Origin of the sequence: Paenarthrobacter sp. RAF54_2, from assembly GCF_052113945.1 — a bacterium.
In the GTDB taxonomy this organism is placed as follows: Bacteria; Actinomycetota; Actinomycetes; order Actinomycetales; family Micrococcaceae; genus Arthrobacter.
The window spans coordinates 230,687-314,361 of record NZ_JBFRDV010000001.1; the positions used below are offsets into that span (position 1 = coordinate 230,687).

75 protein-coding genes and 1 tRNA gene (1 of these 76 cut by a window edge) are annotated in these 83,675 nt (G+C 62.5%); 44 read left to right on the top strand and 32 right to left on the bottom strand.

Translation table 11 applies throughout. The annotated features are described in order from the left end of the window. The 10 genes from AB4Y87_RS01025 to AB4Y87_RS01070 all read left to right on the top strand — a co-directional run. Positions 1-809: the 3' portion of an adenosine deaminase gene (locus tag AB4Y87_RS01025; protein WP_442002635.1), read on the top strand. It extends 334 nt beyond the left edge of the window; the window shows 809 of its 1,143 coding nt (coding positions 335-1,143); its start codon lies beyond the left edge, outside the window; the stop codon is at positions 807-809. Then, complete coding sequence (locus AB4Y87_RS01030) at positions 787-1,485, top strand: MazG nucleotide pyrophosphohydrolase domain-containing protein (protein ID WP_442002636.1); 699 nt, start codon at positions 787-789, stop codon at positions 1,483-1,485. The genes AB4Y87_RS01025 and AB4Y87_RS01030 overlap by 23 nt, the downstream gene beginning before the upstream one ends. A gap of 116 nt (positions 1,486-1,601) precedes the next feature. Next, positions 1,602-2,882 (top strand): phosphopyruvate hydratase, encoded by a 1,281-nt coding sequence (gene eno, locus AB4Y87_RS01035; protein WP_442002637.1) that lies wholly within the window; start codon positions 1,602-1,604, stop codon positions 2,880-2,882. Positions 2,883-3,062: 180 nt separating this feature from the next. Beyond that, positions 3,063-3,896, top strand: a complete 834-nt coding sequence (locus AB4Y87_RS01040; RefSeq protein WP_442002638.1) for a septum formation initiator family protein — start codon at positions 3,063-3,065, stop codon at positions 3,894-3,896. A gap of 68 nt (positions 3,897-3,964) precedes the next feature. Beyond that, positions 3,965-4,648: a DUF501 domain-containing protein gene (locus AB4Y87_RS01045; RefSeq protein WP_442002708.1), complete on the top strand. Its 684-nt coding sequence runs from the start codon at positions 3,965-3,967 to the stop codon at positions 4,646-4,648. Then, positions 4,645-5,601: a Ppx/GppA phosphatase family protein gene (locus AB4Y87_RS01050; RefSeq protein WP_442002639.1), complete on the top strand. Its 957-nt coding sequence runs from the start codon at positions 4,645-4,647 to the stop codon at positions 5,599-5,601. Before AB4Y87_RS01045 ends, AB4Y87_RS01050 begins: the two co-directional genes overlap by 4 nt. Further along, a complete protein-coding gene (locus tag AB4Y87_RS01055) occupies positions 5,598-6,971 on the top strand; it encodes a S8 family serine peptidase (RefSeq protein WP_442002640.1) in 1,374 nt (457 codons plus the stop codon). The genes AB4Y87_RS01050 and AB4Y87_RS01055 overlap by 4 nt, the downstream gene beginning before the upstream one ends. 38 nt (positions 6,972-7,009) lie before the next feature. After that, complete coding sequence (locus AB4Y87_RS01060) at positions 7,010-8,467, top strand: NAD(P)/FAD-dependent oxidoreductase (protein ID WP_431119027.1); 1,458 nt, start codon at positions 7,010-7,012, stop codon at positions 8,465-8,467. Between the two features lie 64 nt (positions 8,468-8,531). Then, positions 8,532-9,452, top strand: coding sequence for an N-acetyltransferase (locus AB4Y87_RS01065; protein ID WP_442002641.1), 921 nt, complete (start codon positions 8,532-8,534; stop codon positions 9,450-9,452). Between the two features lie 38 nt (positions 9,453-9,490). Then, positions 9,491-9,564, top strand: a tRNA-Leu gene (locus AB4Y87_RS01070). Between the two features lie 99 nt (positions 9,565-9,663). On the opposite strand, the gene AB4Y87_RS01075 is transcribed toward AB4Y87_RS01070, so the two are convergent. Together AB4Y87_RS01075 and AB4Y87_RS01080 are read right to left on the bottom strand one after the other, a co-directional pair. After that, positions 9,664-9,861: a hypothetical protein gene (locus AB4Y87_RS01075; RefSeq protein ID WP_442002642.1), complete on the bottom strand. Its 198-nt coding sequence runs from the start codon at positions 9,859-9,861 to the stop codon at positions 9,664-9,666. Then, positions 9,854-10,033: a hypothetical protein gene (locus AB4Y87_RS01080; protein WP_442002643.1), complete on the bottom strand. Its 180-nt coding sequence runs from the start codon at positions 10,031-10,033 to the stop codon at positions 9,854-9,856. Before AB4Y87_RS01080 ends, AB4Y87_RS01075 begins: the two co-directional genes overlap by 8 nt. Before the next feature lie 336 nt (positions 10,034-10,369). Here AB4Y87_RS01080 and AB4Y87_RS01085 point away from each other — a divergent pair, with 336 nt between their 5' ends. Next, positions 10,370-11,725 carry an ABC transporter substrate-binding protein gene (locus AB4Y87_RS01085; RefSeq protein ID WP_442002644.1) on the top strand — a complete coding sequence of 452 codons (1,356 nt, stop codon included), beginning with the start codon at positions 10,370-10,372 and terminating at the stop codon, positions 11,723-11,725. 187 nt (positions 11,726-11,912) lie between these two features. Here AB4Y87_RS01085 and AB4Y87_RS01090 read toward each other — a convergent pair whose 3' ends face one another. From AB4Y87_RS01090 to AB4Y87_RS01105, 4 genes are read right to left on the bottom strand one after another with little or no spacing between them, the layout of a single operon-like run. Beyond that, positions 11,913-12,683 carry an ABC transporter ATP-binding protein gene (locus AB4Y87_RS01090; RefSeq protein ID WP_442002645.1) on the bottom strand — a complete coding sequence of 257 codons (771 nt, stop codon included), beginning with the start codon at positions 12,681-12,683 and terminating at the stop codon, positions 11,913-11,915. After that, complete coding sequence (locus AB4Y87_RS01095) at positions 12,680-13,744, bottom strand: ABC transporter ATP-binding protein (RefSeq protein WP_442002646.1); 1,065 nt, start codon at positions 13,742-13,744, stop codon at positions 12,680-12,682. The genes AB4Y87_RS01090 and AB4Y87_RS01095 overlap by 4 nt, the downstream gene beginning before the upstream one ends. Beyond that, entirely contained in the window at positions 13,741-14,709 is a 969-nt protein-coding gene (locus tag AB4Y87_RS01100) for a branched-chain amino acid ABC transporter permease (protein WP_442002647.1), read from the bottom strand. Before AB4Y87_RS01100 ends, AB4Y87_RS01095 begins: the two co-directional genes overlap by 4 nt. A 9-nt stretch (positions 14,710-14,718) precedes the next feature. Continuing rightward, a complete protein-coding gene (locus AB4Y87_RS01105; RefSeq protein ID WP_442002648.1) occupies positions 14,719-16,116 on the bottom strand; it encodes a branched-chain amino acid ABC transporter permease in 1,398 nt (465 codons plus the stop codon). 278 nt (positions 16,117-16,394) lie between these two features. Between AB4Y87_RS01105 and AB4Y87_RS01110 the strand changes: the two genes are divergently transcribed. Next, a complete protein-coding gene (locus AB4Y87_RS01110) occupies positions 16,395-17,318 on the top strand; it encodes a Bax inhibitor-1/YccA family protein (RefSeq protein WP_442002649.1) in 924 nt (307 codons plus the stop codon). A 97-nt stretch (positions 17,319-17,415) separates the two neighbouring features. On the opposite strand, the gene AB4Y87_RS01115 is transcribed toward AB4Y87_RS01110, so the two are convergent. Genes AB4Y87_RS01115 through galT form a run of 3 tightly spaced genes read right to left on the bottom strand, consistent with a single transcriptional unit; the run spans position 17,416 to position 21,025 of the window. Beyond that, on the bottom strand, positions 17,416-18,654 hold the full coding sequence (locus AB4Y87_RS01115) for an acetyl-CoA C-acetyltransferase (RefSeq protein WP_442002650.1): 1,239 nt from the start codon (positions 18,652-18,654) through the stop codon (positions 17,416-17,418). Positions 18,655-18,707: 53 nt separating this feature from the next. Beyond that, positions 18,708-19,868 (bottom strand): galactokinase, encoded by a 1,161-nt coding sequence (gene galK, locus AB4Y87_RS01120; protein WP_442002651.1) that lies wholly within the window; start codon positions 19,866-19,868, stop codon positions 18,708-18,710. Then, the gene (galT, locus tag AB4Y87_RS01125; RefSeq protein WP_442002652.1) at positions 19,865-21,025 is read right to left on the bottom strand and encodes a galactose-1-phosphate uridylyltransferase; all 1,161 of its coding nucleotides are present in this window, start codon (positions 21,023-21,025) and stop codon (positions 19,865-19,867) included. Before galT ends, galK begins: the two co-directional genes overlap by 4 nt. 101 nt (positions 21,026-21,126) lie before the next feature. On the opposite strand from galT, the gene AB4Y87_RS01130 reads away from it, so the two are divergent. From AB4Y87_RS01130 to AB4Y87_RS01145, 4 genes are read left to right on the top strand one after another with little or no spacing between them, the layout of a single operon-like run. Next, complete coding sequence (locus AB4Y87_RS01130; protein WP_442002653.1) at positions 21,127-22,077, top strand: aldose 1-epimerase family protein; 951 nt, start codon at positions 21,127-21,129, stop codon at positions 22,075-22,077. Positions 22,078-22,132: 55 nt separating this feature from the next. After that, a complete protein-coding gene (locus AB4Y87_RS01135; RefSeq protein ID WP_442002654.1) occupies positions 22,133-23,413 on the top strand; it encodes an AI-2E family transporter in 1,281 nt (426 codons plus the stop codon). Between the two features lie 3 nt (positions 23,414-23,416). Beyond that, on the top strand, positions 23,417-24,655 hold the full coding sequence (gene ilvA, locus AB4Y87_RS01140) for a threonine ammonia-lyase (RefSeq protein ID WP_442002655.1): 1,239 nt from the start codon (positions 23,417-23,419) through the stop codon (positions 24,653-24,655). Between the two features lie 15 nt (positions 24,656-24,670). Continuing rightward, entirely contained in the window at positions 24,671-25,285 is a 615-nt protein-coding gene (locus AB4Y87_RS01145; protein WP_442002656.1) for a rhomboid family intramembrane serine protease, read from the top strand. Positions 25,286-25,420: 135 nt separating this feature from the next. Here AB4Y87_RS01145 and greA read toward each other — a convergent pair whose 3' ends face one another. Both greA and AB4Y87_RS01155 read right to left on the bottom strand, forming a co-directional pair. Continuing rightward, positions 25,421-25,915, bottom strand: coding sequence for a transcription elongation factor GreA (gene greA / locus AB4Y87_RS01150; protein ID WP_442002657.1), 495 nt, complete (start codon positions 25,913-25,915; stop codon positions 25,421-25,423). Between the two features lie 151 nt (positions 25,916-26,066). Then, positions 26,067-26,525, bottom strand: a complete 459-nt coding sequence (locus tag AB4Y87_RS01155; RefSeq protein ID WP_442002658.1) for a DUF4307 domain-containing protein — start codon at positions 26,523-26,525, stop codon at positions 26,067-26,069. Between the two features lie 76 nt (positions 26,526-26,601). On the opposite strand from AB4Y87_RS01155, the gene mca reads away from it, so the two are divergent. From mca to AB4Y87_RS01170, 3 genes are all read left to right on the top strand, one after another. After that, positions 26,602-27,507 (top strand): mycothiol conjugate amidase Mca, encoded by a 906-nt coding sequence (gene mca / locus AB4Y87_RS01160; protein WP_442002659.1) that lies wholly within the window; start codon positions 26,602-26,604, stop codon positions 27,505-27,507. A gap of 109 nt (positions 27,508-27,616) precedes the next feature. Next, entirely contained in the window at positions 27,617-27,916 is a 300-nt protein-coding gene (locus tag AB4Y87_RS01165; RefSeq protein WP_442002660.1) for a hypothetical protein, read from the top strand. Next, on the top strand, positions 27,894-30,053 hold the full coding sequence (locus tag AB4Y87_RS01170) for a thioredoxin domain-containing protein (RefSeq protein ID WP_442002661.1): 2,160 nt from the start codon (positions 27,894-27,896) through the stop codon (positions 30,051-30,053). The genes AB4Y87_RS01165 and AB4Y87_RS01170 overlap by 23 nt, the downstream gene beginning before the upstream one ends. On the opposite strand, the gene trhA is transcribed toward AB4Y87_RS01170, so the two are convergent. After that, entirely contained in the window at positions 30,046-30,687 is a 642-nt protein-coding gene (gene trhA, locus AB4Y87_RS01175) for a PAQR family membrane homeostasis protein TrhA (RefSeq protein WP_442002662.1), read from the bottom strand. The genes AB4Y87_RS01170 and trhA overlap by 8 nt on opposite strands. A gap of 152 nt (positions 30,688-30,839) precedes the next feature. Between trhA and AB4Y87_RS01180 the strand changes: the two genes are divergently transcribed. Next, the gene (locus tag AB4Y87_RS01180; protein ID WP_442002663.1) at positions 30,840-31,601 is read left to right on the top strand and encodes an isoprenyl transferase; all 762 of its coding nucleotides are present in this window, start codon (positions 30,840-30,842) and stop codon (positions 31,599-31,601) included. Between the two features lie 263 nt (positions 31,602-31,864). Continuing rightward, the gene (locus tag AB4Y87_RS01185; protein ID WP_442002709.1) at positions 31,865-33,232 is read left to right on the top strand and encodes a PhoH family protein; all 1,368 of its coding nucleotides are present in this window, start codon (positions 31,865-31,867) and stop codon (positions 33,230-33,232) included. Positions 33,233-33,339: 107 nt separating this feature from the next. Here the strand turns inward: AB4Y87_RS01185 and AB4Y87_RS01190 are convergent, their stop codons facing one another. Both AB4Y87_RS01190 and AB4Y87_RS01195 read right to left on the bottom strand, forming a co-directional pair. Next, positions 33,340-33,984, bottom strand: a complete 645-nt coding sequence (locus AB4Y87_RS01190; RefSeq protein WP_442002664.1) for a GNAT family N-acetyltransferase — start codon at positions 33,982-33,984, stop codon at positions 33,340-33,342. 75 nt (positions 33,985-34,059) lie between these two features. Continuing rightward, complete coding sequence (locus tag AB4Y87_RS01195; protein WP_442002665.1) at positions 34,060-34,878, bottom strand: hypothetical protein; 819 nt, start codon at positions 34,876-34,878, stop codon at positions 34,060-34,062. 62 nt (positions 34,879-34,940) lie between these two features. Here AB4Y87_RS01195 and AB4Y87_RS01200 point away from each other — a divergent pair, with 62 nt between their 5' ends. The 3 genes from AB4Y87_RS01200 (at position 34,941) to AB4Y87_RS01210 (ending at position 36,462) form a co-directional block, all read left to right on the top strand. After that, positions 34,941-35,486, top strand: a complete 546-nt coding sequence (locus AB4Y87_RS01200) for a prepilin peptidase (RefSeq protein WP_442002666.1) — start codon at positions 34,941-34,943, stop codon at positions 35,484-35,486. A 102-nt stretch (positions 35,487-35,588) separates the two neighbouring features. Continuing rightward, positions 35,589-35,981 (top strand): hypothetical protein, encoded by a 393-nt coding sequence (locus AB4Y87_RS01205; RefSeq protein ID WP_442002667.1) that lies wholly within the window; start codon positions 35,589-35,591, stop codon positions 35,979-35,981. A gap of 4 nt (positions 35,982-35,985) precedes the next feature. Beyond that, positions 35,986-36,462, top strand: a complete 477-nt coding sequence (locus AB4Y87_RS01210; protein WP_442002668.1) for an NUDIX hydrolase — start codon at positions 35,986-35,988, stop codon at positions 36,460-36,462. Between the two features lies 1 nt (position 36,463). Here the strand turns inward: AB4Y87_RS01210 and AB4Y87_RS01215 are convergent, their stop codons facing one another. The 5 genes from AB4Y87_RS01215 to AB4Y87_RS01235 form a co-directional block, all read right to left on the bottom strand. After that, on the bottom strand, positions 36,464-38,125 hold the full coding sequence (locus AB4Y87_RS01215) for an MDR family MFS transporter (RefSeq protein ID WP_442002669.1): 1,662 nt from the start codon (positions 38,123-38,125) through the stop codon (positions 36,464-36,466). Beyond that, positions 38,122-38,790: a TetR/AcrR family transcriptional regulator gene (locus AB4Y87_RS01220; protein WP_442002670.1), complete on the bottom strand. Its 669-nt coding sequence runs from the start codon at positions 38,788-38,790 to the stop codon at positions 38,122-38,124. The genes AB4Y87_RS01215 and AB4Y87_RS01220 overlap by 4 nt, the downstream gene beginning before the upstream one ends. A 140-nt stretch (positions 38,791-38,930) precedes the next feature. Next, positions 38,931-40,358, bottom strand: a complete 1,428-nt coding sequence (locus AB4Y87_RS01225; RefSeq protein ID WP_442002671.1) for a class II fumarate hydratase — start codon at positions 40,356-40,358, stop codon at positions 38,931-38,933. 87 nt (positions 40,359-40,445) lie between these two features. Beyond that, entirely contained in the window at positions 40,446-41,060 is a 615-nt protein-coding gene (locus AB4Y87_RS01230; RefSeq protein ID WP_442002672.1) for a carbonic anhydrase, read from the bottom strand. 56 nt (positions 41,061-41,116) lie between these two features. Then, positions 41,117-41,800, bottom strand: a complete 684-nt coding sequence (locus AB4Y87_RS01235) for a DUF4245 domain-containing protein (RefSeq protein WP_442002673.1) — start codon at positions 41,798-41,800, stop codon at positions 41,117-41,119. Positions 41,801-42,000: 200 nt separating this feature from the next. On the opposite strand from AB4Y87_RS01235, the gene glpX reads away from it, so the two are divergent. Beyond that, complete coding sequence (glpX, locus tag AB4Y87_RS01240) at positions 42,001-43,023, top strand: class II fructose-bisphosphatase (RefSeq protein WP_431120164.1); 1,023 nt, start codon at positions 42,001-42,003, stop codon at positions 43,021-43,023. 710 nt (positions 43,024-43,733) lie between these two features. Here glpX and AB4Y87_RS01245 read toward each other — a convergent pair. The 5 genes from AB4Y87_RS01245 to AB4Y87_RS01265 are packed head-to-tail and all read right to left on the bottom strand — an operon-like array spanning position 43,734 to position 49,375. Then, positions 43,734-44,669, bottom strand: a complete 936-nt coding sequence (locus AB4Y87_RS01245; RefSeq protein ID WP_442002710.1) for a lipid II:glycine glycyltransferase FemX — start codon at positions 44,667-44,669, stop codon at positions 43,734-43,736. 2 nt (positions 44,670-44,671) lie between these two features. Next, positions 44,672-45,922, bottom strand: a complete 1,251-nt coding sequence (gene manA, locus AB4Y87_RS01250; protein ID WP_442002674.1) for a mannose-6-phosphate isomerase, class I — start codon at positions 45,920-45,922, stop codon at positions 44,672-44,674. A 53-nt stretch (positions 45,923-45,975) separates the two neighbouring features. Beyond that, the gene (locus AB4Y87_RS01255) at positions 45,976-47,616 is read right to left on the bottom strand and encodes an LCP family protein (protein WP_442002675.1); all 1,641 of its coding nucleotides are present in this window, start codon (positions 47,614-47,616) and stop codon (positions 45,976-45,978) included. An 11-nt stretch (positions 47,617-47,627) separates the two neighbouring features. Next, on the bottom strand, positions 47,628-48,191 hold the full coding sequence (purE, locus tag AB4Y87_RS01260) for a 5-(carboxyamino)imidazole ribonucleotide mutase (protein ID WP_442002676.1): 564 nt from the start codon (positions 48,189-48,191) through the stop codon (positions 47,628-47,630). Continuing rightward, positions 48,188-49,375 (bottom strand): 5-(carboxyamino)imidazole ribonucleotide synthase, encoded by a 1,188-nt coding sequence (locus AB4Y87_RS01265; protein ID WP_442002677.1) that lies wholly within the window; start codon positions 49,373-49,375, stop codon positions 48,188-48,190. Before AB4Y87_RS01265 ends, purE begins: the two co-directional genes overlap by 4 nt. A gap of 180 nt (positions 49,376-49,555) precedes the next feature. Here AB4Y87_RS01265 and AB4Y87_RS01270 point away from each other — a divergent pair, with 180 nt between their 5' ends. Next, complete coding sequence (locus AB4Y87_RS01270) at positions 49,556-50,122, top strand: GtrA family protein (RefSeq protein WP_442002678.1); 567 nt, start codon at positions 49,556-49,558, stop codon at positions 50,120-50,122. Positions 50,123-50,124: 2 nt separating this feature from the next. On the opposite strand, the gene AB4Y87_RS01275 is transcribed toward AB4Y87_RS01270, so the two are convergent. Then, entirely contained in the window at positions 50,125-50,820 is a 696-nt protein-coding gene (locus tag AB4Y87_RS01275; protein ID WP_442002679.1) for a TIGR03089 family protein, read from the bottom strand. 365 nt (positions 50,821-51,185) lie between these two features. On the opposite strand from AB4Y87_RS01275, the gene AB4Y87_RS01280 reads away from it, so the two are divergent. The 3 genes from AB4Y87_RS01280 to AB4Y87_RS01290 are packed head-to-tail and all read left to right on the top strand — an operon-like array spanning position 51,186 to position 56,789. Further along, on the top strand, positions 51,186-51,731 hold the full coding sequence (locus AB4Y87_RS01280; protein ID WP_431119087.1) for a WhiB family transcriptional regulator: 546 nt from the start codon (positions 51,186-51,188) through the stop codon (positions 51,729-51,731). Between the two features lie 29 nt (positions 51,732-51,760). Continuing rightward, complete coding sequence (locus AB4Y87_RS01285) at positions 51,761-55,117, top strand: glycosyltransferase (protein WP_442002680.1); 3,357 nt, start codon at positions 51,761-51,763, stop codon at positions 55,115-55,117. Then, positions 55,110-56,789 carry a DUF5719 family protein gene (locus tag AB4Y87_RS01290; RefSeq protein WP_442002681.1) on the top strand — a complete coding sequence of 560 codons (1,680 nt, stop codon included), beginning with the start codon at positions 55,110-55,112 and terminating at the stop codon, positions 56,787-56,789. The genes AB4Y87_RS01285 and AB4Y87_RS01290 overlap by 8 nt, the downstream gene beginning before the upstream one ends. 26 nt (positions 56,790-56,815) lie before the next feature. Here the strand turns inward: AB4Y87_RS01290 and AB4Y87_RS01295 are convergent, their stop codons facing one another. After that, the gene (locus AB4Y87_RS01295) at positions 56,816-57,334 is read right to left on the bottom strand and encodes a metallopeptidase family protein (RefSeq protein ID WP_442002682.1); all 519 of its coding nucleotides are present in this window, start codon (positions 57,332-57,334) and stop codon (positions 56,816-56,818) included. A gap of 111 nt (positions 57,335-57,445) precedes the next feature. Here AB4Y87_RS01295 and AB4Y87_RS01300 point away from each other — a divergent pair, with 111 nt between their 5' ends. From AB4Y87_RS01300 to AB4Y87_RS01320, 5 genes are all read left to right on the top strand, one after another. Next, entirely contained in the window at positions 57,446-57,853 is a 408-nt protein-coding gene (locus AB4Y87_RS01300) for a DUF3499 domain-containing protein (protein ID WP_442002683.1), read from the top strand. 144 nt (positions 57,854-57,997) lie between these two features. Further along, positions 57,998-58,216 (top strand): Trm112 family protein, encoded by a 219-nt coding sequence (locus AB4Y87_RS01305; RefSeq protein WP_416418316.1) that lies wholly within the window; start codon positions 57,998-58,000, stop codon positions 58,214-58,216. 56 nt (positions 58,217-58,272) lie between these two features. Continuing rightward, positions 58,273-59,751 carry an adenosylhomocysteinase gene (ahcY, locus tag AB4Y87_RS01310; RefSeq protein WP_442002684.1) on the top strand — a complete coding sequence of 493 codons (1,479 nt, stop codon included), beginning with the start codon at positions 58,273-58,275 and terminating at the stop codon, positions 59,749-59,751. A 146-nt stretch (positions 59,752-59,897) separates the two neighbouring features. Continuing rightward, positions 59,898-61,118, top strand: a complete 1,221-nt coding sequence (locus AB4Y87_RS01315) for an Ig-like domain-containing protein (RefSeq protein WP_442002685.1) — start codon at positions 59,898-59,900, stop codon at positions 61,116-61,118. A gap of 30 nt (positions 61,119-61,148) precedes the next feature. Beyond that, positions 61,149-61,973, top strand: coding sequence for a pentapeptide repeat-containing protein (locus AB4Y87_RS01320; RefSeq protein WP_442002686.1), 825 nt, complete (start codon positions 61,149-61,151; stop codon positions 61,971-61,973). Between the two features lie 116 nt (positions 61,974-62,089). Here the strand turns inward: AB4Y87_RS01320 and AB4Y87_RS01325 are convergent, their stop codons facing one another. Next, positions 62,090-62,893, bottom strand: coding sequence for an RDD family protein (locus AB4Y87_RS01325; protein WP_442002687.1), 804 nt, complete (start codon positions 62,891-62,893; stop codon positions 62,090-62,092). A 129-nt stretch (positions 62,894-63,022) separates the two neighbouring features. Between AB4Y87_RS01325 and AB4Y87_RS01330 the strand changes: the two genes are divergently transcribed. Continuing rightward, entirely contained in the window at positions 63,023-64,018 is a 996-nt protein-coding gene (locus AB4Y87_RS01330) for a stage II sporulation protein M (RefSeq protein WP_442002688.1), read from the top strand. Positions 64,019-64,172: 154 nt separating this feature from the next. Next, entirely contained in the window at positions 64,173-65,285 is a 1,113-nt protein-coding gene (locus AB4Y87_RS01335) for a TIGR01906 family membrane protein (protein ID WP_442002689.1), read from the top strand. Between the two features lie 11 nt (positions 65,286-65,296). Here AB4Y87_RS01335 and AB4Y87_RS01340 read toward each other — a convergent pair whose 3' ends face one another. After that, positions 65,297-67,129, bottom strand: a complete 1,833-nt coding sequence (locus tag AB4Y87_RS01340) for an AMP-dependent synthetase/ligase (RefSeq protein ID WP_442002690.1) — start codon at positions 67,127-67,129, stop codon at positions 65,297-65,299. A 10-nt stretch (positions 67,130-67,139) separates the two neighbouring features. After that, the gene (locus AB4Y87_RS01345; protein WP_442002711.1) at positions 67,140-68,843 is read right to left on the bottom strand and encodes a dolichyl-phosphate-mannose--protein mannosyltransferase; all 1,704 of its coding nucleotides are present in this window, start codon (positions 68,841-68,843) and stop codon (positions 67,140-67,142) included. Positions 68,844-69,087: 244 nt separating this feature from the next. Here AB4Y87_RS01345 and rsmI point away from each other — a divergent pair, with 244 nt between their 5' ends. Together rsmI and AB4Y87_RS01355 are read left to right on the top strand one after the other, a co-directional pair. Then, a complete protein-coding gene (rsmI, locus tag AB4Y87_RS01350) occupies positions 69,088-69,984 on the top strand; it encodes a 16S rRNA (cytidine(1402)-2'-O)-methyltransferase (protein WP_442002712.1) in 897 nt (298 codons plus the stop codon). 160 nt (positions 69,985-70,144) lie between these two features. After that, entirely contained in the window at positions 70,145-71,626 is a 1,482-nt protein-coding gene (locus AB4Y87_RS01355) for an NAD-dependent succinate-semialdehyde dehydrogenase (protein ID WP_442002691.1), read from the top strand. 130 nt (positions 71,627-71,756) lie between these two features. Here AB4Y87_RS01355 and AB4Y87_RS01360 read toward each other — a convergent pair whose 3' ends face one another. From AB4Y87_RS01360 to AB4Y87_RS01370, 3 genes are read right to left on the bottom strand one after another with little or no spacing between them, the layout of a single operon-like run. Next, on the bottom strand, positions 71,757-74,252 hold the full coding sequence (locus tag AB4Y87_RS01360; RefSeq protein WP_442002692.1) for a transglutaminase TgpA family protein: 2,496 nt from the start codon (positions 74,250-74,252) through the stop codon (positions 71,757-71,759). After that, entirely contained in the window at positions 74,249-75,802 is a 1,554-nt protein-coding gene (locus AB4Y87_RS01365) for a DUF58 domain-containing protein (protein ID WP_442002693.1), read from the bottom strand. Before AB4Y87_RS01365 ends, AB4Y87_RS01360 begins: the two co-directional genes overlap by 4 nt. Before the next feature lie 12 nt (positions 75,803-75,814). Then, positions 75,815-76,903, bottom strand: a complete 1,089-nt coding sequence (locus tag AB4Y87_RS01370) for an AAA family ATPase (protein WP_442002694.1) — start codon at positions 76,901-76,903, stop codon at positions 75,815-75,817. Positions 76,904-77,061: 158 nt separating this feature from the next. Here AB4Y87_RS01370 and AB4Y87_RS01375 point away from each other — a divergent pair, with 158 nt between their 5' ends. The 6 genes from AB4Y87_RS01375 to AB4Y87_RS01400 all read left to right on the top strand — a co-directional run. Beyond that, positions 77,062-77,958, top strand: a complete 897-nt coding sequence (locus AB4Y87_RS01375) for a TatD family hydrolase (protein WP_442002695.1) — start codon at positions 77,062-77,064, stop codon at positions 77,956-77,958. Between the two features lie 294 nt (positions 77,959-78,252). Beyond that, positions 78,253-79,395: a transglycosylase family protein gene (locus AB4Y87_RS01380; protein WP_442002696.1), complete on the top strand. Its 1,143-nt coding sequence runs from the start codon at positions 78,253-78,255 to the stop codon at positions 79,393-79,395. A gap of 26 nt (positions 79,396-79,421) precedes the next feature. Continuing rightward, positions 79,422-80,303, top strand: coding sequence for a 16S rRNA (adenine(1518)-N(6)/adenine(1519)-N(6))-dimethyltransferase RsmA (gene rsmA, locus AB4Y87_RS01385; protein WP_442002697.1), 882 nt, complete (start codon positions 79,422-79,424; stop codon positions 80,301-80,303). Next, positions 80,300-81,292: a 4-(cytidine 5'-diphospho)-2-C-methyl-D-erythritol kinase gene (locus AB4Y87_RS01390; protein ID WP_442002698.1), complete on the top strand. Its 993-nt coding sequence runs from the start codon at positions 80,300-80,302 to the stop codon at positions 81,290-81,292. The genes rsmA and AB4Y87_RS01390 overlap by 4 nt, the downstream gene beginning before the upstream one ends. Positions 81,293-81,328: 36 nt before the next feature. Then, on the top strand, positions 81,329-83,158 hold the full coding sequence (locus tag AB4Y87_RS01395) for an ABC-F family ATP-binding cassette domain-containing protein (RefSeq protein WP_442002699.1): 1,830 nt from the start codon (positions 81,329-81,331) through the stop codon (positions 83,156-83,158). 416 nt (positions 83,159-83,574) lie between these two features. After that, a partial coding sequence (locus AB4Y87_RS01400; protein WP_442002713.1) for a transposase occupies positions 83,575-83,675 on the top strand: 101 nt, incomplete at its 3' end.

Here is an 83,675-nt window from a genome sequence, read left to right on the forward strand (position 1 = left end):
GGGCCCCCGAGCAGCACCTGCAGAAGGGCCTGACCCTGGATGAAGTGGTGGAAGCGGTCCAGGACGGTCTTGAAGCCGGTGTGGATGCGGCCGAAGAACGCGGCCAGCAGATCCAGGTGGGGCAACTCATCACTGCGATGCGCCACGCTGACCGTGGCCAGGAAATCGCGGAACTCGCTGTTCGGCACCGCGCCAACGGCGCTGTGGGCTTCGACATCGCGGGCGCCGAGGACGGCTTCCTGCCCTCACGTTTCAAAGACGCCTTCACCTACCTTGCCGAGAACAACTTCCCGGCCACGGTCCACGCCGGTGAGGCTGCGGGCCTGGACAGCATCCAGTCGGCGCTCGTGGACGGACGCGCTCTGCGGCTTGGGCACGGAGTGCGTATTGCCGAGGACATTACGGTGGAATTTGAAGACAACTCCGACGACGACGGCGAGGACACCATCGGCATGGTGACACTCGGCGGCGTGGCCGCCTGGGTTCGCGACCGCGGAATTGCACTGGAAATCTGCCCGTCATCGAACCTTCAGACCGGCGCTATTTCCAGCTTCGGCGAAGGCATCGAAAGCCACCCGCTGGACATGCTCTTCCAGCTCGGTTTCAACGTCACCATCAACACGGACAACAGGCTCATGAGCGGTGTCACCCTGACGGACGAGTTTGAGCTGCTGGTGGAAACCTTCGACTACGACCTCGATGATTTGCTCGAACTGACGCTCAATGCCGCAGAGGCCGCCTTCCTGCCGCTGGACGAGCGTGAAGCTTTGGTCGAGTACATCAACGATGCCTACGCCAATCTCGGCTAACGAGTCCGGCCCCGGGATTACGGAGCTGATCCGGACGATCGCCTCGTTGCGGGAGCACTGCCCTTGGATGGGTGCGCTGACGCATGAGTCCCTGGTGGAGTACTTGATCGAGGAAGCCTATGAGGTTGTGGACTCGATCGAGGCCGGGGATTCGCCAGCCAGAGATGAGGAGCTTCGCGGCGAGCTGGGCGACGTACTGCTTCAAGTGGTGCTTCACGCCCGGCTTGCCGAGGAGCGCGGCAGCTTTGACTTTGATGCCGTGGCCCACGGCATCCACGAGAAAATGGTCCGCCGCAATCCGCATGTGTTCAAGCCGGACGGTTCACTGCAGGCCACGTTCCCGGCGACGGTCGAGGAAATCGTCCTGAAATGGGATGCTGTGAAGCGTGCCGAGAAGGGCGGGCGTGCCGATCCGTTTGAGGGAATTCCACCGCACCTGCCTGCCTTGGCAGGGGCACAAAAGTCCTTGGACCGTGCTGCCCGTGCGGGTCTGTCGATCGACGCCCAAAGCCAGGCAACCGCCGTCGGGCTTCCTGCAATTCCAGACACCGAAGAGGCGCTCGGTGAGCTGTTGCTCGCCGTCGTTGCCGGTGCCCGGGAGCAAGGGCTCGACGCCGAGCGTGCCCTCCGCGCAGCAGTTCGATCGTTTCAGAACGGGAAGGCCCAGCCTTCATGACGTGAGGAGTTTGAACCCGTTCCGTAACCTAAGCCACTCTCGACTACGCTAGTAGCGACGAGGACGTTGAGAATTTCCCTCCACATTCCTGTAATTTGCCCATAAGGAGCACATCCATGGCGCTTATCGATGCCATTCACGCCCGCGAAATCCTTGATTCCCGCGGAAACCCGACCGTAGAAGTTGAGGTCCTGCTTTCCGACGGCCAGATCGGCCGCGCAGCAGTTCCCTCCGGCGCCTCCACCGGCGAGCACGAAGCTGTTGAACTCCGCGACGGCGACAAAGGCCGTTACCTTGGCAAGGGTGTCCAGAAGGCCGTTGACGCGGTCATCGACGAGATCTCGCCGGCCCTCATTGGTTTCGACGCAACGGACCAGCGCAGCATCGACCAGGCCATGATCGACCTCGACGGCACCCCGAACAAGAGCAAGCTCGGCGCCAACGCCATCCTGGGGGTTTCCCTGGCCGTTGCCAACGCAGCTGCTGCTTCCTCGGACCTGCCGCTGTACAAGTACCTCGGTGGCCCGAACGCACACGTCCTGCCGGTTCCCCTGATGAACATCCTCAACGGTGGCTCGCACGCCGACTCCGATGTTGACATCCAGGAATTCATGATCGCCCCGATCGGCGCCGAGACCTTCTCCGAAGGCCTGCGCTGGGGCGTTGAGGTGTACCACAACCTCAAGGCTGTCCTCCAGGAAAAGGGCCTCTCCACGGGCCTCGGTGACGAGGGTGGCTTCGCGCCGAACCTGCCGTCCAACCGCGCTGCACTGGACCTGATCCAGGAAGCCATCAAGAACGCCGGCTACACCCCGGGTACGGACATCGCCCTTGCCCTGGACGTCGCATCTTCCGAGTTCTACAAGGACGGTGCTTACCAGTTCGAAGGCAAGGCACTGACCGCCTCGGAAATGAGCGCCTACTACGCCGAGCTCGTTGCCGACTACCCGCTGGTCTCCATTGAAGACCCGCTGGACGAGAACGACTGGGAAGGCTGGAAGACCCTTACCGACGCCATCGGTGACAAGGTCCAGCTGGTTGGCGATGACCTCTTCGTCACCAACCCTGTCCGCCTGCAGCAGGGAATCAGCACCGCCACGGCCAACTCCCTCCTGGTCAAGGTCAACCAGATCGGTTCCCTGACCGAGACCCTGGACGCCGTTTCCCTGGCCCAGCGTTCCGGTTACACCACCATCACCTCGCACCGCTCCGGCGAAACCGAGGACACCACCATTGCTGACATCGCCGTTGCCACCAACGCGGGCCAGATCAAGACTGGTGCCCCGGCCCGCTCCGAGCGCGTCGCCAAGTACAACCAGCTCCTGCGCATCGAAGAAGAACTCGACGACGCCGCACGCTACGCCGGCCGCAGCGCGTTCCCGCGTTTCAAGGGCTAGCATTCCGCGAAAACAGCTGACCGGTGGCTATGGTGGAAAGACCATAGCCACCGGTTCTGTTTAACGCTTGCCTGCGGAACCGCGGGCACAGCAGGACCTACGCAAGTCCCGCACACGTACGTTACGCGCAGGGCAAGCGCAGCAACCCGCCAGGCAAGCACCGGGCATTACAGGAGTGTCATGGCCACCCGTCGTCCAAAGGTTCCCAGGGCCGACGCCCTCGGAAGGCCAAGCAGCGCAGGAAGGCCAAACAACGCGGACCCTGTCGGCGCAGGCAGGCCCAACAGCGCAGCGTCGGCCGGCGGAGAGGTCATTGCGGCTGAGTTCGGTGCCTCCCGCAGCTCTGCGGAATCTTCGACGCCGGCACCGGCCACCAGGAAGCCCACGGCTCCCAAGCCCACGGCTCCCAAGCCCTCCGGCAGTGGCAAGACGGCAGCCAGCACCAGGACCGCAGGCAGTCCCAAGACTGCGGGCAGCACCAAGAGCCCAGCCAGCACCAGGAGCCCGGCAACCAAGACCAGCCCCACCGCGTCCATGAAAGCTTCGTCCATGAAAGCTTCGTCCATGAAAGCTTCGGACAAACCCTCCGGCAACAGCGCCCGTGAAGCCCAGGACCTCGATCCCGTACCGGCGAAGGCGTTCTCGGGCAGGATGCTGGCGCTGGCTGTGGTCATGATTGCCATCACCATCATGCTTGCGCCCACGGTCCGGATTTTCCTGGAGAAGCGGGCTGAAATCTCCGCCCTGGAGGCCGAGATCGCCAGCAAGCAGGCAGAGCAGGCAGAGCTGAACAAGCAGCTTTCGCGGTGGCAGGATCCCAACTACGTGAAACAGCAGGCCCGCGACCGCATTAACATGGTTATGCCGGGTGAAACGGGTTACTGGGTATTTGGCGGGGAAGAAGCCGCCGGTACCCCTGGGGGCCGCACCGGCTCCGGATCATCCGCAAACCCGGCAAACCTGCCCTGGGTGGATGCGCTCTGGGAGTCAATCAGACGATCGGCAACAGACTAGACGCGGTGCCCGCCGCCGTCGTGTCCTTCCGGGACATGGCCAAAAGGGCAGGAAGGTTGGCAGCGCAAGTGGAAGAGAACACGGCAGCCGTGCCGCAGGAATCCCGCCAGCCATCAGCACACGACCTCGACGTCCTCAGCCGACAGCTGGGCAGGCCGGTGCGGGACGTGGTGGAGATTCCCGCGCGCTGTGTATGCGGGAATCCGCTCGTCGCGGCCACTGCGCCCCGGCTTAGCAACGGAACTCCGTTTCCCACCACGTTCTACCTGACCCACCCGGTCATCACGTCCGCCGTGTCGCGGCTCGAAGCGGGCGGGTTGATGAACGAGATGAATGATCGGCTCACCGCGGATCAGGAACTTGCGGATGCGTATCACGGCGCCCATGAGTCCTACCTGCAGGCACGCAATGAGATCGCTGGGCGTTCCGGCACGGGGGCCGTTCCGGAAATCGATGGGATCTCCGCTGGTGGCATGCCCACCCGCGTCAAGTGCTTGCACGTCCTGGTTGGCCATTCCCTGGCTGCTGGTCCCGGGGTCAACCCGCTGGGTGATGAAGCGTTGGACGCCATCGCAGAGTGGTGGACCAAGGACCGTTGCTACTGCGATGGCGCCTGGGACACTGCAGGCGAGGCTCCTTCCAGGGATCTGAGCCGTCACGGTCCTCAAGGATTGCCTGACATCGTGGGGCGTCCGGCACCGGTCCGAAAGCCCAAGGCCGAGTCAGGCAGCGAATTGGTGGAGGACGCATGAGCCGCGTCGCCGCCATTGACTGCGGAACCAACTCCATCCGCCTCCTGATTGCCGACGCCTCGGCGAACGGGGCGCCCGGGCCGCTGACCGACGTCGTGCGTGAAATGCGCGTGGTGCGGCTGGGACAAGGTGTGGATGCTACCGGAGAACTTGCTCCCGAGGCCTTGGAACGCACATTCTCCGCCACCGCGGACTATGCAGCACTTATCCGTGAACACGGTGCCACGCGCGTGCGCTTTGCTGCGACCTCGGCCACCCGCGACGCCCGGAATCGCCAGGTTTTCGTTGATGGAATCCGGGAGCTTCTGGGTGTGGAGCCGGAAGTTATCTCGGGTGATGAGGAAGCTGCGCTGTCCTTCGCAGGTGCCAGCAGCGTTTTGCCCGTTACCGGCGATGACGCCGTGCTGGTGGTTGACCTTGGCGGCGGCAGCACCGAATTCGTCCTCGGCGACGCCAGTGGCGTGATTGCCGCGCGTTCTGTGGACATTGGATGTGTTCGGCTGACGGAACGCCACCTTCGCAGCGACCCGCCTACTGCGGCGCAGATTGCTGCAGCAGAGGCCGACGTCGACGCCGCACTTGACCTTGCCGCGCAGACCGTTCCGCTGGATCGTGCCACAGCCGTGGTTGGCGTCGCGGGTTCCATCACCACCATCACTGCGCACGCCCTGGGCCTGAGCGAGTACCAGCCTGACCGGATCCACGGTGCCTACCTGGACATTGAAACCATCAGCGATGCGTGCACCAGCCTGCTGGAAATGACCCGCGACGAGCGGGCGGGTCTTCCCTACATGCATCCAGGCCGTGTGGACGTCATCGGAGCTGGAGCCCTGGTGTGGCGGCGCATCCTGGGAAGGCTTGCCGCCGTGGGCAACGGTGCTATCAGCGGTGCAATTTCCAGCGAACACGACATCCTGGATGGGATTGCCCTGAGTATCCGGGACTCCGCATGACCCTGCGATACCATCGCCTGCTTTCTGCTGCCCTGGCCACGACGCTGGCCGGGGGAGCATTGGCCGGTGCGCTGTTGACTGCCCCGGCAGCGACGGCGGACGCTTGGCGGGACAAGGAGTTCTGGCTCAAGGAATCGGGAATCACGAATGCCTGGCAGGTCTCCAAGGGAGCCGGCGTCAAGGTAGCCATCATCGATAGCGGCATTGACGGGAACCACCCTGACCTCAAGGGCGTCGTGGTGGGCGGAACGGACGTTTCCGGAGCTGGCGCGCCCAACGGACAGAAGAGCATCGGCGCGAAAACGGAGCACGGGACACTTGTGGCCACCATGCTGGCCGGGCGCGGACACATCACGCCCACAGGTTCCCCTTCGCCCTCAGCCTCGCCCACCGTTCCTCCCGCTGGGGGACCGGACGGAATTGTCGGCGTCGCGCCTGAAGCTGAGATCCTGGCCGTGTCCACCTGGCTGGGTTCACCGAACCCCGGAGGCAAGACGGACCAGGAACAGATTCCCGATGCCGTGCGGTGGGCTGTGGACAATGGCGCAAAGGTCATCAATATTTCCCTGGGCAGTACCTCACCGGTCTGGCCGCAAAGTTGGGATGCGGCATTCCTGTATGCCGAGCAAAAGGATGTGGTGATCGTCGCCGCCGCGGGCAACCGGGTGGGTGGCAACGTGCAGGTTGGAGCTCCCGCCACCATTCCCGGTGTACTCACCGTGGCAGGGCTCGACGGCGATGGCCGGGCCAGCGTCGACTCCTCCTCGCAGGGGATCAGCATCGGCGTTGCAGCACCGGCAGAAAACCTCCTTGGCGGGATGCCCGGAGGCGGATACGCCGAATGGGCTGGAACTTCCGGGTCCGCGCCCATTGTTTCCGGCGTGGCCGCACTCATCAGGTCCAAGTGGCCGGAGATGAGTGCAAAGCAGGTCATCAACAGGATTGTGAGCACGGCCAAGGACGCCGGCGCCCCTGGCAAGGACCCGCTTTACGGCTACGGTGTGCTGAACGCAGAGGCAGCTCTGAAGGATGAGGTAGAGACCACAAGCACCAACCCGCTCGGTTCGATCGCGGATTGGATTCGTGTCCACCGGCGGGGTGACTTCAGCACCCCGTCCCAGGCGCCCGTGGCCAGTCCTACCAGCGCGCCACCTACCTTGGCAGATCCAACTGTTCCAGTTGCCGCCACTCCGGCGCACGTGGACGACGCGCTTCCGGCCGCCGTCGTACTCGGCTTCGGCGGCATCTTCGCGGTGATCCTTGTGGGCGCATCCATTCAGTTGCGCAGGGTAGCGCGGCGGCCTTCGTCTACAGGGGAAGAGGCCGAAACGGGAACGCTGGAAGCGGTGGATCCACCCACCCGGAAGTAGCTAGTGAAGATTTTCACAAAGTGCTGTACTCTGGTTTCATGGCAACCACCCCAGAGCTCATTGACCGTCCCCGGGTTCTCGTCGTCGGCGGCGGCTACGTCGGCCTGTACGTAGCCCTTAAATTGCAGAAGAAGATCGCGAATGCAGGTGGCATCGTCACCGTCGTAGATCCACTGCCCTACATGACTTACCAGCCGTTCCTCCCTGAGGTCGCTGGTGGCAACATCGAGGCACGCCACGCCGTCGTCTCCCACCGTCAGCACCTCAAGCAGACCGAACTCATTCAGGGCCGCGTCACCAGCATCGACCACGCAAACCGCACAGCGGTTGTGGCGCCTGCCAATGGTGAAGCTCCCTTCGAGATTCCGTACTTCGACGTCGTCATCGCGGCCGGTGCCATCACCCGCACCTTCCCGATCAAGGGCCTCGCCGACAAGGGCATCGGCCTGAAGACCATTGAGGAAGCCGTAGCACTGCGCAACAAGGTGCTGGAGCGCATTGAAGCCGCTTCCACCATGACGGACCCCGCAGAGCGCGCCAAGGCCCTCACCTTCGTGGTTGTCGGTGGCGGTTTTGCCGGCATCGAATGCCTCACCGAAATGGAAGACCTCGCCCGCGCCGCGGTCAAGAACAACCCGCGTGTCCGCCAGGAAGAGGTCCGCTTCATCCTCGTTGAGGCCATGGGCCGCATCATGCCCGAGGTCACCGCATCCCAGGCAGAGTGGGTTGTTGAGCACCTGCGTAGCCGCGATATCGAGGTCCTCCTTAACACCTCCCTGGACAGCGCAGAGGGCAACCTCAAGCTGATCAACCTCCCGGACAAGACGTCCGCAGGTGAAGTTGAAGCTGACACCTTGGTCTGGGCTGCCGGCGTGCAGGCCAACCCGATGATCCGCTCCACCGACTTCCCGCTGGAACCGCGCGGCCGTGTCCGCGTCCTCCCGGACCTCCGTATTGCCGGCGACGAAGGCATCGTCGAGAACGCTTGGGCAGCCGGCGATATCGCCGCTGTTCCGGACCTCACGGGCAAGGGCCTGCCGGACGGTACTTGCGTTCCTAACGCCCAGCACGCGCTCCGCCAGGCAAAGAAGCTCGCAAAGAACCTCTGGGCTTCCCGCTGGGACAAGCCGCTGCACGACTACAAGCACAAGAACCTTGGTGCCGTGGCCGGCTTCGGCGAGTGGAAGGGCGTTGCCAACATCAACCTGCTGGGCCGCATCGGCCTCAAGGGCGGCCTCGCCTGGCTGGCACACCGTGGATACCACGGCATGGCGATGCCCACGGTTGAGCGTAAGTTCCGCGTGATCTTCGGCTGGATCCTGGCCTTCTTCGCTGGCCGCGACACCACGCAGCTGATTGACCTGGACAACCCCCGTGGTGCTTTCGTTGCAGCTGCAACCCCGGCCCCCAAGCCGGCTGCTGCACCTGCCCCCGCACCTGCTGTTGCGGAAAAGCCTGCCGAGGACAAGACTCCGGTATCGGCTGACGCCAAGTAGTACACGTTCGACGACGGCTGCTCCCCTAAGGGGTGTGGCCGTCGTCGTCGTTTAAGCTGTAGCCATGCCCGGCGAAACTGATCTGAAGACCCTTCTGGCGTCACTGCATCCTGTCATCAGGGAGGGTGACTACGTGTACGCCCTCTGGCCGCATGGCAAGCCGCTGGAAGGCGACATCGAGGCCGCCGTCCGGGAGGCCGAGGGTTTGACCGTGGTCCTGCGACGGGGTGAGGCGGACAGGCTTGGCCTTTCCTACGATTTCGTGGCCGCCTGGATCACGCTGCAGATCCATTCCGCGCTGGAGGCGGTAGGGCTGACCGCAGCCGTGAGCGCGGCGTTGACGCACGCAGGCATCAGCTGCAACGTCCTGGCGGGCTTTCACCATGACCACTTGCTGGTCCCCGTAGCGGACGCCGACCGCGCGCTGGACGTGTTGCGTTTGCTGGCCCGAGGGGTGGTACTGCGGACTGAGCGGCCAGAAGACCGCCCTGAAATCCTGGAACTGACGGCACGCGCCTTCTCTATTTCTCCGATGACCAGTCAGCCGGTTGAGGGGACTCCCCTGGAAGTTGGTTTGCTGCAGCAGCTCTTCGAGTGCGATGAGTACATTCCAGAGTTGAGCATCGTAGCTGAGATCGGCGGGGACATTGTTGGCTACGCCATCAGCACTCGCGGCTGGATCGGCGACCTGGAACTTGTGGGGTTGGGTCCCATCGGCGTCCTTCCCCAGTTTCAGCGACGCGGCGTCGGCTCGGCCCTCATGCGTGAGTCTGCCGCGCGCGCCACGGCGGCAGGGGAGCCTGCGATTGCTTTGCTGGGCAGCCCTCTCTATTACCCGCGCTTCGGGTACGTGCCGGCCACGTCCTTGGGGGTGGAACCGCCCGAGGCTTCCTGGGGTGAACACTTCCAGCTGCTGCCGCTTCCGGCATGGCCCGACGGCGTCCACGGCACCTTTCGCTACGCGGCGCCATTCGAACGCGTGTAGCTGGGATGCCCGTCTAGCTGGGATACCATGGTGCGGGCGCCCCAATAGCCCAATTGGCAGAGGCAGCGGACTTAAAATCCGCGTGTTGTGGGTTCGAGTCCCACTTGGGGCACTGACGAAAAGGCCCTCGGTTCCCTTTGTTTGCAAGGGAACCGAGGGTCTTTTCGGGTATTGGGATGACTACCAAGTGTTGGGCTTGGTGGCCAGCCATTCAGCGCCTGCCGTCCCTGATCTGATAAAGGCGGGGCTTGGATAGGCCGGTGGCTTCGATGAGGTCCTTGAGTCGGATGTCGTCCTTTGAAAATGCTTCCCGGATGAGGGTGCGCAGTTCCAAGTCCAGGCGCTCGGCCTCAGCGGCGGCCTTGGCTTTCGCTTCGGCCGCCGCCCGGATTTCTTCCAGATCAACCATGCCTGAGCCGCCTCGCAAGTATCACTCCGGCAACCACCGCAACCACCAGCCAAGCTGCCAGCAACCCGAAGCTGACCACGGGGTACTTGCCGCCGGACACTACGGCCCCCGCGCCGATGGCGATGCCAGTGAAATCGATGGTGATGAACAGCGGATCTTTGATGGTCTTCATATGCTCTCGAATGCTCGCTAGCCTGGGTGGGGAACCGGTGCACTTTCTCAGTGGTGGAATGATGCGTTTCGTGGCGTACTCCAATGCCTCCCCAGCGAGTCCCACTTGGGGCACTGAGCGGAAGGGGAGGACGTTTCCTCCCCTTCCATGTGTCAGCCACTCTTCAGAGACTTTTCCCAGCAGGCTCGTAGATTCCCCACAGGCAACGAGTGTTATAGGGATGTGACCTGAATCACTTATCTTCCCGGATCAATTGCACTAGTTTGAGTCTTAATCAGGAACACCTGAGTTATCGCATCAAAGGCAGTTCGCACCTTTCGATCGAGGAGACAACGAATGTTTGATCTTTCCCAAGCGGCGCCCCGAGCCGCCAAGCTTACAGCGCTTGGCATTGGGGTTGCCCTCCTGGCCACAGCTTGTGGTGGGTCCTCCACGCCGAGCCAGACCGGGTCCAGTTCCGCCGCCGCGGCAGGCATCTCCTGCCCGGCTCCGAGTGCAGGGGCGGGAGCCAGCAACAGCCAGGCTGCTACCAACACGGGACCCGTACCTCCCTCGACCACCACTACCTCCACTCCTCTGAAACTTGGATCGCTTCTGCCGACAACGGGGTCGCTCGCGTTCCTCGGCCCACCCGAAGTTGCTGGCGTCAACCTCGGTATCAAGGAAGTCAATGATGCTGGCGGCGTTCTCGGCGCTCCCGTTTCGGTGGTGCACCGTGACTCTGGTGACACCAAGACCGACATCGCAACCCAGTCCACCACCGCCCTCTTGGGCCAGGGCGTGAGCGCCATTATTGGGGCGGCCTCGTCCGGTGTTTCCAAGACGGTCATCAACCAGATCACAGGCGCAGGTGTGCTTCAGTTCTCCCCGGCAAATACGTCGCCCGACTTCACAACATGGGATGACAAGGGCCTCTACTGGCGCACGGCACCCTCCGACGTCCTGCAGGGCAAGGTTCTCGGCAACTACATGGCCACCTGCGGCGCTCAGACCGTCGGCATGATCGTCCTCAACGACGCGTACGGAACCGGCTTGCAGAAGAACGTTAAGGCGGCCTTTGAAGCTGCCGGCGGCAAGGTGGTAGCCGAGGAACTGTTCAATACCGGCGACACCCAATTCAGCAGCCAGGTGGACAAGGTCATTGCGGCAAAGCCCGACGCCATTGTCCTGATTACATTTGATGAAGCCAAGAGCATTATTCCACTTGTCACAGGCAAGGGGGCAAAGCCCGGACAGCTGTTCCTGGTTGATGGCAACACCACCGACTACAGCAAGGACTTCCAACCGGGCACGCTCACTGGCGCTCACGGAACATTCCCTGGCACTTTCGCGGCCGAATCGTTCACCAAGTCACTTCTTAGTGTGGATCCGGCTTTGAAGGACTTCACATACGGCGGTGAGTCTTACGATGCAGTAAACCTGATTGCTCTCGCCGCTGAGGAAGCCAAGAGCACCAAGGGCGCTGATATCGCAGCCAAGCTCAAGGACGTATCGCAGGGTGGCGAGAAGTGCAACAACTTCGCCAGCTGCGTCACGTTGCTTCGTAACGGCAAGGACATCGACTACGACGGCCAGTCGGGTCCAATCACGTTCTCGGATGCGGGTGACCCGACGGAAGCCTATATCGGCATCTATCAATACACCAACGAGAATAAGCTAATGCCCGTGAAGGCGGAGTTCGGCAAGCTCTAAGCCAAGGCCCGGCTAGATCGCAACACAGAACAGGTCCCCTTCCTCTCCAGGAAGGGGACCTGTTCTGTGTTATGGGGCCTGGTGTGCGTGCTTGGGGTGGTTTTGGGCGAAGAGCGGGCCTCGCACGGGAGGGGAACGATTGAGGGCCCCAGGTAACCCGGGGCCCTCCGTGCGTGTAAAGCGGCTGCTAGACCTCGTCGGCCAGGGTTCCCAGGTACAACTGGATGACCTTGGGGTCCTTCATGAGCTCGCGTCCAGTGCCTGTGTAGGCGTCCTTCCCTTGGTCCAGGACGTAGCCGCGGTCGCAGATCTGCAGGCAACGGCGGGCGTTCTGTTCCACCATGATGACCGAAACACCGGCGCGGTTGATCTCATGGACCCGAAGGAAGGTCTCGTCCTGCTTGACGGGGGAGAGGCCCGCCGATGGCTCATCGAGCAGGAGCACCGCAGGATCCATCATGAGCGCCCGCCCCATGGCTACCATCTGGCGTTCACCGCCTGAGAGGGAACCGGCTCGCTGGGCACGTCGCTTGGCCAGTTCCGGGAAGAGGCTGGCAACGAAGTCGAAGCGTTCAGCGAACGCCTTGGGCCGCTGGAACATGCCCATCTGGAGGTTCTCTTCGATGGTGAGGGTGGCGAAGACGTTGTTGGTCTGGGGGACAAAACCAACGCCCCGCGTGACCAGCTTGTTGGCCTTCAGACCAGTGAGATCCTCACCCCGGACCACCACGGTGCCGGAGTGGACTTTTACCAGGCCGAACATGGCCTTCAACAGGGTGGATTTACCGGCGCCGTTGGGGCCGATAATGCCGATCAGTTCACCTTTGCGGGCCTCGATGGAGCAGCCGTTGAGGATGTTGACGCCAGGAATGTAGCCCGCCACCAGGTTGGTGACTTTGACGACGGAATCGCTGGCCGGGGCATCTGCCGAGGCGGGCATTGCACTGGTGCTGCTCATTTCCCGTCCTCCTTCTTGGTTTCTACGATGTCGGACAGGATGCCTGCGTCTTCCGTTCCCACCACCGACTCTTCGTCAGCCTCAAGTTCTGCCTCGAGCACCTTGATGCCTTCAGCGTCGCCGAGGTCAACGTCGTGGTGTGCGCCAAGGTAAGCATCGATCACGGCAGGGTTCTTCATGACTTCCCCGGGAGGGCCTTCGGCCACGATCTTTCCTTCTGCCATGACTACTACCCAGTCTGCGATGTGGCGCACCATATTCATGTCGTGCTCCACGAACAGGACCGTCATGCCTTCAGCCTTGAGGTTCTTGATGTGGTCCAGGAGGGACTGGGTCAGTGCGGGGTTCACGCCGGCCATGGGCTCGTCGAGCATGACGAGCTTGGGCCTCACCATCAGGGATCGTGCCATCTCCAGGAGCTTACGCTGGCCGCCGGAGAGGGAAGCGGCGTAGTCATCCCTCTTGGTGTCCAGCTTGAACTTCTCCAAGAGCACGTGTGCCTGTGCCGTGATCTCCTTCTCCCGGCCACCCCACATGCCCTTGAACAGGGCTTTGGAAAGACGCTCGCCAGGCTGGTCCGCTGCACCGAGCCGCATGTTTTCCATGACTGTCAGCTTGCCCATGACCTTGGTCAGCTGGAATGTCCGCACCATGCCCATGCGGGCCACTTTGTAGGACGAGACGCCGGCAATACTGTTTCCTTCGAACTGCCACTTGCCCGTGTTTGGCGTGTCGAAGCCGGTGAGCAAGTTGAACAGGGTGGTCTTGCCGGCACCGTTTGGCCCGATCAATGCGGTGATCTTGTGGCGGGGGATCTCCAGGTATTCCACGTCCACGGCGTTGATGCCGCCGAAGGAGCGGGTGACGTTTTCGGCCACGACGATCGGATCGCGCTTCTTGCAGCCAGGGGTATTTTCCCCGACCGCAATAGGACGCGAATCGGTCATGTAGTCGATGCCTGACTCGTCGCTTGGGATGGCGCGGTGGGCTGAGCCACCAGTGCCGGAAGGGGTAACCGGGTTGGTTGGGTTGTTGCTGCTTGGTTCGTTGGTCTCACTCATGCGAAAGCAAGCTCCTTCTTATTGCCGAAGACGCCTTGCGGGCGGAAGATCATCAGGAGCATCAGTGCCACACCAACAAGGATGTAGCGCAGCTGGCCGGCCTGAACGGTGGTCAGCCAGGTGACGACTCCGGATTCGATGAGCCCATAAAGCAGGCTCTGCGTCAGCGAGAGCACCACCCAGAAGATCATGGCTCCGATCACCGGGCCCAGGACGGTGGCCATGCCACCGAGCAGGAGGCAGGTCCAAAGGAAGAACGTGAGCTCAGTGCCGTAGTTGGAGGGCTGGACGGCGCCGCGGGGGAGGGTGAAGATCATGCCGGCGAGGGCGCCCAGGATGCCACCAATAATGAGGGCCTGCATCTTGTAGGAATAGACATTCTTGCCGAGTGACCGCACCGCGTTCTCATCCTCGCGGATGCCCTTCAGGACGCGCCCCCAAGGGCTGCGCATCAGCAGCCAGACCAGCAGGCAGCAGATAATGACCAGGCCCCAACCCACAACCCGGATAAAGAAGTCACGGTTGTTCATTCCCATGTAGGACCCCTCAGGGAAGGGATTCATGGAGTAGAAGCCACCCTCGAATGCGGCCAGGCCGTTTGCCGAACCCGTAACGCCGGTGAGCTGGTTGGTAGTGACGACGTAGCGCACAATTTCCGCTGCTGCGATCGTGACGATAGCGAGGTAGTCCGCCCTCAAGCGCAGTGTCGGAATACCCAGGATGAACGCGAAGATCACCGAACACAGGACCGCGATAAGGAGCCCGATGAAGAACGGCGTCTTGAAGGTCAAAGTGGAGATGGCGAAACCGTAGGCTCCTACTGCCATGAATCCGGCCTGGCCGAAGTTCAACAGGCCTGAGTAGCCGAAGTGGACGGCGAGGCCCAAAGCAGCAAGTGCGTAGGCCGCCGTCGTCGGGCTGAACAATTCGCCAAGGGCGCTGGAAAGAATAAATCCGAAGTCCATGGCCCGCTCCTAACCCACACGCTCACGCCGGCCGAGGATACCCTGCGGTCGGAACAGAAGAACAACAATCATGATGAACAAAGCGCCAACGTACTTGAGGTCGGCGGGGAGGCCAAAGACCGTGGTCAGCTCCACGAAGATTCCGACGACGATGGAGCCGAGCAGGGCGCCGAAGACGGTTCCCAGTCCACCGAGCGTCACGCCGGCGAAGATGAGCAGCAGGATTTGCGAGCCCATGTCGAAGGTCACCCCGGGCCGGTAGTAGGCCCACAGGATGCCGCCGAGGGAAGCGAGGACGCCGCCAACGATCCATACAAGCCGGATGACCGAGTCGACGTCGATGCCCGAAGCAGCGGCCAGCGCAGGATTGTCAGCCACTGCACGGGTTGCTTTACCGAGACGGGTCTTCAGCAGGATGATACCGATCAGGGCAATCACCACGGCACTGATCAACAGGGACCACAGGTTGTTCGGAGAGATGGAGATGGGCCCGATCTGGACCTCCGCGCTTTGGGCTCCGGGCAGCTGTTGGGTTGCGCCGCCGAAGAAGAACTGGATGACGTAGCGGATGGCCAGTGCCAGGCCGATGCTGACAATCATCATGGGGACGAGGCCAGAGCCGCGCCGCCGCAGCGGCCGCCAGAGTCCGGCATCCTGGACGTAGCCGAAGAGCCCGCCGCCGATCAGCGAAAGCAGGATGGCCAGCCAGAACGGCAACCCGAAACTGTTGAGCATGAAGACGAGCACGGCACCCATGGTCACCATCTCGCCGTGGGCGAAGTTGGTAAGGCCTGTGGTGCCGAAGATAAGGGACAGGCCGACGGAGGCAAGTGCCAGCAGCAGGCCGAAGCTCAGCCCGGCAACCAGACGGTTGAGGAGGTTTTGGCCGAAGTCTTGTTGCTGGACGACGATGCCCTTACCGAAGGCGAAGATGACTGACAGGTTGGACGTCTGGCTGAAGGTGACATCGCGGGGGTTCTCCTGACCGTCGGCAAGTTTGATGCCTTGGGGCAAGGTGGAGGTATCCAGCTCAACTCTGTACGTGCCCTGTACGGGGACGCCTATGTTCCAGGCTCCGTTGGCTCCGGAGGTCGCTTCCCCTTCGAACCCGTTGCCCGAGGCCTTGATTTTCACGCCCGGTATGGGAGCACGGGCATCGTCGCGGAGGAAGCCGCTGATATTGTTCTGGAAATTCGTTGGGGATGGCGAAGGCGAGGGGGTGGTTGCCTCCGCCGCGGGGGCGGCGATCAACAGAGTGGCAATGAGGGCTGCGAAGAACGCCCCCACGGCTCTCTGCAGTCCCTTGGACCGTCTCATGGACGGGTCGCGCAGTGTGCTTCTCAAAATGGAAACCTCCACAGTGGGGGTGGTCCCGGCTGCGCCATTGCAGCCGGTGCGAACGGTCATGGGGCTTGCGAATAGTTCTTCCCTAGCTGCCTCGATTGTGATCTAAGTCACCCATGTGTGGCCTATGTTACCGCTCGCTGCGGCTAAAAAATGCACAGCATAGAGGTCAGAAGATAGCGATCGGATAACAACTGTGAAGCTATAGGCAACAAGCAATCTTCCACATTCGTGTCACGGTTGAGTTTCGTCTGGGTGAACAAGGGAACTTTCCGTGCCTTGGACGCGTGGTAATTGGTACCGTGAATTATCACTTAGCCCTTTTCAGGAGGACACCCGCAATGGCACTTGGCGGAAACCCTATCTTCAACGGAAAGAATTTCCGTGGAGCCAAACAGGCACCGCCTGTTCCGCAAAATCCGTATTCCAACCCGTACGGCCAGCAGTTTAACCAGGCTCCAGGCCGGGCGCCTGGACAGGTCCTCGACGCCGGGTCCGCTTGGTCCGCCTCGCAGCAGAACATGACCAACGAACAACTGCAGCAGATGTACAACCAGCCTGCAGCAGGACCTGCCGACACCGGCCGGATGACCTACGACGACGTCATCATGAAGACCGTCGCCTGCCTTGTTGCCTTGGTCGTGGGCGCGGGCATCACGCTCTTTGTAGCACCGGCCCTGTCGAGCATGCTGATGATCGTCGGCGCGCTGGGCGGATTCGTGCTCGCACTGGTCAACACGTTCAAGAAGCAGCCTTCGCCGGCGCTGATTCTCGCCTATGCGGGTCTTGAGGGACTCTTCCTCGGTGGCCTGACCCGGATTCTTGACGGAATGTTCCCCGGCGTGGGCCTCCAGGCGGTCATCGGTACCTTGGCAGTCTTCGGCGTCACGCTGCTGCTCTTCAAGAGCGGCAAGGTCCGCGCCACACCCAAGATGGTGCGCTTCTTCATGATCGCCACCATCGGCTACGCCGTCTTTGCGCTGATCAACCTCGTCATGATGTGGACCGGTGCGGTTCAGGAACCGTTCGGCCTGCGCACGAGTATCACGATTGCAGGCATCCCGCTGGGTGTCTTCATTGGCATCCTGGCGATTGGCCTGGCAGCCTTCTCGCTCATCATGGACTTCACCAGCATCGAACAAGGCGTCCGTGCCGGCGCACCTGAGCGCTATTCCTGGATCGCCGCCTTCGGCCTGACCGTCACGCTGGTTTGGCTCTACGTCGAAATCATCCGGCTTCTGGCGATTTTGCGCGGCGACGACTAAGTCCGCCCAAGTTCAAGAAAAATGCCCCCGAATTATTTCGGGGGCATTTTTCTTTAAACGGGGACCTGGCTAAAACAGTGGCGTGGCCCAGGACACCTCAACTCAGGCGTTCGAAAACTACAGCCATTCCCTGGCCGCCTCCAACGCATAACGTGGCCAGGCCAAGGGTTCCGTCGCGTTCCTTCAAACCATTGAGGAGCGTGGTGGTCATGCGAGCTCCGGTCATACCGAAGGGGTGCCCCAGGGCAATGGCGCCACCGTGCACGTTGAGCTTCTGTGGGTCGATGCCAAGTTCACGGGCGCTCGCAACCACTTGGACGGCAAAGGCTTCGTTGAGCTCCACGAGGTCGATGTCGTCAATCGTCAGTCCTGCCAGTGCCAACGCCCGCCGCGTTGACTCAACTGGTCCCATGCCCATGAGTTCGGGTGACAGGGCGGAAACGGCGGTGGAGACAACTCGTGCCAACGGTTGAAGTCCAAGTTCGCGTGCGCGTGCGTCACTCATGACCAGAACGGCGGCGGCGCCGTCGTTCAGTGGGCACGCATTCCCCGCCGTCACTGTGCCTTGGGGCCGGAAGACGGGGTCCAGGGCGGAAACAGCCTCCAAGGTCACTCCCGCCCGCGGAGAGTCGTCCCGGTCAACCAGGGTGCCGTCCTTGCGCGTGTGCGGTGTGATCTCGCGGGCGTAGAAACCCGAGGCAATGGCCGCTTCAGCGCGATTCTGGCTCAGCACGCTCCACTCGTCCTGCTCTGCCCGACTGATTCCGTAGCTGGTGGCAACATTCTCGGCTGTCTGGCCCATGGCGATATAGATGTCAGGAAGCCTCCCGCCTAGCCGCGGATCCGTCCAGGGAATATTCGACGCCGCCCGGGCCACTGTCCGCTGGGCTGCTGATTCGAAGAGTGGGTTGTGATTGCCGACGTCGGTCTGTCCGGCCCCTGCCCAATTCTGATACCTCGAGACGCTCTCCACCCCGCCCGAGATGACCGCGTTCGCTTCACCGGCCTTGATGGCGTGGAAGGCCATGCGGAGCGTTTGGAGGCTGGACGCGCAGAACCGGTTGATGGTAGCCGCCGGTACGCGGTCCAGGCCTGCGAGGACGGCGACGACGCGGGCCATGTTGGAGCCCGCTTCACCACTGGGTTCGGCGCAGCCCAGCAGGATGTCATCAAGGCCGCCTCCATCTTCGGCGGCAGGATCGAAACCCGGAACTTTCGCGAGTGCGGCCTGCACCATGGCGGTCGCAAGGTCGTCGGGTCGCTCGTCCTTGAGGGAGCCTTTGAAGGCCCGCCCAATTGGACTTCTGGCAGTGGAAACGATGACAGCCTCAGTCATGGCCCCAGCTTACGCCCGGCATCTGCAAGGAAGACGGGCGTAAGCCGGACAGGTCAGGCCAAGCGAAGTGCGCCTGCTGCTGGAGTCACGGTGAAGATGTCAGGGGCGGTGAAACCGCTCTCGGCGAAGGAACGCACGACGGCGTCACGCACCTGTTGCTCCTGGCCTACCGGGGTCAGGGCGATGGCGGAGCCGCCAAAACCCCCGCCCGTCATGCGGGCACCAATCGCGCCGTTGGCCCGGGAGGTCTCCACGGCGAGGTCGAGCTCGGGGCAGGAGATCTCGAAGTCGTCGCGCATGGACACATGGCTGGCGTCCAACAAGGCGCCAATGCTGGCAGGGCCTTGGCTGGTGAGGATTTCCACGGTCTGGAGTACGCGGTCGTTTTCTGTGACCACGTGGCGGACCCTGCGAAGGGTTGTCTCATCCAGCAAGCCCGCGGCTTCCTCCAACGATTCCACGCCGACGTCGCGCAGTGCTTTGACGCCGAGGATTTCGGCACCCAACTCGCAGGAGGCGCGCCTGGAGGCGTAACCGCCGTCGGCGTGTGAATGCGACACCTTCGTGTCGATGACCAGCAGGACCAGGCCCGATGCTTCGGCGTCGAAAGGGACAAGGTCAACGTGCTGGTCCCGGCAATCCAGGAACACAGCATGACCCTTGGCGCCGCGCAGAGAAGCGGATTGATCCATGATGCCGGTGGGTGCGCCGACGAACACGTTCTCAGCACGCTGGGTGGCGAGCACCAAGTCCTCTGCGCCTAGACCTGCCCCCGTGAGGTCGTTGAGGGCAGAAATGACGGCACATTCAATCGCGTGGGAGGAGGAGAGCCCAGCGCCCAGCGGAACGTCCGAATCGAGCAGCAGGTCAAAGCCGGGCACGTCGATGCCACGCTCTTTCAGGACCCAGGCAACGCCGAGGGGGTAGCGTGACCAGCCCTGGCCGGATCCCGGTTCCAAGCTTGAAAGGTCCGCTTCCACCAAACCATGACCCCCGAACAGGGACAGCAGCCGCACCCTGGAGTCTGCACGGAGTCTGATGGCAACCTTGGCGGTCTTATCAATCGCGAACGGCAGGACGAAGCCCTCGTTGTAATCCGTGTGTTCGCCGATCAGGTTCACGCGCCCCGGTGCCTGCCACACGCCGTCGGGACTCGAACCAAAAGTTTCCTGAAAGCGGGCGGAAAGCACGCTTGTGTCAGTGGTGGTGGTCATGCTCGGGTGCCTTCCAGGGTGTCGGCCAACCGTATGGCGTCGGTGGTTGCAGCGACGTCGCGGAGTCGCTCCGCCACGGCTTCCGGGGTGGTGTCATTGATAAACGCTCCCATGGCTGCTTCAGAGCCTGCCAGGTACTTGAGCTTATCGGCGGCGCGGCGCGGTGAGGTCAGCTGCAGGTGCAACTGCCCCGCCGGGCGCAGGATCGGGTCCAGGGGTGCCTGGTGCCACGCGGAGATGTACGGCATGGGGGTGGGGTAGAGCGCATCAAGCCGCTTCAGCAGGTCAAGATAGACGTGCGAGAGCTCATCGCGTTCTTCGCCCGTCAGGGCCGCGAGGTCAGGGACGCTGCGGTGGGGGACCAGGTGGATCTCCAAGGGCCAGCGTGCGGCGAAGGGCACGTAGGCGCTGAAGTGCTTGGCTTCCAGAACCATCCGGCTGCCATCCTCGCGTTCTGCCTTCAGGAGGGACGCGCCAAGCGTTTCTTTCGCGTCGACGTCGTCGTAGTACTTGCGGGCTACCGCGCCCAAGGTGGCGGCCCGGGGCGTGACGTAGGGGTACGCGTAAATCTGGCCATGGGGGTGATGCAGGGTGACTCCGATATCGGCGCCGCGGTTCTCGAACGGGAAGACCTGCTTGATGCCGGGCAGGGCGCTCAATGCTTCTGTGCGCTGTGCCCAGGCTTCTATGACGGTGCGGGCGCGGGTCTCTCCCAATTCTGCGAAGGATCCTGTGTGCTGGGGAGTAAAGGCCACAACTTCGCAGCGACCGAAGGCAGGCCCGGTGACGCCGTGGCCGGCGAATCCATGACCGGGGATCTGCGGGATGTCGCCCAGCGCAGGTCCCAGTGAGGGGAATCTGTTTTCAAACACCACGACGTCATAGTCGGAGGCCGGAATTTCCGAGGGATTCGCCGCTGTCGTGGGGCAGATAGGGCACTGGTCGGCCGGGGGGAGATGGGTGCGGCTTTGGCGGTGGGCGGCCACTGCTACCCATTCGCCGGACAGGGCGTCGTACCTGACCTCGCCGGGCTCGCCACGGGCCGGAAGCTCGCGGTGGTCCACCAGCGAGTCCGGTGTGCGCTCAGGAGTTCCGGGGTCATCAAAGTAGATCAACTCACGGTTGTCAGCGAGGCGGGTGCGGGTCATACGGCTCATGGGTCCATCATCCCACAAAGCAATCAAAAACGCATAGTTTCAAACAAAAGCTAACATCCCTCATTCGCTGGGAACGGGACGGCATGCAGTACGGTATTGCCATGTCTGCCTCTTCCCCATCTGCCCAAAGCCCGCTCGAACCAGCACCCCGACGCTTCGCCACCGGCCGCCAATTCGAGCTTCGCCGGGACGATGCGCTCGCCATCGTGACCGAGCTCGCGGCAGGTCTTCGGCTGTACTCTCGCGGCGGCGTCCAACTCACCGAAACTTACGGTGACGCCGAGATTCCGCCAGGCGCCACGGGCATCACCCTCGCCCCGTGGGCCAACCGGGTGGAGGATGGCGTCTGGTATCTCAACGGCAAAAAGCAGCAGCTCGATATCACCGAGGTCTCGCGCAACAACGCCAGCCACGGACTGCTCCGGAACGTCGGTTACACCTTGGTGGACGAGTCTGAGTTCTCCGTGACCCTTGAAGCTACCGTCTTCCCACAGCATGGCTACCCCTTCCTTGTGCGGCACCTCGTTCAGTATGAGCTCGACGAAAACCTGGACCTTCGCGTCTCGCAGACGATGGTCAACGATTCACAAGATGCTGCTCCCGTCGTCCTGGGCGCCCACCCCTACCTGCGGCTGGGCGAGGTAGCCCCTGAAGATTTGGTCCTGACGGTCAATGCAGCCACCCGCCTGGTCGCGGACGAGCGGTTGATTCCCCGCAGCACCGCTGCCGTGGAGGGAGATTTTGACCTTTCTTCAGGTCGCTCAGTGGGCGGCCTGGATATCGACGTCGCCTTGACGGACCTGACGTTCGACGGCGGCGTGGCCCGCCATACGCTGACCGCGCCGGATGGGCGCAGCGTGTCACTTGAGCAAGACCAGAACTGCCAATATGTCCACGTGTTCGTCACGGACACCTTCCCTGGCCGATCAAAAGTAGTCGCCATAGAGCCCATGACCGGTCCAGCCAACGCCTTTAACAGCGGGGATGGTTTGCGTTGGCTTGCGCCAGGGGAGACGTTGACCATGACGTGGGGGATTACGGCCTCCCTCTAGGCGATGCGCGGCGGGCCGGTTTCCCATACGGGGCGGGCTGCGGAATTATGGGTTCATGACGCCAACACCTGACGCCAAATCACGTTCTGACCGACAAATTGCCCAAGACATTCCCTACGGAGTGCGCATTGCGGCTGCGTGGTCGTGGCGGCTGGGCCTGATCCTGCTGATGATCGGCGCCTTGGTCTGGTTGCTGGGCAAGGTCAGCTTCCTCATCATTCCGGTCATGGTCGCGGCGCTCCTGGCCGGACTCCTCTACCCAGTGGTGCTCTGGCTGCGCCAGCGGAATCTGCCCAACGGTGCGGCTGTGGCCATCACAGTGCTGGGTTTCATCGGGGTCATCGGGGGTGCCCTTGCGCTGGTCGGGAGGCAGCTGGTCTCAGGATTCGGGGAGCTTTGGACGGAGGCGCTGACGGGAATCCAGCAGATCCAGGACTGGCTCGCTGCCGGCCCCCTGCACCTGACGGCCGACCAAATTGACCAGTACATTTCAGACGGCGTCACGGCCCTGCAGGACAACAGCAGCACCATCCTCAGCGGTGCCCTGTCCTTTGGCAGCACGGCCGGACACTTTGCCGCCGGCCTGGTCCTGGCCCTGTTTATCCTGATCTTTTTCCTGCTGGAAGGCAGCCGCATATGGGCGTTCCTGGTCCGGCTGCTGCCCAAGACAGCCCGGAGGGCCGCTGATGGTGCCGGACGCCGCGGCTGGACCTCCATGGTCAGCTATGTTCGGATCCAGATGTTCGTTGCCTTCGTGGACGCCGTGGGCATCGGAGCCGGTGCCGCGATCATCCAGGTTCCGCTTGCGCTTCCACTTGCGGTCCTGGTGTTCATTGGTTCCTTTATTCCCGTGGTGGGTGCGCTTGTTACCGGTGCGATCGCCGTCCTGCTGGCCCTTGTGGCGAACGGACCCGTGAATGCGCTGATCATGCTGGCCATCGTCTTGCTTGTCCAGCAGCTTGAAAGTCATATCCTGCAGCCGCTGGTTATGGGTAAGGCTGTGGCGCTTCATCCCGTGGCAGTCATTCTTTCAGTAGCTGCCGGATCCTATCTCGCGGGCATCCCCGGCGCGCTGTTCGCAGTGCCGCTGCTCGCCGTAGTAAACACGGCGGTTCGCTACATTGCCGGCCGGACGTGGGAACATGATGAAGGATTGGGCGCGGCCGAGCTGCAGCCTGGAGCCGCGCCGTCGGAAGCTGGTGGTGACTCCAACTTCAAGGAAGTCCACCTTCCGGGAGCCGGATCCCGCAGCGGCAGCAGCGCCGTCGGCAAAACCAAGACCGCAGATAACACCTCCGTCCAGGAGCCTGCAGTTGACACCAACAAAGGAGAATAGTCAGTGAATACCCTCGATACCCTGCCCGTCACGCTGGACGATGTCCTCAAGGCGCAGGAGCTGCTCGAGGGCATTATTACCAAAACTCCGGTGGAGTCGTCCCGTGCGCTGGGCAGCCTCGTGGGCGGCAAAGTTTTCTTCAAATGCGAGAACCTGCAGCGTGCCGGATCCTTCAAGGTCCGCGGCGCGTACGTGCGGATGGCGCGCCTGACTGATGCCGAGAAGAAGCGCGGCGTGGTGGCTGCCTCTGCAGGCAACCACGCTCAGGGCGTAGCCGTAGCCGCGAAGAGCCTGGGCATCAACGCCCGCATTTATATGCCGCTCGGTGTCGCTCTGCCCAAGCTTGCAGCAACGCGCAGCCATGGTGCCGAAGTTATCCTGCACGGCCACAACGTGGATGAAGCACTGGCCGAAGCCCAGCGCTACGCCAACGAAACGGGCGCAGTCTTTGTGCACCCCTTTGACAACGTGGACGTCGTCGCTGGCCAGGGCACCATCGGGCTGGAGATCCTGGAACAGATCCCGGACGTAGACACCATCCTCATGGGCGTCGGCGGCGGAGGGCTTCTTGCCGGCGTCGCGGTGGCCATCAAGGCCAGGGCCAAGGAGCTCGGACGCGAGATCCGGGTCATCGGGGTACAAGCGGAAAACGCGGCTGCCTACCCTCCGTCCCTCGCTGCAGACGCCCTGGTGCCGCTCAAAAAGGTCTCCACCATGGCCGATGGCATCGCCGTAGGCCGGCCAGGGCAGCTTCCTTTCAGCATCATCCGCGAGCTCGTGGACGATGTTGTGACTGTGAGCGAGGATTCCCTTGCCCGGGCCCTGATCTTCCTCCTGGAACGGGCCAAGATGGTCGTGGAGCCGGCAGGCGCGGTGGGAGTAGCCGCGCTGATGGATGGCAAGATCGAAAACCCGGGGAACACCGCCGTCGTGCTTTCCGGTGGCAACATCGATCCGATGCTGATGCTCAAAGTTATCCAGCGTGGTCTCTCGGCCGCGGGCCGGTTCATGACGGTTCGGATGATGCTGGATGACCGCCCGGGCTCACTGGCGACTATTGCCCGCATCATTGCCGAAAACGACGCCAACGTCACGGGCCTTGACCACACGCGCCTGGGCGGCTCCATCAGCATGGGCGACGTCTCCATCACCATTAACCTGGAAACGAAGGGCCACGAACACGGCGAACAGGTCCTCGGTGCCTTGAGGGCCGAAGGCTTCCAGCCGATCGTGGTGCACTGACGGGGAGACGCGGATATGGTGCTCGAAACGCCTGACGGATCCAAGGCCGAGGCCAAGGAGACACTCGCGGGCCGGGCAAAGGGCGGCCTGCTGTTCATGGGCAGCTTCGTGATCCTGCTGTATGTGATCGAGTTCCTGAACACGCTGATGCGGCATGGCCTCAACAGTACGTTTGGGCTTCGATCCCGCAGCATTGATGGAGTGCTGGACATCCTGACGTTTCCGCTGCTGCACGCGAACCTCAACCATTTGCTGTCCAATACCCTGCCCCTCATCATCTTCGGCTTCCTGGTTTTCCTGGCCGGCGTCAGGGTCTTCCTCACAGCCCTGGCCTTCAGCTGGCTGGGTTCAGGCCTAACGGTGTGGCTCATCGGCGGTGGAGGAGTGACGGTGGGGGCGTCAGGGCTGGTCTTCGGGTTCTTCGCGTTCCTGCTGGTCAGGGGATTCTTCAACAGGAGCTGGTGGCAGATTCTGTTATCCGTGGTGCTCTTCATGGCGTACGGCAGCATCCTCTTCGGGGTGTTGCCAACCGTCATGGGCTTTATTTCGTGGCAGGCCCATCTTGGCGGCGCCGTTGGGGGGATCATCGCGGCCATCCTGTTACGTCCGAAACCCCAGGCCACCACCTGACCCAAGTGAGTCGCAGTTGTGCGCGTTATGAGCTCTCTAAACGCGCACTGGTGCGACTTAGTTGGGTAGCCCGGGCACGAAAAACGCCGGCCCACCCCGCGAAGGGGTGGACCGGCGTCGGGTTCTTGGCGCTGCTTAGGCGACGTACGGCTTGGCGGAAACGATCTCCACCGGAATTACCTTGCCGTTGGGGGCGGTGTAGCTGAGCTTGTCGCCCTCCTTGTGGCCGATGATGGAGGCACCCAGCGGAGACTTCTCGCTGAAGACATCGAGGTCGGAGTCGCCGGCGATCTCGCGCGAGCCGAGCAGGAATGTCTCTTCGTCCCCGGCGATGCGGGCAACAACCAACATGCCGGGCTCTACGATTCCGTCATCGGCAGGGGCTTCGCCAACCTGGGCATCGCGCAGGAGCGCGGTGAGCTGACGGATGCGGGCTTCAATCTTGCCCTGCTCTTCCTTGGCTGCGTGGTACCCGCCGTTTTCCTTGAGGTCGCCTTCTTGGCGGGCGGCTTCGATCTTCTGGACGATTTCCGCCCGGCCAGCGCCGGAAAGGTGGTCCAGCTCAGCCTTCAAGCGGTCGAAAGCTTCCTGGGTAAGCCAAGCTGCTGTGGCGCTGTTGGTGGTAGACACGGATTTCTCCTCTTGATCTGACAAAGCAAAGACCCCGCCGAGGTGGCCACTCGTGGAACTCAGTAACCAACTTAACGGGGTGAAGGTTTCATCCATTGTAGTAAATCCTCTGGACGAACCCAAACTGGTTGAGTTGTGGGTCACACGATTGTTATTTCCCGCTGTCCACGATCCAGCAATTATCCACTACGCCGGCGACAGCGGGGGACTCGGTTCTCAACACCGTTCGCTGAGCTGTTGTGCTCCCACCATCGGCACCGTTCTTGGGCTCATTGGGGCCGATCACCACGACTTTCCAGCCCACCACCGCGAACTTGGAATCCATGGCCTTTACGGCGCATTTGGCAGTGGCTCCCGGGTATTTGGTGACTTGGTAGTCGACCTCGGCCTGGGTGCCATCGACAGTGCTGTAGCCGATGTCCTTGAAGGTCACCGGAGCCTGTGCAGAGGACGTTGCGACCCATGCTGCGAACACAATTCCGAGGATCAGGGCCACGATGACGATGTTCCGCTTCGATGCGCGGGTCAAGCCGCGCTTTTGACCACCGTAGCGATTGGCTAGGCTGTTGCTTGCCGGTAGTTCGTTGGCCGATAGGTCCTCTGAAGTCACCTATCCAGTTTAGTGCGGATCCCGGCACCTCCTGCACAGTCCTGATTTGCACCATCCATGAAAGAGGAGCCGTCAAGTGACAGCGTCCAGCAGTTCCGAGCAGCAGCTGCGGCTGCTCGCCGTCCACGCTCATCCGGACGATGAGTCCAGCAAGGGTGCAGCGACCATGGCGATGTACGCAGCTGCAGGAGTAGACGTCATGGTCGCCACCTGCACTGATGGATCCAGGGGCGACATCCAGAACCCCGGCATGTTGGACGCCCCGCACCCCAAGCGCGACATGGCAGGTGCCCGCCGGTTGGAAATGGCCAACGCGGCGGCCGTGCTTGGCATCCGGCAGCGCTGGCTTGGCTTTGTTGACTCTGGCCTGCCCGAGGGCGATCCCCTTCCGCCTCTCCCGCCGGGATGCTTTGCTCTGCAGCCATTGGAACGCGCTACGGCTCCGCTGGTTCGTCTGGTCCGCGACTTCAAGCCCCACGTCATCATCAGCTATGACGAAAACGGTGGCTATCCGCACCCGGACCACATCATGGCCCACAAGGTTGCCGTGGAGGCGTTCGAGGCAGCGGGTGACGCCTCACGCTATTCCGGAACAGGGGAGCCCTGGGCGCCCAGCAAGCTCTACTACGATCGCGCCTTCAGCCCCGAACGCTTCCGTGCACTGCACTTTGCGCTGGAAGAGGCCGGGCTGCAGTCGCCGTATGCTGAGCGGCTCGCGGCGTGGCTTGAAGCAGATGCCGAGGGCCACACTCCTCCCGCTCCCGCGCACCAGACCACCACGCAGGTGGACTGCGGCGACTTCTTCGAGGCGCGCGACGACGCTCTCCGGGCGCATCGGACACAGATCGATCCCATGGGCTTCTTCTTTGCGGTCTCACCTGACTTGCAGCGTACGGCGTGGCCTTGGGAGGACTACACGCTGATCAAGTCCAGGGTGTCTACGGAGTTGCCGGAAAAGGACCTGTTTGCGGGGATAAGATAGGTGTTGCCACCAGTTTCTATCGTTTGTAGAAATCGTCGGCGGCCATCGAACAGCCCAGCTTCATGCTGAAGCCTGCCGACATGCATCAGCTCCCATAGAAGGTTTGAACGTGCACCACTTGATCCTCGCCTTGACCGTCAGTCCGTCGCCGGACCCCACCGGGACGCTGCGCCCTGGCCTGTCCGAGGACCAGGTGACGCCCGGGACCTGGGGCTTCGTCCTCACGGCCTTCGTCGTCATCCTCTCGACGTTCCTCATCGTGGACATGGTTCGCCGTATCCGCAGGGTTCGGTACCGTGCGCAGGTGGAGGAGGCCCGTCTGTCTGCAGAAGCCGGAACCCTTGATAGTGAGGGCGGCGACGCCGGCACCACGGATGAGAACGGCGATGCCGCTCCCGGAAGTCGCTAGCCCGCGCGGAAACAACTGGCCCGGGGCGGCGAACGTCCTGGGTGCGGAGCCGTCTGCCTACTTGCGCCAACACGCAGCCAACCCGGTCTTCTGGCGTCCTTTCGGCGACGAAGCGTTTGCCCTTGCCACAGCCCGGGATGTCCCCGTGTTTCTCTCCATCGGCTATGCGGCATGTCATTGGTGCCATGTCATGGCCCATGAATCCTTTGAGGACCAGGAAACTGCGGATTACCTGAATGCCCACTTTGTGCCAGTCAAAGTGGACCGGGAAGAACGGCCGGACGTCGATTCTGTCTACATGACGGCGACGCAGGCCATCAGCGGTGAAGGCGGCTGGCCAATGTCCGTTTTCCTGACTCCGGAGGGCCTCGCCTTCCATGCAGGCACTTACTTCCCGCCCGTTCCCTTGCCCGGCCGGCCGTCCTTCCGAAACGTGCTTGAAGCGGTCCACGAGGCGTGGGTTGAACGCCGCGAGGCTGTGGAGCAAAACGCCAGGGGACTGGCCGCGAACATAGCAAACGCCCAGCTGTCATCTGCCGTTCGGCTTGACGGCCCGCCCGAGGTACTTGATGCACAGCTGCTTTCGGATGCAGTAACGGTTTTGGCCCGGTCAGAAGACCCCGACGCCGGTGGGTTCGGCAGCGCCCCAAAGTTCCCGCCGTCGGCGGTGCTTGAGTTCCTCATCCGTCACGCAGCGGCACGGTCGGAGACATCGGAGGCCGCGCGTGACATGGCCGCACGCGCCCTGGCCGGAATGGCACGTTCGGCATTATGCGACCAAATCGACGGCGGTTTTGCCCGGTATTCGGTCACGGCGGATTGGTCCGTGCCGCACTTCGAGAAGATGCTCTACGACAATGCCCAGCTCCTGCGCGTCTACGCCCACTGGGTGCGGCTTGGGGGCAATGAGGAGTTCCCCGCTGAGGAGGCGGCGGAGGTAGCGTCCAGATGCGGGGAATGGATGCTGGCCTCACTGGGGCTGCCTGGGGGTGGTCTGGCTTCGTCCTTGGACGCCGATACCGTGGTGGACGGTGTGCACCACGAAGGCGCAGCGTACCTCTGGACGCCCGGATCGTTGCTGGAAGTCCTTGGCCCGGATGACGCTGAGGCCGTGGCTCGCATGATGAATATTGGTGCGCAGGGCACCGTCTCGGAATTGGGTTCGCCTCTGCATCCGGGCCGGCCCCTGTCGGCTTCCGAAACCGCGCTTTGGCGCCGCGTCAGGCCATCACTCCTGGCCTCGCGCGATCTCCGGAACCAGCCTGCCAGGGACGAGAAAGTTGTGGCGGGTTGGAACGGGCTCGCGATCGCCGGGCTTGCCGAGGCCGGAGCGGTGCTGGACCGCCCGGACCTCGTCGCTGCAGCTGAGAACGTTGCCGAGTATCTCGAGAAGGTGCATTGGAACGCCGAACACGGGCTGCTGGTCCGGGTCTCGCACGATTCCAGGGCGCGGGGGATCGGGGGACTCCTGGAAGACTACGCATTCTGTGCAGAGGGCCTGTTCTCGCTGTACGCCGTGACGGGAAAAAAGCGGTGGTACCGCCTGGCGGAACACATCATCCGGGGCGCCGAAGCGCGTTTTGTCGAGGACGGGCATCTCGCCGATTCGGCCGGGGAATCTGCCCAGGTGTTCAACGCCCAAGGGCAGCGGGCTGCCCTTGATCCGTTCGACAATGCCACGCCGAGCGGGGCTGCTGGATTTGCCGGAGTGCTGCTGACGTATTCGGCGTACTCAGGCTCCCACGCCCAGCGACTCATGGCCGGGAACATCCTGGACCTGCTTCCTTCGCTGGCCACACGCGCGCCCCGTGTTGCCGGTTGGCTCCTGGCCACGGCGCAAGCGGCGCTGGCAGGGCCGGTGGAGGCCGCCGTCGTTGGTCCCGATTCGCCACTGCTGAGCGAGTTGCACAGTGCGCTTCTGAAATCCGCCAGCCCGGGTATGGCGGTCGCGTTGCAAGAGAACGACGCCGTGTCCCCGGCTGGTGATGGCGAGGTCCCGTTGCTGCTTCATCGCACGGGTGCGCCTGACGGCTCGCCTCAAGTGTATTTGTGCCGGGATATGGTGTGCGAGATGCCGGCGGGGACCGTTGCGGACGTGCAATCAATGCTGGCGCGAATGACCTCCGGCGCTAGCTGAGGACAGCCATCATGATGGCGATGAAGTGGGCCGCGAACGCCAAGACGGTGAAGGCATGGAAGAGTTCGTGAAACCCGAAGTGTTGAACGCTGAAATTTGGCTTCTTGATGGCATAGAAGACCGCGCCTGCTATGTAGAGGGCGCCGCCCACGCAAATGAGCGTGGCAGAGGCGGCATTCGCTGTGAAGAACTGCGGAAGGTAAAAGAGCGCCCCGCAGCCCAGCGCAATATAGATCGGGACGTATAACCAACGCGGGGCGTCGGTCCAGAGAACCCGGAACAGCACGCCGGCAATGGCCGCGGACCAGATAATCCACAGCAACGTGACGGCTTGGGATCGCTCCAGAAGCGACCAAGCCAGCGGCGTATAGCTTCCGGCGATCACCAGCATGATGTTGGTGTGGTCCAGTCGCTTGAGCACCAGCCGGGTCTTCGGGGACCAATTTCCGCGGTGGTAAACGGCGCTGACGCCGAAAAGAAGGACGCCCGTTACCGCATAGATCGTGGAGGTGATCTTTCGGTCGGCTGTGGGGGCAAGTGACACCAGGACAATTCCGGCCGCGAGGGCGAAAGGGGCGGCAACGGCGTGGATCCAACCGCGCCATGCGGGCTTGATAGTGAGCAGCTCGGCCATCGTTAAAGAATAACCTACGCTTCAGTAAGTTACTGATCAGTAGCTCCTGCGCGATGGGAGTTTGACTCTCGCTGCACCAGTGGGGCAGCTCGGGAAGGTAGCCTTGGAGGTGCGCCGTCGTCGTAAAAGTAAGGAAGTCAGGTGAGAGTCCGGTGGAGCTGCCCGGTTTCCTCTATGGCTACTACGAACGTCAACTCCTTCGCTCCCTGAAGCAAGACCGCATCCCCAGGCATATCGGTGTCATGGTGGACGGCAACCGCAGATGGGCCCGTCAATTCAACGCGCCAACCAGCCAGGGACATCAGGCCGGGGCGGACAAAATCCACGAGTTCCTTGGCTGGTGCCAGGAGCTTGGCGTCAAAGTAGTGACGCTGTACATGCTCTCCACGGACAACATGAACCGCTCCGGCGAAGAGCTTGACCTGCTCATGGGCATCATCGCCAACACCATGGACCGGCTGGATGAAAACGAGGACGTCTCTGTGCACGCAATGGGCGCACCAGAGCTTCTCCCGGACTACCTGGCCGATCGCCTGAATAAGCTGACCGCCCGGACCCCGGTCCATGAAAAAATCCATGTGAACGTGGCAGTCGGCTATGGCGGGCGGCGTGAAATCGTCGACGCCGTGAAGGAACTCCTCCGCGATGCGGTCGCCAAAGGGCGGACTATGTCCGACGTCGCAGATGAACTTTCGGTGGACGACATCTCAAGGTTCCTTTACACGCGCGGCCAGCCGGATCCGGACCTTGTCATCCGAACTTCCGGTGAGCAGCGGCTCTCCGGATTCCTGATGTGGCAGAGCGCCTACAGCGAGTTCTACTTCTGCGAAGCCCTCTGGCCGGCGTTCCGCAAGGTTGATTTTCTGCGGGCGCTCCGGGACTACGCCGGACGCCAGCGTCGCTTCGGCTCCTAGGTGCGCTTCGGTTAACCAGGAATTAATCAGCTGGCAATGCGACTTGCCGACGCAGGTTTCGGAATTTTCTGTGAGTGGGATTACGTTAATCCCATCAGCAGGCAAAACCGCCCGCTGATCGGGGAGGCCAGTAGATGGAGCGAACTATCGCACCAGTTACATGGGAGGCCACGCCCGGCCTTCCGGCCGAGCCGCTTCACCATTAGGCCGGGCGACCGCCCGGGGCTGGAGTCGATGTGGCTATTTCTGAGCAACTGCCCACAATGGTTTCTGACGGGGAAAGTGCAGCTACCTCTCGCGCCAAACGGGTTTCATCGGGGGAACGGACAGCATCGTCTGCAGTGGGCCGCAGCTATGTGATCGATACATCCGTCTTGCTATCAGACCCGCACGCACTGCTGCGCTTCGCTGAGCACGAAGTCATCGTCCCGATCGTGGTCATCAGCGAACTCGAAGGCAAACGCCACGATCCCGAACTAGGGTACTTTGCCCGCAAAGCCCTGCGGCTCCTGGATGACCTCCGAATCGAACACGGCGGACTGGACCATGCGATACCCATTGGTGCCGACGGAGGCATGCTCCGGGTAGAGATGAACCATATTTCCACAGAGGTCCTTCCCGCAGGCTTCCGTGGCGGGGACAATGACAGCCGAATTCTGGCGGTAGCGAAGAACCTGGCAAACGAGGGCCACAACGTCACCGTGGTGTCCAAGGACCTTCCCATGCGCGTCAAAGCCTCTGCCATGGGACTGCACGCCGATGAATACCGCAACGAACTCGTCAAGGATTCAGGCTGGACCGGCATAGCCGAAGTGGAAGCCAGCGAAGACGAAATCACGACTCTGTATGGCCATGAGCCCGTTTTCATCCCGGCCGCAGCGGAACTTCCCGTGAACACCGGGCTTGTCCTCTTGTCCAACCGCGGCTCGGCGCTCGGCCGCGTAGGGGCGGACAAGCAGGTCCGCCTCGTCAAGGGTGACCGTGACGTCTTCGGACTCCATGGCCGTTCGGCGGAACAACGGCTGGCCATCGATCTCCTCATGGATCCCGCAGTGGGCATTGTCTCCATCGGTGGGCGGGCCGGCACGGGCAAATCCGCACTGGCACTCTGTGCGGGCCTCGAGGCCGTCCTGGAGCGTCGCGAACACCGCAAGGTCATCGTCTTCCGTCCCCTCTACGCCGTAGGCGGCCAAGAACTGGGATACCTCCCCGGGTCTGAAGCGGAAAAGATGAACCCTTGGGCTCAAGCCGTTTTCGACACACTCGGTGCGTTGGTCAGTCAGGAAGTCGTGGAAGAAGTCATGGACCGCGGCATGCTCGAAGTCATGCCGCTCACCCACATCCGCGGACGCTCACTGCACGACGCCTTTGTCATCGTGGACGAGGCACAGTCCCTGGAGAAGAACGTCCTCCTGACCGTGATGAGCCGCATCGGCCAGAACTCCAAGATCGTGCTCACCCACGACGTCGCCCAGCGCGACAACCTCCGTGTTGGTCGGCACGACGGCGTGGCCGCCGTCGTCGAAACCCTCAAAGGTCATCCGCTGTTTGGTCACATCACCCTCACCCGGTCCGAGCGGTCGCCGATTGCGGCCTTGGTGACGGAGCTGCTCGAAGGGGCCGAAATCTAACCCCATAGGTGCCGCGCCCGGCGAAGGTCAGACATCCTCTGCGTGCTAGCTCGTTCCTCGCTTTTGACGCACGCTGCCGGATGCCTGGCCTTCGCCTTCGTTCCACGTCACAGCCCCAGGTAGGTTTTCAGCTCTTCGTGGCCTTGGATTTTAAGGGTCCAGTTGGGGCGTTTGAAAGTTTCCGGGGTGAGGCGGACTCTTTGGACTTCTTCTACTTTGTCGCCCCAGCCATCGCGGACGAGGCCGTTGAGTTCGTAGCCGAGGCTCAGGGAGACGCCCAGGGATTGCTTGTTCCATGAGGCCGCTTCGGACTCGGCCACTTCCGCCTCCAAATAGTCGAACGCATAGCTCACGACGGCGGCCCGCATCTCCTTGCCGAAGCCTTGCCCTTGCGCGGACTGCTTGAGCCAAGAGCCCGTGCTGACTGTTTTGAGGGTGTTGAAGTTCTTGGCGCCGATGTCCTGGACGCCCAGGAGGTCCTCGTTGTGCCAGACCCCGAGGAGAAGTGTCCACGAGTCAGGCGTGAATCCGGCCCTGCAGCGCCAGTACCACTGGGCCATGTTGGGTGCGAGCTCGTCGTCCGGGAGTTCTGCCCACGGGGTGCTGAACGGGCTCTTGCCGGGCTCGTGGACGCCGGATCGGGCCGCCGCGACGGCAGCCGGGATATCGGCGTCGAGAACTGGACGGAGGGTCAGTCGGGGAGTCGTGAGCGTGAGTCCGAAGGGCGGCCAGATTTCCGCGAGCGTGGTCATCGGTGCAGCTTAGCCCGGCCGTCGAGGGCATGCGAGTCACAGAGCTGGTAACAGTCTTGGTGGATCTTCGGGATGTCAGGCTGCTGGGCCGATGTCCCAGGAGATATGGCGTCGAACGTCGGTCAGGTTCATTGACTCGGCAAGGAAGAGATCGTCCAGCATGTATTCGTCAACGGCCAGGATCTTCAGCCAATGACCCTTGCCTGCGGTATCGCCGTCCAGGCTTTGGCTGGCGACGCAGACCCCGGTCCCTGCATCCACCCTGATGAGCGTGCGTCCCGGATGGGCCAAAGGTTGGGAAGGATCCAAGGGCACGTAGGTTCGGCCACGGGTAACCACAGTTTCCAAGGCCAACCGTCCCTCATGGTCAACTTCCCGGGGCTCTTCCAGTGACACTGGATTGGAATCCGGGAACTCCAGCGGGACGGGCGCATTACCGGCAAGTTCCACCGGATCCAGTGCTGCAGCCAGCCGTCCGTTGCCAAAGGAGGGTTCACCRTAGGCCGCCTCCGGGCGCCTACGGACCAAGCCAGCGGCGTCATAAACCGGAGTGACGAGGTGCGCCGGAAGCAACCATGAGCGTCGCGTCGCACTGACGTAAAAGTCGTCGCGGGAATCGTTGATGCCCGTGGTGCTGTGCAGCAGCTTTCCGTCGGGAGTCTCCAGACGAAGCGCGCCGGGCCGCCTGAGCCATGCACGGACCATGTTGGCGCCAGTGCCAGGCCGTTCGAGGTATTCGAAACGAAGGCTGGTCCACTTCCATGGTGAAGAACGGCACAGATTGCGGAATGTGGAGGACAAGTCCTGCGCCTGCCCGCCATGCCCGTTAGCTGGCGCAAAACCAGACCCGAAGTCCGGTCCGAAACCTGATTCACCTGCACTGTAGCGCCCCATATCCACAGTTTACCTACGCGTTCAACCCGGCCCCTGGACGAATTCGGGATAGCATCTGCAGGGTGATCCGACGACTCGCCGACCTCTGGGACGCCAGCCCACTGGGCTTCTGGCTGGTGGTTCTTGCCTGCGCGTACTTCGTAGTGATGGCGGTGCGCCTGACCATCATTGATGTCCGGAGCCATCTGCTGCCGAACCGGATCGTCTTTCCCTCCTATGCGGTGGGCGGCGTCCTATTGCTGGGCGCTGCGGTCCTGGTGTTCGTTGGCGGCCCGGACGCTGGGCTGGATGCCTCGATGTTCGGTATCCCTGGGCTCGGAGTGCTGGCCGGTGGCGGCGTGCTGTGGCTGTTCTACTTCCTGCTTCGCCTGGTCTATCCACCCRGTATGGGGTTCGGGGACGTGAAGCTGGCCGGGGTGCTTGGACTCTACCTCGGCTACCTTGGGTGGACCCATGTCTTCGCGGGCACGTTCGCTGCCTTCCTGCTCGGCGGATTGTGGAGCCTGGTGATCCTCGTGTCCAGGCGCGGCACGCTGGGTTCAGCCATCCCGTTCGGACCCTTCATGCTGGCAGGAGCCCTGGTGAGCATGGTGCTTTTACCTGCTTGAACCGTTAGGGCGGAGGCCGCCGGCGCCAACTGCGGCCGAACTGCAATGCTGCCCGTGTTCTGCGGTTCACCGGGCTGCGGCATGCTTAGCCCAGATGGTTTGATGCGCTCAACACGCCTGGAGGGGGCTGCGGTGCAGGGAAGTAGTTTTTGGTCCGTACTGGGGGTCACCATGGCCTGCACTTTGCTGCTCTCCGGCTGCGGGCAATCGGGCAACGTTCCCCATGCCACCCCGGGGGCCAGCATCCAACCGCTCACGACTCAGCAGCCGGAGCCCTTCTGCGAGGGCGGTCCGCTGGGTTGCTCCACTTTTACGTCGGTGCGCGGAAGCGATGCCACTGGAGACGTAGCGTGGCTCGGGACCCAACCGCTGCAGATCAGCAGCTACGAGGGCTGGACCGTCAAGCTCTTTGAGCAGCCTGTTCACTGGAATCTCGACGACGGCGTGCTCACGTTGAACAACTCACTGGCCACGATCGAATTGAAGGAAAGCTAACGCCATGGGCGCACCGGAATTTATCCTCAAGCTTCGGGAGAAGATCGGGAATGACCCGCTCTGGTTGCCGGCGGTCAGGGGAGTGGTTTTCGACGACGATGGCCGGGTGCTGCTCTGCCAAAGGGCTGACAATCACCACTGGACGGTGATCACGGGCATCCTTGAGCCAGGCGAGCATCCGGCTCCCGGGCTGGTCAGGGAAATTTTCGAGGAAACTGCGATTGTGGCCGAAACTGAGCGGATCATCGCCGTCGGGGTTGTAGGTCCGGTGACCTTTCCGAATGGCGACATCTGCGACTTTCTGGACATCACCTTCCGCTGCAGATACGTCTCCGGCGATGCTCAAGTAAACGATGACGAATCGATCGACGTCGGCTGGTTCGGCCTGGATGAACTGCCTGACATGAGCGAAGGAAACCTTCAAGCCATCAGGCTTGCCACGGAGCCCGAAGGCCCCGTGGCGTACCAGGTGGAGGACTAGGCTATTTGGCGCCTGCGTCAGCCGGTGCCCGCCGGGGCTCTTGTCCCTCGGCAGAGGCCACAGCGGCTTCCAGGCGTTCGGCTTCGAGGCGTTCAGCCTCTGCACCTCCGACGGCCTCGCCCCGCGCCACCATGCCGGCAGTGTCCGAGAGAGGGATCTGCTTGAGCGTGATGGCCAGCAACAATGCGATGGCGATGAACGGAACCAAATACCAGAACACGGGCGCCAGCGAGTTGGCGTAGGCGTTGACGATTGCATCCCGAAGCTGCTCAGGCAGTTGGGCCAAGGCCTGTGGATCCAGCGTGCTGGTGGACTGCGAGGCCTGCTCGGCAGATGCACCTGCCCCGGTAAAAGCGTTGGTCAAGGATTCAGCAAGGCGGTTGGTGAAGATGGAACCGAACACGGCGACGCCCAATGAGGCACCCACCTCGCGGAAGTAGTTGTTGGTGCTGGTGGCCGTGCCAATCTGGTCTGCCGGAACGGAATTCTGGACAACCAGGACGATCACCTGCATGATCAGGCCAAGGCCTGCGCCGAAGATGAAGAGCTGGACGCAGATGACCCAGATCGGAGTTTCAGCCGTGAGGGTGGTCAGCCACAACATGGCCGCGATGGTCAGTGAGGCACCAAGGATCGGAAACATCTTGTACTTGCCGGTCTTGGAGATGCGGATGCCGGAGTAGATGGACGTTCCCATCAGGCCAACCATCATCGGCACCATGAGCAGTCCGGACTCTGCGGCGGAGGTCCCGGAGGACATCTGCAGGAAGGTAGGTACGAAGGCGATCGCCGCGAACATTCCCAGGCCCAGCGTGAAGCCAATGGCCGTTGCGTTGATGAAGATGGGGTTCTTGAACAGGCTTAGTGGAATGATGGGGTCCTCGGCACGCCGTTCAACCATCACGAAGGCAAACGCTGCCAGAACCATACCGGCTCCAAAGGCCCACGTGAGCGGGGAATCCCAGCCTTCATCCTTCTTGCCGCCGAAATCGGTGAAGAAGATGAGGCAGGCGGTGGCTGCGGAAAGGAACAGGACACCCAGGATGTCGATCTTCTTCTCAGCCTTCTTGTTCGGCAACGTCAGGGCGAACCATGCCGTGATAAAGGCTGCAATGCCGATGGGGATGTTGATGTAGAAGGCCCATTCCCAGGTCAGGTGATCAACGAAGAATCCACCCAACAGCGGACCGGCCACGGCTGACAGGCCAAAGATGGCGCCCAAGGGACCCATGTATTTGCCGCGCTCTTTGGCGGGCACGACGTCGGCAATGATGGCCTGCGACAGGATCATCAGGCCGCCTCCGCCGAGGCCCTGGATGGCACGGAAGATCACGAAGCCCCAGAAATCCGTGGCGAAGGCACAACCCACCGAAGCGAGCGTAAACAACGCGATGGCTATGAGGAACAGGTTCCGCCGGCCAAGGATGTCACTGAACTTGCCGTAGATCGGCATGACGATGGTGGTGGCCAGAAGGTAGGCCGTGGTGATCCACGCCTGGTGCTCCACTCCACCCAGCTTGCCCACAATCGTGGGCATGGCGGTGGAAACGATGGTTTGGTCGAGGCTGGACAGGAGCATGCCTGCGATCAGCGCCGAGAAAATGATCCAGATCCGTTTCTGGGTCAACAGCAGCGGCTCGGCTGCCTTGGAAAGGGTACTCATGCGTGATCCTTCGGGTTTTCTGCAGGTGTGGTTTCCAACGGTTGGGCAAAGAGTTTTTGGGCTGCGCCGAGGTTCTGTCGCAGAAGTTCGCGGTAGGGCCGAACGTTGTCCTCGGAGAAGAACTGCTGCGCTGTCTTCTTTGAGACAGCTCCGAAGACGGCCGCTGCCATGACGATTTCGGGGTGCTCGGGTGAAAGGCCCTCGCGGTGCGCTATGAGTTCGGCGAATTGGCGCTCACGGGCTTCGCCTTCAAGCGTCATACGGCCAAGGAGTTGGGGCTCGGCTTTGATGGCAGCGATGAGCTGGTGGACCTCGGACCGGCTGATTGCCGAACGCTCCATGATGGTCAACGTCAGCTGGTGCAAGGCGGCGAGCAAAGAGCTCGAGATACTGTCTGCGTTCCTTGCTGGCCCACGATTGAAGTCTTCGATGGCGTCCTGGGGGAGTTCGTCCGAGAACGCGCCGATCACAGCGTCTTCCTTGGAGTGGAAGTAGTTGAAGAACGTACGCCGCGAAATACCCGATTCTTCGCAGACCTGTTCCACGGTGTATCCGTTCAGCCCCCGCTCGGCGGTCAGGGAACGGGCTACGGCGGTAATCGCCGAACGTGTGGCGGCTCGCTTTCGCTCGCGGAGGCCGCCGTCGATATTTGCACTATTGCTCACAAAGTAAAGTTTTGCACTCTTTTCTAGAAAGTGCAAAGTTTGTAGAGCTTAGGCGAGCTGAGCCGCACGCAAACTCCCGGGCACGCCGACGGCCGGCACCTTTCGTGCGAAAGGTACCGGCCGCCGTCGTGCTTTTAGTATTAGTTCTTGTGAGCCGGGGACGTCATGGTGGTGACGTCGAGAGCCTTGTCGAGCTCTGCCTCAGTGACCTTGCCTTCGCCCTCGCCGACGAAGCCAAGCTTCTCTGTGGCCTGGCGGATGGTCAGGCCCTCCTTGACGGCAATCTTCGCGATCTTCGCGGCGTTCTCGTAGCCGATGAACTTGTTCAACGGGGTCACGATCGAGGGGGAAGCCTCGGCCAGGAAGCGGGCGCGCTCAACGTTGGCGGTGATGCCATCGATCATCTTGTCGGCCATCACGCGACTGGTGTTGGCCAGCAGGCGGATGGACTCCAACAGATTTGCAGCCATGACAGGGATGCCGACGTTCAATTCGAAGGCGCCGTTGGTGCCGGACCAAGCGATCGCGGTGTCGTTGCCGATAACCTGCGCGCACACCATGATGGAGGCTTCGCAGATAACGGGGTTGACCTTGCCCGGCATGATCGAGGAGCCCGGCTGAAGGTCCGGGATGGCGATTTCGCCCAGGCCCGTGTTGGGGCCCGAGCCCATCCAGCGGAGGTCGTTGTTGATCTTCATGAAGGAGATCGCGATGTTGCGCAGCTGGCTGGAACCCTCGATGAGGCCGTCGCGGTTTGCCTGAGCTTCGAAGTGGTCGCGGGCCTCGGTCAGCGGCAGACCGGTGTCGGCTGCGAGCAGTTCGATGACGCGCTCCGGGAAGCCGGCAGGAGTGTTGATTCCGGTGCCAACAGCGGTGCCACCAAGGGGGACCTCCGCGACGCGGGGGAGTGCTGCGTTGATGCGCTCAATGCCGTAACGGACCTGGGCGGCGTAGCCACCGAACTCCTGGCCGAGCATCACTGGCGTGGCATCCATAAGGTGGGTGCGGCCGGACTTGACGACGTCCTTGAACTCCTCGGCCTTACGGTCCAAGGATGCTGCCAGGTATTCCAGGGCCGGGATCAGGTCATTGATCAGGGCAGAGGTGGCGGCAACGTGTACGGATGTGGGGAACACATCGTTGGAGGACTGCGAAGCGTTCACGTGGTCGTTGGGGTGGACAACCTTGTCGCTGCCCGCAGCGGCGAGGGCACGCGAAGCGAGCTCAGCGATGACCTCGTTGGTGTTCATGTTGGAGGAAGTGCCCGAGCCGGTCTGGAAGACGTCAATCGGGAAGTCGCCGTCGTACTTGCCGGTGGCTACCTCATCGGCAGCTGCGGCGATGGCCTCGGCGAGCTCACCATCGAGCACCCCCAGTTCGGCGTTCGCCAGTGCAGCGGCCTTTTTGACGCGTGCAAGGGCTTCGATGTGAGTGCGCTCAAGCGTCTTGCCGGAGATGGGGAAGTTCTCCACAGCACGCTGCGTCTGGGCGCGGTACAGGGCGTTCACGGGGACGCGAACTTCGCCCATCGTGTCATGTTCAATACGGAACTCAGTGGTGGAAGTCATGGGGCTAGCTTAGGGCGATTGGGTGCCGCATCGAAAACCCGGAATGGAGTGCTACGTGCTCCGGCACGAAGGCCGGAGCACCGTCCACTAAAGCTTGCCGATCCCGGAAACGAGGGCCGCACGGCCTTCATCGAGCTTATAGGACAAGCCCACCACAGCCACTCGGCCTTCGTCGATGGCGTCCGAAATCACACGCGAGCTGTCGGCCAGCCGCGCTGAGGTTTGCTTGACGTGCTCCACCACCATGTCATTGACGTCTTCCTGTTCGTTGCGCAGGGACGTCAACACGGACGGCGTGATGCGTTCCACGAGGTCGCGAATGAACCCTGCAGGCATCTCGCCGGTTTCCACGGCGGCCTTGGTAGCCGTAACGGCTCCGCAGCTGTCATGGCCAAGGATGACTATCAACGGAACGCCGAGCTCGGCAATGCTGTACTCAAGGGAACCGAGGACGGCGTCGTCGATCACCTGGCCGGCAGTACGCACCACAAAGGCGTCGCCCAAGCCGAGATCGAAGATGATCTCTGCGGCAAGACGGGAGTCGGAGCAGCCAAAGATGACGGCGAAGGGGTTCTGGTTCTCGATGAGTGACGAGCGCCGGGAGGCGTCCTGGTTGGGGTGCAGGGATTCGCCGGCAACAAAGCGTTCGTTGCCCTCTTGGAGGCGGCGCCAGGCAAGGGCGGGAGTCAGATAAGTAGGCACCTGATTACTTTACGGCCCGGAGGTGGCGTGCCGTAAAACTGTTGCGCCGCGTGTGCTTATGAGGACGGCGCTGCAGATTCTGACGCTGCAGCGGCTTGGTCCGCAGACTTAACCACGGCGGCGGCGAGCATGGCGAACTCTGCAAGGTTGGCCGTGCCGCTCAGGATGATAGTGGTTCCGCGGTAGTTGAGAACCATGCTGCGCTTGTCCTTGCCGGAATCGTGGAGCTCCCAATCCTGGCCACCGGCGTTACGGGTGCCGGTTACTGGCATGTTGCCGGTCTGCTGCAGCACCCATGTGGGATTCGCCTTGGTGGTCTGGGTGAGGCCGATGAAGGCCTCCTTGGGAGTCAGGTAACCAACTTCCCACGTGGGCACGCCCGTTCCCGTGCCGGATTCCCAGCGGGCGTAGTTCGGCTTGAATGTGTCGCCGGTTTCCGGCGTGACAGGTGTGAATCCCGCCACATCGGCAGCGTTGCGGGCTATGGAAGCAACGTCAACGGCGGGCCGAAAGCCCTCACCCTTCGGAGCGGGGTTCATCAACACAATAGGAAGGAATGCCAGGACACACAGCACCAGGGCAATGATCATGCCAATGACAGAGGCATTGGCCCGCTTGGCGGCTTTTGCCGGAATGACGGGTTTATAAGGGGCATCCATAGCGTCCGGGGCGCTGTTGGGGGTTGCCTCTGCGGCCTTGGGCTGGTTGCCGGCAGCGGGCTTGTCCTGCGTTTCACTCACCCCTCCATAGTCCCTCATCCCGGCTGTGAACACACAACGGGAACCTCACCGCAGGAATTGCCGGCCGTGGTCATCCAGCGACTCCAAACGCATGCGGCGACTATGATCGTTCATAGAGGGACCCCAGGTTGCCTCGTGCAACCGTGTTCCGGTCCCGTGAATCGTCACTCGAAGAAGAGGTTCAAGTGTCTCCTGCACCAATGACCCAGCAGTATTCCACGATTTCGCCGTCGCTCGCCGTCGGCACCGACGAACCCGACCGCAACCTGGCGCTGGAACTCGTCCGTGTCACCGAGGCCGCGGCAATTGCCGGTGGCCACTGGGTAGGTTTCGGCGACAAGAACAAGGCAGACGGCGCCGCCGTCGACGCCATGCGTTCGTTCCTTCACACCGTCCACTTCAATGGCGTCGTGGTCATCGGTGAAGGCGAAAAAGACGAAGCCCCCATGTTGTTCAATGGCGAGCAGGTTGGTGACGGCACCGGTCCCGAGTGCGATGTCGCCGTGGACCCCATCGACGGAACCCGCCTGACCGCCCTCGGCATCAACAACGCCCTTGCCGTCCTGGCAGTGGCCGAACGCGGCTCCATGTTCGATCCGTCCGCGGTCTTCTACATGGAAAAGCTCGTCACAGGCCCTGAAGCTGCCGACATGGTGGACCTGCGCCTGCCCGTGAAGCAGAACCTGCACCTGATCGCCAAGGCAAAGGGCGTCAAGGTCAACCAGCTCAACGTCATGATCCTGGACCGCGACCGGCACCGCCCGCTCGTGGAAGAAATCCGCGAAGCCGGTGCACGCACCAAATTCATCATGGACGGCGACGTCGCAGGTGCCATCGCCGCAGCCCGGTCCGGAACCGGCGTCGACGCGCTGATGGGCATCGGTGGAACCCCGGAAGGCATCGTTGCCGCCTGCGCCATCAAATCCCTCGGCGGTGTTATCCAGGGCCGCCTGTGGCCCACCTCGGACGACGAGAAGCAGAAAGCGATCGACGCCGGACACGACCTCGACCGCGTCCTCTCGACCAACGACCTCGTCACCTCGGACAACTGCTACTTTGCAGCCACCGGCATCACCGACGGCGACCTCCTCCGCGGCGTTCGCTACTCGAAGGACCGCGTACTGACGCAGTCCATCGTGATGCGTTCGAAGTCCGGCACAGTTCGCTTCGTTGATGCTGAGCACCACGCATCCAAGTGGGAGACGTACGCGCGCAAGCCGTAACCCCTCCGCACCTAACAGAAGGACGGCGAGCATCGCTCGGCGGCTATCTCCTCGTACCTCGTCGATTTGATGCCGCTTTCGCGATACTCGCCGTCCTTCTTTGTGTCCAGCCGGCTCCGGTTGCGCGCGTTTTTGGGGGAGGGGTGGTGACACCTGAGCTCGATTTCGCTGCGGAAATGGGGTGGGGACGCGCGGATTTGGGTGTCGGGGGTCTGTTTGTGAGTCGCCGGGGAAGGTGCATGTGGTCAGCCGGGGCACGCGGTGTGCTTCCGGGTTAGGTTCGACGGCGGCGCTCGGGCGAGTGCCGCCGTCGTGCTTTCCGGGGTGGGCGGCCGCCGTGGGTATGCCGTCGCCACCTACTTTGATCCTGCAGGCCTTCCGACATGCCGTCATTCCGGGCGTGTCGCAGTGAATGTTGAGTCAAAGAGGGTCATGACGGTACGCGGCCCTGGCCGTTGCCGGGTCGCCGGGGAAGGTGCATGTGGTCAGCCGGGGCACGAGGTGCGCTTCCGGGTTAGGTTCGACGGCGGCGCTCGGGCGAGTGCCGCCGTCGTGCTTTCCGGGTGGTCGGCCTGTGGGTGTGCCGTCGCCACCTACTTTGAGGCTGTACGTGGTCCGACACGCCGGGATGGCCGGCGTGTCACCGCGTCGGCGGCGTCAAAGTGGGTGGTGGACGTACGCGTTCCTTGTGTTGACTTGGGGGAACTGGCCTAGCGGAGTTTGTCGCGGAGTTTTCTGGCCAGTTGGTAGGCGCCGTAGCGGAGTTTGTTCACTGGGAGGTCCCAGGTGCCGGGGTAGGCTACTTCGCGGCCTCCGAAGGATTTCTTGAAGGACGTGAAGCCCGCCCATTTGTGGTCCGGCTGGTCTTCAGGGGCCACGCCCCAGAGGTCCACGTGCTTCAGGCCCTTTTCCTTGGCATCTGCCATGAGGTTGACCAGGAGCGGAATGCCGGCGCTGAGCTTGCGATGGGTGTCATCCAGTGCAGCGTGGGCATAAGTGCGGGTGTCCGAGGAATCGTAGGTGAACGCGGCAGCGATCGGCTCGCCCTCAAGTTCGGCAATGAACAGCGTTCCGGCACCGGAGGGCAACAAACACTCAGCCACTTGGGTGAGGTACTCATCGCTTTGTGGCTTGAAGCCGTTCCGTGCTGCCGTCAGGTGGAGGAAGTGCAGGAGAATTTTGATGTCCGCGGGATCCTGGGATGCCCGGAACGTCACGCCCTTCTTGTGGATGTTGCGGTAGAGGTTCCGGTTGGTCGGCTTCATTGCGGCGAGAACGTCCTTGAAGTCGCCCTCAAGGTCCACGATCCAACTCAACTCCGGCTGCAGGTTCACAGGCGCCGGCTGCAGACCGCGGGAACGAAGGAGCGCATCGGCCTCGGACGCTGTGAAGCCGGCTGATACAGGTTCCATCCGCACGAAGACGGCACGTTCCTTCTTCGCCAATTCCACCAAGGCCGCCGTCGCGGCATCGAAGGCATCCACGGACTTTGCTACAGGCCCATAAGGGGCGTAGATGACTTTGCCCGCCGGGTTCTTTTCTTCTATCGCGAGGAAGCTCCATCCGGGACCTGACTGCTCATGGACCCGGCGGCCGAGCGAGCGCTGGACCTCAGCCCAAGCGGGGGTCTGCAGAAAGAAGTCCACGCTCACTTACCCAATCCTGTGGTCACGGCGAAGGCAATACTCGTACCGGTGGCGCCTTGCACAGGATGAACATTCACTGGGCTTTCTACCTCAGGGATGAAGGCGGCGCCGCCTCGCTGCAGCGGGAGGTCGCTCTTGGGCGAGTCGAGCACCACGGAACCGGCAACAACCACGACGACGGCGGGACCGGACTGTGCCAGCGGCACCGGTTCGGCACCCGGGCCAAGTTCGATCCGTTGGAGCTGAAACTCCTTGAACGGCGGGCGGTATAGTTCCTGGCCGAACTCCGTGCCGCTGGCTTCAACGTGGGGCACACCCATCGATTCGAAGCGGATGGTCTTGATCAGTTCCGGGACGTCCACATGCTTGGGGGTGAGTCCGCCGCGCAGCACATTGTCCGAGGAAGCCATGACTTCCACACCCAGGCCGTGAAGGTAGGCGTGAACGTTGCCGGCCGGCAGGTACACGGCCTCGCCTGGTTGCAGGGAAAGGTGGTTAAGGAGAAGGGAAATGAGCACACCAGGATCGCCGGGGAAAGCCTCGTTGATTCCCAGCATTGCCGCCAGCGCATCTTCGTGGGGCTCTTGCGGGGCGCCTGCACGCAGGACGGCCTCTACCTCGTGAATGGCATCCGAGACCTCGCTGCCGCCCTCGATCAGGCGTGTGAAGGCAGCTTTGAGGGCTTCGGATTCATTGGGCAGGCTGAGGTCGGAAATTACGCCGCTGATGATTGCGGGGACCTCCACCGCGGCGGAGTCCAGCACTTTGGCAAGGTGCTCAAAAACACCTTTGGCTGCTGCAGGGGAGCGGAACCCACACAATGCCCGGAACGGCGTGAGTGCAAAAATCATCTCCGGCTTGTGGTTATCGTCCCGGTAGTTGCGTTCGGAGGAATCGGCGGGGATCCCTGCGGCATTCTCGCGGGCGAAGCCTTCGCGTGCTTGTTCCAAGCTAGGGTGCACCTGCAGAGAAAGTGGCTGCTCTGCGGCCAGAATCTTGGTGAGGAAGGGAAGCCGGGGCCCGAACTCGGCAAGGCTGTCGGCTCCCAGGAAATGGGTAGGATCCGAGGCGATCAGGGCGTCAAGGGGTTGCGTGACCCCATTTGGATGAATGGCTGTGGACGGGGAATCAGGGTGGGCGCCGATCCACATTTCTGCCTCCGGACCACCTGACGCGGGCCGCCCCAGCAAGCCGGCAATCGCCGTCGTCGAACCCCACGCGTAGGGTCGCAAAACATTCTCAATCTGGTACACGAAGGAAAGTCCTTATCGTCGCGCTGAACGTGAGGTGGTGGTGCTGCTGCAGGCTACAGCGGGGCGCATTGCCCATTGGTTGCCACGAGATCCCGGATGCCTTGCTCGTCGCCCTGGGCCTTGAGGCCGTTGAGCAGTTCTTCCGTGATGGGCGTACCGTCCGGCGTGGTGGTCACCGGCGTGAAGTCCGAGGACGACGGCGAGGGCTGCTGGCCCGCGGGCATGGCGGCCGGGAAGCTGCCGGGGACTGGGCCCGCTGCCGCGACATTGGAACCCACACTGCCATTGTTGGACACCATGGAGTCGTCGGCCTTGGGGCTGTCCTGGGAGGTCAGCAGTTCCTGGACCTTGGAGTGAATCAGGTCGAAGTCCGGCACTGTGGAGAACGAGGCCTCGAAATCGGGAGGGCCAATAGTGAGGCGCTTAACCGGTTGGCTCTTGGACTTCAAGGCAAGGTCCACGAAGCTTCCCAGCTGCGCGGAGGAGATGTTGGATTCCACCACCTTGGTGCCTGCGTTGGCGATGTCCTCGAACTTGGTCAGCAACGTGCCCGGGTCCAGCTGCTTGAGCATGGCCTGCTGTACACATTGCTGGCGTGCAATACGGGCGTAGTCGTCAACGAATTCGCGGGAACGGCCATACCAAAGGGCGTGGAAGCCATCCAAGTGCTGGTCACCGGCAGGGATCCAGCCATCGGGCATGCCGTGGATCCCGTTGGCCTCGTCAGTCACGGGACCACTGATAGGTACCCAGCCGCCAGCCTTGATGCGGATGCCGCCCATGGCGTCGATGAGCTTGGCGAACCCGTCCATATCCACCAGCACATAGGCCTGCACCGTGATACCCAAGGTCCCGGACACCGCTTCCAGTGTTGCCTGGGCGCCGGGATCGGCAACGCCCGGGTACAGGTCCTTGTGATTATTGGTGACCTCGGTGTTGACGGCGTTGATGAGGCATTCATCGCCGCAGTTATAGCCGTCGGGGTAGATCTTCCGCATGGGGGATCCCTCGCTGAACTGTGCGTTCTGCAGGTTCCTGGGAACGGAAATGATGGCACTTTCACCCGTTTTGGCGTCAACACTGATGACCGACAGGCTGTCCGGACGCCGACCTGTGCGGTCGTCACCGGCGTCGCCGCCCATCATCAGGAAGTTATAGCGGCCATCCACGGGATCGATGGCAGGGCCCGCGTTGAAGATGCTGCCGATCGCGTTGCGGCTGACGTTCAACACGTAGGCAAGGTAGCCCAATGACCCGCTGGCCACAACTGTCGTTACTGCAAGGACGACGGCAATGATGGGCCGCATCCCGGGCGCCAGCAGGTTGGGCCGGATGATCCGCAAGGTGTTCAGGAACAGGTAGGCCCAGCCCAAAGCCAGGGCAACGAGGACAACGATGATGAACAGCGAGCCCACGGGATGGGTGACGATGCTGAGCAGCATGCTCCGGTTCACCAGCGCAATCAAGAGCGTCAGCAAAGCCAGGGCCCACACAGTGAGTGTGACGCGAAGGGCGAGGCGGCCCAGCTTGCGGTCACCTGCCACGATCTGGGCACTGCCGGGGATGAAGAGCGTGAGGAGGACCAGCACGAAGGCGCGTTTGGTCCGCACCGGGGCGCTGGCCCCGGATGGATAGCGGACTGGATCAGTCAGGGCGGCGCCGGACTGATTTGGGTTCTTGTGCATGGTGGTCATCCGCTGCCGTCCTAGTGGCTGCTCCGGGCGGAAGCATTTGCTGGGGAAAAGACCTCTTCAACCTTATGGCGCAGGTTTTCGCCCTTCTTGGTGGCGACGTCGTTCAACTCCTGGGCGAATTTGAGCAAGTCTTCGCGAAGGCGGTCTGCGAGTTCGTCTGTGCCGGAGGCGAGCATCCGTACAGCAAGGAGTCCTGCGTTGCGGGCACCGGCGATGGAAACAGTGGCAACCGGCACACCGGCAGGCATCTGCACGATTGACAACAGTGAGTCCATGCCGTCCAGTGTCTTCAATGGAACCGGGACGCCGATGACGGGCAGGGGAGTGACTGAAGCCAACATTCCAGGAAGGTGGGCGGCCCCGCCTGCTCCGGCGATGATGACGCGAAGGCCGCGCTCGTGCGCAGTCTGGCCATAGCGGATCATCTCAGTGGGCATGCGGTGCGCCGAGACGACGTCCGCTTCAAAGGGGATGCCGAACTCAGCCAAGGCGTCCGCGGCGGCTTCCATGACGGGCCAGTCGGAGTCGGAGCCCATAACGAGACCTACGAGCGGGGCTGTTGATGCTGATGTCATTCGGTCTCCTCGTGGGTGGTCTGTGCGGGCATCCGGCCGTCACGGATGATGTTGGCTACTGCCGTGGCGCGTTGGCGGACGGAATCTACCTCCGAGGTAGAGGTGCCAGCCAGGTTCACATGCCCAATCTTTCGGCCGGGCCGCACGGACTTGCCGTAGCAGTGCACCTTCGCTGCCGGTTCATAAGCCAAGGCCATGGGGAAGGCTTCGAAGAGATTCTGGTTGTCCCCACCCAGGAAATTCTTCATGACAAATACCGGGGCCACAGCATCCGTGGCGCCCAGTGGGAGGTCCAGTACCGCACGCAGATGCTGTTCGAACTGGCTGGTGATCGATCCGTCCTGCGTCCAATGCCCCGTGTTGTGCGGGCGCATTGCGAGTTCGTTGATGAGGAACCCAGCACCAACCCCAGGGGTTTCAAAGAGCTCGGCGGCCATGACGCCCGTAACGCCGAGTTCGTTGGCGATGCGTAGTGCAGCCCCCTCGGCAGCAGCAGCAACCTCGAGTGGAATGTTCTGGGCGGGGGCGATAACTTCGTCACACACGCCGTCAACCTGAATGGTGTGAACTACGGGCCATGCCCGCGATTCGCCACTGGGCGTGCGGGCCACAAGGGCCGAGAGTTCGCGGCTGAAATCCACCTTTGCTTCTGCAAGCAGGGGACTCATGGCCTGGAACCAGTCGGCAGCACCAGCGGCATCATCGGCGGAGTCAACGATGCGGACGCCCTTGCCGTCGTAGCCGCCACGCGGCGTCTTCAGCACTACGGGCCAGCCGATCTTGTCGCCGAACGCCACCAACTCTTCTACGGAGTCGACGGCGGCCCACTCCGGGTTGGGCAGTCCGAGGCGATCGATGGCCGCACGCATCACGAGCTTGTCCTGCGCATTGACCAGGGCATCGGGTCCGGGTTGCACGTTCACGCCGGCGTCGATCAAGGTACGCAGATGTTCCGTGGGAACGTGTTCGTGATCGAACGTCAGGACGTCCACGCCCTTGGAGAACTCAAGGAGAGCGTCCAGGTCTTTGTAGTCACCAACGGGGGCGTTGGCCACGGCGGGGACAGCCGAAACGTCCTCGCCCTCAGCCAAAACGCGTAGTTCGAAGCCTAGAGCGGTAGCGGGCGGGGCCATCATGCGTGCGAGCTGGCCGCCGCCAACAACGCCAATTACTGGAAAAGTCACAAGGTTCAGCCTACCGAACCAGCGGCCGGAACACTGATTCAGCCGCTGTTTCGTGACCATTTCGACGTGGCCCAGGCCCCGGTATCGGCGTTCTCACAGGGCACTCAAAGGGAACGGTTGGAAATGGGCGCTAAAATGGATGAGGCCCATCGGCCCACTTTTCAACGGCCATGGAGGGTCATGATCACCACACTTGCAGATCGCATCCGCGGACTTGCCTCGCTTTTTTGGCGCGAGGTAGCAAAGTTCGGCGCCGTAGGCGGTGTTGCTTTTGTCATTGACTCGGCAGTTTACATCTGGCTGTTTTCGGGCCCGATGCACGGAAGCGAAGTTTGGGCGAAGGCCATTGCGACGATCGTTGCAAGCGTGTTCTCCTGGGTAGCCAACCGCTTCTGGACCTTCCGCCACCGTAAACAGGCGAACGTGGTCCGTGAAGCCGTTCTGTTTGCCGTCATGAACTTCGTCGGGCTGCTGATTGCCTCCGGTTGCGTGTGGTTCGCCAAGTACGTGCTGGACCTGAATGACAAGCCGTCGCTGTTTATCGCAGGAAGCGTCGTGGGGCTCGTCCTGGGCACCATTTTCCGGTTCTTCGCATACCGCTTCTGGGTTTTCAACGAAGAGTTGGATGCCGAGCCGGCTTACTCCCACGACCACGAGATCCTGGAGCTCCATCACAAGGAGAAGTCAGCTGCGGAGGCGGGCCATGGCGCACCGCCGACCGGCGAAGTGCCCTCCATCAAGAACTGATCTCAGGATCGGCTGACGCGCTCATTCTCAATCAGGTGCTCGGTCACTTCCAGGTCGGGATGCACCAGCACCACTGAGCCGTCTTCCTTCCACGCGCCCAACGCCGCTGCCAAGCCCGGCTCCAAACCGTCGGCCGCCCGAACCAAGAGCCGTACGCCGGTTTCCTGGGGTGCAGCGAATCCGTCCAGAAGGGTGTCATGGGCGTGGCCCGCTGTGCCACGGACGGCCGGGAGTCCGGCTTCCGGTTCGTTGTGCGCCATGAAGACGTCACCATGGGAGCGGACTTCCGCAGCATAATCCACGACGCCGGGTGGCAGGTCGCCGGGCCACCGCATCGCAAGTGCCGCGAGCGGCACGGCGACGACCGCCTCGAAGCCGGCCCCGGCGCCGTCGTCGGGAGTGTCTGTTACCAGCAGGTCAGCGGTGGTGCCATCGAAGACCACCTCCATGCCCAACTGCCAGGCGGCGAGTGCCCACACAAAGGATTTCCAGTGTGCGGGAAGGTCCAACCGGACAGCCTTGCCCGGCTCGGCGTCCAGTTCGTCCTGCAGCAGGTTGCTGGTCTTGGCAACCCAGTTGTCCAAGACCCGCCCGGAGAGCTCCACGCGCTCGGAATCAGGGCCGTACCACGTCAGCCTCGGGGAGGTGGAATGGCCGGATCGCAGGGTGGTCATCAGGTTCGCTGCCGGGATGCTCATGGATCAATCCTGCCACGGTGGGGCCGCCGCCCCACGGGGAAATGTGAAATGCGACACACCTCCGTTAAGTCCAATCGATGGACATCCGGGCGTGATCTTGGGAATTCCGCGGAATGTCAGGAATTGTTCATGCAAAGTGATGCGGGGCTTCCGTTTTTCCTCCAACCAGCCGCGCCACGGCGGAAAACGTTGGGCGTGGCGCATCCCACGTTTCTACAGATTCTTGATTATTATCCCGGCACGGCTTGACTGGCGGGTAGTTACACGCGTGTAATTAGTAATCAACGCCGCTGCACAGATTCCCGGAACAACACCGGGGATCGGAAATACATCCAAGCAGCAGCTGCAAAATCAGGAGGGACGCCATGGGGCAAGCGTTGCGTATCCAGGAAGATGCAGTCGTCGCAGAACATGCGTCGGTGAAATACCGTTCGCGGGAGGTACCAGGGGACTGGTACGTGGACCCGGCGGATCCGGAAGCGGCAGACCGATACAACCAGAACGTGCAGCAGTCGTTGGAGGATCAGGCAACTGCCCTCCTCGCTGCACACGAGGCGTTGATTGGCGACCTGCCTGCCGGGCCGGACGAAGATGTGGACGACCCTCCGATGGAGTTGCGTCGTCCTCAGGAAATCCCAGGACAGCCGGTGTGGATCGGACTGCCGAGCCAAGGCGACTTCGATGACGAGGGCGAACTCGGTTGGCAGACAGACGCCCTGTGCGCCCAGACGGATCCGGAAGCATTCTTCCCCGAAAAGGGCGGCTCAACTAGGGATGCGAAGAAGGTCTGCGGAGCGTGCAACGTCCGTTCTCAGTGCCTTGAGTACGCCCTCGCAAACGACGAACGATTCGGCATCTGGGGCGGGCTCTCCGAGCGCGAACGTCGCCGGCTAAGGAAGCGGGCAGTCTAATTCTTAAGGAAGTACACGTTACCGCCGTCGTGGTTTCCCACGATGGCGGGAACTATCTCCCCAGGACCTTGGCGGCACTGTCGGACCAGACGCGTTCGGCAGATGCCGCCATTGGCATTGATACAGGATCCACTGACAACTCCCTCGACTTGCTCTGGGAGGCCTTGGGGCAAGCAAACGTCACCAAGTACGTCCAGCCAAAGTCTGGCTTTGGTGCCGCTGTCCAGGCGGGCCTGGACGAGCTTGCACCCAACGACGGAGCCGAAGACGCTGAAGCGGCCGGTGCTGTCCAATGGATCTGGCTCCTTCACGACGACGCCGCTCCTGCTCCTGACGCCTTGACCGAGCTTCTCCACGCCGTGGAACGGACCACTTCGGTAACTGTTGCCGGCTGCAAGCAGCTTGGGTGGCACGACGACCGTCATGTGGTGGACGTTGGCTTGTCCACCAGCCGCTGGGCCGAACGCCTCACACTGATCGACGCCGACGAAGTGGACCAAGGGCAATACGATGCCCGCTCTGACACCTTCGCGGTGAACTCTGCCGGCATGTTGATCCGCAGGGACGTTTGGGAGCAGTTGCAGGGTTTTGACCCTGCCTTGCCGGGCAGCGGAGACGACGTCGATTTCTGCTGGCGCAACTGGCTTGCCGGTAACCGCGTGGTGGTGGTGCCAAGCGCGCGCATGTTCCACGTGGAGCACCGGCCGCACGGTCTGGGTACGTCCTCCGCAGCACGCAAAGCACAAATTCACATGCGCCTCAAACACACGCCGTGGTGGAACCTGCCGTTCCAGGCTGTGGGGGCGCTCTTGGGCGCACTCGTCCGTCTGGTGCTGAGTATTTTGGTCAAGGAACCGGGCTACGGATTCTCCCAGTTCACGGCCACCGTCGCTGGCTTGGTGCGGCCCCTCGCTATTGCAAGAGGCCGCCGGATTGCCGCGAAGACCCGCCGCTTGCACCGTTCGGTGGTCCGGGGCCTCCAAGCGTCGTCGCGCGAAGTCCGTGCCAACAGGCGTTCCCTGCTGGAGGCCATCCGCCCCAGCGAGGAAACTACTGTGGCCTCGGATCTTCTCGCCCCCGAACCCAGCGGCGATGCCTCTGACGATTTCGCAGCGCTGGCCACCAACGAACGCGGATGGGTTGGCACCGGCGCAGTTGCTGCCGCCCTCATCGCGTTCGCCGCTTCTTTCATTGGGCTCTTCGGCCTCCTTCGCACGGGAACTGTGGCGGGGGGAGGGCTCCTCCCATTGTCCGAGTCACCCTCCGATATCTGGGCCAACGCCTCCACGTGGTGGATTTCCCTCGGTGCGGGACTGCCCGGGCACGCCGATCCCTTCGCTTACGTGTTGTGGCTCCTTTCCCTGTTTGGCGGTGGCGATGGCAACTCGGCAACAGTGTGGTTGCTGATCCTGGCCATGCCACTCTCTGCAATCGGTGCCTGGTTCGCTGCAGGGGCTTTGACCACCCGGCGCCGGTTCCGGATTGTTGCCGCTCTTGCCTGGTCCGGGGCGCCTGCATTGCTGGTTGCCATAAACCAGGGCAGGCCAGGTGCTTTGGTGGCGCACGTCCTGATGCCGTTGCTGATGCTGGCGCTAATACGTGCCTCGGGTTCGGCGATAGGCCGTGCCCATGCCACACGGGTACCTTTCACGCGCCGCCCGGCCCTCGTGCTCGGTAAACCGGGCATTAACGGCACCCCGTCCTGGACCGCTGCGGCGGCTGCGGGCTTGGCTATGGCTGCGATCACTGCATCGGCACCGTCCCTCTTGGGGCCCATTACGGTGGTCGTCGTCTTGGCAGCCGTGGTGCTCGGACCGCGGGGCAAGACACTCTGGTGGTCGCTTTTGCCCAGCGCCGCACTGTTCATTCCCTATGGAATTTCGGTACTTGACCGCCCCCGGTCCTTGCTGGCCGATCCGGGCTTGCCACTCAGTTTCGACGCGGCCCCACTGTGGCAACAGTTCCTGGGCCAGCCCCTGGCGTTCGAAATGGACGGCGGCCTCACAGGTCTTGGGATGTTCGGGCCTGGCCCTGTGCCCTGGGCTCTGTTGCTTGCTCTGCTGGTCAGCGTGCCAGTACTTCTCCTGGCTGTCGCAGCACTGTTCCTTCCTGGTAAGCGCACCGTCCTGGCACGCGTCTTCTGGTTGGCCGCGCTGGCTACCTTGGCCAGCAGTTGGCTGATGGGCCACGTGGCCACAGGCGTCAACAACAATGTGATTGTTGGTCCCTTCACCGGACCGGCGGTTTCAGCGGCGGGCATCCTGCTGCTCGGTGCGGCGTTGCTCGGCGCCGATAAAATCTTCGCCATTCCCACCAGGACGACTGATGCCGCCCGTTGGAAGTCGCCCTTGCGGCGCGTAGCTTCGGGCGTGGCACTGGCTCTCCTCGTCTGTGGACCGTTGGCCGGGATGGTGGCATGGGCAGGACAAAACGTCCTGCAGCCCTCATCCGAGGCCCCAACGGCTACCCAAACCGCTGACGCCACAACGTCAGAGGCCCATGAGAAGCCATCTTTGGGCTCGGCCCGCCAAGTGTGGCCGGTGGATAACGACACCTTGCCAGCCACCGCCGTCGACCGCGGAGAGGGACCCGAACGTACGCGAACGTTGGTTATCACCAGCGGCGAGCAGGGTGCCTTTACGTCCTCGCTGATGCGTGGTGCAGGGACTACGCTGGACAACTTGTCCACCATCTCTTCGGCCAGGACCATTATTGGGGCGCCGGGTCRCGAAGAGATTGCTGCCGACGACGCCGCTACCGCCTCCCTCCGCAGGGCAGTGGCCACCATTGTGGCGAGCACAGGGGTGGACCCCCGCAACGATTTGGAGCAGCTCGGTGCCGGTTTTGTGGTGCTCAAGGCCGCTGATGACGCGGCCCAGCTGACGGCCAGCAGGATCGACGCCGTCCCGGGCCTTGTTGCTGTTGGACAAACCGACGCCGGGTGGTTGTGGCGCGTAACCCCGCGGAATCCCGCTGCCGCCACCGCCGCAGACACCACGCACAGGGTGCGCATTCTCAACGCCCAAGGTGAGGCCATCGGCTCCCTGCCGTCAGCTGAGGTGTCCGTTGACGCAGCGGTGCCCGCGGGTGACGAGGGCCGTCGGGTGGTCCTGGCTGAACGGTCCGATCCCGGCTGGAGTGCTTGGATGGATGGGCGACAGCTGAAGTCGGCCACCTCCGGATGGGCCCAGGCTTTCGAACTTCCGGCCAATGGAGGCAACCTGGAAATCCGGTACACCAACCCTTGGGGTCTTTGGTTCGGGATCCTGCAGGCCGTCGTGTTCGGACTGACCGTGCTGCTGGCAGTTCCGATGCCCGCCCGCCGCTCGCGAACCGGCATGTCGAGGGACGAAGTCTCCCTCCGTAAGGAGTACAGCAGTGTCTGAGGACCCAAAGAAGCAGGCGGACGATGACGGGACGCGCAGTTCCACCAAAGATGCACGCAACTCCGCCAAGGATGCCCGCAGTTCCAGCAAGGGCGCCCGCAGTTCCAACAAGGGGATCATCACTGGGGTCTTGTCAGCAGCAGTGATCCTGGCGGCGGGAGGCGGAGCAGTCGCTGCCACCTCGATGGTTCCAGCGCCCTCTGGCGGCTCTGCAGTGGACGTCCGGCAAGCCGATGTTCCTGCGGGCCGCTCCCTGGGCGTTTGCCCGGAACCTGCGCGCCTTGTCACGGGAACCGATGTGGACACTGATGCTGAGTTCAGCCCGGTTTCCACCACAGCCACGAGTGCGCTTAACGCACTGGTCCTGAGCAATCCCGCAGGCACCATTCCGGGCAGTAAAGTGATGTCGCTGGCAGGGGACGCAGTTGCGGAAATTGCCAAGACCCCCACGAGCACACCATCGCCCACTTCCGGTCCACCGGTTTTGGCGGCAGCGGCTGCATCCATCAGCCCTGTGACCGCACCTACCGTGGTGGCTGCTGACCCGATCGGAAACGAACAAGCCTCCTTGGCCGCGAACCTGAGCTATTCAGCCAAGGACGGCGACCTCCGCGGCCTTGCGGCGGCTCCGTGTCAGCAACCCGGAAACGACGCTTGGCTTTTGGGTGCGGACACCGCGCTTGGCCGGACGGCGGTCCTGAACCTCAGCAATGCATCGGAAACGCCCGCTACCGTCAACCTGGACCTCTTTGGCGCCCAGGGACAGATCCAGGCGCCTGGCGCACGGGGTCTTTTGGTGGCTCCAGGGACAACGCGCGCGGTAAACCTTGCCGGCCTTGCCCCCGGCGAATCCCAACTGGCAGTGCACGTACGCAGCTCGGGCGGACCCGTTGCAGGGACCATCCAGCAGAGCGTGCTCCGTGGACTTGTGCCGGGTGGGGTGGAGTTCCTGTCCCCAGGTTCCGGGCCGTCCAATCTCCAGGTGATGGCCGGCGTCGACATTCAGGATGCGGCAGCGATCAAGGCGCTGGGCAGCAAATCGGGCTTCGCCGATGCTGTTCCCGCGCTTCAAATAGCCGTACCTGGGTCCACGGACGCCGTGGTTCAAGTCCGGCTGTACGGCGCCAACGGTGAGCGCCAGCTCCCCAACGGGGGAGTAGTCACCGTTAAGGGCGGCACGGTTGCTACCTTGGACCTCGACGGCGTTCCGGCCGGCAGTTACACCGTGAGCGCGAGTTCTGATGTCGCGTTCGTGGCTTCAACCCGGATTGCGCGGGGAGCCAAGGCCGAAGAGCCAACGGATTTCGCTTGGTCGCCGTCCTCGGCCCGCCTTGGCAGCCAGCATGTGGTGGCAGTGCCCCGTGACGGGCAGGGTTTCTTTAGCTTCGGTGTTCCTGAGGGACGTGCAACTGTCAGCTACGCACCAGTGACAGCCGATGGGAAGGTGGGCAAGTCCGTGGAGGTGGACATGTCCGGTGGCACAACTTCGCTGATCGAGCTTCCGGCAAAATCCGGACAGGCAGTGGTTGCCGGGTACGTGGTTTCAGCGTCAGGGGATCCTGTATATGGAGCGCTTCTCCTGGGTAAGCAGGATCGCGCCGACGTGTCCGTGCTGGGCATCCAGGATGCGGCTGCGGGGCTCGAAAAAGTTCCTGTGACAGTGGGCTACTAGGCGCTACGGGCCAGGCGCTACCGGCGCTACTGGTAACGACGCCGGTACACGGGATCCAGCGTCTCCGGCGGTACACCGAGCATTTCCGCGGTGTACTCCACCACGACGTCGTGGACGAGGTCCTGGAGCTCTTCCCGTGTTCCGGCAGTCTGTTCCACGACACGGCGGTACACAGTGATCATGGGTGCTTCGCCGCGGCCGCCCGGGGTGTAGGAGCCCATGGGAGCTGCCGTACCTTCGGCCACCAATTGCTCCAGGTTGGGCGGGATTTCGTCGACGGCGAAGAGCACGCCATCCAACTGCTTGCCCCACATATCCTGGAGGCGTTCAGCGGAGTCCAGCACCATGTCGTCAAAACGCTCGGCACGGGTCCGGAAGCCGGGAAGACTTGGGAGCATGAGTTCCCCCCGCAGTCCTCTGCCGTGACGGTTTCTCCGGCGCCGCCGGAAACCACGGACATCCGCGCCGGTGTGTTCCTTTGCCTGATCGCCTTCGGCGTCAGTCCACCGGATTGTGAAGCCAGGAACATGTGGCTGTGACTGCATATATCGACTTTAGTCCCGAGGAACCGCCAACGCGACATCATGGCGAACAGCGCGCCGTGACCGGCGCAGACTGCAGCTTCCGGGCGGGCACGGCCAGCCAATGCGCAGAGTATGGGCCAAAGGGCGCTAATCTGGGATGTTGTGGGTGCTATTCGTCAGTGTTCAAGGTCCGCCTGCCGCCAATCCGCGGTGGCTACTTTGACGTACGTGTATGCCGAGTCCACAGCGGTCCTCGGCCCGCTGGCCACGTACGCCGAACCGCATGCGTACGATCTTTGCGCCCAGCATGCGGAATCCCTTACGGTTCCACGGGGCTGGGAAGTCCTTCGCCTGGCTATGCCAACAACACCTCCGGAGCCTGGCCCGGATGACTTGCTGGCACTCGCCAACGCCGTGCGGGAAGCCGCCTCAGCGGCAACGGACACCCCACCCCGTACCAGTAGGCCGCATGTCGAGCCCCCCGCCATGGTTGAAGGTACGCGCCGTGGCCACTTGCGGATTCTGCGCGAACCGTCCTAAGTCCGTTCTGGCTGAGCCAACTGCGGCAACCCCGGGACTCAAATCGTCGTCGGCTCCTTGGGGGATGGTCGTGCGCTGTAGGCTGGAATCTGCAGATAAATCCGCCAGCGGCGCCACACCCGCGCCATCCAGGGAGCATCATTCATGCCAAAGGTCAGTCCTGAACTGTTGTCCATCCTGCGCTGCCCCGTGACGGGCTCACCGCTGGTCCAGGAGGGCGAGGAGCTTGTTTCAACGGCTGCCGCCGAGAACGGTGAAAAGGTCCGTTACGCGATCGAGGACGGCATTCCCTTGCTTCTGCCCCCGGAACTGCTTGCTGCCTCCAACGCCGCAAGTTCCGGCCAGCACCACGCCAAAGCCTGACGTACTTCCAGAACAGCAATCCCGCACGGTACGCCTAAACATCTATAAGGACTTCCATGACTTTCGACTACAAAGTGGCTGACATTTCCCTTGCCGAGGCAGGCCGCCACCAGATCCGTCTCGCCGAGCACGAAATGCCGGGGCTCATGTCCCTTCGTGCTGAGTTCGGCCCCTCGCAGCCGCTCAAGGGCGCCCGCATCGCCGGTTCGCTGCACATGACGGTCCAGACAGCCGTCCTCATTGAAACCCTCACCGCTCTGGGTGCCGAGGTCCGTTGGGCTTCGTGCAACATTTTCTCCACCCAGGACGAAGCCGCTGCCGCCGTCGTCGTCGGCAAAGGCACGCCGGAGGATCCGCAAGGCGTTCCCGTCTTCGCCTGGAAGGGCGAGACCCTCGAGGAATACTGGTGGACCGCTGAGCAGATCCTCACCTGGCCGGGAGCGGACGAAAACCCGGAGCTGGGTCCCAACATGATTCTGGACGACGGCGGTGACGCCACCTTACTGCTGCACAAGGGCGTCGATTTCGAGGCAGCAGGTGCTGTTCCCGCAGCCACCGAGGAAGATCCTGAAGAGTACGTCCTCATCCTGGACCTCCTTCGCCGGACCCTGGCCGCGGACCCGCAGAAGTGGACGCGCGTGGCAGCCCGGATCCAGGGCGTCACGGAAGAAACCACCACTGGCGTGCACCGGCTGTACCAGCTCGCGGAACAGGGCAAGCTGCTGTTCCCGGCCATCAACGTCAACGATTCCGTCACCAAGAGCAAGTTCGACAACAAGTACGGCATCCGCCACTCGCTGCCGGACGGCATCAACCGTGCAACGGACGTCCTCATGGGCGGCAAGGTTGCCGTGGTTTGTGGCTATGGCGACGTCGGTAAGGGAGCGGCAGAAGCACTGCGCGGCCAGGGTTCGCGCGTCGTAGTTACCGAGATCGACCCCATTTGTGCCCTGCAAGCCGCCATGGACGGCTACCAGGTGGCCAAGCTGGAGTCTGTCCTTGCCCAGGGTGACATCTTCATCACCACCACTGGCAACAAGGACGTCATCATGGCCGAGCACATGCTGGGCATGAAGAACAAGGCCATTGTGGGCAACATCGGCCACTTCGATAACGAGATCGACATCGCCGGACTTGCGAAGGTTCCCGGGGTCAAGAAGGTGGAGATCAAGCCGCAGGTTCACGAGTGGGTCTTCGAGGCCGGTTCCGACTCCGAGCGGTCAATCATCGTTCTGTCTGAAGGCAGGCTCCTGAACCTGGGCAACGCAACAGGCCACCCTTCTTTCGTGATGAGCAACTCGTTCACCAACCAGACGATCGCGCAGATTGAACTCTGGACCAAGAAGGACCAGCCGGCAGGGGAACGCGAATACCAGAAGCAGGTTTACGTCCTGCCCAAGATCCTGGACGAAAAGGTGGCACGCCTGCACCTGGATGCGCTTGGCGTGGAGTTGACGGAACTGAGCAAGGACCAGGCGGACTACCTGGACCTGGATGTTGCAGGCCCTTACAAGCCGGAGCACTACCGCTACTAAGCCAAGTTCAGTTTGCGGTGGCAGTAACCACAAACAGGTAGCCTCAAGCCCGCAGTGAAAGGCCGGACACGTGACCAGCGTGGCCGGCCTTTCGGCTAGAATTGGGTGTTCAGTATTGCTTGCCGGGGGACAGGAAGACAGGAACCATGACGGAAGTCGCCAAACGGAAAACGGGCAAGATCCTTGCCATTGCAGGGGTCTGCGCGGCCCTCGTCCTGGGCGGTATTGGCGTTGCCACCGTTCCTGGATTGCTGGCCGGTGCCACCCCGAACGGCGTGGGAACAACCCAATCCACTCCGACGCCAGAGGCTAAACCCGTGGAGTTGGGCATCACACCGCTGGACGGCGCTGTGGAATGGAATCCAGTGGTTGGCCCCCAGATCAAGGCCGTCAACGGTAAGGTCAAGGACGTAGTTTTGGCGCCAGTTGACGGCGGTACACCTGTGCAGGGGAAGACCAGCGCGGACGGCAGCACGTGGACAACGCTTGAGGTCCTGAAGTTCAAGACCCAGTACAGCTACTCCTTCACCATTGTGGACACTGCAGGTAAGGAAACCAAGAAGACGCAGACCTTCACCACGGTTTCTGCTGCCTACGAAGCCGACGCTTCCATTTATCCGCGCAACGGCACAGTTGCCGGCTCGGGCCAGCCGATCGAAATCAACTTCAGTGAACCTGTGGTTGACAAGGCCGCGATGGAAAAGCGCGTTGCCATCACTGTTTCATCGGGCCAGCCAGTCGCGTGGCATTGGTACTCGGACAAGAAGGTCCGCATTCGCCCGGAGGCATTCTGGGCGTCGGGAACCACGGTCACAGTGGATATGAAGCTCCTGGGCGTCGATTTCGGCAACAACATGATTGGAAATGGCGATGTTGTTTCCACTTTCACTACTGGGCCGCAGCGCGTGGCTGTAGTGGATGACAACACCAAGACCATGAACGTGTATTTCGACGGCCAATTGATGCACACCGCGCCCGTATCGCTGGGCGGAGAAGACTGGCTTTCGCCCACCGGCTACGCCGTGATCCTGGAGCAGGAACGCAAATCGAACTTCAACGCTGGAAGCATCGGCCTCAAACCCGGGGACAAAGGCTACTACGCTCCTATGGTGGTGGATTATGCCAACCGCCTCACCTGGTCCGGCGTCTATGTCCATCAGGCCCTGGAGTCCGCTTGGGGCGCCATTGGACGCGTGAACGTCTCCCACGGCTGCGTTGGGTTGCTGCCAGACGACGCCGCGTGGTTCTTCAACAACATGAAAACCGGCGACGTCGTGCAGATCCTGAATACCGGTGCGCCCGCTGTGGAACCCTTGGAGGGCTTCGGCGACTGGAACATCCCTTGGACCAGCTACGCCCAGCGGTAGCCGCTATTTCCAGCCGGGGACACAATTGCTGTGACTATTCCGCCAACCCTTCGCCCGGACTGCGGCAATTGCTTCGCCCTCTGCTGCACCGCCCTTGGCTTTGCCCGCTCGGCTGATTTCGCGATCGATAAACCCGCTGCTTCGGCCTGCCCGAACATGGCCAGCGACTTTTCCTGCACCATCCATCAACGGTTGCGGCCCCGCGGATTCAGCGGATGTACCGTCTTTGACTGCTTCGGCGCAGGCCAAGTGGTTTCCCAGCACACATTCGGGGGCACGAGTTGGGTCCAGGACCCAGCGTCCAAGTCCTCGATGTTCGTTGTCTTCAAGGTGGTCAAGCAACTGCACGAAATGTTGTGGTACTTGTCCGAAGCTGAGCAACGCGCTTTCGATCCGGAGCTGGCGGCCACCGCCCGCCGGCTGTCCACAGATATTGAAACCACATCCCAAGGCGAAGCTTCCGCAGTCCTGGCTGCCGACGTCGGACATTTACATGCTGAAGTGCGTGCCCTGCTGATGGAGGTCAGCGAGGAGGTGCGCGCTTCATATGGGGCTGAGGGCCGTGAAATGCCCGACGGCGGACTCCACCCGGGTGCCGACCTCATGGGCGCCAATTTGGCAAAGCGACAACTGTGCGGCTCGGACCTCCGCGGTGCCTACCTGATACGGGCAAACCTGGAGCGCAGTGATTTAACCGCCGTGGACCTCCTCGGCGCCGATTTGCGAGATTCCCGTCTCCACGGTGCCAACCTCTCCAGGTCCCTCTACCTGACCCAACCGCAAATCAACGCCGCCCAAGGAAACCCTGAAACGCGCCTACCCGAAAGACTCACGACGCCGGCGCACTGGCACTAAGAAGGGCGGCGAAAGGCTGGGGGTCGGGGTCCGGCAGCGTGCGTCCAAGCGAGGAACGAGCGAACGTGCCTGGACAGTACAGCCGGCGGCCTCCGGCCGGAAGCGCCGGCGTTGTCTCAGCCCTGGGTAAACGGCAGCTTGCGCAGCCTTTCGCCGATGGCGGCGTTGCGCTGTTCCGCCGTGCGCAGGCGGACAAGTTCGCGGTTGCGTCGCTCGCCGAGGACTGCCCCTATGTAGTCTTCGGGGATAGTTCCGGCGGGCGGTGGCGGCGCGACGTAGTTGGCCAGCTCGGAGGCCAGTGCTGCGGCCATCCTGACGCGTGAGGATGGTGCCATGAGGTATGCCTGCTGAACGAAGGTTCCGGCCCGGCGGGCTGTGGCGTCGGGGATCCGGCCAATGTCCGCCATGGCTACCCATGGTTGGAGGTAAGGGGGAGCGCCGGGAAAGATCCTCGGCTCGGAGGGCACGCGCTGCCGCAGCGAGTATGTGCCGGCTACGACGTCGCCGAGGCGCTTGGATTTGTCGTTGAAAAGTGCCACGCCGATAGCGAGGCCACCGAAGGTCATGTAAATCTCGAGGAACCCCAGCATCCCACGGATGACCGCGTGCCGGAACCTGATGGAACCGCCGTCGTCCCGGACCACACGCAGGCCCGCGGCCAGTTTCCCCAGTGAGCGGCCGCGGGTGAGCGTCTCCACAGTGACGGGAACGATGACGAAGGAGAAGACGACACAGGCCAGGATCATGGCCCGGACCGCGGCTTCATCGAGATCCCGGGCGGCGGAGAGGACCAGGACGATGAGGAGGATCAACATCAGGACGTTGGCAATGACGTCCAGAATGAGCCCCAGAGCGCGGGCGGCGAAGGACGCCGGGCGCAACTCCAAGACCACTGCCTCGCCTGTGATGATTGAACTCAAGTCCGCCCCCGGTGCGTAGCAATCGCGGCGGGCGCATCAAGTACCCGCATCAACGAGTCTAGCCGCGCCCATCCCGACGGACAGGGGTAGGGCAGACAGGGACTGGGCAGACAGGGATAGGGTGGTGCCGTGGACATCGATGCCTTTTCGGCCGTGCATGGGAACAAATGGTCGCGGCTCACTTTTCTGGCCCATAAGCGGCGGCTCACTGGGTCCGAAGCCGACGAATTGCTGCGCCTGTACCAGACTGTCTCCGCACATCTGTCACTCATCCGCTCGGTGGCTCCCGAGACGGCCTTGTCCTCATCCCTGTCTGCCGCACTTGCCCAGGCTCGAACCAGGTTCACCGGGGCACGTTCGAACTTCATGGAAGACCTCGCCCGCTTCTTCGTCATCGCACTGCCCGCGGCGTTCTACAGACTCCGATGGCTGACGGTGTGGTGTGGGGTCTTCTTCATGCTGGTGAGTGGCGCGTACGCACTTTGGATCGGGGCGTCGCCTGAGGCGCTGCGAGCCGCATTTGGCAGCGATGACAGGGTACGTCAGTACATTGAAGACGATTTCATCGACTACTACTCGGAGAACCCGGCCGCGTCCTTTGCCGGCGCGGTCTGGACCAATAACGCCTGGATTTCCGCTCAAGCCGTTGCGTTCGGAATTACGGGATTTTGGGTGCCCATGATTCTCTTCCTCAACGCCCAAGGCGTAGGCGCGGCTGCCGGTGTGTTTGCCTCTGCGGGAAAATTGGATGTCTTCTTCAGTTACATCCTTCCCCACGGACTCATGGAACTTACCGCAGTTTTCATCGCCGGCGCAGCCGGGCTGAAAATTTTTTGGTCAATGGTCCGGCCCGGACCCAGGACGCGGATGCAGGCCGTCGCCGACGAAGGGCGTTCCCTCATCACGGTTGCCCTCGGCTTGGTTCTGGTACTTCTCATTTCGGGCGTGGTGGAAGGATTCGTGACACCAAGCCCCTTGCCGGTTTGGATGAAGATCGCGATCGGGGCACTGGTCCTGGCAGCTTATTGGACGTACACCCTGGTTCTGGGTGGACGTTCATTCCGTTCGGGCGCCACTGGGGACCTTGACAGCCATGACGCCGGCTACCGGGGGATTGCGGTCTAGGCGAACATGCCCGCACCTTACAGTTGCGTTTCGATCTTGCTATACGCGGGGTGGCTCCTCGTCTCTGCCCAAACCCGGACTGTAGGCTCGAATGCAGACAAGAGTGCCGGCAGCATGGTTACGCCGGTGGGATGCCTACGGAAGTGAAACCGCTGTGAGTGACAAGAGCCGAAAACCACAAGATCCGGAGACGGACGTCCATGAGGACCCCGACGAGCCGGCCTTTGACTGGATGAAGCCCACCGCGCCGGGTGGTTCTTCTGCTGCTCCCTCAGGCCAGGTCCCGGTTCAGCCGGAGAGCCGCGCTGACCGGAAGGCTGCCGAGTCCGCGGACGTGGAGCCGGAGCCGCCGCTATTCGCTGAGACGGTGGCGGATGCGCCCACAAGCCGCCAACCCTCGCACTATTCCGAACCTTTGCCGACGTCGGCCCTTCAGGTTCGTCCGCCGGAGGACGAGGTTGCCAGGCGCAATGCAGAACGCGAGCAGGCAGCGAAGGTCAAGCCAATGGGCCCGAGGATTTTCCAGGTACTGCTCGCGGTCTTCTTCCCTGTGATCCTCCTGGTGCTGGCTGTCCGGGCAGTGACCAGCCCCCTCTTCCTCTGGGTTGAATACAACCGGCCGGGTTTCCCGGGAGACGGGTACGGGTTCAGCACGGACGATCGCATGACTTATGGCTCCTACGCTGTGGACTACTTGAGCAACTGGTCGGGGCCACGGTATTTGGGTGGCTTGGTCAACCAGGACGGCGCCAAGCTTTTCAAAGACAGCGAAGTCGCGCACATGGCGGACGTGAAGATGGTCATTCTGACATCCTTTGGTGCCGGCCTGTTGCTCATTCTTCTGAGCATCATCGCCATTGCCTACTTGCGTAAGCGCAGTGAAGGTGGCGTTCGGCGTGGGCTCTTCGCCGGCTCCATCGTCACTTTGGTCATCATCATTGGCCTTGCAGTGTTGGCAGCCCTGAGCTGGCAGCAGTTCTTCACCGAGTTCCACCGGATCTTCTTCGCCAATGGCACCTGGACCTTCTCCCTGGAAGACACGCTCATCCGTCTCTTCCCGGGACAGTTCTGGGTGGATGCCGGAATCGTCATTGGAGCGCTCGTGTTCCTGGCGGCGACGGTCACCTTCATCCTCACCTGGCCCACGCGGCGTCGCCGGGGTTTGGACTCAAAGTCAGCGGCCGAAGAAGAAGCATCCTCAACAGAGATCGACGACGACGGCGAGGCGGAAGGTCTCCGTAAGGACACCAACGACACCGTCGCATAACCACCGAGCCGCTACTTTTCGTAAAGCTTTTCCACCAACGACGAGAAGTCCTTAACCACAACGGCCCGCTTCAGCTTCAGCGAGGGCGTCAAGTGCCCCGACTCGACGCTGAGATCTGCAGTGATAAAGCCAAACTTACGGATCGATTCAGCGGACGAAACCAGGGTGTTCGCTTCGTCCACGGCGGACTGAACTGCTGCACGGACGCGCTCGTCCTTCGCGGCTTCACTGGGGGACATGGCGTTACGCTTGTTCTCGGCGCACCAGTCTGCGAGTCCTTCGGGATCCAGTGCCACCAGCGCTGCGACGAACGGCTTGCCGTCGCCCACCACCACGGCCTGTCCCACGAGCCGGTGCTCCCGTAGTTTCTCCTCAAGGGGAGCGGGAGCGACGTTCTTGCCGCCAGCGGTGACCAACAGGTCTTTCTTCCTGCCGGTGATAGTCAGGAACCCGTCGGCGTCGAGCTCGCCCAGGTCTCCTGTGCGGAAGAAGCCGTCCACGAAGGCCTCAGCGGTGGCGGCCTCATTCCGGTGATAGCCCTTGAAGACGCCGATTCCCTTGACCAACACCTCCCCATCCTGTCCCACGCGGATGGTGGTGCCGGGCAACGGTATGCCAACAGTCCCTATTCGGGACATGCTTGGCGTGTTGACGGTGCAGGGCGCAGTGGTTTCGGTCAGGCCATAGCCCTCAAGGACCGGGATTCCCGCGCCGTGGAAGAAGTGGTTCTCCCGGAGGCTGAGGGGGCTGGCTCCGGACACGGTGTAGCCGACGGCCCCGCCGAAGACCTCCCGCACCTTGGGGTAGAGGAGTTTGTTGAATGCCGAGTGCTTGAGACCAAGGAACCAGCCTGGACCGGGCCCCTGCCCGCGGGCGGCGAGGTCCACCGCCGTCGAATATTCGACGGCGGTGGCGGACGCAGCGGCGAACAGTCCGGACTTTCCTGACATGGCGGCTTTGTGTCCGGCCCCGGCGTAGACCTTTTCGAAGATCCGGGGAACTGCGAGCAGGAAGGTGGGTTTGAAAGCTCCCAGGTCCGCCATGAGACCGCTGGCACCGGAGCTATGCCCCAAGGTGACGCCTGCGGTGAGGCAGACCACCTGGACTGCCCTCGCCAGGACATGTGCCAGCGGTAGGAATATCAACGTTCGCGCGCCGTGCTGCATCAGCAGTTCGGGAAGGAACGGGATCACGTTCCGGGCAACGAGTACGAAGTTGCCATGGGTTATTTCGCAGCCCTTGGGTTTGCCGGTTGTGCCGGAGGTGTAGACGATCGAGGCGACATCGGACAGGTTGGCGGCGCTGCGCTGGCGCTCAAGTTCGGCATCCATAATGCCAATTCCGACGGCGGCGAGGCTGGTCAGGTTGGGGGCCTCGCCGTCGTGCTCCATACGGATGATCGTCACGGGGTCCTCACCCAAGGCTGTCGAGTTCTCAACCAGGCCGCGAAGAAGGTCTGCCTTGGAGGTGTCCTCCACAAAGATGCGCCGGGCGCCGGAATCGGCAAGGATCCACTCGATCTGGCTTGCCGAAGACGTTTCATAAATGGGCACGGTAACTCCGCCAGCCATCCAGATGGCGAAGTCCACCAAGGTCCATTCGAAACTTGAACGGGACAGCACAGCTACAGGATCGCCGGGGTTGACGCCTCCTGCGATGAGGCCCTTGGCCAGGGCCTGCACGTCCGCGAGGAAGCGCGCAGCGGGAACGTTCAGCCAGCCATTGGCTGTCTTATGGGCGTACAGGTTGCCGAACGGGTCCTTGGCGCATCGTTCCAGAAGGAGGTCGGTCACGTTGGTATTCTCGTCGGCCTCGACCAGAAGCTCCGTGCTTGCCTCCCTCACGATCTTCCTCCTAGATCCACGATGGCATCCACATTCTCATCCGCCATTCCTGGTAGCTGATGACTTCGGCGGTCAGCACAGGATAGAAAAAAGCTGTGGCCAGTACGGCCAACACCACAATCAAGCCCACGACGTAAAGTCCGGATCTCCGCCGCCAGGGAGGATCGCTGCTGCGACCCAACACCAGCCCCAGAACGTACGTCAGGGCCAGCACCAGGAAGGGTTCAAAGGAAACTGCGTAGAAAATGAACATCGTGCGTTCCGGGTACATGAACCACGGCAGGTATCCGGCCGCGACTCCAGCCAGGATGGCCCCGGCCCGCCAATCCCGCCTGCCGGCCCACCAGAAGAGCAGGATCACCAGGGCTATGGTGCCGCCCCACCACACAATGGGGTTGCCTACGGGCAGGATGGCCGAGGAACAGGTCTCGGCAAGGCAGCCAGCAGTTCCCTGCTTCGGCGATTGGTAATAGAACGAGGTGGGCCTGCCCATGACCAGCCAGGTCCAGGGGCTGGACTCGTAGGGGTGGTCGGCACTGAGGCCCTGATGGAACTTGTAGGCCTCAAGGTGGTAGTGCGCAAGAGAACGCACGGAATTGGGCAGCCAATCCCACCCGGGCGCGGGATTGGTGGCCGCCCACTGGCGGTAGTAGGCATCCTTGGAGAGGAACCAGCCGGTCCACGTGGCCACGTAGGTGGCTGCCGCAATCGGGACAATGGTTAGGAAAGCCGGCAGGCCATCCTTCATGAGCGCTGCACTGGGCCAGCTGCGGATCCCGGCGATGCGGCGGGCGCTCATGTCCCAGAAGACAGTCAACAAGCCGAAAGCCGCGACGAAAAACAGCGCAGACCATTTGGTGCCTACGGCCAGGCCCAGGCAGATCCCGGCAACCAGGCGCCACCAGCGCATCCCCAACCAAGGACCGGCCAACAGCTGCGCGGTGGAAGGCCTGCCATCGGGCGAAGCAGCCGCCCGGGCGGCGAGCCTGGACGCAAGGCGACGCCGGCCGTCGTCGCGGTCCAACAACAGCGCGCCAAAGGCGGCAAGGATCCAGAACGCGAGGAAGATGTCCAGCAGGGACGTTCGGGACAACACCAGATGGTGGCCGTCAACCGCGAGCAGCAACCCGGCCACCGCGCCAAGGGTGTGGGAACGGAAGAGCTTCAGCGCGATGAGCGAGAGCAGGAAGACCGTGAGCGTCCCAGTCAAGGCGGCACCGAAACGCCAGCCGAACGGATTGTCAGCCCCAAACAACCACATACCAAAGGCGATCATCCATTTCCCGACCGGAGGATGAACTACGTACTCCGGGGTATTGAGCAGGATGTCAGGATGGCCGGCGTTGAAGGAATCGTTGGCATTTGCCGGCCAGCTGCGTTCGTATCCGCTGACGAGGTACGAATAGGCGTCCTTGACGTAATACGTTTCGTCGAACACCAGGCTGTGTGGGACCTCAAGACGGAAGAAACGCAGGATTCCGCCGATAACAGCCGTGATAGTAGGAATCAACCAGAACCATAAACGCAACGACGGCGGGTAGTCCCGCCAGGTTTGGATCACCCCGATCAACCGCGACTTCAGGGCGTCTTCTGTATAGGCCGTGGTGGGGCTGGCGATCCAGGGGTGGCCTGCCAGCCGGCGTCCCAGAGCCGGTCTGGTGTTCCTGTTGCGGTCGCTAGCAGCGTGCTGTCCGGAAGGAGGGCGCCAGGACATGCTCGTCTTGGTCATTGTTGTCCTGGTGGTTTCTTCCGCGCCATTGGTTGCCGCCACGTCCGTGGCTCCGGAACGTAACGCCGAGGCTGCGGGGGTTCCGGAATCGGTGGTGGGAACGGGGGACTGGCTCACCCGCCCATGCTACCTTTCCATCCTTACTGCGGCGTTGAGGTGCGCGCGGCATTAGGCTTGGCAGGTGGAAGAACAGCGCAGCACCCCGGACGAAGCCCCCTTTGACGATGCATTGGCGGTTGATGAACCGGCGGTTGATGAACCGGACGCCGGTGCCGCCGCGAGCCCATCCACAGCGAGTGGCAGGATTGTGCTTGCTGCCACTCCCATAGGCAACGTGGGCGATGCATCGTCCCGCTTGATTGAGCTCCTGGCGACCTCGGACATCGTTGCCGCGGAGGACACCCGCCGCCTGCATCGGCTGGTCCAGGCCTTGGGCGTGGAGGTGTCCGGGCGCGTCATCAGCTATCACGAACACAATGAGGTAGCCAAGACCGGTGAGCTGCTGGACTACGTGCGGGCTGGCAAAACCATCCTGATGGTGAGCGACGCCGGAATGCCGGCCGTCTCGGACCCAGGCTTCCGCTTGGTGGAAGGCGCTGTAGCGGCTGGCCTGACTGTCACTGCTGTTCCGGGACCTTCCGCCGTGCTGACAGCCCTTGCATTATCCGGGCTGCCCACAGACCGCTTTTGCTTCGAGGGCTTCCTGCCACGGAAGTCGGGGGAGCGGAATTCCCGTCTGGCAGACTTGGCTGACGAGCGCCGCACCATGGTCTTCTTCGAGGGACCGCACCGGCTCGAAGTGATGCTTCGGGCACTGCACGAGCGCTTCGGGGCAGAACGGCGCGTTGCTGTTTGCCGTGAACTGACCAAAACCTATGAGGAAGTGATCCGCGGAACGCTGCGCGAGCTCCTGGAGTGGGCGGAAAATAACGAGGTTCGCGGTGAAATTGCCGTGGTTGTAGGTGGAGCTCCCGAGCAGGCCCCCGGCAAACCGGAAGACCATGTGGCTGCCGTGAACGAGCTGATCTCCCAGGGAATCCGGCTGAAGGAAGCCGTTGCCGCCGTGGCGGATGATGCCCGTGTCAGTAAGCGGGAGCTGTATTCCGCGGTGCTTGCAGCCCGCTGATCCTCCCTGTGCAGATGCACAATTTGGCGAGCCTATGGCAGTGCGTGAAGGCGTAGACACTGCTTCTCGCATGGCAGTACCGTGGCAGTAATTCAAGCCAATTCTGGCAAGGAACCCTAGTGGTGCAACCCTCCAATGCACCCAAGACGAAGGAGTCGCCATGACTGTCACGGTTGAACGCGAAAGCGAACTGCTGGCTTCCGTCCCCACCGGCCTGCTGATCAACGGTCAGTGGGGCCCGGCGGGATCCGGAAAGACCTTTGATGTTGAGGACCCGGCTACGGGCAAGGTCCTGCTCAGCATCTCCGACGCCGGTGCTGAAGACGGTGCGGCCGCCCTCGACGCCGCCGCTGCCGCCCAGGCTGACTGGGCACGCACTGCGCCCCGTGAACGTGGCGAGATCCTGCGCCGTGCCTTCGAACTGGTCACCGAGCGCGCCGAGGACTTCGCCCTGCTCATGACCCTCGAAATGGGCAAGCCGCTGGCAGAAGCCCGCGGCGAGGTCACGTACGGTGCCGAGTTCCTGCGCTGGTTCTCCGAAGAAGCCGTCCGTGTTTCGGGCCGCTATTCTGCTGCACCGGACGGCAAGAACCGCCTGCTCGTGCAGAAGAAGCCGGTTGGGCCCTGCCTGCTCATCACGCCGTGGAACTTCCCGCTGGCAATGGCAACCCGCAAGGTAGCCCCCGCCGTCGCCGCTGGCTGCACCATGGTGCTCAAGCCCGCAAACCTTACCCCGCTGACCAGCCTGCTCTTCGCCCAGGTCATGCAGGAAGCCGGCCTTCCGGCAGGTGTCTTGAACGTTATCCAGACCTCCACAGCCGGTGCTGTCACCGGGCCGCTGATCAAGGATGACCGCCTCCGCAAGATCTCCTTCACCGGCTCCACCCCGGTAGGCCAGGCCCTGATCCGCGAAGCCGCTGACAAGGTCCTGCGCACCTCCATGGAACTCGGCGGCAACGCTCCGTTCGTCGTCTTCGAGGACGCCGACCTGGACAAGGCCGTTGAAGGCGCCATCGCCGCCAAGATGCGCAATATGGGCGAGGCCTGCACAGCAGCAAACCGCTTCATCGTGCACGAGTCCATCGCCGACTCCTTCGCCGAGAAGTTCGCCGCGAAGATCGGCTCCCTCACCACGGCACGCGGTACTGACCCGGAGTCCAAGGTTGGTCCGCTGATCGACGGCAAGGCCCGCGATGGTGTTCACGCCCTCGTCACCGAAGCTGTAGCAGGAGGTGCCACAGCAGTGACCGGTGGCGCCGCCGTCGACGGTCCCGGCTACTTCTACCAGCCCACTGTGCTGAAGAACGTCCACGCCGACTCCCGTATCCTCCAGGAAGAAATCTTCGGACCTGTGGCCCCGATCGTCACGTTCTCCACCGAAGACGACGCCATCCGCCTGGCCAACAACACCGAATACGGCCTGGTTGCCTACGTCTTCACGAAGGACCTCAACCGTGGCCTCCGCGTCAGCGAAAAGCTCGAGACCGGCATGCTCGGCCTCAACGCCGGCGTCATCTCCAACGCCGCTGCACCGTTCGGTGGCGTCAAGCAGTCCGGCCTGGGCCGCGAAGGCGGCTCCGAAGGCATCGAAGAGTACCTCTACACCCAGTACGTAGGTATCGCTGACCCTTACGCCGACTAGGTCCCTGGGTCCCGTCCACCGCTCTCGCAACAAGACCGGTAGAGACAAGCAAGGGCCCGACTCCGGAACCATAAGTTCCGGAGTCGGGCCCTTTGCTGTTCCCGGGCGAGCCGTTGTGGTGTTTGCGGTCTTAGCGGCGTTGCGGAAGAAGTCCCTTGACTGCATGGCCGGATCTGGCAATCCCTCGCCCCGTCCGCCGGAACAGGGACCCCACAGCGCGGAAGGGGGCACCGAGTGCGTGGAACCAGCGGCGCATGAGCGACGGCGGCAGCCAGTTGGCGCGGAAGCGAACCAGCCAGTTGGTATTGTTCCGCAACGATTCACGAACGACGGCGATCCTGGCCGCCGCCGGCGAGGCGGCCTCCATCGGGCGACCATAACGTTGCCGTTCGAAGTCCGCGGTGAGTGAAGCGACGGCGGCATGAGCGGCGTCGTCGAGACCTCCGGCCTCACCCAGAATGGAACTTGAACGGAGCCGGGCGGAAAAGTGCCTTGGCGTCTCACTGGGCGTGGACGGCACACCATAATCCGTGGCGAGGTCCTGCAACTCTGCCCATGCGAGGGCAGCGGAATCATGGTGACCCCGTGATGCCCGATCCGCTGGTTCCTTGGGATTCAGCCGGCGGCGTCGCAGGATTACCCTGCTCAGCCTCGGCGAGCCAAGGAAAGCCGCGAGCAACAGCACTGACGAAATCGTGGCAATAACCGTTGGCAGGGGGTCACTTGGAGCAGAGCCGGCAGTTTGCGCGTCGCCTCCCGGCAGCGGAACAGTGGTCGGAGGAGGCGTCACTGCGGTGCCTGGAACGTCCTTCTCGTCAGCATTGGTGCTCAGGCCGCCCGGGACTGAGGACTCGGTGGCGTACTCCGGAACAACGCCGCGCGATGGGGTCGGCTCAAAGGGTACCCACCCGAGTCCTTCAAAATAGAGCTCGGGCCATGCATGGGCGTCACGGGCGTCTACCTCATACTCCGGGAACGATCCCTGACCTACCAAGGCGACAGTTTCGCCCGTAAGCCGGCCGGGTGCGTATCCCACTGCGATGCGGCTGGGGATGCCCTCCACTCGGGCCATGACCGCCATGGCGGAGGCGAAATGGACGCAATAGCCGCTCTTGACCGCCAGGAAGTCCGCCAGCACGGACAGCCCGTTGCCGTCATAGCCGTTTTGTACCGGAGCCTGGAGGGAATACGTGAATTCACTGGAGCGCAAGTATTTCTGGATGGCCAGCGCCTTGGCGTAGTTGTTGCCTGCTGAAGACGTCACTTGCTCCGCCGTCTGGCGCACAATGYTTGGCAGGTTCCCTGGAACGCGGAGGAAATCCTCCGAAATGGACTTTGGCTTACCCGTGGCTTGGGACAGTGCCTGCGCCGTGATCTTGGGTGCGGCCGAGAAGACCACATACCGTTGTGCCAGTGTGCTGGTCTCGGTGCTCATGATGCTCAGGGTGGCTGGATCCCAGGTCCAACGGCCGTTCAGCCCATTAACGGAGACGGGGGCGAACGGTGYCGGTAAGTAAGGGCTGGTGAACAAACCCGCGTTGATGGACGTCACCGCATTCACGACTTCTCCCTGGATGGAGTAGCCCGGCTCTATCCGGTCCACCCCGCTCCGCCTTGACGCGGAGCGGTCATCGGGAGCCCAGGTTTCGCCGTCGAAGTGGTCAATGGTGACGGACCTCAGGTAAGTGGCGGCGCTGGAACTTGTGGAGTACGTGACGCGTCCTGCCCCCGTGGGACTCCGCAGGCTGTTACCCAGGGTGATCATCGGATTCAGGCCGTTCGAGGTACCCCAGGGGCTCAGCCGCGAACCTTGCGGGAAGGTGCCGGTTTCAAACCCTGGAATGGCCAATGGAACAACCAACGCCAAACCCAGTGCCAGTGCGCCCGTTACCAGGGAGCGCCTGATCTGGCCGGAACTTCGTGGTGCTCCGGACTGCAGCCTCGCATCAGGCGCGAACCAATGGCTGCAACCAAGAATGAGCAGATACCCCACGGTGGCCCCAACGAAACCTGCGACACCTACGCTTTGCGGCTTGATGGTTGCCGGAACCACCATGACGGCGAGGAGGCCGATTCCACTGGCGGCCGGCATCGATAGCGGCACTGCCAGAGCGTCAATCAGGATCACCAGGAGTCCCAGGCAGGCGCAGGTGACGAAGACAATCCCAGCGTTGGGTGCCACTGGAGCGCTCTCCGACACAACTGTCTCTGCGGCGCGCTTGATGAGCCGGCCTACCGCGGTAAACGTCCCGGTGGTGGGGACAAAGCCCAGGAAGCTGTCCTGCCGGCAGAAAGTGAAACTGAGTATCCCGGCCAACGCGGCCAAGGAGCCCAACGTGGTAAGCAGAGGCTGGATCCGGAGGGTCCTGAGGATGGCCAGCGTCAGGGCCACAGCCACAACGGTGGTGATCAGGGGCATGAACCAGGCCCAACCCCTGAACACTCCATTCAGCGATAGAGCTGAACCGAGAACGGCCACGGCCACCGAACCGGCCATGATCCACGGGTAGAGGCCGGGCGGCCGGGCTCGCTGTGGGGGAGGAGTGGGGGCGTCTCCGCCGGCCCCCTGTTGCGGTAGGCCTCGCGGGTACGTTGCGGGGGACCCACGATGGGACGTGGCGGTCATCGTGGCACCGCCGCTCCGCGCCGTACGTCCATTGCCGCACTGGCGGCTAGGACTATTCCGCCTTCGTCGAAGCCGGACCAGGCCGCCGTCAGTGGTGTCTTGGACGTGACGGAGACAGCTTTCCAGCCGCCTTGCCTCAAGGTTTCCAGGACATCGTCCTTGTTGCGGGAGTCATGGTTGCGGGAGTCCGGGTTGCGGGACTCGTTATTGCTTTGAGGGTCCGTAACTACTATCGCGAAGGCGTTGGCGCCATAGCCGGCCGCTGGAGCAAGGGCCTTGGCCTCGGCCAGGGTCAGGTTGCCAAGCAAGGCAAGGAGCGGGCCGCGCAACCGATGTGCGGCGAGCTTGTCCATCAGGCGGTCATCGAAGACGGAATCAACGTTTTCCTGGCCCGGTACCTCCGATGCCCCATTTAGACGGTGAACCGTAGAACCAGAGGGTTCAGGGGAGCGCTGTTCATGCTCCGGACTACTTTCTCCCGTGCGGTGGTGTTCAGCCCTGTGGTGGTCAACCCAGTGGTGTTTTGGTCCGCTCAATTCAATGGCGGCCAAGCCTTCGGCAATGGCATGAAGGCCGGCGACGCCACTGAACTCTTCCACGCCCGGGTCTGGTGCCGACGGCGAGCGAATGAAGGCCGGGCTACCGAAGGCGTCCAGGACGCGCAGCGAGTAGTTCCGTTCTGCCAAGTGCGCGCTGATGGACATTGCCGCTGTTACAACCCACTCAAAATTCGGGCTGGTCACGAGGTCGGAGTCGTCGTCGTGCGAGCTGAAAACCGAGCTACTGCCGGAGGCGAAGGCCGCGAAACGTTGGTCAAGGATGATGGTGGCTTCCGGAGTGGTGACCGATTCCTCCTGGCGGACCATGAGCTGTCCGTGGCGCGCTGTGGCGGGCCAGTGGACGCGGCGCATGGGATCCCCATGCCGGTATTCGCGCGTCATGATGTCGTCATCGCTGGGGTTCGCCCTGATCCGGGTGGCCGTTACGCCATCGTTCCCACGCGCCCCGGCGAGTCCCGTTACGGGAAGTTCGACGGCGGCCGGCGTCACAGTGAGGAGGTCGCCGTCGTCGATGGCATGACGCCGCAACGACAAGCCGAAGGGGTCGCTGAACTCGGCAGTAACAGGACCTATGCGGAACTGTCCCCGCTTGCCGGATCGCAGATGGTATTCGTAGCGGCTGGTGCCGCCTGTTGCAGTCCGCGCCGGGAAGCGGAAAGCCGGCGGATCGCCGAACCGTGGAGGCAATTGTTCCTCCATGATCACGTGGCCTGTGGAGAACGTGGAACGGGCAACCGCCAGGCGAACGGTGGTGGCGGTGGACGTTTCCACGGTGGAGGGATTGAATTCCCGGTACACCTGGAACTTGGGTTTCAGCACCCGGACTCCGGCCAGCGCAACCAAGGGAAGTATCAACAAAAATACGGCCAGAGTCAGGAGATCGCGCCTGCCCATAATGTACGCACATACAAGCGAGAGAACCCCGGCGGCGAGCAATCCCCATCCGCGGCTGGTGAACAAATGCTTGGGGAGCCGATCCACGAGTGCCATGCCCGCTGTCTCCTATGCGCTTTGCTTGTCCCTGCGCCACGCGCCAGGCGGCTCCTGGGCGACCGGGAGGGAAGCGAGGATGCCCCGCAGGACGGTTTGGGGAGTATCGCCGGAACTCGCGGCCTTCCGGTCCAGGATGATGCGGTGGGCGAGTACCGATTCGGCCACGTCCACGACGTCGTCGGGAAGAACAAAATCGCGTCCATCCAAAGCTGCCGTAGCCTTCGCGGCGCGCAGCAACTGCAGCAAGGACCGCGGACTGGCGCCGAGTCGAAGGCGGGCACTTTCACGGGTGGCCCGGCCAATGGCAACCGTGTATTCCTTGATGGCCGTGGACACGTAAACCTGCTGGACGGCTGCAATCATGGCTGCCACATCGGCCGCTGTGACCACCGGGGTTACGTTGATCAAAGGAGAGGACGCCTGATGCGTTTCCAGCATCTCGATCTCGGCATCCCTGTCCGGATAGCCCATGGAAATCCTGGCCATGAAGCGGTCGCGCTGGGCCTCGGGCAGCGGATAGGTGCCCTCCATTTCGATGGGATTCTGCGTTGCCACGACCATGAAAGGCAATCCCAGCTGGTACGAATGCCCGTCCACCGTCACCTGATGCTCTTCCATGCACTCCAGGAGCGCAGACTGGGTCTTGGCCGAGGCGCGGTTGATTTCGTCGCCGATCACGATGTTCGCGAACACGGCACCTGGCCGGAACTCGAACTGCCGTGAAGACTGATTGTAGATGGACACGCCCGTCACATCAGAGGGCAAAAGGTCCGGGGTGAACTGGATACGGGACACTGTGCAGTCCACGGTCCGGGCCAGTGTCTTTGCCAGCAGGGTCTTGCCAACCCCGGGCACATCCTCCAGCAGGAGATGGCCCTGGGCCAGGAGAACCGTCAGTGCAAGCTTTGCTGCGTCTGCCTTGCCATCGATGACCTTGCTGATGGATGCCAGGATGCGCTCGCTGGCATCGTGGAAACGTTCCGCGTCCATGACCTGCGGCTTGTGTCCGTTGAGCGCCGCGGCGTCCCGGGGCAGCGCACTGTACGCCTCGCCCTGAAGTCGGGTAGGTTCAACGGTGACTTGTCGCTTGGACTCCATGGATTGCCCTTCAGCCGTGGCCAACGCCGGTGTCGGCCGTCTGTCCGTTCCAGACTACCCAGACTTTGGCCGTCCCTGACATAGTGCTCCGGGAATTTATGTGCCAACTGGAATTTATCTCCAAGCATGGGGGACCGCGGTCCGATTAAGGTGGGAACATGTGCAATTCCCTCGCCCCCGCTCCCTACCGCGCGTCCTCTGATGCAACAGAAGCATCGGATTCCCGCAAAGAGTACCCGCCAGCCCCGGAACCGCTTCCCGTCCCCGTGATGGACAACCACACCCACTTGGACTTCCGGCACGGTTTGATCGAAGTCGGCGTTGCGGATGCCATGGATGCCGCCGAAGTTGTTGGTGTCCAAGGGGCGATCCAGGTTGGCTGCGACCTGGAATCCTCGCGCTTCACGGTACAAGCTGTCCAGGCCGATGCCCGCCTGCTGGGAGCCGTTGCCATCCACCCCAACGACGCACCCGCCTACGCGGGGCGGGGGGAACTGGAATCGGCGCTGGCAGAGATCGAGGAACTGGCCCGCCACCCACGGATCCGTGCCATCGGCGAGACAGGATTGGACTTCTTCCGAACCCACGGTGAGGGCCTGACACATCAGCGGTATTCCTTCCGGAGGCACATCGACATCGCCAAGCGGCTTGGCCTCACGCTGCAGATCCACGACCGCGACGCCCACGATGACGTGGTGCAGGTGCTGAACGAGGAAGGCGCCCCTGAGCGGGTGGTTTTCCACTGCTTCTCCGGCGACGAGGAACTGGCCCGCATCTGCAATGACAATGGCTGGTACATGTCCTTTGCAGGGACTATGACGTTCAAGAATGCGGGCAACCTCAGGGCAGCGTTGGCTATTGCCGAGCCCAGCCGGATTCTGGTGGAAACAGATTCGCCATTCCTCACGCCACACCCGTACCGTGGCCGGCCAAATGCGAGCTACATGGTGCCATACACCGTTCGCTCGATGGCGGAAGTGACAGAAGATGACCTTTCAGAACTTTGCGCCAGGCTTGCTCAAAATACCGTAAATGCCTACGGATCGTGGGGCTGAAACGGGCTGTTCGAACCCCTCTGGGATTGACGGCGATGAATACCCGGTATGTAGAATTCTTGGTCCGTTTATAACGGATCGGTTACTGTGTACAACAAGTAGCCGGGGTCGGGGAAGGCCTTCGGACAACTGGCCCGGATCCGTCCGGGCTCTTTAGTTGAATGTATTTGGCGGCGCAGATGCCGGCAGCAGAGGGTGGGACCAGGCTTTCTTGCCTGGCCCCTCAGTTTTGCGGCTGGCATTGTTTTTTGCGCTTTTCCCCGTGCCCGGATGGTCTGAGAGTTATGGGCAATCGTGATCAAGTTCTTCACAACGGATGGCAAGTTCAGCTTTCTCAAAGTCGGTGCCCAGTTGCTGGTTGTTGTAGCACTGGTGGTCGGTGTGGTCGCCTTCGTCGGCAACAACAAGACAATCACCCTGAATGTTGATGGCAAGGTGAGCTCCATCCAGACCTTCGGCGGCACAGTTGACCAGGTGGTCAAAGCAGCCAAGGTCGAGCTGAAGGACGCAGACCGTGTTTCACCGGACCTTGATACCCAGGTGGAAAACGGCTCGGTGGTCAATATCAACCTCGCCAAGGCCGTCTCCATCGAATTGGACGGCGCCCGCAAGACCGTCAACACCAACGCGCCGGACGTCGCCGGCTTGGTCAGTGAACTGGGAGTCGCTAGCTCCTCCGAAATCTCCCAGCCGAAGGACGCCTCCCTGGCTGTTACCGGCTCCTTCGTTTCCATCTCCACGCCCAAGACGATCAGCTTGGTAGCTGACGGCAAGGACACCAGCACCACCACGACGGCGCCCGACGTCGCCACCGTCCTGAAGGACGCCGGAGTCACCTTGGGTGCCAGCGACCGCGTCTCCCAGCCCGGCAACGCACCGGTCATCCAGGACATGGTGATCAAGGTCTCCCGGGTGGACACCAGCAAGACCGCCGACGCCACTGAGGAAGTGCCGTTCGAAAGCGTCAGCACCGATAGTGCCGATCTCTACAAGGGCGACGAAAAAGTGACCCAAAAGGGCGTTGCAGGTTCCGTTGTGAAGACGTTCAAGCTGGTCCTGGTGGATGGCCGGGAAGCTTCCCGCACCCTTGTATCCAGCAATGTCACCACCCAGCCCGTCACCGAAAAGATCGCGGTCGGAACCAAGGCCCGCCCCGTCGCTGCCAAGGCTGCCACGTCCAGTGGTCCCACCGGCGCCCCGAACGAAGCCATGTGGGACAGGATCGCCCAGTGTGAGTCCGGCGGGAACTGGTCCATCAACTCCGGCAACGGATACTACGGCGGACTGCAGTTCTCCAGCCCCACGTGGTTGGCCAATGGCGGCGGCGCCTACGCCCCCACCGCCAACCTTGCGACCAAAGCACAGCAGATCGATATCGCCAACCGCCTCTACGCCAGGAACGGCCTCAGCGACTGGGGCTGCGCGCACGCAGCCTGACCCCGCACAGGCGATACGATACCTAGGTGACTGAACCGAATTCCGAACCCGCCGCCGTCGTGCCTTTGATGGGCGCCACAGACATCCGACGGTTAGCCGAGGAAATCGGTGTCCGCCCTACCAAGACCTTGGGCCAGAACTTTGTCATTGACGGTAATACGATCCGCAGGATTGTCTCAGCCGCCAATATCGACGCCGGGGAAACCGTCCTTGAGGTGGGTCCAGGTCTGGGCTCCCTGACGCTTGGCCTGCTGGACGCGGCGCGCACTGTTGTTGCAGTCGAAATCGATCCCGTGCTCGCCAGGAAGCTCCCCGAAACTGTTCGTGCATGGCGGCCCGAGGCTGAAGAGAACTTCCACCTGGTCCTCTCGGACGCCATGAGGGTTACAGAACTGCCAGTGCAACCGACAGCACTGGTGGCCAACCTCCCGTATAACGTGGCCGTCCCTGTGGTGCTTCACTTGCTGCAACACTTCCCGAGCCTGCAGCATGGCCTGGTCATGGTGCAGGATGAGGTCGCAGACCGCCTGGCAGCAACTCCTGGAAGCAAGATCTACGGCGTGCCCTCGGTCAAGGCTGCCTGGTACGGGCACATGCGCAAGGCCGGCGTGATCGGCATGAACGTGTTTTGGCCTGCTCCGAAGATCCACTCGGGACTCGTTGCCTTTACCCGTCATGACCCACCCGCCACGCACGCCACCCGGGAGCAGGTGTTTGCTGTCATTGACGCCGCCTTCGCCCAGCGTCGTAAGACACTCCGTGCAGCATTGGCTGGCTGGGCCGGCAGTGCGGCAGAGGCCGAAAGGTGCCTCGTCGCCGCAGGCGTTGATCCCACAGCCCGGGGCGAAGTCCTGGACATCTCTGCCTACGTCCGGATTGCCGAAGCCCGCCACCCAGCGGACGCATGAGTCCGAACACCCGCAAACCCAGCGGCCTGCCCTACGTAGGCGATCGCTTCCATGCCCGGACGGTGCGGGTCAAAGCGCCCGGGAAGATCAACGTTTCCCTGAGCGTTGGTCCGTTGCGCCCCGACGGCTACCACTCCGTGGCAAGCGTCTACCTGGCCGTTTCCTTGTACGAGGAAGTGGCAGCCACCAGCACCGAGGCTGAAGGAATTACCGTCAGCATCAGCCCCAACAGCACCCTGGACCTGGACGGCGTCGATATTCCCCTGGACGAAAGCAATCTGGCCTACAAGGCGGCAGCCATCATGGCTGAGCTGTCCGAGAACCCAACCGGCGTCCACCTTGAAATAACCAAGCGCGTCCCGGTTGCCGGAGGCATGGGTGGGGGCTCCGCCGACGCCGCCGCTACCTTGCTTGCGTGCGATGCCCTGTGGAACAGCGGCCTTTCCCGCGAGGAACTTGCCCACCTGGCAGCCGAACTGGGCGCGGACGTTCCGTTCTCGCTCCTGGGCGGGACCGCCGTCGGACTCGGTGTTGGCGACAAATTGTCACCCGCGCTTGCGAAGGCACAAATGGACTGGGTGCTGGTATTTGCCGACTATGGCCTCTCCACGCCAGACGTTTTCCACACGCTGGACGGACTTCGCGACTCCGAGGGCGTGGAAATCCCCGAACCCGTAGACGTTGACCCCACAATCCTCCAGGCCCTGCGCCACGGCGATCCCGAGACCCTCAGCCGGGTGCTGATCAACGATCTCCAGCGGGCATCCATCGCCCTGGCCCCACAGCTCCGGGACACCATCGGCCTGGGCGAAGCTCGCGGCGCCCTGGCAGGCATGGTGTCCGGATCCGGGCCCACCATCGCACTGCTTGCCAGGGACTCGGTGTCCGCCAGCGTCCTCGCTGAAGAGCTGACCCATCGAGGCCACACAGCAGTCGCCGTCCACGGACCCGTGCCCGGCGCCCGGATCATCTCCGATACCCTCCTCTAGTAGCTCCCGCATTCCAGCAGTAGAAAGTAGTACCCATTGGCCCACCTGCTTGGCGGCGAAAACCTCACCGTTTCGTTCGCGACCCGCACTGTCCTCGACGGCGTCACCCTCGGTTTGGAGGATGGCGACCGCATCGGCATGGTCGGCCGCAACGGCGACGGAAAATCAACGCTCATGCGTTTGCTCGCCTTGCGCTCGACGCCCGACTCCGGCCGCGTCACCAAACGCGGGGACATCAACGTCGGCTACCTCGACCAAGGCGACGTGCTCGACGGCGACCTGACAGTCGGCGCTGCGATCGTTGGCGACCGCGCGGACCACGAATGGGCGGCCAACCCCAAGATCCGCGAAGTCATGGGCGGACTGGTTGGGGATGTCGATTGGCACGCCAACGTCCATGCCCTCTCCGGCGGACAGAAACGCCGTGTCGCGCTGGCCAAGCTCCTCATCGAAGACCACGACGTCATCATGCTGGACGAACCCACCAACCACCTCGACGTTGAAGGCGTGGCCTGGCTGGCAAAGCACCTCAAGACGCGCTGGCGCGCCAACCAAGGCGCGTTCCTGGTGGTCACCCACGATCGCTGGTTCCTTGACGAAGTTTGCAACTACACCTGGGAAGTCCACGACGCCATGGTGGACATGTTCGACGGCGGATACGCCGCTTACGTTTTGGCGCGCGCAGAGCGCGACCGGACGGCCGCCGTCGTCGAAGGTAAACGCCAGCAGCTCGTCAAAAAGGAACTGGCGTGGCTTCGGCGCGGCGCCCCGGCCCGGACTGCCAAGCCCAAGTTCCGGATCGAAGCTGCCAACGACCTCATTGCAGACGTTCCGGATCCCCGGGACTCCGTAGCGCTCAGCAAGATGGCAACCGCGCGTCTGGGCAAGGATGTGCTGGACCTTGAGAACGTGACCCTTGATTTTGTCGACGGAGCAGACGGGCAGAAACTCTTCGACAACATCACCCTGCGGCTCGCCCCTGGCGAACGACTTGGTTTGGTGGGCGTCAACGGGGCTGGCAAGTCCACGCTGCTCAAGCTTCTCAACGGCGAAATCCAGCCCACGTCAGGGAAAGTCAAACGCGGTAAGACCGTGGTCACCGCCGTGCTCACCCAGGACGTGAAGGAGCTCGACGACGTCTCGGACCTGCGCGTCATTGAGGTCATCGAGCGGGAAAAGCGGTCCTTCAGTGTAGGCGGTAAGGAATTCACCGCCGGCCAGCTCGTGGAGCAGCTCGGGTTCACCAAGGAAAAGYAATGGACACCCGTCAGAGACCTCTCCGGTGGTGAGCGCCGTCGACTCCAACTCCTGCGCCTGCTGGTAGGGGAGCCCAACGTACTCATGCTCGACGAGCCCACCAACGACCTCGATACTGACACCCTGGCCGCCGTCGAAGATGTCCTGGACGGTTGGCCCGGCACGCTGGTTGTGGTGAGCCACGACAGGTACCTCCTGGAACGCGTCACGGACAACCAGATGGCCCTCCTTGGTGATGCCAAACTCCGCGGCTTGCCCGGCGGTGTGGATCAATACCTCGAACTGCGCGAGGCGGCGCTGGCTTCCGGCGCCGTTGGCGGGGGATCCGGTGCGCCCACTTCTGCGAGTGGCGGTGCTTCTGCACCTGTTGCTTCGGGTGCCAGCGAAGCCGAAAAGCGTGAAGCCCGCAAGGACCTCAACAGGATCGACCGCCAGCTCGGCAAAATCGCACAGCAGGAGGAAAAGCTGCACACCCAAATGGCCGCGAAATCCGAATCCGGGGACTTCGACGCGCTGGGCGAACTCAACGCAAAGCTCCAGGAACTCCTGGGGGAGAAAGAAGGCCTGGAGCTCGAATGGCTGGAGGCCGCCGAAACCCTCGGCGAGTAGGGCCGGGCCGGCTGTAAACATCCTCTGCGTGCTGCTCCTTCGTCGCTTTGACGCACGCTGCCGGATGTTTACAGCCGCCGATGCTGCCGGCCGTCGGTTCAGATGCGGCGGGGGTTGGGGGTTATTGGGCTGGTTTGTACCCCGCTTTGACGCACGCTTCCGGATACCCGCCGCCCCGCCCCTGATCGTTCTCTCACATCCTGCGTGTTTTTGACCGACGTTCTCTCACGTCCTGCGTTTTTTTGACCGACGTTCTCTCACGTCCTGCCAGTTTTTGGCGGATGCTCTTTCATTTCCCGCACAGGGCATGCCTCTGCCAACCCCTGGATCCACCGTTTATCCGACACTCCCCAGGCCAGCGACGAGAGTGCGGTCGTATGGTTTTGTGAGACAGCTTGATGGGAGCTTCACTTCAGATGACCACGCCCAGAAGAAAATACGATGCCGCTTTCCGTGAGGACGCTGTGCGGCTTGTTTTGTCCACGAACCGGTCGGTGAAACAGGTCGCCGAGGAGAT

Coding starts and splice junctions, on each gene's coding strand:
- AB4Y87_RS01030 (WP_442002636.1), top strand. CDS start 787: ATGCCTACGCCAATCTCGGCTAACGAGTCCGGCCCCGGGATTACGGAG.
- eno (WP_442002637.1), top strand. CDS start 1,602: ATGGCGCTTATCGATGCCATTCACGCCCGCGAAATCCTTGATTCCCGC.
- AB4Y87_RS01040 (WP_442002638.1), top strand. CDS start 3,063: ATGGCCACCCGTCGTCCAAAGGTTCCCAGGGCCGACGCCCTCGGAAGG.
- AB4Y87_RS01050 (WP_442002639.1), top strand. CDS start 4,645: ATGAGCCGCGTCGCCGCCATTGACTGCGGAACCAACTCCATCCGCCTC.
- AB4Y87_RS01055 (WP_442002640.1), top strand. CDS start 5,598: ATGACCCTGCGATACCATCGCCTGCTTTCTGCTGCCCTGGCCACGACG.
- AB4Y87_RS01060 (WP_431119027.1), top strand. CDS start 7,010: ATGGCAACCACCCCAGAGCTCATTGACCGTCCCCGGGTTCTCGTCGTC.
- AB4Y87_RS01065 (WP_442002641.1), top strand. CDS start 8,532: ATGCCCGGCGAAACTGATCTGAAGACCCTTCTGGCGTCACTGCATCCT.
- AB4Y87_RS01075 (WP_442002642.1), bottom strand. CDS start 9,861: ATGGTTGATCTGGAAGAAATCCGGGCGGCGGCCGAAGCGAAAGCCAAG.
- AB4Y87_RS01080 (WP_442002643.1), bottom strand. CDS start 10,033: ATGAAGACCATCAAAGATCCGCTGTTCATCACCATCGATTTCACTGGC.
- AB4Y87_RS01085 (WP_442002644.1), top strand. CDS start 10,370: ATGTTTGATCTTTCCCAAGCGGCGCCCCGAGCCGCCAAGCTTACAGCG.
- AB4Y87_RS01090 (WP_442002645.1), bottom strand. CDS start 12,683: ATGAGCAGCACCAGTGCAATGCCCGCCTCGGCAGATGCCCCGGCCAGC.
- AB4Y87_RS01095 (WP_442002646.1), bottom strand. CDS start 13,744: ATGAGTGAGACCAACGAACCAAGCAGCAACAACCCAACCAACCCGGTT.
- AB4Y87_RS01100 (WP_442002647.1), bottom strand. CDS start 14,709: ATGGACTTCGGATTTATTCTTTCCAGCGCCCTTGGCGAATTGTTCAGC.
- AB4Y87_RS01105 (WP_442002648.1), bottom strand. CDS start 16,116: ATGACCGTTCGCACCGGCTGCAATGGCGCAGCCGGGACCACCCCCACT.
- AB4Y87_RS01110 (WP_442002649.1), top strand. CDS start 16,395: ATGGCACTTGGCGGAAACCCTATCTTCAACGGAAAGAATTTCCGTGGA.
- AB4Y87_RS01115 (WP_442002650.1), bottom strand. CDS start 18,654: ATGACTGAGGCTGTCATCGTTTCCACTGCCAGAAGTCCAATTGGGCGG.
- galK (WP_442002651.1), bottom strand. CDS start 19,868: ATGACCACCACCACTGACACAAGCGTGCTTTCCGCCCGCTTTCAGGAA.
- galT (WP_442002652.1), bottom strand. CDS start 21,025: ATGAGCCGTATGACCCGCACCCGCCTCGCTGACAACCGTGAGTTGATC.
- AB4Y87_RS01130 (WP_442002653.1), top strand. CDS start 21,127: ATGTCTGCCTCTTCCCCATCTGCCCAAAGCCCGCTCGAACCAGCACCC.
- AB4Y87_RS01135 (WP_442002654.1), top strand. CDS start 22,133: ATGACGCCAACACCTGACGCCAAATCACGTTCTGACCGACAAATTGCC.
- AB4Y87_RS01145 (WP_442002656.1), top strand. CDS start 24,671: ATGGTGCTCGAAACGCCTGACGGATCCAAGGCCGAGGCCAAGGAGACA.
- AB4Y87_RS01170 (WP_442002661.1), top strand. CDS start 27,894: ATGCCGCTCCCGGAAGTCGCTAGCCCGCGCGGAAACAACTGGCCCGGG.
- trhA (WP_442002662.1), bottom strand. CDS start 30,687: ATGGCCGAGCTGCTCACTATCAAGCCCGCATGGCGCGGTTGGATCCAC.
- AB4Y87_RS01185 (WP_442002709.1), top strand. CDS start 31,865: ATGGTTTCTGACGGGGAAAGTGCAGCTACCTCTCGCGCCAAACGGGTT.
- AB4Y87_RS01190 (WP_442002664.1), bottom strand. CDS start 33,984: ATGACCACGCTCGCGGAAATCTGGCCGCCCTTCGGACTCACGCTCACG.
- AB4Y87_RS01205 (WP_442002667.1), top strand. CDS start 35,589: ATGCGCTCAACACGCCTGGAGGGGGCTGCGGTGCAGGGAAGTAGTTTT.
- AB4Y87_RS01210 (WP_442002668.1), top strand. CDS start 35,986: ATGGGCGCACCGGAATTTATCCTCAAGCTTCGGGAGAAGATCGGGAAT.
- AB4Y87_RS01215 (WP_442002669.1), bottom strand. CDS start 38,125: ATGAGTACCCTTTCCAAGGCAGCCGAGCCGCTGCTGTTGACCCAGAAA.
- AB4Y87_RS01225 (WP_442002671.1), bottom strand. CDS start 40,358: ATGACTTCCACCACTGAGTTCCGTATTGAACATGACACGATGGGCGAA.
- glpX (WP_431120164.1), top strand. CDS start 42,001: ATGACCCAGCAGTATTCCACGATTTCGCCGTCGCTCGCCGTCGGCACC.
- AB4Y87_RS01255 (WP_442002675.1), bottom strand. CDS start 47,616: ATGACCACCATGCACAAGAACCCAAATCAGTCCGGCGCCGCCCTGACT.
- purE (WP_442002676.1), bottom strand. CDS start 48,191: ATGACATCAGCATCAACAGCCCCGCTCGTAGGTCTCGTTATGGGCTCC.
- AB4Y87_RS01270 (WP_442002678.1), top strand. CDS start 49,556: ATGATCACCACACTTGCAGATCGCATCCGCGGACTTGCCTCGCTTTTT.
- AB4Y87_RS01275 (WP_442002679.1), bottom strand. CDS start 50,820: ATGAGCATCCCGGCAGCGAACCTGATGACCACCCTGCGATCCGGCCAT.
- AB4Y87_RS01280 (WP_431119087.1), top strand. CDS start 51,186: ATGGGGCAAGCGTTGCGTATCCAGGAAGATGCAGTCGTCGCAGAACAT.
- AB4Y87_RS01295 (WP_442002682.1), bottom strand. CDS start 57,334: ATGCAGTCACAGCCACATGTTCCTGGCTTCACAATCCGGTGGACTGAC.
- AB4Y87_RS01300 (WP_442002683.1), top strand. CDS start 57,446: ATGGGCCAAAGGGCGCTAATCTGGGATGTTGTGGGTGCTATTCGTCAG.
- AB4Y87_RS01305 (WP_416418316.1), top strand. CDS start 57,998: ATGCCAAAGGTCAGTCCTGAACTGTTGTCCATCCTGCGCTGCCCCGTG.
- ahcY (WP_442002684.1), top strand. CDS start 58,273: ATGACTTTCGACTACAAAGTGGCTGACATTTCCCTTGCCGAGGCAGGC.
- AB4Y87_RS01315 (WP_442002685.1), top strand. CDS start 59,898: ATGACGGAAGTCGCCAAACGGAAAACGGGCAAGATCCTTGCCATTGCA.
- AB4Y87_RS01345 (WP_442002711.1), bottom strand. CDS start 68,843: ATGTCCTGGCGCCCTCCTTCCGGACAGCACGCTGCTAGCGACCGCAAC.
- AB4Y87_RS01355 (WP_442002691.1), top strand. CDS start 70,145: ATGACTGTCACGGTTGAACGCGAAAGCGAACTGCTGGCTTCCGTCCCC.
- AB4Y87_RS01365 (WP_442002693.1), bottom strand. CDS start 75,802: ATGGCACTCGTGGATCGGCTCCCCAAGCATTTGTTCACCAGCCGCGGA.
- AB4Y87_RS01370 (WP_442002694.1), bottom strand. CDS start 76,903: ATGGAGTCCAAGCGACAAGTCACCGTTGAACCTACCCGACTTCAGGGC.
- AB4Y87_RS01375 (WP_442002695.1), top strand. CDS start 77,062: ATGTGCAATTCCCTCGCCCCCGCTCCCTACCGCGCGTCCTCTGATGCA.
- AB4Y87_RS01390 (WP_442002698.1), top strand. CDS start 80,300: ATGAGTCCGAACACCCGCAAACCCAGCGGCCTGCCCTACGTAGGCGAT.